Genomic DNA, 115,343 nt, shown 5'->3' with positions numbered 1-115,343 from the left:
TCTATCTCCCTTTGCCTAAAGCTGATTCATTTTCGCGTCATGGCGTAGCGGTCTTTTGCCTCTTGAAACAAAGACATAGCCAGCTTCCGTCTGCTCGCATGATCGACGCGCGGAACGGGATAGTCAATTCCTAGCCTGCATCCCGCTTTTTCCTGCACATGCTCAGGCATCTCCCAAGGCTTATGGATATATTGTAGAGGGACTTGCCGCAGAACGGGAAGATATTTTTTGACAAAGGTTCCGTCCGGATCGAATTTTTCCCCTTGCGAAACCGGATTGAAAATGCGGAAGTACGGCTGCGGGTCCGTCCCGGTAGAGGCGCTCCATTGCCAGACGCCGCAATCATCCGCAACCGATTGTGCATCCAGCCCGTTTCGTTCAACTGCTTCATCGCGGCATCGACAATCGGATAGCCCGTCTCGCGAGCGAGCTGGCAGAGCACGTCAGCCGGATTCCCCCGATGGCCGTCATCGTTTGCCCCCTTGCTGCCCGAGATGATTTTTGCTCCAGAAAAAGACAAAACCAGGCAGATCGCTCTACCTGGTTGCTCCAATCCCGTCTGATTAGGACAGATTGTATTTGCGTTTGAAACGGTCTACACGGCCGCCAGCATCCACGAATTTTTGTTTTCCAGTGAAGAAAGGATGGCAGTTGGAGCAGATCTCCACTTTCAGCGCTTGTTTCACGGAACCGGATTCAAATTCGTTACCGCATGCACATGTAACGGTTACTACATTGTACTTAGGATGAATACCTTGTTTCATCTCGCTACACCTCTTTCCGCCCTGAATCGTTTGCCGAAACAGAGTTATATAAACACATACAAGATAGTAGCATGCTGTCAGCCGAAATGCAACAGGTTGACCGCTCAGGCCATGTTTTTCCTGCGGCGCAGCTCTGCCGGCGGAATGTGCGTAAACGACCCGATCACGACATCCGGCAGCTCTTGCTGATAGATTTCAATCGCCTGCTTCATGCCGAAGACTTCGCCCTGCGCTTTTGGAATCATCGCCAGATAGCTTTCCGGATCAATGTTCAGGTTGCGCATCTGAATCAGCTTGATACCTGTGCGGCGGATGAAGTTAATCATCGCTTCCATTTCTTCTTCGCGGTCAAAAACACCCGGGAAGCACAAGTAGTTGATCGAGGTGTACACGCCCTTGGAGGCCGCGTATTCCGCAGATCGCGCTACGTTTTCCAGCGTGTAGTTGCGCGGGCGGTAGTAGGCGTTGTAATGCTCGTCAATCGCGCTGATGATGCTGACGCGCATCAAGTCCAGCCCCGCGTCGACGATCCCTTTGATATGGTCGGTCAAGCCTGCGTTTGTATTGATGTTGATAAAGCCCATGTCGGTCGTCGCTCGCACGCGGCGCATCGCCGGAACGATGATCCCGGCCATGGTCGAAGGCTCGCCTTCACAGCCCTGGCCGAAGCTGATAATGCTCTCCGGCGTCTGCAAATGGTGCAGCATGACCTCTACCAGCTCGTCCTCTGTCGGCTTGAAATTCATCCGCGTCTGCGGAGACGGGAAGCCGCTGTCGTCTGGTTGCTCGGAAATACAGCCGTAGCAACCGGCATTACAGGTATAGGAAACAGGCAGGCTGCCTTCCCAGCGGTGGAAAAAGTTGTTGGAGGCCGTCAGACACTCGTACTCCAGCGCACAGTGCGACAGGTGATGCAAAATCCGGTTGTTCGGGAACAGCTCCAACGTCTTTTCCACTCGCTGCCGCAACTCATCCATCGGGAAGTTCAGCGGGTCCCATTTGTAAATGTCGTCGCTCGCTCTGCCTGCTACCCAAAAACGGTCGTCTTTCCATACGACTGCCGAATACCCGAACAGCGGCAGCTTGCTCTCCCTGTTTGTTTTCACATAACCCGGGAGCAAAAGTCGGGTAATCCCTTGCGGAACGAGCGCCCCGACCGCCGTACAGCCGTCCAGCTTAATCATTTCGCCCGTCTCCGGGTCCATTCCGATCGGTACTGTATCCGGCAGGCTGACCAGCGTCGCCCCTTCCGGCAGCGGGATCAGCTCTTCCTCGAGAATTTCTGTCAATATATCGCCGTTGCGCGCCACCGCGAACAAGCCCGGGTGGTCGTAAACATTGCCCTTTTCATCTGCGTACACTAAATACATGGGAAAATCGCCTCGCTTCTTTGCTTTGCCCATTGTAACGCATTGAAAAAGCAATGTAAATTGTGAAGGGTTACCTGCCGAGGTACGGGAGCGGGTTGACCGGCACATCGTCCTGCCTGACTTCAAAATGCAGGTGATACCCGGTGGAATCGCCTGTCTGGCCCATGTATCCGAGGACGTCGCCCGCTTCTACGCTCTGGCCGGGCGTGACCAAAATCGTGCGCATATGGGCATAAAAGGTTTGCAGGCCGTCTCCGTGGTCCAGTACGACCATCCGCCCGTATCCGGAGCGGTTGGCGCCCGCTTCGACCACCTTCCCTGCTTTCGCGGCCAAAATCGGCGTTTTGGCCTCCTGCTCGTTCCACAAATCCACGCCTTTATGCACCTTGCCCCAGCGTGTTCCGAAGCCGCTTGTAATCGTCGCTCCCTCTACAGGCCAATCCATTCGGCCGCGAATCCGCGCCACCACTTGCCTGCTTGCCGCCTGGGTAGTGTTTCGCTTTTGCTGCAGCTCTTCTGCCTGCATCGGCGGCCCTCCGGCAACAGGGATGTACACAACCTGTCCCACATACAGGTTGTCCGACAGCCATTTTAAAAGCGGGTTGCGTTCCAGCAGCAGCTCACGGCTGACTCCGTACCTTCTCGCTATGTAATCGAGCGTCTCTCCGCGCTTCACCATATGTGTCACTTCGTCTTTGGTAATAATCAGCTTCATCCCGACAGAAAGCAGATGCGGATTGCTGATTTTGTTCATCTCCACCAGCTTTTTCAGCGTAAGGCCGTAGCGTTCGGCAATTCCGGAAAGAGTGTCGCCCTGGCGCACTGCGTACACCATCGTATTGCTTTTGGCAGCAGGCGCTTGCTTTGTCAAACTCGCGTACGGATTGAACGCTTGAAACAACGCTTGCTCCACGACAGCCTTTTTCGCTTCCGTCTGGCTCTCGATGGGCACAGGAACCTGCACGTACTCCACTGACTCTCTCCTCCCTCTCTTCCAACTCTCCTTACGGTATGCAAAACAGGCAAAAAAAATGACGGCGAGTCATGAACTCACCGTCGTGCCAGCCGTTTTCCCCCGGCCTTGCTGCTTGCTTTCCAGGGTCTGCAAAAATTCTTCGTTTGTTTTCGTGTCCGCCAGCTTTTTGATAAACGAATCGACAAACTCGTTCGTTTCGTTCATGTTTTTGCGGATCATCCACAGCTTATCCAGCTCTTCTTTGGACAGCAGCAATTCTTCGCGGCGCGTTCCCGAACGGCGAATGTCGATCGCCGGGAAGATACGGCGCTCTGCCAGCTTGCGGTCCAGATGAAGCTCCATGTTGCCCGTTCCCTTGAACTCCTCGTAGATCACATCGTCCATGCGCGATCCGGTCTCGACCAGAGCCGTCGCGAGAATCGTCAGGCTACCGCCCTCTTCGATGTTGCGCGCCGAACCGAAAAAGCGCTTAGGACGGTGGAACGCCGCCGGATCAATACCGCCAGACAACGTCCGGCCGCTCGGCGGGATCACCAGGTTGTAGGCGCGAGCGAGACGGGTAATCGAATCGAGCAGGATGACGACATCCTTTTTGTGCTCAACCAGACGCTTTGCCCGCTCCAATACAAGCTCCGCCACCTTGATGTGATTCTCCGGCAACTCGTCAAACGTAGAGGCGACCACCTCGCCTTTGACAGAACGCTGCATATCCGTAACCTCTTCCGGACGCTCGTCGATGAGCAGCACAAACAGATGAATATCCGGTCGGCTTTCCGTAATACTGTTGGCGATTTCTTTCAGGAGCATGGTTTTGCCCGCTTTTGGCGGAGCGACAATCAATCCACGCTGACCCAGCCCAACAGGGGCAAGAAGGTCCATCAGGCGGGTGGAAACACGCTCGGGCGCGGTCTCCAGCACTAGCTTGGTTTGAGGATATAGCGGTGTTAAGGCGGGGAAATGAAGACGCTCTGAAGCAGTCTCCGGGTCTTCTCCGTTCACTGCTTCTACTTGCAACAGTCCAAAATAGCGCTCGTTTTCTTTTGGCGGCCTAGCCTTGCCCGACACCACATCCCCCATGCGCAGATCAAAACGGCGAATCTGCGACTGGGAGATGTAGATGTCTTCCGAGCTGGGGAGATAGTTGATCGGTCGGAGGAAGCCGTAGCCCTCCGGCAAGATTTCCAGCACCCCTTCCATAAACATCAGGCCATCCCGCTCCGCTCGTGCCCGAAGGATTGCGAAGATCAATTCCTTCTTCTTCAGTTGGGAGTAATACGGGATATGGTACTCCTTGGCCAGCTTATAGAGATCGGTCAGTTTCTTCTCTTCGAGTTCAGAAAGTAACATACATCCACCACTCTTTATTTACTCTTGGAAAGCATGATATAAAGCCAAGCTGTTCGTTTTCCTACAAACCGAGTGACGGTTTGCGTTCCAGGCGGTGGTTTCCTTCAATGAAGCGAACCGTACCCGTTTTTGCCCGCATGACGACAGAATGGGTAGTAGCGCGAGTTCCCTGGAAGCGAACCCCTTTCAGCAATTCCCCATCTGTTACGCCCGTTGCCGCAAAAATGGCATCGTCGCCCTTGACCAAATCATCCATAAACAGCACCTGGTGCGGGTTGCTGAGACCCATCTTGACACAACGCTGAATTTCTTCTTCGCTTTGCGGCAACAGCTTGCCCTGGATTTCGCCTCCGAGGCATTTCAACGCCACCGCAGCCAATACACCTTCTGGCGCTCCGCCGGAACCGAACAAAATGTCTACGCCCGTGTCCGGGAATGCCGTGTTGATCGCAGCCGCCACGTCCCCGTCGGAAATGAGACGAATGCGGGCACCTGCCTCGCGAATCTCGTGAATGATGCGAGAATGACGGTCACGATCAAGCACGATCGCCACCAGGTCGCTGATGTCTTTGCCCTGTGCCGCAGCAACGGCTTTCAGGTTGTCGCGAATCGGCGCGTTGATGTCGACCTTGCCAACCGCTTTTGGCCCTACTGCCATTTTTTCCATATACATGTCAGGAGCATGCAGCAAATTTCCGCGGTCCGCAATCGCAATGACAGAGATTGCGCCCCATGTGCCTTTTGCCAGGATATTCGTCCCTTCCAACGGGTCGACAGCCACGTCTACTGCTGGCGCTACCCCTTGGCCGAGACGCTCGCCGATATAGAGCATCGGCGCTTCATCCATTTCGCCTTCCCCGATTACGACTACGCCGTCCATTGGCACTTTTTCAAATTCCTTGCGCATGGCGGTCGTCGCCGCGTCGTCGGCCTCGTCTTTTCGTCCGAGCCCCATCCAACTGGCGGAAGCCAAAGCAGCCGCTTCGGTTACGCGTACCAGTTCAAGTGTTAAACTGCGTTCCATTCTGGAAGACTCCTCTCCTGATGATTGGTTAACGCTGCGGGCTTTCTGTGTGCTGCAAGCCTACCCGCGTCACATCGGCACCCAGCATTTGCAGCTTGCCCACCAAGTTTTCATAGCCGCGGTCGATATGTTCAAGACCTTCCAACTCTGTCGTGCCGCTCGTAGCCAGCCCTGCGATAAACAGCGCCGCTCCGGCCCGCAGGTCAGAAGCTACTACCTTGGCTCCGTTCAGCTTGCTTCCGCCTTCGATGACAGCGGAACGTCCCTCTACCTTGAGCGTCGCTCCCATGCGCCGCAGCTCATCTACATGGCGAAAACGCGAGCTGTAGATGTTGTCCGTCACGATGCTCGACCCTTTGGCAAGGGTCAACAGCGTCGTGATCGGCTGCTGCAAATCGGTCGGAAACCCAGGGTACGGACTTGTTTTCACATCAATGGGACGATAGGAATCCCGTCCGACCACCTGAATGCAGTCATCCATTTCCATCACTTGCGCGCCAATTTCGCGCAGCTTCGCCGTCAGCGACTCCAGATGCTTGGGGATCACGTTTTCGACCAGTACATTGCCGTTCGTCGCCGCTGCGGCAATCATGTACGTCCCCGCTTCAATCCGGTCCGGAATAATCGTATGCCGGCAGCCGCGCAGACGCTCCACGCCCTGGATGCGGATGACATCGGTGCCTGCGCCTTTGATGTTTGCCCCCATGTTGTTGAGCAGTGTCGCCACATCGACAATCTCCGGCTCGCGGGCAGCGTTTTCAATAATGGTCACGCCGTCTGCCTTGGAAGCAGCGAGCATGATGTTAATCGTCGCTCCGACGCTGACGAGATCGAGGTAAATTCTCGCGCCTTGCAGACGACCGTTCTTGGCCCGAATAGTCATCACGCCGTTTTTGTTCTCCACCTCGGCGCCCATCGCCTCAAAGCCTTTGATGTGCAAATCGACAGGTCGTGGCCCCAGATCGCAGCCGCCAGGCAATCCGACCTGTGCCTCTCCGAATTTGGCGAGCAAGGCTCCCCACAAATAGTAAGAGGCGCGCAGCTTTTTGATCTTGCCATTGGGCATGAGCATCAGCTTCATCAGGCGCCCATCGATTTCCATCCAGTCATCTTCAAACAGCACGTCAGCTCCCATTTCCCTCAGAAGCCCGTGGTAAATATCCACATCCTGAATACGGGGCAGATTTTCAATAACTACAGGTCCATCCGCCAGCAACGCGGCTGGAATCAGTGCGACTGCGCTGTTTTTGGCTCCGCTGATGGTTACCGTCCCCGCGAGCGGTTTTCCACCATTGATAATCAGCTTATCCATGCATCGCTCTCCTCAGGTGTAATCGGGAAAGAAGCACCTTCCCCAATGGAAAAGGTGCTTGAACTTTCGATCCTTGTCCTTATTTTTGCATGCTTGCCCAATCAGCGAGGAACTTCTCCAGGCCGCTGTCAGTCAGCGGATGGGCAATCAGTTGCTTGAACACTTTCGCCGGGATGGTCGCGTAGTGAGAACCGCGGCGGGCAGCTTCTGTCACGTGCACAGGGTGACGAACAGATGCCCCGATGATTTCGGTCTCGATGCCATGCACAGAGAAAATCTCTGCAATGTCTTCGATCAACTGCATGCCGTCTTGTCCGATATCATCCAGACGTCCCAGGAACGGAGACACGAAGCTCGCTCCTGCCCGAGCTGCGAGCAGCGCCTGGTTTGCGGAGAACACCAGCGTGACGTTTGTTCTGATTTTGCGCTTGGCAAAATACTTGGTCGCCTTCAAACCTTCGGCAGTCATCGGCAGCTTGATGACGATGTTTTTCGAGAGGGAAGCGAGCTTCTCGCCCTCTTCGATCATGCCTTTTGCATCGGTGCTGATAACTTCGGCGCTGATCGGACCGTCTACGATGTCGATGATTTCCTTCAATGTCTCGATGAAGTCGCGGCCTTCCTTGGCAACCAGCGAAGGATTCGTGGTTACTCCGGCCAGGACTCCCCATTCGTGAATCTCGCGAATTTCATCAACGTTTGCTGTATCAATCAAAAAACGCATGATTAGCCTCCTAGTTACGCGCGGTTGCTGCTACCGAACAGGCGCATTTTTCCTTTTACAACTTCCTTGATCGCGTCGCGAGCAGGGCCCAGGTATTTGCGCGGGTCGATTTCGTTAGGCTTCGCAGCTAGCACTTTGCGAACCGTTTCGGTGCATGCGACTTGGCTTTCTGTATTTACGTTAATTTTTCCGACACCCAGGCGGATCGATTCTACAATCGCTTCGTCCGGTACGCCGGAACCGCCGTGCAGAACGATTGGCGCTCCAATGTTGTTCGCTACTTTTTCGATGATGTCGTAGCGGATTTTTGGCACGCCTTTGTACATGCCGTGAGCTGTGCCCACTGCAATCGCCAGGTAGTCTACTTTTGTTTCTTCCCAGAAGCGGATCGCTTCCTCAGGGTTTGCCAGCGTAGCGTCTTCCTCGTCAACAGACAGGTCGTCCTCTACCCCGCCGATGGTACCGAGTTCACCTTCTACAGAAACGCCAACAGCGTGAGCAGCCTCAACAACCTGTTTGGTCAAGCGAAGGTTATCTTCAAACGAGTGATGGGAACCATCGAACATGACAGAAGAGAATCCTGCGCGAATGCACTTCATTACGATATCAAAGTTGCTGCCATGATCGAGGTGCAGGGCAACAGGTACTCCTGCGCGCTCCGCCGCCACTTTTGCAATGGCGACCGTGTAGTCCAGTCCCATGTATTTGAGTGCTCCCTCGGAAACACCGAAAATCACAGGCGATTTTTCTTCCATCGCAGCTTCGGTAATCGCTTGAGTAAACTCCAGATTGTTCAGGTTAAATTGTCCGACGGCGTATTTATGCAATTTGACGTCTTCGGTAAAAGCGGTCATAGGTACCAGTGGCATTTGGTAAATCCTCCTCTGCTAGCTTCAATCACGAGGCTTATTATATCACAGACAGGCGTTTGTTAACAGGTACGCTTGTCCCCACGCATCCGTTACCAAAAGGACTAGCAGGCGAGTTGCTGCTGTACGGCCATTCTCAGCTCGTCAATATCAAACGGTTTGGTAAAATGGGTCAACGCTCCCAACTGGGTCGCTTCCTTAATCATGTCCAGCTCACCGTAAGCCGTCATCATGATTACCTTGATATCCTGATTGATCTTTTTGATGTGCTTCAAAATCTCAATGCCGTCCATGCCTGGAATCTTCATGTCGAGAATGACCAGATCTGGCGACTCTTTTTCCACGATCTCCAGGGCCATTTTCCCGTTTGCGGCCTGGAAGGTTTTGTACCCTTCTTTTCCCAGTACCTCATACAACAAAATGCGAATACCATACTGGTCATCGACAACCAGCACCTTTTTATCATGTTTGTCGAACACGGTTACTCCCCCTTGACGAATCCATTTCCTTAATTTATTAGGTTTTCGCCTAAAAACAGGAAACTCCTGCACATTTTGCGTATCTGCTGCTGAAATTTTCCCGCGATGTCCATTTCGAGTATAATAGGGATACTATTTTCGCACCAAGCAAGGAGCCAAAAAACAAGATGGATGCGCTCTGGTTGATCTGCCTGTTGACGTTTATTATCCATACGACAGAGACACTTTCCTACGCCATTCGCTTCGCAGGGGTCAAGACAGGAAGAATCGCAGTCGCCATGTCGCTCGTCGGCATCACGCTGCTTCTCTCCCGCACCTCCAACCTGATTCAAGGGCCGTTTACCGGAGGACTGATGGATCAAGCGGCCCTTTTGCATACCGACCCAAGTTGGCAGCTACATATGATTATAGCGGCTTCCTCTGTCGGGACGCTGGCTGCCATCGCGCTGTTTCCCACGTTCGTCCAGATTTCCAGACGAGTGATCTCGCACCTTGAGCTGGCCGGCTCGATTCCGCAAATGCTGCGCACAGCCGTCACCGTAGACAGCCTCCGCCGCGTCCGCCACCACGTGCGAATCCCGAGCTGGCAAGTCATCTCCCGTTTTCGCTTCAAAGGCATTCCCAAGCGCCTGCTGCTGCTCAACTGCCTGGGAACGGCGATTTACACCAGCAGCGTGCTCTCCGTGCTCTACGCGACGTTGCTGGCCCCCGACTACAAAGCAACGGTGCTGATGTCGTCCGGCATGATTAACGGCTTCGCTACGATTTTCATGACGATTCTGGTAGACCCGCAGGTGGCCCTCCTGACCGAGAAAGCCATGCAGGGAAAAGCGACGCAGGAATCGATCCGGGACATGTATTTGTGGCTGATGATTTCCCGATTTTTCGGGACGCTTCTGGCTCAGCTCCTGCTCGTCCCGGCCGCCTACTGGGTTGCCTGGCTGTCTCCGCTCTTTCACTGAAAAAAGCGGCAAACGAAAGAAGACGCACCGACGGTTTCAGTCGCCGGTGCGTCTTTTTGTCTCTATTTATTTATTCAGGTTCAGGGAAGCTTTGACGAAATCGCGGAACAATGGCTGCGGACGGTTCGGACGGGAAGTGAACTCCGGATGGAACTGGGTAGCCACGTACCAAGGGTGGTCTGGCACTTCCACGATTTCCACCAGACGGCCGTCCGGGGATGTACCCGCAAAGCGCAGTCCCAGTTGAGCCAACTGCTCGCGATATTCGTTGTTGACTTCATAACGATGACGATGACGCTCATAAACGAGTGTGCTGCCGTAAGCAGCTTCGGTCAGCGTGCCAGCTTCCACTTTGGAAGGACCGATGCCAAGGCGCATGGTTCCGCCTTTGTCTTCGATTTCTTTTTGCTCTGGCAAGAGGTCGATGACCGGATAAGCGGTGTCCGGGTTGATCTCGGAGCTGTTGGCGCCGTCCATGCCTGCCACGTGACGGGCAAATTCGATAACGGCAATTTGCATACCGAGGCAGATGCCCAGGAACGGCACTTTGTTTTCGCGAGCATAGCGGGTCGCGATAATTTTGCCTTCGATACCGCGATCGCCGAAGCCGCCTGGTACCAGTATGCCGTTTACATCGCCGAGCAGTTCGGCTACGTTTTCCGGCGTCACTTCTTCTGCGTGCACCCATTTGATTTCCACTTTGGAATCATTCGCATAACCGCCATGGTACAGCGCTTCTGCTACGGACAAATAAGCATCGTGCAGCTCCACGTATTTTCCGACAATCGCGATTGTGGTCGTTTTCGACAGGTTCTTGATTTTGTTTACCAAGGACTTCCACTCGGTCATGTCTGCTTCCTGGCAAGTCAGGCCGAGGTGGCGGCAAACATAGTCGTCCAGACCTTGCGCTTGCAGTTGCAGCGGCACGTCGTAGAGAGTTTCCGCATCCACGCACTCCACAACCGCGTTTTTGTCGATGTCACAGAACAGTGCCAGCTTGTCCTTCATTTCCTGGGTCATTGGCTGTTCGGTACGAGTCACGATCACAGTTGGCTGAATGCCCAGGCTGCGCAGTTCCTTCACGCTGTGTTGGGTCGGCTTTGTTTTCATCTCGCCTGCTGCCTTGATGTAAGGAACCAGTGTCACGTGAATGTACATGACGTTTTCGCGGCCAATGTCGCTCTTGATTTGACGGATGGCTTCGAGGAACGGCAAGCTCTCGATGTCCCCTACAGTTCCGCCGATCTCGGTGATAACCACGTCTGCTCCGGTTTCACGGCCAGCGCGGAAAATGCGGTCTTTGATCTCGTTGGTGATGTGCGGGATTACTTGAACCGTTCCGCCCAAATAGTCGCCGCGACGTTCTTTGGCGATGACAGTCGAATAGATTTTTCCTGTCGTTACGTTAGAGTTGGCGCTCAGGTTGATGTCGATAAAACGCTCGTAGTGCCCCAGGTCCAGGTCGGTTTCCGCTCCATCGTCCGTGACGAACACTTCCCCGTGCTGATACGGACTCATTGTTCCTGGGTCCACGTTGATGTATGGATCACATTTCTGGATGGTTACCTTCAAGCCCCTATTTTTCAGGAGTCGGCCCAGAGAAGCCGCTGTAATTCCTTTTCCCAACGAGGATACGACCCCGCCTGTCACAAAAATATACTTCGTCATCGTTAACGTCCCCTCTTTCCCTAACCCTTTAGTAGTAGTAAAAAACGTATGAAGACGGCTCCCAAAAAAAGAAAAACAAAAGCGAGTCCTATCCCTTTTGGCAATGGGGTAGGGGCACTTTTGTTTTATAGTTTCCCTTATTTAATCCTTCTTCATGTGAAGCCCAAGGAGTATTTTATCTGTCCCTCAGGCGGAAGTCAAGGACTTATCACTTATCCTCGTCATCTTCCAGCTCTTCGTCAACTTCCTCTTCTTCGAGTTCCTCGTCAAACAGCTCGTCTTCCTCTTCTTCGAGCTCTTCTTCGTCGATTTCAGCATCAATCTCTTCGTCTTCGATATCCGCATCATCATCCACGAATTCTTCTTCGTCCTCGAAAATGACCACGTCGTCGTCTTCGTAATCCTCGACAATTTCGTCTTCGGTGTCGTAATCGTCGAAGTCGTCGTCGAGAATAACTTTTTTCTTCTTCGTTCCGCCGCCCTCTTGCGTTTCTTCCACCGTGTCAGTTGGGTACCAGCGCTTCAGTCCCCACACGTTGTCTCCAAGGCACACAAAACGGCCGTCAATATTAATCTCAGTGTATACTTGCGCGATGATAGCCATGAGTTGTTCGTTTGTCATGTTACGAACGGCAGCCAGTTCATCCATCAGCTCGCGGAAGTTGTAAGTGCGATTGGTTTCACGCAAAATTTCATACGCAATATCAACCAACGCCATCTCGCTCAGTTTCTCGGGATCAATATGAGCAAACAATTGACTCACCCAGGGCACGTCCTTTCCATTAGAAAACTATTGGCTTGAATACCGACCTCGCCCTTTGCTGGGGGACGCAGGCTTTGCTTAGGCAACTCATAAATGATGTCGATCGCCTCACTCGTATATCGTACAACATACGAAGGCTAACATACAGTATTCCTTATTTTAGACGAAAATGCAAGGCTTTCAAACACGCAAAAGACCATTTATTCTCGACACTTGCCTCTCGGCCGTTTTCCATGCGAGTCCGCTCTGTACAGCAGCACAAAAAAGAAAGCCGCTCCGCTACCGTACAGATAGCAAAGCGGCTCTCGTGTTCATTAGTTTCGGATTAGATAATCAAATGCACCCAAGGCTGCGGTTGCACCTGATCCCATCGAAATAATGATCTGCTTGTATGGACTATTCGTGCAGTCGCCTGCAGCAAATACGCCCGGAACGGAAGTAGCGCCGTGTTTGTCGACAACGATTTCGCCCATCCGATTGCGTTCGACTGTGTCTCCCAGCCAATCGGTGTTCGGCACAAGACCGATTTGGACAAACACACCTTCCAGTTCAATGTGATGAACCGTTTCCGTCTCGCGATCCTTGTAGGAAATGCCGTTGACCTTGTCGGTGCCGGTGATTTCCGTCGTTTGCGCATTGGTGATAACCGTTACGTTTGGCAAGCTGTGCAGACGATCTTGCAAGACGGAGTCGGCTTTCAGCTCTGCAGCAAACTCAAGAACCGTGACGTGCTTGACGATACCCGCGAGATCGATCGCTGCTTCAACGCCGGAATTGCCGCCGCCAATGACGGCTACGCGCTTACCGGCGAACAGCGGACCGTCGCAATGCGGGCAATACGCCACGCCTTTGTTTTTGAACTCGGCCTCGCCAGGCACACCCACATTGCGCCAACGCGCACCCGTCGAAAGGATAACGGTTTTGCTCTTGAGCACAGCACCGTTTTCCAGTTCGATCTCGATCAGGTCTTTTTTCTCCAGACGTTTGGCACGCTGCAAGTTCATGACATCGACATTGTACTCTTTGACGTGCTCTTCCAGACTCGCTGCGAGCTTCGGACCTTCGGTGTATTTGACACTGATAAAGTTTTCAATACCTAAAGTGTCCATGATCTGGCCGCCGAAGCGTTCAGCCACAATGCCGGTGCGAATGCCTTTGCGTGCGGCGTAGATGGCCGCACTTGCTCCGGACGGGCCGCCGCCGATAACGAGCACATCGTACGGCTCTTTGTTCGCAAATTCGGCTGCATCTGGAGCAGATCCGAGCTTGGCGAGAATTTCTTCGAGCGTCATCCGGCCGCTGCCAAAAGGTTCCCCGTTCAGGAAAACCGTCGGCACTGCCATGACGTTTTTGCTTTCGACTTCTTCTTTGAACGCAGCACCGTCAATCATAGTATGTGTAATACCAGGATTGAGAACACTCATCGCGTTCAGTGCTTGAACTACATCAGGACAATTGTGGCAGGTCAGGCTGACATAAGTCTCGAAGTGATATTCGCCTTTCAGACTCTTCACTTGATCGATGAGCTTCTGGTCAACCTTTGGAGGTCTGCCGCTCACTTGCAGCAAAGCCAACACCAAGGAAGTGAATTCATGTCCCAAGGGTACGCCAGCAAACGTTACTCCGGTATCTTCCCCGATACGATTGACACTAAAGCTAGGTGTACGCTCCATGGAGGCTTCTTCCAGCTTGATTTTCTGCGACATGGTTGCCAGTTCTTCCAATAAAAGCAGCATGTCACGCGATACGCTATCAGAGCCTGCGCTGTATTTCAGCAGCACTTCGCCTTCCATGAGCTGAAGATATTGCTCTAGCTGTGCTTTGATTTCTGCGTCCAGTATCATTGATCCCACTCCTTAGATCTTACCAACAAGATCAAGGCTTGGTTTCAGGGTAGCAGCACCTTCTTGCCATTTCGCCGGGCAAACTTCGCCTGGGTTGTTGCGAACGTATTGAGCTGCTTTCAGTTTGCTTACAATAGCGCTTGCATCGCGACCGATGCCGCCTGCGTTGATTTCGATTGCTTGGATAACACCATCTGGGTCGATGATGAAAGTACCGCGATCAGCCAGTCCCTCTTCTTCAATCAGTACATCGAAGTTGCGGGAGAGCGTGTGAGTTGGGTCGCCAATCATGGTGTAAGTAATTTTGCCGATTGTCTCGGAAGTATCGTGCCATGCTTTGTGAGTGAAGTGAGTATCTGTGGAAACGGAGTAAACTTCAGCTCCCATGGATTTCAATGTTTCGTATTGGTTTTGGAGGTCTTCGAGTTCAGTCGGGCAAACGAAAGTGAAGTCTGCTGGATAGAAGCAAACAATGCTCCATTGACCTTTAAAGTTTGCTTCGGTAACTTCTACAAAATTGCCTGCTTTGTAAGCTTGAGCTTTGAAAGGCAGTACTTCTTTTCCGATAAGGGACATAGTGAACATCCTCCTACATGATTGTTTTAAGAATTATTAAATGTAATAATTCTAACTTGATAACAATTATCATTCAAAACTTTCCGTTTGTCAACCTCTATTATAATAACTTTAATTTAGAATTTGTGCCTACATTAGTCTTGAATATTTAACGGAAGAATATACGCGTTTACATTGGCCCTTTTTCCGCGGCTCCCCCGTAAAAACAAACGATACAAGGACTGCCTCTGCAAAAAGAAGTGGTCCTTGTATCGTTTTGCCTTGCTCTAGCCTGTTACATATTTCTCCGGTACTGGCCGCCCACCTCGTACAAAGCGGCGCTGATCTGACCGAGCGAAGCGACCTTCACTGTCTCCATCAGCTCGGCAAAAATGTTTTCGCCTGCCATCGCCACCTCTTGCAAGCGGCGCAGCGCTTGTGGCGCTACGTGGCGGTTGCGCTCCTGGAACGCGCGCAGGTTGATGATCTGCTGTTCCTTTTCTTCCTCTGTCGCCCGCGCCAGCTCGATCTCGTAATCTTCCTCAGACGCGTTCGGATTGATAAAGGTGTTAACCCCGATGATCGGCAGCTCGCCAGTGTGCTTTTTCATTTCGTAGTACATCGACTCATCCTGGATTTTGCCGCGCTGGTACTGCGTCTCCATCGCTCCCAGCACGCCGCCGCGCGAGCTGATCCGCTCGAACTCCTGCATGACGGCTTCCTCCACCAGATCGGTCAGCTCGTCGATGATGAATGCGCCTTGCAGCGGGTTCTCGTTTTTCGCGAGCCCCATCTCCTTGTTGATAATCATCTGGATCGCCATGGCCCGGCGCACAGAGTTCTCTGTCGGGGTCGTAATCGCCTCGTCGTAGGCGTTGGTATGCAGCGAGTTGCAGTTGTCGTAAATCGCGATCAACGCTTGCAGCGTCGTCCGAATGTCGTTGAAATCCATTTCCTGCGCGTGCAAGGAACGTCCAGAGGTCTGGATGTGGTATTTCAGCTTTTGGCTGCGCTCGTTGCCGCCGTAGCGGTTTTTCATCACAGTCGCCCACACGCGGCGCGCCACCCGGCCGATGACCGTATATTCCGGATCGAGGCCATTGGAGAAAAAGAACGACAAATTCGGCGCAAAATCGTCAATGTGCATGCCTCTGCTCAAGTAATACTCCACGTACGTAAAGCCATTCGCCAACGTAAACGCCAACTGCGTGATCGGGTTAGCCCCCGCCTCCGCGATATGGTAGCCGGAAATGGACACGGAGTAGTAGTTGCGCACTTTATGGTCGATGAAATACTGCTGAATGTCGCCCATCATCCGCAGGGCAAACTCTGTCGAGAAAATACAAGTGTTCTGCCCCTGGTCTTCTTTCAAAATATCCGCCTGAACGGTTCCGCGAACAGTCGACAAAGTGTACGCCTTGATCTGCTCCGCTTCTTCCTCGGTCGGCTGGCGGCCTTCCCGCTGGACAAACTTCTCGATCTGCTGCTCAATCGCCGTGTTCATAAACATCGCCAAAATCATCGGTGCCGGGCCGTTAATCGTCATCGACACAGACGTGCTCGGCGCGCACAGGTCGAAGCCTGCGTACAGCTTTTTCATGTCGTCCAGCGTGCAGACGCTCACTCCGCTCGTCCCGATTTTCCCGTAAATATCCGGGCGGTAATCCGGGTCTTCGCCGTACAAGGTCACAGAGTCAAAAGCCGTACTGAGCCGCTTCGCTTCGTCGTTTTGCGAAAGGAAATGGAAGCGCCGGTTCGTGCGCTCAGGCGTGCCTTCGCCAGCAAACTGCCGCTTCGGATCTTCGCCCTCCCGCTTGAACGGGAACACGCCTGCCGTGTAAGGAAACTCGCCCGGCACATTTTCCTTCAGCGACCATTTCAAAATCTCGCCCCAGTCCTCGTAGTCCGGCACCGCTACTTTTGGAATGCGCGTACCCGACAGCGATTCCGTGAACAGTTTCGTGATGATTTCCTTGTCCCTGATTTTCGTGACAAACTGGTCCTTTCTGTACGCTTCCTTGAGCTTCGGCCAGTTGTCGAGAATCCGCCGGCACTCGGGATGCAGTTTCTCCTCAAACAGCCTGATCTGCTTGTCGAGCACCGCAACCAGCTCTGTCGCTGCCTCTTCCTGCGCCGCGAGCAGCGTCTCCTTTGCGCCGTGCAACTGATACAGCTTGCGGGCGATGGCAGACTGCTCCTCGGTGTACGCGCGGTATTGGCGGACCGTGTTGGCGATTTCCTGCAAGTAGTTGATTCTTTCTGTCGGAATCAACGAAGTTTTATGAATTTTTACCGGAGTCGTATCCAGATTCTCCACAGGCCAATCCACGCCTGTCTTTTCCACGATCCGATGCATCAGGGCAGCAAACAGCACATTTGTCCCCGGATCGTTAAACTGGCTGGCGATCGTTCCGTAGACGGGAATCTTCTCGTCAGGCAGATCGAATAACTGGTGGTTGCGGCGGTACTGCTTGCGCACCTCTCGCAAGGCATCCTCCGAGCCTTTTCGCTCAAATTTGTTGATCGCGATCACGTCGGCAAAATCAAGCATGTCGATTTTTTCCAGTTGGGACGGCGCGCCAAACTCGCTGGTCATGACGTACATGGAAACGTCGCACACCTCAGTCACTTGTGCATCGCCCTGGCCGATCCCGCTCGTCTCTACGATGATGAGATCAAACTGAGCCGCACGGGTAACCTGGATCGCGTCCTTCAAAGCGGCGGACAGCTCCATGCCGGACTTTCTCGTCGCCAGACTGCGCATGTAGACGCGCGGCGTATTGTTGGCATTCATACGGATGCGGTCGCCCAAAAGCGCTCCGCCCGATTTCTGCTTGGACGGATCGACAGACAAAATCGCGACAGTTTTTTCCGGATACGTGCGCATAAACCGGCGAACAAGCTCATCTGTCAGCGAGCTTTTTCCGGCCCCACCTGTGCCTGTGATCCCGAGCACCGGAATCGAGTCTCGCGCTTCCCGCACGCACTCCTTGAGCGGTTCCTTCCACTCCGGCTGATCGACGGCGTACTCCGCCACAGAGATCAGGCGGGCAATCGCCTTGTGGTTTTGCTCGCGCAAGCCAGCGACTTCGTTTTCCAACTGCTTGACTGTCGGAAAATCGCTGTTTCGAATCATGTCGTTAATCATGCCTTGCAAGCCCAAGCGTCTGCCGTCATCCGGCGAGTAAATTTTACAGACGCCGTATTCTTCCAGCTCCCGGATCTCGCGTGGAACGATGACACCGCCTCCGCCTCCGAAGACGCGGATATGCCCAGCTCCCCGTTCGCGCAAAAGATCAATCACGTATTTGAAATATTCCACATGGCCGCCCTGGTAGGAGCTGATGGCAATGCCTTGCACGTCCTCCTGAATGGCGGCGGTCACGATATCATCGACAGAGCGGTTGTGACCCAGATGGATCACTTCCACTCCCGAAGACTGCAAAATACGGCGCATGATATTGATCGAGGCGTCGTGACCGTCGTACAAGCTGGCGGCGGTCACGAAGCGAACCTTGTTTTGCGGACGATACACTTCGGTTTCCATCGTTCCACTCTCCCCCGAGATTCAATTAATTGACGTCAGTCGGAGACACTGATTTCCCGAAGCAGCAGCGTAATCTGCTTCTCGGTGTACTCCTCCAACGTATAGTGCTTGTGCAGAGCCCAGCGGCGGAACACCCACATTTCGCCCAACACCATGATATTGTCAGCCATCAGCTTGACATGCTTCTCATCGAGGCGCAGCGAGCCGTCGGCAATCCCTTTTTGCAGGATCTCGACAAAAATTTGCGCAATTTCTTCCTCACGTCCGAGAACGTAGCGCAGCGTTTCTTTTGGCAACGACTTCGACTCCTGGTAAATGAGCAGGACGCGGTCGCTCATCTGATCCATCACACGAAAGAAGCTGCGGATGGCGAGCTTTAAAATTTTCAGCCCTGTGCCGTTAAAATTGATCGCTTCGCGCAGGCGCGTCTCCATCTCGGCATGAATCGCATCGCAAACGAGATAGAGTACGTCTTCCTTGGATTCGATATATTCGTACAAGGTTCCGATACTGAACCCCGAAGCCCGGGCAATCTCCCTTGTCGTCGTCTTGTGAAAACCTTTATTGATAAAGAGATGAACGGCAGCCTCAATAATTTGCTCTCGCCGTTTTTCAATCAGTTTCGGGTCCTTTACCAAGGACGGTATGGTTTTTCTCTTTTCGGACACAACAAATCCACCTTTCCAACCGACTGAGCGTTTAGTCAGACACTTTCAGGAAAAGAAAGGAGCAAACGCTCTTCTTGCGTATCTTTTCGCACACCATTATACGCGAGGAAGAGCGCAAAGCCAAACCTTTCTTTTCCGCAGGCCCTATCAAAAAATCTTTTTGCTTTCAGCTAGTTGGATTGATCGTGGCTGCCGGTTGGCGCCTCGCTACTCTTTCAGCAGGTAGTTGCTGATGACGACACGCTGGATTTCATTCGTGCCTTCGTAAATTTGCGTGATTTTCGCATCGCGCATGAAGCGCTCCACCGGATACTCGCGGGTATAGCCGTAGCCGCCAAACACTTGCACCGCTTCGGTCGTAACTTCCATCGCGATATCGCCCGCGAATACTTTGGACATGGCCGATGCTTTTCCGTAAGGCAGTCCCTGATCTTCCAGCCACGCCGCCTGATAGGTGAGCAGGCGCGCCGCTTCAATCTTGGTCGCCATGTCAGCCAGCTTGAACTGGATCGCCTGCAACGAGGCAATCGGCTTGCCGAACTGGTTGCGCTCCTTCGCGTAGTTCAGCGCGTGCTCGAAGGCGCCCTGGGCAATTCCGACCGCTTGAGCGGCGATTCCGTTCCGTCCGCCGTCCAAGGTCATCATCGCGATTTTGAAGCCTTGGCCTTCTTCGCCCAGCCTGTTCTCTACCGGCACTCGCACATCTTCGAAATTGACAGCGAGCGTCGGCGAGGAACGGATGCCCAGCTTCTTCTCTTTTTTCCCCATCGTAAAGCCGTCCATGCCTTTTTCCACGATAAAAGCGGTGATTCCTTTGTGCTTCAGCTCTGGCTGGGTTACGGCAAAAACGATGTAGATTTCCGCTTCGCCCGCATTGGTGATGAAAATTTTGCTGCCGTTCAAAATGTAGTGATCGCCGTCGCGCACCGCTGTTGTGCGCATTCCTGCCGAATCGGAGCCGGAGCCTGGCTCAGTCAGACAGTAGGCCCCCATCTTCTTGCCCTCTGCCAACGGGCGCAGAAACTTTTGTTTCTGCTCCTCCGTTCCGAACTTGTAAATCGGCCAGCTAGCAAGCGAGACCTGCGCGGACAAGGTTACCCCGATTGACGCATCCACACGGGAGAGCTCTTCTACTGCAATGACGTAGCTCAAGTAATCCGCGCCAGCGCCTCCGTATTTTTCCGGCCAAGGGATGCCCGTCAGGCCAAGCTCAGCCATTTGCTCGAAAATGGATCGGTCGAAGCGCTCTTCCTCATCGCGCTCGGCTGCTGTCGGAGCTACCTGGTTTTCTGCGAAGTCGCGGATCATTTTGCGCATCATGTCATGTTCTTCGGTAAGCTGGAAATTCATGTTTTTCACTCCCCCATGTGCTTTGCGCCGGTCCTTGTCAGGCTACACAACTCTGACCGGACAACAGGCTCTATTAATCAGCAAGCAAATGCTTGGCGATGACGATTCGTTGAATTTCGTTCGTACCTTCGTAAATTTGCGTTACTTTGGCGTCGCGGAACAATCGCTCAACCGGGTATTCCCGGGTGTAGCCGTAGCCGCCGAACACCTGGACCGCTTCTGTTGCCAACTCCATCGCCGTGTCCGTTGCAAACCGCTTCGCCATAGAGGCTTCCATGCCGCAGGAGATTCCCTGGCTGCACAGCGACGCCGCGCGGTACACGAGCAGTCTGGCTGCCTCCGCCTTGGTCGCCATGTCCGCGAGCTTGAAGGCGATCGCTTGTTGCTTGGCAATCGGCTGGCCGAACTGCTTGCGCTCCTTGGCGTACTCTGTCGCGTAGTGAACCGCAGCCTCGGCGATGCCCAGCGCCTGTGCGGCAATCCCGATGCGTCCCGTATTCAGATTGGCCATCGCGATACAGAAGCCTTCTCCCTCCTGCCCCAGCAGGTTTGCAGCAGGCACACGCGCGTTGTCGAAAACAAGCTCGGTCGTGTAGGAGCCGTGCAGCCCCATCTTCTTTTCCTTTTTGCCGACGGTAAAACCTGGCGTATCTTTTTCCACGATGAAGGCGGAGATGCCCTTGGTGCCTTTCGTGGAATCGGTGACGGCAAACGTGATGTACGTATCCGCTTCGCCACCGTTCGTGATAAACACCTTGTTGCCGTTCAGGATGTATTCGTCGCCTTTTCGCACAGCGGTCGTCCTGATGCTGCTCGCATCCGATCCGGCATGCGGCTCGGTCAAGGCAAAAGCGCCAAGGTATTCGCCGCGGGCAAGCTTTGTCACGTATTTGCGCTTCTGCTCATCCGTTCCGAAGTACAAAATCGGATTGGTCCCTACAGAGGTGTGCACGGACAGGATCACTCCTACCGTTGCGCTCACTTTGGAAATTTCGTGAATCGCCAAAATGTAAGAGACAAAATCCGCTCCGGCACCGCCCCATTCTTCGGCGATCGGGATTCCCATCAGCCCCATTTCGCCCATCTTTTTGATGACCTGGCGGGGAAACTCATCCTTCTCTTCCATAATCGGAACAAACGGCGCAATTTCTTTTTGCGCAAAGTCGCGCACCATGCGGCGCATCATTTCCTGTTCTTCATTCAACCTGAAATCCATGTCCGTCCTACCTTTCTGCCGAATCATCAGTTAGTTGTACACGTAGAATCCTCGACCGGATTTTTTGCCTAGCCAGCCCGCTTTTACATATTTGCGCAACAACGGGCAAGGACGGTATTTGGAATCGCCGAAGCCTTCGTGCAGCACCTCCATGATGTAGAGGCACGTATCCAAACCGATGAAGTCCGCCAGTTGGAGAGGGCCCATCGGATGGTTCATGCCGAGCTTCATCACTTCGTCGATCGCTTCCGGCGTCGCCACACCCTCATATACACAGTAGATCGCTTCGTTGAGCATCGGCATCAGCACCCGGTTGGAGACAAAGCCCGGAAAATCATTGACGCTTACAGGCACTTTGCCCATTTGCTTGGACAAATCCTCTGTCAGTTGGTACACCTCATCTGCGGTTTGCAGTCCACGGATGATCTCGACCAGCTTCATCACGGGAACCGGGTTCATGAAGTGCATGCCGATCACTTTTTCCGGGCGCTTCGTCACAGCCGCAATCTCCGTAATCGGCAGAGACGAAGTATTGCTCGCCAAGATCGTATGCGGCGGACATACCTCGTCCAGCTTGGAGAAAATTCCTGTTTTCACCGCCATGTTTTCCGTCACAGCTTCGATGACAAAATCCGCTTCCGCAGCGTCCGCCAAGTCCGTCGACACGACGAGACGGGACAAGATCGCCTGCTTGTCGTCCTCGCTCAGCTTGCCTTTTTCCACGTTGCGCGACAGGTTTTTCGCAATCGTCGCCAGACCGCGCTCCACAAACGGCTGCTGCACGTCGTTCAAATAAACGCGAAAGCCTGCCTGCGCCGCTACCTGGGCAATCCCGCTGCCCATCTGTCCTGCTCCGATGACCATAATCGTTTGTACGTTCATGTAAAAGGCCTCCCTATTCCACTTTAATCAGGATAGCGTCTCCCTGTGCGGCACCGCTGCAAATCGCCGCGATCCCCAATCCGCCACCGCGTCTCTTCAATTCGTAAGCGAGGTGCATAATAATCCGCGCTCCGCTCGCGCCAATCGGGTGACCGAGCGCGATCGCTCCCCCGTTCACATTCACTTTTTCGTCGTCCCAGCCGACGATTTTGCCGCTCGTCAACGTCACGGCCGCGAACGCTTCGTTCACCTCGAACAGATCAATCTCGCCGAGCGACACCCCTGTTTTTTCAAGCAGCTTGTTGATCGCAAGACCCGGTGTTGTCGCGATGTAGGGCGCTTCGGCCCCCACCTGCGCATGCCCGAGAATCGTCGCCAGCGGCTTGATGCCCAGTTGCTTCGCTTTTTCGTCGGACATCAGCACCATCGCTGCCGCTCCGTCGTTGATTCCCGGCGCATTGCCTGCCGTAATTGTGCCGTCCTTTTTGTAGACCGGAGGCAGCTTGGCGAGTCCTTCCCTGGTGGTATCCGGGCGCGGTCCCTCGTCTTTTGTGACCAGCACCGGCTCTCCTTTTTTCTGCGGAATGGAGACGGCGACAATCTCTTCGGCAAAAAGCCCGGATTCCACTGCCTTGGCAGCCCGCTGCTGACTGCGCAGCGCCCACTCGTCCTGCGCTTCCCGCGTAATTCCGTACTCTTCGGCTACGTTGCTGCCGTGAATCGCCATCGGCACCTGGTCAAACGGACATGTGAGGCCATCGTACATCATCAGATCGCGCACGGTGGCATCGCCCATCCGCATTCCGTAGCGCGCATCCGGCAGAGCGTACGGCGCGTTGCTCATGCTCTCCATCCCGCCTGCGACGATGATTTCCCCGTCCCCTGCGCGAATAATCTGGTCGCCCATCGTGACGGCGCGCATCCCGGAGGCACATACTTTGTTGATCGTCTCGCTCGCCACATTCCAGGGCAGTCCGGCTTTGCGAGCGGCCTGGCGGGAAGGCACCTGACCCGCGCCTGCCTGTACGACCATTCCCATGATGACTTCGTCGACCTGGTCGCCGGAAATGCCGGAGCGCTCCACTGCCTCCTTGATGACGACAGCGCCGAGTTCTACCGCAGACAACGCTTTCAAAGAGCCGCCAAATTTACCAAACGGGGTACGTGCCGCCCCTACAATCACCGTTTTCATCGCATGCCCTCCATTCGGCTTTTTCGTAGCTTATTAACGAAAAATAAATTGATCGAGCGTTCGTTCATTTTATCTGCTATCTTCATTTTGCCGTCTTCTGTTCGATTAGTCAATGAATTAGGAAAAAAAGAACAGCCTGAGTTTTCCCTCGTATCAGGCTGTTTTCGCGGTGCCGATCCTCTCTGTTTTAGATCGCGTCCGCCAAAATTTCCGCTACATCGCGCGTCTTGACGTCGTCTTCCTTTTCCTTGGTCTTGATGCCGTCATTTATCATGGTCAGGCAGTACGGGCAGGCGCTGGCGATTGCGGTCGGATTGACCTCCAACGCTTGCTCTGTGCGCGCCACGTTGACCCGCGTGCCCTCATGCTCTTCCATCCACATCAGACCGCCGCCCGCTCCGCAGCACATGCTGTCGCAGCCGCTGCGCTTCATCTCGACTACTTCCACGCCAGGAATTGCTTCCAGAATGACGCGCGGCTTGTCGTAAATCTCGTTGTAGCGCCCCAAATAGCAAGAGTCGTGATACGTAATGCGCTCCTTGACTTCCTTGGTCGGCTTGAGGCGGCCTTCCTTCACCCACTGGGCGAGCAGCTCGGAGTGGTGGTACACTTCGGCAGTCAGACCGAACTCCGGATACTCGTTTTTGAACGTATTGTACGCATGCGGGTCGCAGGTCACGATTTTTTTGACTTCGTAGCCTTCGAACAGCGCGATGTTTTCCTGCGCCAACTGCTGGAACAAAAACTCGTTTCCGATGCGGCGCGCTGTGTCTCCCGAGTTCTTTTCCTCGTTGCCGAGGATGGCGAACTTGACGCCTGCTTCGTGCATGAGCTTCACGAACGCCTGGGAAATTTTTTGGCTGCGCAAGTCAAACGACCCCATCGAGCCTACCCAGAACAAATACTCGAAGTCCTCGACCTGTTTGACCGTCGGCACTTCGTATTGCCCGTTCAGACCTTCGATCCACTTCATCCGGTCTTTGCGGTTGATTCCCCACGGGTTGCCCTGGCGCTCGATATTGTTCAAGGCGCGTTGCGCTTCGGCTGGCATGCTGCCTTCCGTCATCACCAGGTAGCGGCGCATGTCGATGATTTTTTCCACGTGCTCGTTCATGACCGGGCATTGATCCTCGCAGTTGCGACAGGTCGTACAAGCCCACAGCTCCTGCTCGGTAATCACATCGCCAATCAAGTTTTTCTCGTAGACAGATGTCGCCTCTTCGGCTGTGGCCGCTACTTCGGACGCTTGCAAAGCGATCTGGTTGGCCGTCGTTTGCGAAAACGCGAAGTTCGGCATCCACGGCGTGCGGGAGGTGACAGCCGCCCCTTTTTCCGTCAAATGGTCGCGCATTTTCGTAATCAGGTCCATCGGCGAAAGCATTTTTCCGGTACCGGATGCCGGACACATATTCGTACAGCGTCCGCACTCGACACAGGCGTACAGGTCGATCAACTGCGTTTGCGTAAAGTCCTCGATCTTGCCTACGCCGAACACTTCCTGCGTCTCGTCCTCGAAGTTGATGCTGGACAGCTTGCCGGGCGGGTCGAGCTTTTTGAACCAGACGTTTACCGGAGCAAACAGCAAGTGCGCGTGCTTGGACTGCGGCACGTAGACGGCAAAGCCCAGCAAAATAATCAGATGCGCCCACCAGAATACGTAAAACAGAACCGCTCCACCTGTCGTCCCTACGCCAATCGCGGAAAACGCCATCGCGATCACGGAGGAAATCGGCGCAAAGCCGGATGCTTCATGGCCGAGCCAGATTTGCTCGAAGGCGAGGGAAAGCAGCACGGTCGCCATCAGGGAAGAGATCAGAAGCAGGACGATCCCTGACTTGAAGCCGCGCTTCAACCGCTTCAGCTTCTCGATATAGCGGCGGTAAAAGGCATATCCGACGGCGGCCAGGATGAGAAACGTAGTAATCTCCTGCATGAGCGAAAAATATTTGTGAGCGCTGCCAAACGGAAGCTCGAAGCCTTTGGACAGCCCCTTGATAACCAGCTCAATCGCGCCGAACTGGAGGATAATGAAGCCGTAAAACATCACGACGTGCATGATCCCGCTCTTTTTGTCCTTCAACAGCTTCTTGTGGAAAATGACGTTGTCCAGCATCAGGTTGATACGTGCGCCAAAGTCATCTTTCACATCTGGCTTTTTGCCCAGCTTGATGAACAAATATCTGCTGTACACAACATGTCCGGCCAGATACAGCCCGTAAGCGAGCACCAGGAAAAACGCGATCAGATTGATAAGTGCCAGCATGTTTCTACTCCCCCACTTTCACGAGTTGTCTTTACTTTCTATCTTATCAGAATCAAAAAGAAAAATGAATGACTATTCAGTCGGTAAGTTTGATTTTTTAAAAGAATGAAATAAAACCGACTGAACGTTCGCTCATACTGCTGTAATCTGATCTTATCACATAAGTGGCAAATCAACCATCCTCCAAATAAAGTTGGAAATATTCTCATTAGAAAAGTGGGCGGCGCCAGGCTGTTTAGCGCAGCCTTCGTACCGGCATTGCTGTCTCACTTCATGCGGAGTGTGGAGTTCGGAGTTCGGAAGTCTCGCTCTCGCTATGCTGCCCTTTTTTTCGGATGTACAAAAAACAAGCGGCCGCCTGTTCGTAGCAGGCAGCCGCTTTACGTTCCTTTTTGCTCTCTTTATTTGCCGGACGCTTCTTTTGTTTCTACTGCGCTTTGTTCCTTTTTCGCCTTTTGCTCCATGCGCACATCGGCCAGCGACTTGACTTTTGTCGCCTTGATGCGCTTGTTGCGCGGCAGGTCGGCCGGCTCCAGGTTGTCTGCTTCATCCTGCATGAGCGCAGCGATACCAACTGCCTTGCCTTTTGCCGCGATGCAGTATTCGCAGTTTTCCTCGTCGTGCTCATGGTACTGCTTCGGCTCCGGATACGAAGTGATTACGCCTTCGAAGTTGCGCAGCACCACTTTGTCGGACGCCTGGGAAATAATGTAGTTCGGGCTGACCGGAATTTTCCCGCCGCCGTGCGGAGCATCCACCACGAAGGTCGGTACGGCGTAGCCGGAAGTATGGCCGCGCAGGTGCTCGATGATTTCGATTCCTTTGCTGACGGGAGCGCGGAAGTGGCCGATCCCTTCAGACAGGTCGCATTGATAGATGTAGTACGGACGGACGCGAATTTTTACCAGATCCTGCACCAGCTTTTTCATCGTGTTGGGGCAGTCGTTGATTCCGGCGAGAATGACGGCCTGGTTGCCCAGAGGCACGCCCGCGTTTGCCAACATTTCGCAAGCCTGCTTCGCTTCCGGCGTAATTTCCTTAGGATGGTTGAAGTGTGTATTGAGCCATACAGGATGGTATTTTTTCAGGATGTTGCACAAGTTTTCCGTAATCCGCTGCGGGAATACAACAGGCGCACGGGTACCGATGCGGATGATCTCCACATGCGGGATCGCGCGCAGGCTGCTGATGATGTATTCCAGCACGCGGTCGTTGATTAACAGTCCGTCTCCGCCAGAGAGAAGCACGTCACGCACTTCCGGTCTGCTGCGGATGTATTCAATACAGGCGTCGAGCTGTTTCTTTGGCACGCCCATCCCGATCTGGCCGGAGAAGCGGCGGCGCGTGCAATAGCGGCAGTACATCGAGCATTGGTTCGTGACAAGGAAAAGCACGCGGTCCGGATAGCGGTGCGTCAGGCCGGGAACCGGAGAATCGGTGTCCTCGTGCAGAGGGTCTTCCATGTCGTACTTCGTGCGCACCATTTCCGAAGACAGCGGTACGGATTGCATGCGCACCGGATCTTTCGGATCGTCCACGTCCATCAGGGAAGCGTAGTACGGCGTAATATTCAAAGGAATGGTTTGCGTCGAAATGCGCACGCCCTCTTCCTCTTCCGGCGTCAGGTTGATGACCTGCTTCAAATCATCTACGGTCTTGATGGTGTGGGTCAACTGCCACATCCAGTCATTCCACTTTTCTTCCGGCACGTCCTTCCAAAGCTCAATGGAACGCCAGTCACGTCTTGTCGCTACTGTCATCTGCTTCACATCTCCTCTCGTCTGTAGTGAACCCTCATGCGTTTCACTCGACCAAGTAAAGATGCAAAGGTCGTGCCAATCAAATCTAAAGATTTAGAAAATAAGAAATAGATCGTTTTGTAAGCGTTTCGCTCGTCTAGTCCGTCTGTTTGGGCTGCCGAATTTTCGGCATTCAACAGGGCGGGATCATCCGTTTCGAAAGCTTGTATTGCAGCGTTTGCCTGGGGATTCCCAAAAGCTTCGCCGCGCGCAGTACGTTGCCATCAGTCTTTTTCAGTGCGTCCCCGATGATCCGCTCCTCCAGCTCGCGCAGAAGCTCGGGCAGTGTACAGCCTTCCTTTTCCGCGAGCAAGGAAACCGGGTCTGACGAGAGTGTGTGCAGAGGCGTTTCCGGCAGCGCACGCTCCAGCATATGAGCGGGCAGATGCTCCAGCAGCAACATGTCGCCCTCGACCATGTTCATCGCAGCCTCGACGACGTGCTCCAGCTCCCGGACGTTACCCGGCCAGTCGTAGCGCGCAAACAGTTGGGCCACCTCCTGGCTGACTCCGCGCACATTCATGGCGAACTCGCGGTTGAATTTGCTCAAAAAGTGCTCCACCAGCAGTTCCACATCTTCTCTGCGCTCGCGCAACGGCGGCAATTCAAAGGAAACGACATTGATCCGATAGTACAGGTCGGTTCGCATCAGGCCGCGCTCCACAAGCGATTGCGGAGCTTCGTTGACGGCCGCAATGACGCGGACGTCGACTTTGGTCGACTGGCTTCCGCCGATTCGCCGAATCTGCCCATCCTGCAGCACGCGCAGCAGCTTTGCCTGCAAATCGAGCGGCATGCTGTTCAACTCATCCAAAAACAACGTGCCGCCGTCTGCCAGTTCAAACAGCCCGGGGCGATCGTCCGCTCCCGTAAAGCTTCCCTTCACCGTGCCGAACAACAGGCTCTCCAGGAGAGACGCGGGAAGCGCCGCACAGTTTTGCGCGATAAACGGCTTGCCGCTGCGCGAAGACGCCTGGTGGATGGACTGGACAAACAGCTCCTTCCCCGTCCCCGTCTCGCCGTAAATCAGCACGGGCGAAGTCGTTCGCGCCGCTTTTTTCGCCCGTTCCTTCAGCCGTTTCATCTTTTCGCTCTTCGTCAAAATGTCGTCGAAGTGAAAGGCAAGCTCCTCCGCTCCCCGCTTGGCGCGCTTCGGCTTGCTGATCTTCGCCTGCAAGTCGACGAGGCGCTCCGACAGCTCTTTCAGCTTGCCGATATCTTTGGCGACCTCGACTGCGCCGACCAGCCTTTTGCCGACGCGTACCGGAAGCGTCGTGTTGACCGTCTCGACCCGCATCCCTTTCCAGTTTTTATACGTCTGTGTCTGATTGTAGATCGCGTCCCCGCTCTCGATTACGCGCAGCAGCGTGCTCGAATGCCGATCAAGCGACGGAAACACCTCCAGAAGCGGCTTTCCGAGCACTTCCTCTGGCGTAAGCCCGTCAAGCCTGGCCGCGACGTGGTTATAGAAAATCGTGATTCCATCCGCATCGACTACGTGAATCCCCTCATCAATTGCCCCCAGTATCGCCTGCAACATTTCCACCGTATCAGACAACGGCATGCTGGCCTCCACTCCTTTCAACCTTGCTGCCAAAAAACCATCACTATGCCGAAAATTCGGCAAATGCGCATCAGCCTACCGATTTCGCGCGACCTGAATCGAGAGCATCATCGTGTACAGCAAATGTCCCAAAACCCATATAAAAAACGCGGTCCACGTCATTTGCACCTTGCTCAGCAGGCTAAAAGGCAAAAAGGCGACCGCGAACGCAAGCATCCAGCACAGCAAATAGCGGATGGTTTTGCCGCGATTATCCCGCGGGTAAAAATACATGAGAAAAAAGGCGATGATGACACTGATGAAAAGGTGAATCAACAGCTCTGCAATCGACGGCAAATTTTCCATGCCCGGGACGTAGCTGACATCGATCAGCACAGGAAACGTACTGGTTTCGAACAAACCGTCCCCCAGCGCCAAAAAGGCAGCCAAACCAAGCCCGGCAATGAGGCCATTTACGAGTACGAACACGCCTGTGCCCTCCTTCCATATCCTGCCGCGAGTCCTTCTATTGTACGTGCAAAAAACCGCCCTTGCAAAGAGCGGCTTATTTTCCAAGTTCGATTTTCAGTTCGTGCTCGCCCGCGTACTGCTCGTTCATCCAGGTCTGGTAAAAAATTTCCACCTGCACCGGCGCTTCCTCCGCATAGCGGATGCGCAGCTTGCTCGTGTGCGTCTCCATCGCAAACGGGCCGTACGGGCTTTGGTAGGTACCGTACGTGCTGGCCCCTTTTTCAAAATGCTGTCTGGTCGACACGCCTCCCTGGCGCACGAGTGTAACGGCTCTGTCCGTCAGCTTGAGCGTCGTGCTGACTTCCCCCACGCCTTCCAACTGTTCTTTGTACGTCAAATACCAGGCGCTGGCTTTTTGCACGAGCTTCCCTTCGTACTGATGCGTCGATTCATCCCATTCGCCGTTGACGCGATGTCTGGCTGACAGCTTCATCTGTACTTCTTGCATGACGACTTCCACACTCCATGATTTCTACTTTCTGTCCGCAAATCATCCATTCATTTTACGATCATCCCTCGTGGGTTGCAACCGCCTGTTCTTTTGCGTCAGCCAAAAGGAAGCGCATCGTCGCCGCGACACCGATCGCCGCCAGCAAGAGCAATCCCGCGAGAACGAGGTAGCCTGCACCTGCTCCCGTGTAGTCGATCATGACGGTAAAGACGCCGATGAGCACAAGGCGCATCATCATGCCAAGCGAGTTGAAAAAGCTCATCACTCGCCCCATAAACTGCTTCGGCACGACGGTCATGTAGAGCGACTGCCGGATGAGGCGGGCAGAGGCGTTGCTCCAGCCGTAAAACGTGTAGGCAGCGATCAAAGCCCAGCCGTAGGGCAAAGCCACCATCGCCACAATCACTACGGCAAACAGCAGCGTATTTCCGACCATGGCCGCAAGCTGTCCCATTTTGCGCACAACGACCGACACCAGGATGCCGGCTGCGACCGCTCCCAGCGCATACGCCATCTCCCCGAAGGAATACACCGAGACATCCGCCTTCAACGTTTGGCTGACGTAGACAGGCTTCAGCAGATTGCTCGCCATGACGGCGATAAACGGCATCAGCGCACAAATCCCGAAGACGAGAAAGCCTTTTTTCTCCTTTATGTAGCGCCAGCTTTGGCCGAACTGGCTGACCCAGGATACGCCCTGGCTCAGCTTCGCCTCGCCCTCCAGCGTGAACGTGTATTTCATCGTAGAGAGCAGACAGAAGGCAAACAGATACGTCAGCGCGTTGAACAAAATGACGATGTGCAAGCCATAGTGGCCGAGCAAAATGCCGGAAAAAGCCCCTGCCAGTACAGACGCCGTCTGCCCCTCGATCTCCAGCAGGCTATTGATATCGTTGTAGTGCCTTGGCTCAAACGTTTCCTGGACAAGCGCAGACTGTGCCGGATAGTGAATCTGGTACATGAAGGTCGTCACCAGGTAAATCGTAATCAGCATCCACTCGTAGTACTCTCCGAAAAATCCCCAGGCAGCCAATATCCCGAGCACGCCGAAGCCGATCAGGTTTTCCACGAGCAGCATTTTTTTGCGGGAAAAACGGTCAATCAGCGTCCCGATGTACGGCCCGATGAAAAACATCAGGACCGCAGAGCTGAACATGGTAGAACCCAAAAGCTGTGCAGAGCCTGTCGTCTCCACCAAATACCAGGCAATCCCGATCATCGTCATGCCCTGACCGAAGCCGGAAAAAAGATTGGAGAAAAACAGCTTGCGAAACTGGACGTGAGCAAAAACCTCTCTCATACGAAACAACTCCCTTGAAAAAAGCTTCGGCAGCTTTTTACTCTGTATGGCAATTTTATCTATTTTTATATACTTTGTAAATAAAAATGTTGTTTAAGTGGCTGGATGATAGGACTGCCTCCAGTTACCTCTAGGCGGGACAGCATGAAAAAAGCCCCCGGCTTTTTGCGAAAACCGGAGGCTTGTCTGTTGTTCGTATTGTTATTTTACAAAGCTGAGCAGCAGCTCGCGCACGATTTTCGATGCCACGATTTGCGTCATCTCGCTGTGATCGTACACAGGAGCCACTTCCACCAGGTCGCAGCCGATGACATTGGCGCCGTTTTTCGCCATGTAGTGGATGGTGTCCAACAGCTCGCGGGAAGTAATGCCGCCTGCTTCGGTTGTGCCCGTGCCAGGTGCGTGCGCCGGGTCCAGAACATCAATGTCGATGGTCAGATAGATCGGACGGTTGCCGATCGTCGGCAGCACTTGCTTCACTGGCTCCAGCACATCGTATTTGTACAGGTGCATGTTTTCCTTCGCCCAGTCGAACTCTTCCTTCATGCCGCTGCGGATGCCGAAAGAATACACATTTTTGCCGCCGATCAGGTTGCACACCTTTTTGATTGGCGTGGAGTGGGAATACTGGTATCCTTCATAGTTGTCGCGCAGGTCAGTATGCGCGTCAAAGTGGAAGACTACCATGTCCTTGTACTTTTCATAAACGGCCTGGAATACCGGCCAAGACACGAGATGCTCGCCGCCCAGTCCGAGTGGGAACTTGCCGTCTTCCAGCACTTTTGCCACGAACGTGCGGATTGCATCCAGGCTGCCTTCGACGTTTCCAAAAGGAAGCGGAATGTCGCCTGCGTCAAAGTATTTGATGTCTTCGAGCAGCCTGTCCAAGTACGGGCTGTACTCTTCCAGACCGATCGACACTTCGCGGATACGGGCAGGGCCGAAACGGGACCCCGGACGGAAGCTGACTGTCCAGTCCATCGGCATGCCGTAAATCACTGCTTGGCTTTCTTCATAGCTGCTGTGGCTGCGGATGAAGACATTGCCGGAGTATGCTTCGTCAAAACGCATCAGGGTTGTCCTCCTCCGATTAGTCGCGGGTCAGCTCAGCCACAAAGTTTGGCAGTTTGAAAGCAGCGTGGTGAACTTCCGCATTGTAGTATTTGGTACCCAGGTCTTTGATTTTCGCCGGATCTACTTCCAACGGATCGTACTGCTTGGAAGCGATGGTGAAGCTCCACAGACCGGATGGATAAGTAGGGATGCTGCAAGTGTACAGACGAGTAACCGGGAAGATGGATTTCAGGTCTTTGAATACGCGTTTGATGAGATCGCGGTTGAACCATGGAGATTCGGTTTGCGCCACCATGATGCCGTCCGGTTTCAGCGCATCGTGAATGCCTTGGTAGAAGCCTTTTTCGAACAGACCTACCGCTGGTCCCACTGGCTCTGTCGAGTCAACCATAATCACATCGTACTCGCCTTTGTGGTCATGGATATGCTTGATCCCGTCAATTACTTGCACGTCGACCTTTGGATTGCCGGTCAGTGCGCTTGCAATTTCAGGGAAGTATTTTTTGCAGGATTCAATTACGCCACCGTCGATTTCGGCCAGAACTGCTTTTTCCACAGCCGCATGCTTCACGATTTCACGGATTGCACCGCCGTCGCCGCCACCGACAACCAGAACCTTTTTCGGGTTTGGATGCGTATTGAGAGCGATGTGAGAAATCATCTCGTGGTAAACAAACTCATCGACATCGGTGGTCATAACCATGCCATCAAGTACTAACATGCGACCAAACTGCTTCGTAGTAATGACGTCGATTTGTTGAAACTCGGATTTCTCACTGTATAGGGTATCAGTAATTTTCGTTGTTATCCCGTGATTTTCCGTTTGTTTTTCGGTGTACCACAATTCCATATTCATGGTTATGTAACCTCCTTCAATTGACCGCATGAAAATACAATATAACAAGAAAATTATAGTAGCTGCCAATCAAAAAGCAAGTTTTTTTTCTGTGCGGCCGAAAAAGCTGCTCTCCCTGCCGTTTTTCAGGCGACAGGCAAGTTTATCCAGCAAACGGCTTACCCATACTAGAAGTATCATGCGTCCTTTAGTATGTCCTCTTTTGGGCGAAAAACGTCTCGCTGTTTTTTCAAAAAAAGGAGATGGGACCGCCAGTCAGTCAGCAAAACGACCATCACCGTTTTGCTCATTCAAACGATAGAAAGGAGGAGAGGCAAAATGGAAGTCATGCGCGAGCACTCCCTGCTCCGTTATTTACGCTGGGCCAAGAAATTTGTAAAATTTTCCATACTCAGCCTATTATGCTTATCTTTTGCCATTTTGCTGTTGATTTTGTACTTGCGTTCCCAACCGCTTCCCGAGACATTCGTGAAGCAGACGACAACGATTTACGCCTCTAATGGAGAAGTGCTGGACACGATGCATCGGGGAGAAAACCGCATTTCTGTCCCGATCCAGGAAATATCGCCTGCGCTCATCAACGCGACAATCGCCATCGAAGACCGTTCGTTTCGGGAGCATTACGGCTTCGACTGGAAACGGCTGGCCATGGCCGCCTACGTCGACGTCATCAACATGGACATGCGCCAGGGAGCCAGCACGATTACCCAGCAGTTGGCGCGCAATCTGTATTTGACGTTGGACAAGACATGGGAAAGAAAGATCAAGGAAGCGCTGCTCGCTATTCAGTTGGAGCTGAATTATAGCAAAGATGAAATTTTGGAAATGTACATGAACCAAATTTATTACGGTCACTCTGCCTATGGAGTCCAGGCGGCCGCCCAAACGTATTTCGGCAAGGACGCCAAAAACTTGACCGTAGCCGAAAGCGCGATGCTGGCAGGCATTCCGAAAGGCCCTACTTACTACTCTCCTTTCGTTGATTTTGAGCGGGCAAAATCGCGGCAAAAGCTCATTCTCGAAGCGATGGAACGCGACGGGATGCTCACGGCCAAAGAAGCCGAACAAGCTTATGCGGAGCCGATCAAGCTGAAACAGCGCACTGCGGAAAATATCGCCGAGCAGGCCCCGTATTTCCGTGATTACATCGCGAATCTGGTGAAAAACAAGTACGGCATTGACGAGGAAAAATTCATCCACGGCGGCTTGAAAATCCATACGACGCTCGACCCGGTCATGCAAAAAAAGGCGGAGGAAATCATCGCTTCGACGCTGCCAAAGGACAATCCGAACCTGCAAGCCGCATTGGTTGCCATGGACCCTGCTACCGGTCATATCAAAGCAATGGTCGGGGGACGGGATTACAAAACGAGCCAGTACAATCGCGTACTCGGCAAAAGACAGCCGGGCTCTTCCTTCAAGCCGATCATGTACCTGGCAGCCCTGCAAAACGGCTACACGCCGCTGACGATGATGAAAAGCGAGCCGACCGTGTTCACCTACGACAATAACAAGCAGTACATTCCGAGCAATTTCGGCGGACGGTATGCAAACGCGATGATTAACATGCGCGAAGCCATCAAAACTTCCGACAACATTTACGCAGTGAAAACCATTGATTTTCTCAGTCCGCAAAAAGTCGTCGAGCAAGCCAAAAGCTTGGGCATTACCAGCCCGATGCAAGCCGTACCTTCTCTGGCGCTGGGAACGTCTCCCGTCTCCCCGCTGGAGCTGAATGCGGCTTATGCGGCCATCGTCAACAAGGGAGAAGCTGTTCAACCAATCGCAATCACCTCGATTGAGGACAGCGAAGGCAACATTTTGCTCGAAGAAAAGACGGAAAAAACCCGTGTAGCCGATCCAGTCGCCTCAGCGCTCTTGGTCAATATGATGCAAAGCGTATTTGAGCGCGGCGGAACCGGGTATCGAGTCGCAAACGAGTTGAATCGGCCCGTGGCCGGAAAGACAGGCTCTACCGATTATGATGCCTGGCTGAGCGGCTTCACGCCTCAACTGGTAGCGACGGTCTGGGTAGGATACGACAAAAATCAAAAAGTGGACGATGTAAAAGAAGGCTATATGTCCAAAAAAATTTGGGCCAGCTTCATGGAAAGCGCGCTAAAAGGACAACCACCCGCCCTCTTTGACATGCCGGCAGGCGTCGTGTCCGTCTACATTGATCCGGCATCCGGGAAATTGGCGACCGAGCATTGCCCGAACCCCCAGTTGTTTTATTTCGCCAGCGGAACAGAACCGCACGATTACTGCACCGATCACATTCCGGCCGACCACCAGGCGCCTACACCGCTCACTCCACCTGATTCGTCGACGTTTTGGCAGCGGATGGGCAGTTGGTGGAAGCCTGAGCAATAAGGGGGCAAAAGGAAAAGGACGCACTCGCGAGGAGTTGCGTCCTTTTTTTCATTCACGAAAACGACTGGTTGTTGTCTCCGCCGCCTACAACGCCGTCTCCATCTGCGAAGACGTGGTCGTTGACGACCGTAATCAGCCCGGCCTGATCGAGTTGCTCCAATACTTCAAACAAGCTTTCCCGTTTGCCCGCCGGGAGCTTCCGGACGAAGTTGTTGATTTCAACAGGTGACACATGCGTGCGGAAATGGACGCCGCCGTGCTTCACAAAATGGTCATGGGACTGCTCCTGCTCACGCGGATTTTCACTCATTCGTACCGCCCCTTCCGTCAGACAGTTTGGTTCGAGCCTCATTAGTGTTCCGCGTTCGCCACAAAGCATGACCTGTAAAAAAAGCCTGATGTGTATTTACTCCAATGTGTATTTGCTGAGGGGAACATGCTTGCGCCATTGGCTTGAATCACAACGGCAGCATGAACACAAACAGGGAAAGAGTGACGGCTCTTTCCCTGTTTGTTGACCCAGTGTACATGTACACAGATATAGAAATAAGTTTACCTGACTTCAATTCTGGTAACAATTGATTTCACAATTTGTTCACAGACCGTTCACGATTTCCAGCATTAGGACAAACTTCGCTTTAATTCCTCTGAAGAATTTTCAAACATGGCCGCATTGTTGTCGATCAACAATTTTTTCAGCGCCGCTTTTTCCTTTTCGCCCAGTTCTTCGAGCATGATACGGCGCTTCATGGAGTAGTCCATCCGATTCACATGGTCCGCCAAAATTTTGTATCCGCGGCGCGCTTCCCGATCAATTTCCATATAGCACGCAGTCGCACCAGCATAGTACGGGCCATTTTCGTTGCGGTCAACGGTTACCCAAACGAGCCAATAAGGCTTTCCGTTCGGCACTTCTTCTTTGTTCGTCGTCCATTTGATCCCTTTTTCAACCGAGCTTTTCGCATGCAAAGCGCCCATGTCGATGTACGCCTCGTCGCCGTCGATGATGACCGACGATACCGCATTCAAGTCGAGTACACCTTGACCAAACCCGCCATGAACATCGGTTTTGCCGCTCATGATCGTAAAGCCGCCTTTTTTGTTATCAAAAATATCCATTTACACGCCCTCCAGACACAGATTCTCCTTTCTTTATTCTACTCGGAAACCAACAGCGACGCAATTTGCCCATGTGCCCGGTTATTTCCCGTTCATTTTTCGAGCGGTTCGTTGCCCGCCGCCTGCTTTCTTCGGTATCGCTTCATGACCTTGTCGAATAGCCACATTATCAAGGTAAGAAGCAGAGCAGAATGAACCGCCATCGCGGCTTTGATAATCAGCAGCGAGCCCAGCATAGTACTGGAAGGAACGGCTATCATGTAGTACAAAAAACTGGTGAGAAACGCCGCGCCAAACGTCGGCCAGCCGCGAAACCCAAACACCGCCCACATGCAGCCTGTCACAATCAGCCCGATGATCGGTCCTCCCAATTCAATGGAATACATAAACGGGCCGAGAAATAGCCAGACAAATAAGTTGTCCATTTTTCAGGTCCTTTCTAAACTTTTACTTTTTGGCTGTCGCCTGATACTGGTGGACGATCCTGTCGTCCGCTCCCGGCGCAATGTTGTTGCTTGTTGCGGTTGCGGATTGTAGCTGTTTGCGTTATTTTACTGGGCATCATTTGTTGCTTGCGAATGGTTCTCTGTGTTCGTTGTATTAGCTTCGTTTGTTGTGTATGAGTGGTTCTCCGCTTCGTTCTATGAATGCGATTAGTCTACTGAGTGCTTTTCTTGCGACAGGCCATGCTCGTCCAGGCGGTAGCGCTTGCCGTGTTCCTCATCGTCTCGCGAATCTTCTGACGAAAAACGTTTGATGATAAACTTCGGCGAGTTTTCATCCTGTTGCGGTGGAGGCGTTTCAAACTCCAGCTCCTCTTGGTCGAGCACATGGATGACGACAATGTTGCCGTGGTACTCGATAGCGAGATCGTCCCGCACTTCCTTTTCGTCGGCAGCAAGGGTGATGATACTGCCATTTTTGTGGAACGTCAGCTCAGGAAACGTTCCGTCCTCTTTGGAAATAATGTAGTACAAATACTTGGCGCTTTTCCCCGGGACTTGATTGCGCAGCCCAGGCTGTGTTTCCTCGATTCCTTTCAGCAGTTGGGTCACTTGCTTCATGACTTCCGGAATGGTCGGCAGCTTGGCATGCTCTCCTGTCACATAATACCTTTTCTTTATGTCTTTTTGGGCGTAGTTGGCGCTGATATAGGGGACGGTTCCGTCTCCCAGTCCCTGGTCGTAATAAGGCACCCATTCGTTGTGGTACGCGTCGAAGAAGTAGCCTAAAAAAGTCGTTTGACCTGTGCCGACAATGGAATACTGCGGCACATTGATCGTCTTTTTGTCCCATTTCTCATGGAGCGATCCGCCTTGCTTGACCAGTGGAGCGTAATCCAGGCGAATTTTTTTGTCCTGCAAAAATTCTGTGTAGCTGTAAGTATCGTTACGGTTTTTTCTCAGGAAACCAGCCGTTTCAAAGTACTTTTTGGACGGCAGCAGTTCGTACACAGCCGGAGCGTATTCCGAAATGATTTTTCCTGTCTCCTCATCCATCCACGGAATCGAGAAATTGTACCCGTACTTGATCGCCTGATAAGCTCGCGGGGAACCGAGAAACGGCGTACCCATGTAGACGATGCGATTGATTTTTGGCTGATACGAAACGTTTGCAAGCAGCGTCTCTCTCGTCAGCAAGCCGCCCATGCTGTGCGCGACCAAATGAACCTGCCGTGCCCCTGACCGCTCCAGGGCGAGATCAATTTTTTTCTTCAACTCGGTCGCATTTTTCGTACTGCTGTATCGCCAGTCATACGGCATGGCGAAAATGGTGCGGTGCTTTTTGTAGCCCATCCTCTCCAGTTCCTTTACCATGCTGTAATACTGCTCCGTCATATTGCGGACAGGGTCCAGCGGAGAATAGGAAAGATACTCAATGGCGCTGAATCCTTCATCGTCACGTTCCGGGTAAATAGTGACGCCCGTTTCCCTCGGCCGCACCTCGACACTGTTCGGCCTCGTCGGCTCCAGGGAGAGCAGGCGCCGATGCTTAGGGTCATTGATTCCAAGCAGACTGTCGCCAAGGCCAAGCCATATTTCTGAGGCTTTGCCGTTTTCCTCTGCAACCAGACGGGAGCCACCTATCCCCGGGATCAAGATGACCGGAATCGTCTTCGCAGCCACGTTAAGCTTGTAGGAATTGGGCGTGAAGCCGGATCGCTTGCTGGCCATTACTTTGATGATGTAGCTTCCGGGATTGACGTTCATGATGATTTGCTCGTTGGCGTTTTTCGGTTTTTCTGATTTCGCCAGTACTTTGCCTTGTTCATCCTGCACATACAGGTCCATGTCCATCCCCGCGGGAATGTCTTTTAGATCGACCATGAAAGTCGATGTCAGCGAAAAGGAATAGCGGTAGTAATCGACGTCTGTGTTCGCATGCAGATTCCCCGTGAGCGACGCGGAAAAATCGGCGGGCAGCTCATGCGCCTCCTGTAGCGTGTTGTTAGGCTCGTACCCATCGGCTTTTGCATCCGACTGGTCAGCCAGAAAATCAGCCCGCAGACGGTAGTAGAAATCTTTATGGTGGGATTCCCGCTGCCCTTTTACTGCGATGTAATACCATTGGTCTTTTTCCAGTCCGATGCCTTCGACGGACTCGTCGCTCTCTTCTGGGCGTTCGGAACGGCCAAGCTCGTTTTGCTCTGCATCAAATACGTACAGTTGATAGTCTTGACCGTATGGAATCTCGCGCAAGGAAACATTCATCCGCCCGTGCTTCGTCCCTTTGATCTTCCAATAATCCACGTCGCCTACCGCCCCGATCTTCCCTCTGGCATCCTTTCCGTCAAACAGCCAGTCGGCTTTTCCAAACGTATCGTTAGGCTCCAGTTCAAAAATAACCTCTCTGCTGCGCAGCTCGATTTCTTCCGGCTTGCCGCTGGCTGCAAAGTCGGCGTAAAACTCTTGCGCCAACTCGTCCAGCGTCTGGTCGGCATCGTTGGAGTCAGACTCGTCTATGCCGGACTCATCCTCGTTGTGGCTGACTGCTTCAACCTCGTCTGCCTGGCTTGTCGTTTGCCCTTGCCTCTGCTCGAAAAGCGTGGTTAACGCCAGCAACTCCGCATTCACCTCTGCACGTCTGCCCCAGGACGCCTTCTTCACCGTCAGCTTTTCCGCGTAAGTCATGTCTCTACCAGCCAGATCAAGCTGCCAGCTTACCAATGGCTCGTCCTCATCCGGCTCGCGCAGGCTTATCAGTAAAGGGCTGTCTCCTGTAGGCTGTACAGCGGCGGATATACGTGAATCGTTGCGAAAGGTGCGGCTCTTGTTTTCGCCATCCTGGGCAATTTCCAGCTCGATCCGCTCAGGACTTGTTGACAATTGCGCCTGAATGCGCACCTCGCCCTTTTCCACCCAAGCCCACGCCGCTTCGACGAAAAGCTCACGCTCTCTGGCCCATCCGGTCCCGACAGCATTCGTCCAGCACATCACCAACAAAAAAAGGAAATAAGACAGGCGCTTGGCCGTTTTCATCGTAACACTCCCCCTCATCCTCCATCTACCTAAAACAGTAAAAAAAGACAGATAAGGGGTGCAAATATATTTACTGCGTCGTGTGGTTGCGGATTCCTTGCCGCTCCCAGGCATTGGCGATAATCCGGAAAGGCACCCGGTAATCTGCCTGCTCATGGCCTTGCCCGGCCGTTTTGTTCAAATAAGGAAAGCCTTTGTCAACGCCAAACCGAAACTGCACCTGATAGTAAACCGCATAGGAGCCGCCCTTTGCAAAGCCGTGCTGCTTGTCTCCCATCAACGGTGTATCTACGCCCACCTCGCGCGTCCCCAGCTTGGACGCTGAATAGGACTGTCCGCCCCAGCGCTGGTTTGAAAATGCTTGCAACGAAAGCAAAGACTGCAATGGCGTCTGCCTCCGTCCCGTCTCGGATATCCATGCTTTTGCCGAAACAATCAGCGGAAACTGGCCGCTGACCGGATGGCGGTGACGCTCCTGCAGTTCCACGCGCGCCAAAATCCGCTCGCCCGCATAAAAATCGTTGGGCGCACTGTCCTTATAACGGTCGCGCGCATGGTATTCTGACCATTCCGGCGTATGCTGAATGAAGCTTGTCGCATTCGGCTCAAACACCTCAAAGCTGCGCTCTCCCCCTTTTACCGTAATCGTGTAGCGACCCGTCATCGAGCGGACGGCAGTTTGCGCTTCGCACGTTTCCTCGTCCTCCTCGTTTGTGGAACACACATCGTAGGTCAGCGTAAAATCAATTTTGTAATCCATGGCAATGACAAAGCCGTTGATTTGCGCTTTGTATGGCTGATTTTGCAGCACTTGTCTCCACGTCGTTTGGGTGGGGACATGCGTGCCCGTGTACAAAAAGTCTCCCCCCATGGACGTACTGGCTACCTGCCATTGCTGCGGGATTCCCGGACCTGTCACTTGTAAATCCAGCAGAGCGGGCGTGTAGACAGCAAGGCTTTTGGCGTCTGTGATCCAGCCGGGGCTGGCCGTAACGGCAATGTTTTTGACGTCCTCCCCGCTGACCGCCTGCTCCAGTTGCAGCTTGTATTCCGTAATTTTTTGATTGATCTGCTGCTGCGTCTTTTGAAAGCCTTCGTTGATTTTCGCCTGATCGATCACTACGCGAATTTTGGCTGGCTCGCGTTCCCATACGCCATCTGCTTGTACCGGCAGCTTTTGTAACTGGCGATTCTCGCTGTCGTATATCTCCAGCCCGATTTCGCCGCCATCGTAATTCTCCCCTCCCCCGGGAGGCTGCGGGATATTTCCGCCGACGATCTTCACAGGCCATTGGGCGCGGTTATCTGGCCAGATCGTTTCGTTATCCGGTTTGTTCTTGGACGGATTGATATTCGCAATGAAATCCTCTGTTTTTTGCGGATACTTGGTTGGGACAGTGATTTTCCGAACCTCACCTGCCTTAAAGTTATTTACATCGAGGATTGTTTCTTTTTCGGAACTTTCCCATCTGACCGCCAGTTTTGTATCGTGCGTCAACTTACCAGCGTTTTTCACGTTGAAAGTAATCGTCGCTTCCGTTCCTGGGGCTTGCGGATCGCCTGGGTCAATGTCAAAGCTGCTCTTGACGATCAAAAGGTTCTCTCCATCGGGATCTGGACCTGGACTGCCTTCACCAATTTTCACGAAAAAGAAGCCGTGACAATTCTCGTCTTCATATGAACTTATTTCTACTTTGTAGAGTCCGTCCAAAAGTAGACCCCCATTACTTGTTGGAAAGAGAATCCAGTGGTCTTCACCTGGACTACCTGAACTGTACAAAGATTTGCCATCCCTTTTTCTTTCCCACATTCCTGTGTTCGGATCAAACCACTTTACCATGTACGAGCTGTCCTGGCTCAAAAACATCCTGAACCAGTATTCCCCTTGGAGTTCATTTGCTGCCAGCTCGATGGTTTCTCCACGTTTTATATTCTTACTCCATTTTTCGGAGTTTAATTTGGTTTCAACAGAAACAAGAATATCCGGGCATTTACGGTCCGATACAATGGTAAACGTCAATTCACCGACACATCCATTCTCGGATTCAAACGAGATGAGAATGGTATCACCAACGTCAACATCGCTTGGTAGTCTGAGATCGAACTTTTGATTGGCAGGTACTACACCATCGGTCAAAGGTATCTTTTGTCCATCCCGTTTCAAGTACCATTTTCCCGCGAGCTTCGTGGAGAAGCCCATGTTTGTCTCGTAGTGATCTCCTGCATCAGTGAAGTACCTCATATAGACAGGTTCAGTGAGTGTGCTTGGACCGTTAGGAGAGCTATCCAGCGCGTCTCCTTCGGGTGAAAAAGGATTCGGGTATTGCCCATGGACAAAAAACACGACTTTTCGAAGATCAGCTATAGAGCAGGATGCATCTTTTACAACGATTGTTATTTCGAAGTCGCATTCAGGTTTACCATTCCATTGCGATGCGGAGTAGTTTAACCTGAGTTTGTATGTTTTTCCTTTTTCAAACACGACTTCAGGAGGATATGGCAGATTTAGTTTTTCAGCGTTGTATGGACGCCACCTGTCTTTATCGTCATACTGGCCAGGCAAAGTGACGACGCTGCCATTTGGTTTCGTAACGTCCCACATGATTTCTGCCGGCCCCGTTTCACCGTACTTGTCGGTATATTTGGCTTTGAAGTACAGGGTGTCGATTGGCAATATTTCAATGGTTTGCCCATTTCGAATCGTTGAATTGTTTAGTGTTATGATGGGGCATTTATCTTCGCCATCTTTGGTTTCTACGCGAAAGTACTTTTCCCAACACTCAGTCCCGTCATCACTTTTGTAAACTACCTTTACTCGTCCAGATGAGCCTATACTGCCTACTCCGACCTTTTTATTCCCTCCGGAACCAGTAGCCATTGGTGAACCATTCATCGTGAATGTGCCGTTTTTCTTCGCAAAAACAGTGATCTCTGCATTTTTCTCTACCACGATATCCGATCCACCGCTGGAAACAGCCGTATGATTTTTTATGTCTTTGTCGCCAACTACCTGAATATCCATTTTTGTTTTCGTTGTTTCTATGGAGCAGGCTGGATTTGGATCTGGCTCTTCTGGATCAGGTTCTTCCGGGCCGGGTGTTACTTCCCCAACGGTAAATTGAGCTATATATGGAGTAGAAACGCTTATACTACTCGAACCTTGACGGCTCCGCTGGTGCAAATCGGTAATCGTCAAAGATACTTCGTACACTCCTGGCTCCGTCGGCTTATACTCGGTGTTTCTGTAGGTCCAAGTGTATCCAGGCGGATTGCTCGTTTCACTTACGGTAGGAACGGTGCCGCTTGGATCGCGGAAATCTTTGTTGGACAGGAAGCTTTTATAGCCACGGCCTGTCGTTTTATTGATTACGCTTAACGACCAAACAAAAATGCCGCGGTCATAGTAAGAATAGTCCGTAGCATTTGCACTGATCGTCACTGTTTCGTTGACGTTGTATTTTGTTTTGTCGGTCGTTACCGCGCCTGTCGGCTGCGGCGTTGTCCGGAAGTGGCCTAGTGACTTGTAACCGCCATTTCCATCTGGTATCAGGTTATCGCCTTTGGTATAACCGGCACCACCAGATGCAGCAGCCAGTTCCGCGAGATTGTAGGCTTGATAGGGTGGGATTTCATAATTTGTTTCATTGGTTACTTTTTTACTGTACACATTAGCTGATCCACCGAGAATAAAGTTGGGATTTCCTCCAAACCGCTGTATCCAGCGTGGAGCTTCATCACCATCTACGAAATACCAACCCTTATCCGCTTTTTCGTCTATATCTGCAAATCCTAAAACGGATTGCCCATCAACACTCCCATTCACTTCAACTTGTGCCAATGTTGCTCCTAGTTGCCCTGGGATCCCTTCAATAGAAACTATAGTGAATCCATTTTTTGGAGCAAGTCGCTTGTAGGAATCAATAGTTGCTAGTTTGATTCCGTGTAAGTTAGGCGCAGCTTCTGTCATTGATGGTTGTATACCCAATAGCCCTATGAAAAGACAAAAAGAAAGCATAGAAAAAATGATTCTCCTATGCCTCCACATAATATTTCTCATGTCAGCACCCTCAACTAGCGATAGAATTTTTTTGTGCGATTTTCCCGATCAAATTTGGGGAGGTTGGGATACCAATATCCACCCGCTGATGTTGAGTCCTTCGCGTTAATTACTTGAAAGGTTAATGATTTCACTGAATTGACAGGAACCGCGAATGATTCATTATTTAAAAATCCGTTTAATCCATCAGCTTTTGTGTTAAACATGGCTCTTATCAGAAAGTTTCCATCTCCTTTCGGAACTTTTCCAGTGATTTTTCCATTGACCACCTTCAAGCTTTTATGGAACTCATCGGCGTATTTTTTTCCTTGTTCAAGTTGCCATTTATCCTGCCACATGAATTGTAAGATTTCAGCAGCGTCACTTCGCAGCACAGGCAGATCCTCGCGAAATTTCGGTTGGCCTCTTGGTGCGGGCTTCATCCAGCCCCATGTTATCAAAGCACCAGTGTTTGTTAAATCGGGACTTTTTTCACCTCTATATGGCCTCCAAGTATTAAGAACAAGTAGAGCTGCTTCTTCTTTGGTGAGCGGCTTATTCGGATCAATTTTTACATTGTTCAGTATGCCTGCCTTTACAGCTCTTTCATAGCTATATTTGGCCCAGTGCCCTGCAGGTAGTTGCGGTACTGCTGCCGTTTCCTTTACGCCTCTGATGGCAACCAGGCTGGCCACAAACTGACCTTGCGTAATTTGATTATTGGGATAGAACTTACCGCCACTCAACCACAAGTAGCCTTTCTGTATGCCGAAATCAATAGCCGCTTTAGCAGCATGCGATTCATAGTCTTTATTTGTCGCAGCAGCTTGCACGGAATTTTCAAAGACGACGCCAGTAACACTCGTAAACGTGAGTACACTTGCGAACAGGCAGGACACCCATCTTCTTTTCAGCATTGAACACTCCCCCATTCCTTATTTTACCATCTTTTTCAATCCGGAAATATATGAATTGAACCGATCGCATTGCACAAGTGGCAGCCATAGTAAGCAAAAGCTCTCAATTCATTCTTCAGTTTGGAACCGCAGTTCGGACAATACTGCATGGTCAATCGCGCATGTTCCTTTCCAAGTATTCCCGGAACGCACTCTCTGGGACGTCGCCCTCCAGCTTATCGATCACTTTCCCATCTTTGAGCAAAAAAACTGTTGGAGTTGCTGTAGCCCCCATTTCTGTCGCTTTATCCAAATCTGCTTGTTTATTTACATCCAGCTTTTCTACTTGCCAGTCGGGGTAGTCAGCCATCACTTTATCGAATGTAGGTGTAAACGTCGTGCAATACCCGCAGTTTTCGCTAAAAACGTAAACGATCCTCGCCTCCCGCGCGCTGGCAACGGCCAGCCAGGCCAGCGCGACAAGCACAAAAACGCCGCAAAACAGGCTCCACCGCCACAATTGCTTGCTTCCTTTCATCATCTTCCCTCCCTAGATACTACTGAATCAGCACAAAAATGATCGCTATGCTTTTGTCAAAGAACGATGCTCGTATTATGCAGCGCCGCCCTGAGACAAAAAAAGCCGACCCGCGATGTGGTCGACTGCAAGAAAAAAACGGATTCTGTTGAAAAAAGACAAAAAAATGACGTACCACAACTGTAGTAAGTTCGTACGCCGTGCTGGTCGGTCTATGCATAATCGGCTACATCGGTTTCGTGCCGTCTCCTTGCACCAATGAGCGCAATTCCTCAATAAACGCCTGACCCTTCTGGATTTCCTCCTCGGTGTAGCGCTGCTTGCTCTTAAAAGTAAAAATTTTGCCCTTCATTTCTTCGTAGGGCAAATGGCTGAAGTACAGGATGGTGGATACCAGTTCAAGAAAGCGGGAGTTTTCCTCGTTCATTCGCAAAATGGCCCGCTCTCCCAGCCCGAAGTCGACTTCGTGAAAACGGAGGAAGTCGCGTCCCGTTTCGTTCAGAGAATAGCGGTACATGTGAATGGCGCCCTTGCTCTCCACCTGCTCGTCCAAAAGCCCCATGTTGCACAGCTCGTCCACCCTGAGCGTCAGTTCCTCCGAATACGGGCCATACATGTGAAACTCGTAGCGCTCATCGAAATCCATCTCCAGATGTTTTCCTATGTACACCATTTTCTGCAATTTTTTTCGCCCGCTCACTTCGCCGACAATTTCGATCAGACGAATGATCTTGGCGTGACGATTAAGCATCCTCCATCACTCCCAGACGTTCTCGAATCTTCCGGGAGAGCTCCCCCGGCAAAGCCATGACTTTATCCAATGGAAAGTACAATTTGTAGTCAAATCGCCGCTTTCCGCTAATGGCCTGTACAATCTCAGACTTCTGCGACAGTTCTACCAGCTCGCCGGAAGGCATCTGGAGCATAATCGGAATCCGCTCCTCTTCTTCTCCGGCACGGTAAAAATCATACGGAAGATCGGAGGTCGTGTCTACCTCCAAATAATACATCGGGTCGATGCCCGCCTGTTGGAACTGCTTTTTCAGTTCTGCCAGCAAGCGGAAATCTCTTGGATTATATTCGACGTATTTGAAGAGATTCCTGTCCAGAAAACGGGCGCATAAATCTTTCAAAATCGGGTCGTCTTCCTTGCGCCAAAGCTGCATGTAAAACAAAATGACCGACTCGTCCAACGCCAAATAATCGGCCAGCTCCACTTTTTCCTGCAAAAACGGCAGCAGCATGACCGGCTCCTGGGAAAACGCGTAGCCGTTCGCAAACAGCCACTTGGCCCGCTGAAAAATTTTGCAAAGCACGACTTCCGCGCTGCGCGTCACCGGGTGGAAATAAACTTGCCAGTACATTTGGTAGCGCGACATGATGTAGTCCTCGACCGCATGCATTCCGCTGAACTTGAAGACGATCCCGTCCTCCTGCGGCCGCATGACGCGCAAAATGCGCTCGATCTCGAAATTGCCGTAGTTGACGCCTGTGTAGTAGGCATCCCGCAGCAAGTAATCCATCCGATCCGCGTCCAACTGACTGGAGATCAGGCTGACAATCAACTTGTTGTCGTATGTTTTGTTGATGACTTCCGCCAGCTTCTTCGGGAACTCTTCATCCAAACGGCGCAAAATCCGGTTGATCTGCGTGTCTCCCAGCAAGATCGCACGCGTCCAATCCTCGTGATGGTATTTGAACACCTTTTCAAACGAATGGGAAAACGGCCCATGCCCGACATCGTGGAGCAGGGCTGCGCACAGACACAGCAACTTTTCCTCATACGTCAATTGAATCCGGCCTTCAAATGTCTCCAAAATTCTCCGCATCAGCTCGTACACGCCAAGCGAATGGTTAAAACGGCTGTGCTCTCCACCGTGAAAGGTAAAAAAGCTGGTGCCCAGTTGCTTGACCCGGCGCAGACGTTGAAATTCTGGCGAGTTGATTAAGTCCCAAATGAATTTGTCCCGCACGTGGACGTAGCGGTGAACGGGGTCTTTGAATACCTTTTCTTCATGTAGAAGCTGGGGCTGTTGCATCCTGGACACTCCCTTCCTGTTTTGCGTTCTCTCTCTATTTTCTATGAGTACAGTATCGTTGATTCTATCATAACACACGTCTGGGTGTGTTTCTTGCGGCAAGCAAACTCTTGCAAAAATTTGAAAAATGTACCTTTAGTATAGATCAATAGTCGTATAAATAGGAGGAAAAAAGGAAAAAACCTCAAAAAATCACGAAATAATACCCAGTCAAAGAGAATCACTCCACTTTATGTCCACCTGCATTTCCGGACAGCTTGTTAATGGCAATGCTCCTGCTGCCGCTGATTGTCTCCTAGGGACAATTCACCGCGTCCAGCTTCTGGAAAAAAACGTCCCTGTCGCGCTCTGGCACAACCTTTTGTGGCAGAAGCTGTTTTTTTCGTGGGCAGCCCACTCTTGCTGGTCGTCTCGCTTCCCTTGCTGTAGTTCATCGGGTGGCGCAGGGCGAAAATGGCACATGCCCAATCGGTAAGCAATGTCCTGCTGCCGCTCGTGCTCGCCTCCCCCTTCACAGCCAGCAAACAAAACGAAACAGCGGCGTCCCTGTCGCAAATTGCGCGAGAGACTGCCGCTGCTGTATTTTCCTTACATCACCTCTGCCTCCGGCCCGTACAAGTCCGGACGCTTTGCCGCTTTTTTCGCCTGCTTTTTCAGCTTGCGCTGGGTCAGCACCGTGTAGAAGGACGGCACGACTATCAACGTCAACAGCGTCGAGAACAGCAGGCCGGAAATGATCGTGACGGCGAGCGGCTTGAACAGGACGTCGCCGGAAATCGCGAGCGGCATGAGACCCGCCACCGCAGTAAACGAGGTCAGCAAAATCGGCCGCAAGCGCGCCTCGCCTGCCGAAATGACAGCCTGCTTCAGCTCTGCCCCTGCATGCCGCGCCTCTTCGATGAACTCGATGAACACAATTCCGTTGCGCACGACGATTCCCGACAGCGAGATGACTCCCATCATCGTCATGAAGCCAAGCGGGGTCTGGGTCACGAACAGTCCGATCAGACTGCCCGCTACCGCCAAGTAGACGGTGCTCATGACCAGCACCGGGATGGACAGCGAGTAAAATTGCATCGCAATCAAAATCAAGATCAGGAACACGACGAGAATGGACAGTTTGCCCATGTCGATAAAAATATCCGTCTGCTCTGACGTTTCCCCGCCGATGTCAATGCGATAGCCTTCGGGCAAAGACATGCTGTCGAGCATCGGCTGAATTTCCGTCATCACTTCTGTTGCCGTGCGGTTTTTGACATCAGCCGATACCGTTACGCTCCGCGACAAATCGCGATGCGGAATCGCCTGCGTGCTGAAAGTCGGCTTTACTTCCGCCAGTTGCGACAGCGGAATCAGCTCGCCACGGGCGTTGGCGATGCTCAGACGCTGAAACAACAGAGCAGGGTCTTCTTCGCCTTTTTGCAGGAACAGCTTCATGTCGATCAATTCGTCGCCGGTGTCGAACTCGCTGACGCTGATCCCTTCGCTGACCAGCCTGAGCGTCGTCGACAGGTCCGTGTAGTTGACCAGCTTTTGCTCCATCAGCTCTTTGTTGACGACAAATTCAAGCGTGTAGCGCTCTACGCCGAAATTATCCTGCACGTCGTAGGTGCCTGCAATCCCCGCCACCTTGTCTTTGATTTGCGCCGCAAGCGAGCGGAGCGTCTCGATGTCTTCCCCGTACACGCGGATGACAACCGGCTTGCCGACAGGTGGTCCCGCCTCCAACTGCTTAGGCAAAACAGTCGCTTCTGGGTACATTTTCTTGAACTCTTCCGTCCAAGGCTCCAGCATGTTTTCGATCTTCGTTTCCTTTTCATTAAAACGCACGACGAGCTGCCCGACGGTGATGCCGCTTCCCGCCTCTGTGTCGCCGCCAAACATTTTCGGAGCGCTGCCCCCGGCGTAGGAAGCGACCGATTCGATTCCATGCTGCTTCATGATCCAGTCGGATACACCCCGCACGACCCGATCTGTCTCCTCCAGACTGCTCCCTACTGGCACGCGAATATCTACGAGAAACTGCGGGCGGTCATCGTTCGGGAACAACTGCACGGGAGTGAGCGGAATCAAGCCGTATGCGGCCGTCCCGATCAAAACGCCAATCATCCCGGCCAACAGCGGACGCTTGAGAATTTTCGGCATCAGCTTGCCTGCGTACCAGTTCGTCAACTGCGTCAGTTGTTTGCCCAGCAGCCCCGCAGGCTTGCGGTACCCTTCCGCGCCTGCTTTGCGCCGCTCTTCATACCATTGCCGGAAAATCGGAATGATCGTCAGCGACATAATCATGGACGCCAGCATCGTCAACGAAATGATCGCCGGGACGGGGCGAATGAACTGGCCTGCGTTTCCGTTCAAAAACATCAGCGGGGCAAACGAGGCAATCGTCGCCAATGTCGCGGTCACAATCGAAATGGACACTTCCCTGGCGCCGTTGACTGCTGCCGCCAGCGGCTTTTCGCCCAGCACGGACAAGCGCCGCTCAATGTTGTCGTTCACTACCACGGCGTCATCGACCAAAATTCCCAACACGATAATGAGCGAGACAATCGAAATCATGTTCATCGTGATGCCAAGCGACGGCAAGAACAAGAGCCCCACCGCAAGCGAAATCGGGATCGCCAAGGCCACGACAAACGAAGTAATCAGGTTCAAGCCCAGCGTGCAAACGAGCAAAACCGCGATGACGGCAATAATCATTTCCCGGGTAAGATCGCTGAACAGCTCATCCACGCGCTCGTTTTGGCTGTAGATCGAATGTCTTTCCGCCCAGACTGGCAGCGATTTGTCCAGCGTCAGCATCATTTCGTCCACGCGCTTTTGCAGCGATGGCACGTCGCTTCCTGTCTCCGCATTGATGCTGACCGAGATCGAAGGCTTGCCGTTGTAATAAGAGACCGATTTGACTGTCTCCGTCGTCAGCTTCGCCTGCCCGATGTCCTTCAAATAGATCGGGAAGCCCGCTTGTGTGCGGGAGATCAATACGTTGTTCAGCTCTTCCACATTCACGTTTTCCGCCAGCTTCAATTGATAAGTGCGTTTGTCGGTCGTCAAATCGCCCAGCGGGATTTTTTCATTTTCCCGTTTGACCGCCATCATTACCTGGCTCCACGTTATGCCGTATTGGCTCAGCTTTTGCGTATCCACCTCGATGTGAACTTCCTGCTTCGGCAAGCCTTCTACCTGGACGTCCGCCACATTGGGAATCGTGCGCAGTTGCTCTTTCCACGACTTCAGCATGTCGCGCATGCTGTACAGTTGCTCCCGCGAATCTGCCGTCACCGCAAACGTCTGGACAAACGTGCGGTTCAGGTCGTCGTTGATGATCGGCTGCTTTGCATCTGCCGGAAGCTCGGCCTCTGCGTCTTTTACCTTTTTGCGCAGCTCATCCCATTTTTGCTTCGGGTCCACATCGCTTTTCGCTTCCACGATGATCGAGGAGACGCCTAGCGAAGAGGTGGAGGAAATATAGCTCAGTCCTTGCAGTTCATTGATTTTTTCCTCCAGCTTCTTCGTCACCGTCTGCTCGACCTTCTCTGGCGAAGCTCCCGGGTAAATGGTTGTCACGGTCGCCAGGTTGACGATGATGTCAGGCGACTCCTGCTTCGGTAGCTGAAAAAAGCTGAGGAAGCCGACCAGCACGACCATGACAAAAAACAGCAGTGTGATCTTGCGTTTCTTGACAATGTACGTAATCACGGCTGGTTCCCTCCTGCCGACTCAATCGGGTCGCCGTCAAACAAACGGTCGACACCTTTGACGATCAGTTGGTCCCCCTCTTTCAGCCCGCTTTTAATTTCCAGTTTGTCATTGGAAATCTGTCCGATCTCTACCTTTGTTTTTACAGCCTTGCCGCCCGCATTGAGAAACACATGGGCGTCGTCTTTTCCTCGGCTGATAACGGCCTCAACCGGAACATAGACGCCAGCCTGCCCTTTGATCGTCTTGGTCGCCTTGACGACTTGCCCGGCAAACCAGTCGTGCGCGGAGTTGGCCACCTGCACTTCCACACCGATCGTCCCTGTGCTCTGGTTGGTCGCCGGGTATATTTTGGTGACCTTGCCGTCGCGCTTCTGGCCGTACAGATCGAGCGAAATCGTCTCGCCTTCCTTCCAGACGGAAATCTCGCGGTCAGGTACTGGCAGCACGACTTTTAGCGTGTCGATATTGCCGACCTTGTACACAGGAGTCCCGGATCCGACCAGATTGCCCGCAGATGTGAGCTTGGCGATGATGGTGCCATTGATGGGAGAGCGGAGCTGTGTTTTTGCCAGGGTGCTTGCCGCCACTTGTTTTGCGATCACAGCCTGGTTGTAGGTGGCCCGGCTCAGCTCCTTGTCTTCTGCACGCGCCCCCTGGGTCACCAGCGAGTACGCCTGTTGTGCATTTTGCAAATCTTTTTGCGCAAGCGTCAGCCCGTTCTGCGCCGTCTCGAACTCGCTTTGCGAAATCGCCTTTTGCTGATAAAGCTGTTCAATCCGTTTGAAATCATCCTGCATTTTTTGCAGAGCAACCGTTGCCTTTTCGACCAGCAGCCGCGCCTGGGCGATCTCCTGCTCCCGCGCTCCGTTGTTGACCTTGCTCAGATTGGCAGCGCTCTGTTGAACCGCTGCGTCCGAGGAAGCGACCTGCAGCGAATAGTCCTGCGCGTTGAGCCGAGCCAGCACATCCCCCGCCTTGACCTTGTCGCCCTCGTTTTTCGCCATCTCCACGAGCTGGCCGCCCACTTCAAAAGAGACGACAGCCTCTTCCAGCGGCTCCAGCGTTCCAGACAGCTCTGACACCGTTTCCGCCTGTTCCTTTTTGACTGCGGCCACGACGACCTGCTTGACTTCCTTTTCCGGGGCTGCGGCAGGCTGCTGCTCACTGCATGCCGTTGTTGTCAACAATCCCATCATCATTACAGACACAAGCCATTTTCTCTTCATGACTTCCCCCGCTCCTATGTACCATCACACGATTTTGTTTTTTTACGCCCGTTTGATTCCTTCCAGCAAAATTTCTGACGCATGCTCATACAGTTGTTCCTCGTCATTGATGATCGGGGCATCAAGGCTGACGCGGTACTTGGCCATGAACGCATAAAAGAACGTCGAAATGAACATCAAAGCCGCTGTGCAAGGATCAGATTTGGGCAGGTGTCCCTGCTCCTGAAATTCGGCGAGCTTTGCGCTCAGCACGTCTACGGCGGTCATCGGCAAACTGCTGAACAGCTTGACGACCTCCGGGTAATTGTCTGCCTCGACAATGCAAATCATCAAAATTTCTTTGCGCTCCACCAGCAAGTGGTAATACGTCCTTGCATACGTAATAAGCATCTCTTTGACGTTGGCGAACTCGCCCTGCAGCCCTTGCTCCAACTGCTCCCGCACGTCGAGAACGTCTTTGAGCAGCTCTTCGAGAATTGCCACCTTCGTTTTGAAATGGCGAAAAATCGTCACCTCATTAACTCCGGCCAGTTCGGAAATTTTGCGGGTCGTCGCTCCCTTGTAGCCTTTTTGCGCCATCAACTGGCGGGCCGCAGACAAAATTTTCTCCCGCGTCTCCTGCTCCTCTCCCCTCCCTCCAGAAGCCTGATCTATATGTGGGTGATCCATAATGCACCTCCGAACCATGCAAGCAATTGCTTTCATTTTCATAAATTTCCATGCACATTATATCCCGGCGATGCATGCATGTAAATACTTGCATGCGTTCGCAAACGAAAAAATTCACTTCATCTCCCCTAACAAAAAAACAAGCTCTCCCTCAGCTTGTTTTTTGTCCGGCTGCATAGCAACCACCCGCTACTCTAGGCCGTTTGTTGCTTTGCCAGAATGAGTTTTCGCATGCTTTTTTTGCAACTGCTCTTTTCCCAGAGATGTACACCACGGCATATGGCAGCCGGATATCCAAATGCCAAGCCGAAGGTTTCAACCTGTCGGCCTCACCGCTTTACATGCTGCTTGACCTGGGAGTCGGGATCGAGACGAAACTCTTCCGAAGACTCGACCAGCTCAATCTCGCAGCCCGGTCCAATCTCGACGTTTTTGCCGCGAACGACCTTGGCGTGTGTATATTCCAAATAAATGTCATCGCCTTCAATCGTGTCTACCGAGAGGATGAAGGCGTTGTTAAAAATGTGCTTCAACAGCTTGTTGAGCGTGCTGCTGCCTCCTTTGCGGACCTCGATGTACTCTCCGCCCATTTCCTTTGCCTCGCAGCCGGCGTGCAGATAGACTTCGATCCGCCCTGCATTCAGCAGGCCGCCAACGGTAAACGCGCCTTTTGCAGAGAACACTTCTGCTTCGCAATCCCCTGTCGTCTTCAGCATGCCGCGCACCTTCACTTCTTCGCCTGTCAGGCTGCCGCGCACCTTCGTGTTGCCGTCTACTCTCATTTTGGTAAAAGACAAGTCACCATCCACATCGAGCTGGCCGTACACTTCGATCGTTTCCAGCTCGGCGTTGCCGCTGATGGACGAATTTCCCTCCACCTTTGCCGATGCTCCCCGCACATTCCCGGCGATGCCGAGATGGCCCGCGCAATGCAGCGTCTCGCACTCCACATCCCCTTTGATTTTGCCAAAGCCCTGCACATCTACTTTGTTATACGTGCCTCCCGAAGCATTCACCGAGCCGTGAATGACGAGGTCTGGCTTGTTTTCGCTCATCGCCCTCATCTCCTATGCCTACAAGATTTTTGCTTTCAACTCTTCTATGCATGCGGCCAAGTTCAGCCGAACCACCCATTTCGTCCCGCTGTCAAAATGCAGATCAGCGGAGCCTTGCACCAGCGCAAACGTGGAAATCCCCATTTTCCGCACAAAAATCAGTTCGCAAGCCTTGCCCTCAAAGCTCGGATAGTGATCGACCAGCACCTGCAACAGCCCGCCGCTCTCGTCGACGCTCATTTCCCCCGTTTTCAACAGCCGATCCAGGACGTAGACGTACAGCATCTGCTCGAACGAGTACACCTCCGGCTTGCCGTAGTACTTTGCAAACAGCTCCAGGGAATGCACAGAAACAATGTTTCGCGCAAGCAGCTCGTCGGAGGTCAGTTGCGTACTAGCCAAATTGGGGGAAAACATGTCGGCCAGCTCATCGAGAGACAAGTCGTCTTTCATGTGAACGATCTTTTCGATCCTGTTCATGATCTGTTCTCGCGGGAAAAAGGTTTCCTGTCCGGTAAAAGTCGCCCGCCGAATAAACCAGTCCTCTGGAATCAGGTTTTTGCGCTTCCAGCGGTACAGTTGGCCGTACGATATCCCCGTCAGCTCCAGCAACTCCTTTTTTGAGATCAGGTTAGGGTCCATGTAAAGCACCTCCAAAAACAATGTAACATAACACTGTTACGTTATTCAACTCCCTTTCGTTTTGCCCATTAGAAAATTTGGCTGAGCCAGGCCATTGACGCGGCCTTGAGTCTTGCTTCTCCCTTCGTCCCCAGTCTCGCCATCTTGCACGCATGCCGGATAAACATCGGCTCTATACGAAAAAAAGGACTTCTGGCAAAGTCCTTTTCTTTTCCTCACACCTATGCAAATTCAGCCTGCAGCAACCGCCTCATGTCTGCTGGCACCGGAGCTTCTACCGCCAGCTCCTTTTCGAGCAGCGGATGCACAAAGCGCAAGCTGGCGGCATGCAATGCCTGCCTGCGCAACAGCCCTCTCGCTCCGCCGTACAGCGTGTCTCCTGCGAGCGGGTGGCCGATATGGGCGAAGTGTACGCGTATTTGGTGCGTTCGCCCCGTCTCCAGCCAGACGCGGACGAGAGACATCCCTTCCGAAGTCTGTTTCACCTCGTAGTGCGTGACAGCGTGATCTCCGCCGTCTGTCACCCGCCTTTTCGTCGGATGGCGCGGGTCTTTGCCGATGGGCGCTTCAATCGTCCCCGTGCCATCTGCCAGCCGTCCGCTGACTACGGCCAAATATTCGCGGTGCAGGCCTCCTTCGCGCAGGACCCGGTCAGCCAACTGATGGCCGTAGCTGCTCTTTGCCACGAGGATGGCCCCGGAGGTGTCTTTATCGAGTCGATGCACGGGATGGATGCTGACGCTCTCTCCCCTTTTGGCGAACAGATCAGCCAACGAGTGCAACAATGTTTCATTATGCTCCTGCTTGACGGGATGCACCATCAAGCCTGCCGGTTTGTTTGCGACCAGCAAATGATCGTCCTCATACAAAATGTCCACCGGAACAACCTTGCTGTCCGTGGTCAACGGTTGGGCAGCAAGCTGCGGCGGCGGTTGAAGCTGCTCCTGCCGATCGGCTACGCGCACAGCGATCACATCTCCCGCCTTCACCTGCCGCTGCAAAAAAGGCGGCTTGCGGTTGAGCAAAATCCCTTTGCTTCTCGTCAGCCGCTGCATCATGCGCCCGGATACGCTCAGCTTTTGCCGGACAATTTGTTCCACGTTCATTCCGGTGTCTTCTTCCTTGACGGTGTATTCCATCCAGTCTTTGCGGCTCACGTCTGATCCCTCTGTTCCATGCTTTTTCCCTATTGTAGCAAAAGGACGCCTGACATGCCCGCCTCCCAAATTGCCCGCGCTCCCGCAAGCTGCCTGCAGGCCACAGCAATCTCGGCTGCGCCAAGCCTTTGGCGGAAACTATCGTTGCCAAAAAAACCACCATGCTCGTAGCATGATGGCTTGTTTTTCTCGTGGTTACCCTTTCAGGTTTTCCGGGTTCAGCCCTTGCAGCTCAGGCAGGACAAACAGGCCGTCCTTGCGAATCAGGACGTCGTCAAACCAGATTTCGCCGCCGCCGTACTCAGGGCGCTGGATATTCACCATGTCCCAGTGGATCTGGCTGCGGTTGCCGTTGTCCGCGTTTTCATACGCGCGGCCTGGCGTGAAGTGGAAGCTGCCCGCAATCTTCTCGTCGAACAGAATGTCGTTCATCGGATGCAAAATGTACGGGTGCACGCCGATCGCAAACTCGCCGATGTACCGCGCGCCTTCGTCCGTGTCGAAAATTTGGTTGAGCTTCTCGGTGTTGTTGGCGGTCGCTTCTACGATTTTGCCGTTTTCAAACGTCAGGCTGACATTTTCAAACCGGGTGCCCATATAGCTGGTCGCTGTGTTGAACGTAATCTTGCCGTTCACCGAATCGCGCACAGGTGCGGTGAAGATTTCGCCGTCCGGGATATTGCGCAGTCCGGAGCAGATGACGTTCGGGATGTCCTTGATCGAGAAGCGCAGGTCGGTTCCCGGCCCGACCAGACGCACTTTGTCTGTGCGGTCCATCAATTGTTTCAACGGGAGGAATGCCTCGTGCATCTTTTTGTAGTCCAGGGAGCAGACATCGAAGTAAAAGTCTTCGAACGCCTCTGTAGACATGTTGGCACTCTGGGCCATCGCCGTTGTCGGGTAGTTGAGCAGCGTCCAGCGCACATTCGATACGAGGTAATCGTTCAGCTCTTGCATCACGCTCTGGTGGGCGCGGCGACGGTCTACCGGCACATCTGACATTTCGCTGTCATTGGACGGGCCGTTGATAACGATATACGTATCGAGATCCTTGAACATCGGCTCTTCCCACTTGGCCAGATGGGTCGCCCGCTCTGCGCTTGTTCCCATCATCAGCTCCCGCTGGATTTGCATGTCCAGAACCCGCACAAACGGATAGGCTCCCTTGGCGTACGCTTGCTTGACCAGCTCTTTTGCCAGCGCGTGGCCTTCCCCGCGCACTTCAATCAACAGCGTTTCCTTTTCCTGCAACCGCACGGAATGACTGAGCAGATTTTCTGCCAGCTTGACAATTCGAGTGTCCAACATGCAATCTCCCCCGTTTTCATCATGAACTTAATAAAAAATATTTTACCGAATGTGCGGCGCTTTTTCAATCAGGCTCCGACTCTGTCCGCCTCGTCCTGACTATCATACCACCTGCGAGCGCGCAACGGGGCGGAAGCTGACAGCGCTTGGTACAATTCCAAAAAAAGCGAAAATTTCTCTTGCCTAAAATCATTTCCGTAGAGTATTCTAATCAACAAGAGTTTACCTGTTCAAATATTTTGAAAGACGGGAGTGCTGAGTTCATGGTGTTTTCTGTAGTTATCACTGCTTAGGTAGGGCCTTTTGCTGAGAGGCCCCGCCTCTTACCAACCCTATCTATCGTTTGATACTGCAGGATGCCTGAACCGCTTCCGTCTTTTTCCCGATATGACTGGTGGGTGCCGATACGCGGTGTGAGCAGTTGGCTTTTTGTACCCTTTTTTCGTGGGCACAAAGCCTTCTTTGCTCCCCGATTTTTCGGATTTTCCTGCCACCCTTGTATCGTCCGATCAAGCGCAAGCGGAAAAGAGCATTGTCTCTCCAGCCGTTTGCGCTTTTTGTTGTGGAAAAACCCGCGAAGAGCCGTGCATCGAGATGTTTGGCCCAAAAAGAGCAGCCGCCTTGTCCTCTTTCGGAAAAAAGCGCGGTCACGGCACCTGCTGATTATTTGAACGTAAAAAGAAATGGAGGAATTTGTGTCATGCAATGGCGTTCGTGGGATTTGAACTTAAAGGTGCGTCTTTTTGGCGAACTGATTACCCATACTTTTTTCTGGATGTACTTTCCGTTTATGGCGCTTTACTTCAGCGATACGTTCGGCAAGGACGTAGCCGGGCTGCTCCTGATGGTGCCGCCGCTGCTCGGCATGCTGTTCAATCTGTTCGGGGGCTATTTGGCTGACCGGGTAGGGCGGCGATTTACGATGCTGCTCTCGCTCTGTACGTCGACGGCGATGTTTGCCCTGTTTGCTTTCTCCCCATCGCCGTGGATTGACTATATCGCGTTTATCGGGATCGGGATTGGCGGGGCGCTTTACTGGCCTGCCAGCTCTGCCATGGTCGCCGACCTGACGACGGAGGAAGACCGCCGGATCGTCTTCGCCACGTTTTACACCGCGATGAACATCGGGGTCGTGGCTGGCCCTGTTCTCGGCTCGTTCTTTTTCGTCCACTACCGCTCAGAGCTGTTGCTCGTCTGTACAATCATCGAGTTTTTGTTTGCGCTCGCCCTCTTTTTCCTGATAAAAGAGACGCTGCCCGATCACATTCGCCAGGAAAAGGCCAAGGAACGTTTTTCCCTGACCCAGCAATTCAAAAGCTACGCGATTATTTTCCGCGACAAGGCTTTCGCCCTCTACATCGTCGCGGGCATCCTGATCGCTTTCGCCTTCATGCAGCTCGATATGTACATGGCTTTGTACATCAAAGAGCACGTCTTTGACCAGACGCTGCTGTCCTGGGGCGACTGGAAGCTGTCTGTGGGGGGCACGAGCGCATTCGGCTGGCTGATGGGACTAAACGGCCTGCTCGTCGTCCTGTTCACCCTGCCTGTCACGCGCTGGTTTGAAAGCTGGAACGACCGCAACAGCCTCGTGATTTCGTCTGTCCTGTACGGATTCGGCATGTTTTTCATGGCCTTTACCACAAATATTTGGCTGCTGTTCGCCTGTATGGGCGTACTGACCTTGGGCGAGCTGATCCGCACGCCGGTCGCGCAAAGCTTCATCAGCAAATACTCGCCAGAAGACGCGCGCGGGCAGTATATGGGGGCTTCTTCACTGCAGTTTTCCATCGGACGCTTCATTGCCCCGCTGACGATCGGGCTGTCCCAATGGCTCTCTCCGCTGGGAGTGTTCAGCGTGATTCTCGGGATTACCTTGCTCAGCGCCTATCTGTATATCGTCTTGTTCCGCATGATCCCGGCCAAACAGGCAGACTAGGCACAGGTCAGGGACGAGTGGCAGCCTGTACGTAATAAAAGGTGCTTGCAACGAAGGTCATGGCGGCACTTTTCTGCGCTGAAAAGCTTGTGGAAGAAGCAAATTGCCTTGTCCGGTGTCCCTGTTTTCGGCAAAAAATGCTCCAACGGCCAAGACTACTATCACCCGTGTCCGCGGCTCGTTTCGATGCGAGCGGCGATCTTGCGCGATCTGGTAGCGATCCGTGGGCAGACGCTCGGAAAAATGCCGTCTTCTCCCGTGTAGCGAACAGCGCTGCTGCTGCAAGCAAGCTTGAAGGGGCCTGACTCTGTCCGATGCTACACGAGCGAAGTCCGCCCTGACCTCTACTCCGCCCACGCACCAAAAAAGAGCCTGTCTCCCACCACACGCGGGGAAACAGACTCTTTTTTTCACGCCCTAAGGCAGCTCGGTCGCCTCAAAATATTCTTCCCGGTCAAAACGTCCGCGCATCCATTTGTACGTATCGTCGTAAATGGCGCGCATGACCGGGTCCTTGCTGTTCGCCGACTCGATCAGCGTCTTGGAGCCGTAGTAGTAAGCGTGGATGTTGTTTTTGTCCATCCCCAGCTTGTGGGCAGCTACGAGCTGGTTGTAGTAAGTCTGGTAGAACTTCGGATCGCGGTACATCCGCTCGTCCCCTTCGATCTCTACGCCCATCCCGTACTTGCTGACGACGTCCAGCACGCCTTCGATCCGGTCGAGCTGCACAGGCTTGTCGCTGTAGTAGTTAGGCTGCAGGAACGCGTAATCGAAGGACAACGACTTCCACTCGGCCACGCCCGGCGCCCCGTAGTAAGGAATCCAGTAAAAACGCAGCGCTTCGTTATGCACCATGCTGGCCATGTCGCGAATGAGGGTGCGCTCTTTCGGGGCGCTGTCCTCGATCAGCTCGTGGAACCAGTAGATGCCTTCCAGCTTCAGATAGGCGTACCCTTCCTTGTTCCAGCGCTTTTGCAGCTCCTGGAAGTACCATTCCAGCGCCGCCTTGCGGTTCAGGTAAGCCTGTTCCTCCCCGATTCCCGCAGGATTGAACGACAAGGACGGCTTGTTGTCCTCAATCTGGCCGAAGTTGGTTTGAGCAGCGTTTGGATACGGCAAGGCCAGCACGACATTTTCCTGGGTCGGCGTCGTGTACAGCGTACCGCGCAGGCGATTGTACTCCCGCATCGCCTGGTTCAACGCATCGAGCTGCTTGCCAGTACCGAACAAGTCATTCATGTAGCCGCGCCAGCCGTCTTTGGTGACAGGCATGTTCTGGTACGGCAGGAAAAGGATCGTGTCGAACATCTGGTCGCGCATGTAGCCGTCCGCAGTGCGATAGCCGACCATCGGCAGAAAATCTTCCTTCGTCCACGTTCCGCGCTCTCCATACGCTCCCGAGTAAGCGAGCAGCATGTTTTCCACGCGGCGCGTCGCTTTTTGGTCCTGCGTCGCTTTCGCCGGGCTTGGCGGCGGCAAGAGGACAGCTCCGCCTTGCCAGTCGCTCTCGTTTTTCGCCCAGACCTCCAATTGGCGGGCAAAAGCAAACACCTTCACCGGGAACGATACCCGGACGTAACGCGTTTGTACATCAGGCAGCGTGACGGCGAGCGTGCGCACGACCACCTGATTCTCGCTAGCAGGAACGTCGTGGACAGCGCGTCCGGCGTACGACCACGCTTTACCGTCGCGGGACACTTCGACTTCCATGTATTCCGGCAGCGTGATCCCGGACGTTTTTTGCTGCTTGAACGTCAACGCGACCCGCTCCAGCGGCTTTGCTTCGTTGAGCGCAACCGTCACCTTGCGGCCGAACTGACGGTTGTACCCGGTCCATTCCTCGGAAGGCGTGACCAGTCCGCCTACAGGGCCTGGATACTGCTTTTCCACCTGCTGGAAATACGAGTCCGGCGGTCCAAAAGTAGCGACCGAGGTGAAGCTGCCCGGAGCGATGTTGACCAGCTCGTCCTGCTCGGCAGGCTCGACCGCTTCTTTCTCTTCTGCTGGTTGCTGCGCATCGTCGGCAGCCGTTGCCGGGTCAGTTTCCGTTTTCTCGCTCTCTGTCGCTGGCTTGCTCTCGCCAGCTTGCGGTCTATCGGCAGGAGCAGTGACAGTCGGGGCGGTTGTGCCAGTTGAGCCAGACTCTCCCGCCACTGCGACAGGCGGTTTGCCAGCGTCCTTGATCTCCACCGGGACGGTAACGGTTTTATAGCCTACTGTTACGGTCAAGTTTCCTTTTCCCGGAGTCGGGCCTGCGACGAAGGTTCCGTCTGCCAACACCGTACCCAGCTCAGGGCGATCAAAGGCGAAGATCGGGGTAAAAGGCAGCTCGTCCCCTTTGGCGCTTTTTACCGCCAGCCGCTCGCTCGTACCTGCAAGCACGCTCAGACGCGGCGTGTCTACCGTAAAATCCACCTGCTCCGCCTGCTGGTAGCGGGCATCGAGCACGCGCTCCGCGATGACTGCCGCCTCCGCGCGGGTCACGGTTCCGCCCGGGTTGAATTTGCCAGCCGCGCCCTGCATCCAGCGCTGGTTGGTCACTTCCTCGACCGCCGCTTTGGCGTAGTCGGCGATTTCCGCTTCGTCGCTGTAGGCGACCGTACTTTGTGCCGGCGCTTTTGTGACGCCGCTCGCCTTCATCAAGCGAGACAGGATGACGGCCAGCTCCTGCCGGGTAAGCGGATCGGAGCCGCCGAGTGTCTGATTGCCTCTGCCAGTCATCACGCCAAGGTCGGCGAGTCCGTAAACAAACGGAGCATACGGGCTTTCCTTCGGCACGTCGGCAAACACAGCCTGTTCAATCTGGCTCGGCTGCAAGCCCACTACCTTTGTCAGCAGCACCGCGATATCCTGGCGCGACATGGTGTTTTGCGGATTGAAGCGGCCATCGCCCTGACCGCTGATGAGGTGCAGCCCGGCCAGCCGATTGACGGCGTTACGTGCATAGCTGTTCCCCAAATCGGTAAATTCCACAGTCTCCTGCGCTGCTTTTCCGGTCTCTGCCTTCTGCTGTGGCTCATTTGCCGCATACGATGGCGGAGCCACCTGAACCAGCAAGGCAGACAGCGCCAGACAGGCAGTAAGCATCTTGCTCCCAAATGTTCTCTTTCTCATTGCAAACTTCTCCTCCAATATGCCCCTCTGCTGCGTTTATTCGGTCGGGGAAACCATGGGCTGACGAGGCGGCTTGGGGCCGAAAAACTGATAGTAGTCCACCTTGATGTTGCCGTTGTAGAGCTTGCGCTTCTTGCTCGCCGTCCGCCCGAAATGCTCCTCAAACTGCTCGTCCGAAGTGATGATGTAAAAAGACCACGTGTCCATGGCAGCAAACGTTTTCCCCATTTCGCCGTACAGCCTGCTGACCTGCTTCCACTCGCCCAGGCGCTCCCCGTACGGCGGATTGCAAATCAGATAGCCGTACTTGCGCTTGGTCCGCACATCGCGCACGTCCATGCGCTGGAAATGAATCAGCTCGTCCACGCCCGCTTCGGCGGCATTGCGGCGCGCGACTTTGAGGATTTCGTCATCCAGGTCAGTTCCGATAATCTCCAGCTTCTGGTCGTAGCGGGCCAAATCGTGCGTCTCGGCGCGCGCCTCTCTCCAGGCTGTCTTCGGAATGACGGGCCACGCTTCGGACACAAATTCCCGGTTCATTCCCGGTGCGATGTTTTGTCCGATCAGCGCTGCCTCAATCGGAATCGTGCCGGAGCCGCAAAACGGGTCCATGAAGACGCGATCCGGTTTCCAGCGGGACAGCAAAATCATCGCCGCCGCCATCGTTTCCTTCAATGGAGCCGTACCGATCAGCTCGCGGTAGCCGCGCTTGTGCAGCCCCGGTCCCGAAGTGTCAATCGTCAGCGTCGCCACATCCTTGAGCAGCGCTACCTCGATTTTGTACAGCGGCCCTTTTTCCTCAAACCAGTCGCGCTTGTACGTTTTTTTCAGACTCTCCACCACCGCTTTTTTCACGATGGCCTGGCAGTCCGGCACGCTGAACAAGGTGGATTTGACCGATTTTCCTTCGACCGGAAACGCGGCGTCTTCCGTAATCCAATCGGCCCAAGGCAGGGCCTTTGTCTGTTCAAACAGCTCGTCAAACGTCGTCGCTTTGAATTCCCCTATCTTTAGACGCACGCGGTCGGCCGTTCGTAACCACAAATTTGAGCGAGGAATCGCAGAAATATCGGCGGAAAACGTCACTTTGCCGTTTTCCACCTGAACCGGGCCGTAGCCGAGCGCTTTTACTTCCTCCGCCACCACCGATTCCAATCCAAAAGTCGCCGTAGCGATCAATTCTACTTTTTGCATATGTAATCTCCTGTCCGTCCAAATTGCTTCGGGGCTTACCCTTATACTATATTACCCGATTTACGAATGGGGTTGGTAATCTTGTGCAAAAACAATACCAAAAGACCCGCCACCAAAAAGAGAACGGGTCTGGCATGCTGACTGCCCATACTGGGAATCCTATGAAAATACATTCACTTCCAGGAAGGGGAGAATCGCCAATGCCGGAATTGCCAGAGATGGAAACGTATCGCGGGCTGCTTCATCAGCAAATCTGCGGCGCTGCCATTACCGCTGCCACTGTCCAGCGGGAAAAGACGATTAACGTACCCCCGGCGCAGTTTGTTCAGACTGTACAGGGCAACCGCCTGACGCTCATCGAACGGCGCGCGAAGCACCTTTTGTTTCATTTGCAGAGCGGGCACGTCCTGCTGCTGCACCTCATGCTGGGCGGCTTCCTCTACTTGGGCACAGCGGAAGACAAGCTGGCGCGAACAGCCCAGGTGACGCTGTCCTTTGGCGAGCGCATCCTTTATTTTCACGGGCTGCGCCTTGGCTATTTGCACCTTTTGACCCCCGACCAGATCGACGAGAGGATGGCCTCGCTCGGCCCCGAGCCGCTGGAGCCGGGCTTTACGCTCGATCGTTTTCTTGAGCTGCTCGCAGAAAAACGCGGCGTGCTGAAAACAACCTTGGTCGACCAGCATTGGATCGCAGGCATCGGCAACTGCTACTCCGACGAAATCTGCTTTCACGCGGGAATTTTGCCGACGCGGCGCATTCCCGAGCTGACTGCCGGGGAGCGAGCGAGACTGTACCATTCCATGCAGACGGTGCTTACGGAAGCGATCCGCTTCGGCGGCTACATGGACCAGCCGCTGTATCGCGGCGACCGCTTGACGGGTGGATTCGACGAGCGCTGCCAAGTGTACGACCGGGGTAGAGAGCCTTGCCCGCGCTGCGGACAGCCGATTGAAAAAGGCGAGCTTTCGTCCCGCAAAGTATTTGCCTGCACCAACTGCCAGCATTGAAGGGGCAAATTGCCCGGTCACTGCCCGACTTGTTCTGCCGCCTTCATCTGTTTGACCATGTACACCTGCTCGGTTTCCGACGGTCCGAAGCCCGCTGCCTCAAGCGCATCGAGCAGCAGCCCTTCCGTTGCCCGCAAATTGAATGTGGCCCTGCGGCAATCCCGCTCATACGGGGCAAACACATGGGCAAGGGCGACGTTCAAAATGCCGAGGGCATCTTCATGGTCCGGCTGTGCCACGCATTGCCGCAAAACGACGGCGTTCACCTGTCCGGCTTCATTGACCATCGTTTTGTACATCGCATACCCGACTGCCTGTCCGCGACGGTCCTCCACCACCAGCGCCTGTGCGTCGCGCAAGCTCTGCCACTGGTTTTGCCAGGCCACATCCCCCGCGTAAAACGGCAGAGCCGCCACTTCCTGGGCCAGCACGCCTCTGATCCGGTAGTCAGACTGGGTCGGCGCGTGAAAAGCGTGCTCTGGCAGCGGACCGCTTCGTTGCCAGAACAAGAGGCGGTCTACCACTTCGTAGCCTTTTTGCTCGTACAAGGCAATCGCTTTGCTGTTTTGGCTCATCGCTTCCAGAGTGGCAACCTCCACGCCCGCTTCTTGGTACAGCGCAAGCGTAGCGTCAATCAATTGACGGCCCACTCCTTGCCTGCGGTATTCGGTGGCGACACCTGTCCCCCCGTTCCACGCGACTTTTTGGCCGCCAATCGTCCGCAGTCCGCTTGCGACAAGTCCAATCGGCTCGGTTCCGTCAAAAGCGACGACAGACAACGACAGTGCATAGCCCTCGCTGCCCAGGCGCTGCACCAGCATTTCCTCCGTCATGACGATCGGAATAAAATAGCCTTCAAATCCTCTGTTCCACGCTTTCGTCACTTCAGCAAACGTACAGTCACTCATCCGCTTGATGGTAATCATCCCATCACCTTCCATTCTTTTCGATAAAATTATTTTAATTGAAGAGGTCGAAAAATTCAATCTTTTCTGTTCGGCCATTTGCTTTCTTTGTCACGCCTGCTTTTCGCGTGGTAAGATAGAAAAAATCACGTACCCGGGAGGTTCCTATGCGCAAACAGCTCACCGTAGGCTCTCTTATCGCCGGACGCTCTCCCGTGCAGACGCCAGCCCCTGCTCCTGTGTCCGGTAACATGCCGGAGACAACCGGGCGAGCTGGCAGCTTTTCCAGACTTCAGACCAAGCCCCAGACTACCATCAAGCGCAAACAGGTGACGGTCAAGCAGCACGACCAAACGATTTCGGTTGAACAGGCCCCCTGTCAGACGCTGCTGCAAGCCGCACTGGCACAGGGGCAGCCGCTTTCCTACAAATGCCGGCAGGGCTATTGCGGGAAGTGCCGTGTCCTGGTCGTATCAGGCACCTCTCTGCTCGATGCCCCGACCAAGCAGGAATCGGAAAAGCTGGACCAAAAGCTTGCCTCCGGCTATCGCCTCGCTTGTCAAAGCACTTTTCGCTCTACGATATTGGATTAAAAGGTGGCAGCAGCATGAAACCAACACGCATCCTACTTTTCGCAGGAGGGAAGTTGGGTGACTGGGCCATCCGCCACATTCGCGCAGACGACTGGCTCGTCGGCGTCGACCGGGGCGCAATGTTCCTCGTTCGCCACGGCTTCGCGCCACGCCTGTCAATTGGCGATTTCGACTCTGTCACAGCCGAAGAAATGGCGGAAATCGAGCGCCACAGCCTGCACGTCTCTTCATGCGACCCCGTGATGAAGGATTTGACCGATACCGAAATGGCGCTCGCCTGGGCGATTCAGCAAAAGCCCGCGGAAATTGTGCTGCTCGGTGTGCTTGGCTCGCGCTTCGATCATACGCTCGCCAACGTCCAACTGCTGCACAAAGCATTGCAGGCGAAAGCTTCCTGCCGCATTGTCGATGAGCGAAATGAAATTCGCCTGGTCGACAGCCATTGCCGCATCGAGCAGGACCATTTTGCCCACGTCTCCCTGCTGCCTTTGACGGCGGAAGTCAGCGGCATTACTTTGCGCGGCTTCATGTATCCGCTGGAAAACGCCACGCTGCGCATCGGCGACACGCTCGGCATCAGCAACGTGCTCACGGAACAGACAGGAACGATTGACGTCGCTACAGGCCAACTGCTCGTCATCAAAAGCAAGGATTGAGCCGCACAGGAAAAAAAGGATCTGCGCCGTTACAACCAAACGGTGCAGATCCTTTTTTGCGACTATTCTTCTTCGACGTGCAGCGGCAGTTGCCAATCGATCTCTTCCATTCCTTGCGAGCGCAAAAACGCATTCGCTCGGGAAAACGGGCGGCTGCCGAAAAAGCCGCGATTGGCCGAGAACGGGCTTGGATGAGGCGAAGCGATGATGCAATGTCTCGTTTTATCAATAAAAGCGGCCTTCTCCTGCGCATGCCTTCCCCACAGGATGAACACAAGCGGCTTCTCGCGCTCGTTCAACAGATGGATAATCTGATCGGTAAACTGCTCCCAGCCGATGCCCTTGTGCGAATTAGGATTGCCTGCCCGCACGGTAAGCACGGCATTCAGCATCATGACGCCCTGCTTTGCCCAGTGGCTCAAGTAACCGTGCTCGGGAATGGTGCAATTCAGATCGCTTTGCAGCTCCTTGTAAATGTTGACGAGCGACGGCGGCGGCTTGATGCCCGGCCTGACGGAAAAGCTCAGACCATGTGCCTGTCCCGGACCGTGGTACGGGTCCTGTCCCAAAATGACTACTTTGGCCTGCTCGTAGCTCGTCAGGTGGAGCGCGGTAAAAATATGATACATGTCCGGGTAAATCGTTCGCGTCTGGTACTCTTCCTTCAAAATCTGGCGGAGCTTCAAATAGTACGGCTTCTCAAATTCCCCCGCCAATATCGGCGCCCAGTCGTTTTGCAATATTGCCATTTTCCTCACCTTGTCCGCTATTCTTTCTATTACCTTACCACAGACTGGCGAATCTCTGAACCATCGTTTCGTCCTGCCCCCACCCGGGACCTGGCTCTGCCAGTCCTATCTTTCCCCCCGTTCTTAGTCTATGTTTCCTATTACCCTCGTTTGATAGCTTTTCTCCCATGATCTTTGACATAATGTTTTCTGGGAAGATTTAGACAAAGGGAGAGGTTTTTCGACATGAAATGGGACTTGAAATCATTTTTTGGGGGAATTATTGTCGGTTCAGCACTCTTTTCGGGAATCGCCATTGCGGCTCCGAACTATCCGGATGTGGCAGGAGACACAAAAACGCCGTTTACCTACTACTTTGAAGGCGTGCCAAAGTCGCCAAACAGCGATGTCCAGGGCATCATGTACAAAAACTCCGTGTACGTGCCAATCCGCTTCGTAGCAGAAAACCTGAACAAGCCAGTCATTTACGATGCCAAAACCAAGTCGATTTTCATCGGCAAGCTGCCGGTTGCGAAAATGTATTCGAAAATGGAAGCAGTCGAGCTGGTCAAAAAGAAATACGCCGCCAGCCTCACTCCTACACACGTAGTCGAATATGACCACGATGACGAAAAAGGACACTACGTCATTCAGGTGTACCAAACGGTCGTGAACAACTTCCAGTCCGGAGACAGCTACACCAGCACATACGGCTGGTTCGTGGTCAACCCGAACACAGGAGAAGTGAAGTCTTTGCTGTAAGCAGCACTTATTCCTATATACCCAAGAGGACAGCGGCATTTAGGGGAGCCGCTGTCCTCTTTTACTTCCAGTAACTGGACAACTTCCGATTGACTTCGAGAATCCATCTCCCTACGATGAGAAAAGACAACATTCAATAGGGGAAGGGTGTTTTTGCTCATGATGGTCGAAATCAAGACGATCGTTGTTCAGGAAGGGTACGCCGATGCAATCGTAAAAGGCTTCGGAGAGCCAGGCGTGGTGGAAGAAGCTCCGGGCTTTGTAGATTTGAGCATTTTCGTGCAAAAGCCGCGCAAAGGCGAAGAAGAAGTGGTCGTCATGATCCGCTGGGAATCGAAAGAAGCGTGGAAGCAGTGGGAGCTGAGCGAGCCTCATCTCGAAGGCCACCGCAAAGCGCGGGAACAAAAACGGCCAGAGTACATCATCAGCTCCAAAAGCGGTCATTATGAGCTGAAAGCAAGCAAACACCCTCGCCAACCGCAAGTCTAGCTTTTGCCTGATCGCACAAAACCAGCCCTGTTTCGCGGCGCAGTTCAAGCCCGTTCGAAACAGCGGCTGGTTTTTTACAATTCAAGGCCGTACTTTTCCATTTTCCGATACAACGTAGAGAGGCTGATTTGCAGCTCGCTGGCGATTGCCGCCTTGTCCTTGCTATGCCTTTCGTCCGCCAGATGCTTTTGCAAAATGGCGCGCTCGTAATCAGCCAGCAACTGCTCCAGCCCCGCTCCCGCCTTTTCAGCGTCCACCGTCTCCTCGCCTGTGAGCAAGTACTCCGGCAACTCCGCATCGCCAATCGTCGGCCCCTCTGCCATGTTGACCATGTATTCCACGGCATTTTCCAACTGGCGGATGTTTCCCGGCCAATCGTACGCGACAAGCCGCCTGGCAAGTCCGGCGTCCAGTTCCAGCCTGCCTTTTTGCAAAATCGTCCCGTACCGATACAAAAAATGCTGCAAGTAAAGCGGGATGTCCTCGCGCCGTTCGCGCAGCGGCTTCAGGCGAAGCGGAATGACGTTCAGCCGGTAGTACAAATCTTCGCGGAACGTCCCCTCTCTGACCATGCTCTCCAAATCTTTGTGCGTAGCCGCAATGACCCGGACGTCCACCTCCAGCGTCTTGACGCCGCCGACCCGGTCGACCGTTTTTTCCTGGAGGACGCGCAGCAGCTTCGGCTGCAACGACAACGGGATATCGCCTACTTCATCGAGAAAAATCGTGCCTTTGTGCGCCAACTCGAATTTGCCCGGCTTGCCTTCGCGCCGCGAGCCTGTGAACGCCCCGCCTTCGTAGCCGAACAGCTCGCTTTCCAGCAACGTCTCGGGAATCGCCGCGCAGTTGATGGCGACAAACGGCTGTCTGGCTCGCTGGCTCTCGCTGTGGATCGCCTTTGCCAGCAACTCTTTCCCCGTTCCGCTCTCCCCTCTGAGCAACACCGTAGAGATGCTGTTTGCCACTTTTTTCGCCTTGGCGATCACATCGCGCAACCCCGTATCAGCGCCGATGAGCTGGGCGAAGTACACCGGGCTGACCGCTGCCTGGGGCATTTCCTCCTGAATGTTGCAGCCCTTTTCCCGCTCCGCGTCCAGTTCCAGCAGCTTGTGCTCGATCAGTGCGCTCGTATGCTGCAAAAAAGGCATCCATTTTTCCGAATGGTGCAGCATCTTTTCCTTTTGCTCGGGGGAAAACCCGATAATGCCGATCACGCCGACCGTCTTTTCCCGCTTGTGTACCGGAAAACCGATTGTCGCCAGCTCCCGGCATTGCGGCAAAAACTTGCAGTTCATACACTGCGAGTCGTTCTTTTTCATGTCAAAAATCATGCCCGGCTGTCCGGTCTGCAAAATCATCCGGAAAAACGATCCTTCCGGCGCAGGCAAGCCAATCAGATCCGAATAGTAGCCCGTGCCGCTCACCCGTATCCCCTGCTCGTCGAGGATCGTGACATCCAGCCCGAGCACTTTGGCGATATTGTCTGCGTATGATTGAATGAACTCCTCTATCCGGGAAAATTCGGTCATGAGCGGCCCTCCTGCCAAGTTGCGTTCCTTACCCTCTGCCCGCAGCATCCGCCGCAGGCACGCGGGAAAGCGCCTGCTTTAGATCAGCAATAATGTCGCGCGCATCCTCCAACCCGGTAGACAGGCGAATCAAACCGTCCGTGATGTTGAAGGCAAGACGGTCCGCAACGGGAACAGAAGCATGCGTCATCGAGGCGGGATGCTGGACAAGCGTTTCGGGATCTCCTAAGCTAAACGATATCATAGCCAGACGCAGCGCGTTAATGAAAGATTTGGCCGCGTCGTACCCTCCCTTGACCTCAAACGAGACGATTCCGCCCATTCCCGCCATCTGGCGTTGCGCCAGCTCGTGTTGCGGATGAGACGCAAGGCCGGGGTAGTAGACGCGGGAAATCGCCGGGTGCTGCGCCAAATATTCCGCGACAACCTGGGCGTTGTGGCAATGCTGGCGAACGCGCAAGCCGAGCGTCTTCAAGCCGCGCAAAATAAGAAAAGCATCCCAGGCGTTCAAGTTTTGTCCCAGGTCGCCCATAATGTGTTTGCGCATGAACTGAATCTGCTCTTGTTTCCCGACGATAAACCCGGCAATGACGTCCCCGTGTCCGTTCAAATATTTGGTCGCGCTGTGCACGACGACGTCAGCGCCCAATTCCAGCGGCCGCTGCAAGTACGGGGTCATGAACGTATTGTCCACGATCACGACAATCCCCCGCGCGTGGGCCAGACGGGACAGCGCGGCGATATCCAGCACGGTCAGGCACGGATTGGATGGCGTTTCGATGTAGAGCACGCGGGTATTCAGGCGCAGCGAACGCTCTACCGCCTGCAAATCGGTGCAATCGACGAAATCGGCGGCGATCCCGTAGCGCGGGGCCATCGTCGTCAGAAATTTGTAGCTCCCGCCGTAAACGTCCCGTGTACACACCACATGGTCGCCCTGCTGCAAAAAAGCGAGCAGCGCCCCGGAAATGGCCGCCATGCCGCTCGATACGCCCAAAGCGGCCTCGCCGTTTTCCAACGCGGCGATTTTTTGCTCCAGCGTCTCAATCGTCGGGTTGCCGTACCGACCGTAGTACGTCCCTGCCCGCTCTCCGGCCACGCAGGCAGCAGCGGAATCCGCGTCCGGAAACGCGTAGGCTACCGCAGGCACGACAGCAGCCGCGACCGCCCCAGTCTTTCGGCAAGGCTCCTGAGCAGTGTGAATAATCGCGGTGTCCAGCTTCCAGTCGTTTGTCTTCATCATCGTCTCTCCTTTTTCGCGATCCTCTCGATCATCCTTTGGCGAATGGTAGTAGCAAGGGGCGTGCCAACGAAAAAAGCGCATCAAACCGCCCTTTTCCGCTGCTCACGGCGGGGTGTTTTCGCATTTTCGCAAAAAAAGTTTGGCCTCGAACGAGAAAAAGCCGTCAGATACACTAACGGCTTTTTGCAAAGCTGACAATGAAGTTTTGCACGGGCAAAAAAACGGCTTAGACGAGGATGCCGCCGCTCTTGTGGTACTTCAAAATTCCTTCTGCAGCGCGGTACGAGAGCGCCCCCATCGTGCCTGTCGGGTTGTAGCCGCTGTTGTGCGCAAAGGCGGAAGCGCCGACGACGAACACGTTTTCCGCGTCCCACATTTGCAAGTAGTTGTTGACCGCAGAAGTTTCCGGCGATGCCCCCATGATGACCCCGCCTGTATTGTGCGTCGATTGGTACGGGGTAATATCGTAAGGCCCCAGTTTGCCGCGCACCTCCACTTTGCTGGCGCCCATTTCCCTGGCAATTTCCCCGCATTTCTCGGACAAAAAGGCGGCCAACTGCCTGTCCTGTTCCTCGAAGTCAAATGTAATCCGCATCAGCGGATCGCCAAAGGCGTCTTTGTACGTCGGGTCGAGATCGAGGAAATGATGGCGGAACGGCATGGAAGCTCCCTGCGCCCCGACGTTGACCGTGCGGTTCGCGTATTTGATTGAAGCGGCCTTGAACTCCTTGCCCCAGCTCGGCGTGCCTTCCGGAACCGTGTTGTTGGCGATCGGGCGCTGGCCGTACTGGGAGACGCTGATGTTGGCACCGTGAATGAAGTTCAGGCTGGAATGGTCAAAATTGTCGCCGTTGTAATCGTCGAGCACCATACCGAGCGAGCCGGCGCCAGCGTAGTTGTTGAACTCTTTGTCCTCGAAAAAGCCTGTCGCTCCGCCGCGCATGACCTGATAGCAGTAGTTTTTCCCGATGACGCCCTTGCCTGTATTCGGGTCGTACGGTCTGCCCAGCTTGGACATCAGCAGCAAGCGGGCATTGTTGAATACGTAGCTGGTCAGCACCACGATATCGGCTGGCTGCTCGATTTCCTCGCCCGTCGTCACATCCGTGTACAGCACGCCTGTCGCTTTGTTGCCCGTATGTAAAATGCGGCGCACGTGGGAATGCGTGCGGATTTCGAACTTCCCGGTCTTCTTCGCCACGGGAATGACCGTGACAACCGGGTCTGCCTTCGCGCCGTATTCACAACCAAACCGCTCGCAAAAGCCGCAATATTGACAGGCGGCCCGGGAAATACCGTCCGGATTGGTGTACGCTTCCGACAGGTTCGCGGACGGGAGCGGATACGGATGCAAATTCAGCTTTTTCGCCGCTTCCTCAAACAGCTTCATGCTCGGCGTCGTTTTCATCGGCGGCGTCGGGTACGGCTGGGAACGTTTGCCCCCGAGCGGATTTTCTGCTCCCGAAATGCCCGCCATTCGCTCGAATTTGTCAAAGTAAGGTTCCAGTTGATCGTACGTGATGCCCCAGTCCTGAATCGTCATGCCCTCGGGAATTTTCTTTTCGCCATAGCGTTCGACCGTCTTGCTGCGTATCTCAAAATCGTACGGCAAAAACCGGAACGTGTGGCCATTCCAGTGAACGCCCGATCCGCCCAGCCCCGTTCCCAGCAAAAAAGAGCCGTACGAGCGCATGGGGAGCGCGCGAACGTTGGTGTTGCTGCGGAAGGTGATCGTTTCCTTGGACAAGTCCTGCATCATTTCATAGCGGAGCGCGTAGCGCAGTTCGTCGTGTACCATGAAGTAATCTTCTGTTTTCCGCTCTTTGCCTCGCTCCAGTCCAACGACTGTCAGCCCCTGCCTCGTCAGCTCCGAGGCGATAATCCCTCCGCCCCAGCCTACACCCACGATGACGACATCCACTTTGGGCAATTTTTTGGCCATGTTGTTTCACCCCGTGTTGTCAGTGTTGATGATCCCGCAAACTCAAGGGCTCCATCTTCACGAATTTGTCTTGCTCGATCACCTGTGTATAGGTCATCTGATTACCTGGGTAATTTTTTAATCTCCAGCCATCCATATTTTTATTGCCGCCGTACAGCGGGTCAGCGTAGATCCCTTCGATTGTGCTGGCGCGCAGCATTTTGAAGAAAGCGCTGGCCGAGATCGTGGTCAGCTTCACCTCGTCTGTCTCAAACGCCTTCAGCACGGCGTCCTGCTGCTCAGGCGTGATCTCGTAAAAGCGTTTGCCATGTGTAGACTGGCTGTAGTTGTTCAGCTCCTGAATTCCGATGTCGAATATTTCCCGCCGCTTCAGCCTGCCCTGATAGCCCTGGGTCACTTCCCCCGGATAAAACGGACCTTGCATGTATTCGCGCGAGTTGAACCCCCAATCGCCCGCCAACTGGTGGTCGATGAAGTAAGCCGCGCCCAACGCTTTTGCCCCCGGGCCTAGCTCGTCTTCGGGGAAAATTCGCTCGCATGCGGCGTCCACTACCTTGAACTGCTCCGGACTGAAATACATCAGCGCCTGATTATAATCGGCAGCAGGAGCCGGTGTCGCTCCCGGTTGCGGTGGTGCTTCCGGCTTGCGGAGCAGGCTTCCTGCCACTCCCCCGACAACCAGACCACCGAGCACCAGACCAGTGTTTTTCAAAAAGTGCCGACGCGACACTGGCTCCTCATGCCTGTTGTTTGATTCTGCCAAATCTACCACCTCCAGTTCTCTCTTCCCTTGGTTTGCGCATTTTTTCGACAGGCTAAACGCATTTCCCGGAAATTTTCCCAACATGCTCCACACATAGTTTCCAGAGGCAAACAAAGGATATGGTTACCTATATAGCAACAGTTGGAGGGATTACGATGAAACGCTTAGGAACATGGGTGGGCAGCACCGGATTGGGCATCGCGCTTCTGCTTTCGGCCTGCAACAACCAGGCTGCGCCGCAAGAACCGGCCCGGACACATACCGTACATCCGGACAGAGCGGGCGAGACGGTCATTCCCAGCGTAGACCGCGACAAAAAGCTGACAACCAACTCTCACGGCACGACTTTCAGCGGAATGGGCAACGGCGTGTACAGCTCCATCGGCAGCTCGCATCTGCACAGCGGCGGCCCCTCGACCAAGCTGGAAGCACAGCTCGGCGCAGCCGGAGTTCACGGCATCCAGGCATTGATCGTCGGCGATGCTATTTTTCTTGCGCCGACGACCGCCAACCAGGCTTCGATCAATTCGATGGACCCGATGCAGTCCCACCTGCTGAGCAGCTATGCGGGCAGCAGCAGCAGAGGCAACGATACGGCGAACGGCATCGCAGGGGCGAAGGCGAGAACCAACACGACAGGCGTGCTGGGCACCAGCGATCGGAACGCTTTGTTTACGCAAGCGCGCACCGTCGTAGAGCGCCTGTACGGCACCGATGCGAAAGTCTGGACGGTCAACTCGAAAAAAGGGATCGACTCGCTGGAAAAAGTGAAAAAACATTTGCGAGACAACAACCGGGACAAAAAAATGGCGGACGAGCTGGACAGGCTCTTCCGCGAGGCGAAGCGATAGACAGACCGGCAAGCGCTGACCGGCCAGTTCATGAGAAAACATGGCTGCGTCAAGCCATTGGTCAAGACAAAAAGGGACAAGCAGCGCGCGCTTGTCCCTTTCCCTTTAGCTATGCAAAAATTCATCGATGGCCTTCACCGTCTCCTGTGGATGAGTCACCATCAGCAAATGAAGCGAATCCGGTATCGTCCTCACTTTTGCCTGCGGTACGGCATGCTGATAACGGACAGCGGCTTCCCGGCAAAAGGTCCGCTGCGCTTCATCAGGCAGCTTCGTTTCATCGGCGAGCAGCAACAGCACAGGGGCATCCGCTCTGCCTGTTACGCTGTATTCCAGCTCCCCTCCCGCGATCGGGATGCGGCTTGTCCGCACTACACTCGCTCCGGTTCCCCTCTTCATTTTGCCCGCGCTCCTTTCATCCCCGCTTTCGTCTGTGAAGCTGCTACTCATCGAATTTCACCAGCTCCAGCCTGGCTCCCTTGATTTTGACCAAATAAAACAAATAAACAAGGCCGACAAACGTCCACAACAGTCCGAGCATCATCGACTTGATATCAAGACTGATCCATAAAAACGCGATAAAAGCGGTCCCGATCAGCGGCGCCAGCAGATAGCCCCACCAATCGGCCATGCGCCTTTCCTGCTTGAGCCTGAGATAGTAGGCGATGACACTCAGGTTGACAAAGCTGAAGGCGATCAGCGCCCCGAAGTTGATGAACGACGTCGCGGTCAACAGGTCCAGGTAGAGCGCGGACAGCATCAGCGTCCCGACCAAAAGGACGTTGAGCAAAGGCGTTTTCAGCTTCGGATGCACATAGCCAAACCATTTTCGCGGCAAATAGCCGTCCCGCCCCATCGCGTACAAAAGCCGCGTGACGCTGGTCACCGACACAAGCCCGGAGGCGAGCGTAGAAGACAGCGCTGCCGCCAAAAACAGTAGCTGAAACACGGAGCCGCCGATAAACAGCGCGATTTCCGCGGAGGCCGCTTCGGGGTCAGACAATACAGAAACATCAGGAAACAACGATTGCATAAAGTACGAAGCGGTAATGAACAGCGCTCCCCCTGCCAGCGCGACCAGCAAAATCCCCCGGGGAATCGTCTTTTTGGCCTCGACCGTTTCCTCGGTCAGCGTGGTCACGGCATCGAAGCCCAAAAAGGAAAAGCAAAGAATCGAGGCGCCCGACAGTAACGCGACTACGGACAGATCGGGCGAGAAGAACGGCTGGATGTTGAATACGTGCCCAAGCCCCTCTCCCTGAACCAGACTGCGAATGGACAACCCCGCGAACAAAATGACAAAGGCGATTTGAAACAGCACGAGAAACGAGTTGACAGAAGCCGTCACGGTGACCCGGAACACATTCAATAATGTAATCAGTGCGATAAATCCGATAATCCACCACCTGGTCGGCACCTCGGGGAAGACGGACGATAAATACACCCCTGTCAGCAGGGCGTTAATCATGGGCAAAAACAAATAATCGAGCAGCGACGCCCATCCGACCAAAAATCCCGCATACGGATGGATCGTTTGCTGCGTGTACGTGTACGCGGTCCCTGCCGACGGGAACGCGCGGACCATTTTCCCGTAGCTCGCGGCGGTAAACAGGATGGCGAGCAGCGTCACTGCGTAGGCAGCAGGAACGTGTCCACCGGTTTCCTCGGCTACAATGCCAAAAGTGTCAAAGACGGCCATCGGAGCCATGTACCCCAGGCCAATTACGACGATATGCCACAGCTTCAAGCTGCGTGTAAGCTCTGCTCCCCCATTCACTGCCTGTCCTCCTTCTCTGGTGCAACACGAATAATTATACACGCGAATGAGAAAAGTTCCACGCCTTGCCTGATGAAAAAACGCTGTTGCACACGGTTTTCCCATGCCGCAACAGCGTTTTTGTGTTTGTCACAGCCTGCGCCTGTACTACGCTTTTGGCAGTTCGAACGAGCTTTTCAGCGAAACGATCCGGTTAAAGACCAGCTTGTCCGGCGTCGTATGCTTCGGATCGACGTTGAAGTATCCGTGGCGGAAAAACTGGTATTTGTCCTGCGCCTTCGTGTCTTTCATGTTCGGCTCGACGAATCCGTTCAACACTTCCAGCGAGTTCGGGTTGATGTTGTCCAGGAAGCTTCCTTCCGTGTCCTCATCGTCGAGAATCAGCGGCTCGTACAAACGGAACTCGGCAGGTACTGCCTGGCTCGCATCTACCCAGTGGATGGTCCCTTTTACCTTGCGTCCTGTAAACCCGCTTCCGCTCTTCGTCTCCGGGTCGTAGGTGCAGTGCAGCTCGATGACATTGCCATCCGCGTCCTTCACCACGTCGTTGCATTTGATGAAGTAGGCGTGCTTGAGACGGACTTCATTTCCCGGGAACAGGCGGAAATACTTGCTTGGCGGGTTTTCCATGAAGTCGTCCTGCTCGATGTAGATTTCGCGGGAGAACGGAATTTGACGATTGCCCATCTCCGGATTTTCCGGGTTGATTTCCGCTTCGAGCATCTCGACCTGGCCTTCCGGATAGTTCGTGATGACGACTTTCAGCGGATTCAAAACAGCCATCGTGCGCGGTGCTTTCAGCTTCAAGTCCTCGCGGATGAAATGCTCCAGCATTTTCGCGTCGACTGTACTATTGCTGCGCGCTACCCCGACTTCACGGGCAAACGTGCGAATCGCTTCCGGCGTAAAGCCGCGACGGCGGAAGCCTGCAATGGTCGGCATGCGCGGATCGTCCCAGCCATCGACGACGTTTTCGTCTACGAGCTGTTTCAGCTTGCGCTTGCTCATGACCGTGTTGGTCAGGTTCAGGCGGGCAAACTCGTACTGGCGCGGAACGTGCTCCATCTCGCACTCGCTGATGACCCAGTCGTACAGCGGACGATGGTCTTCAAATTCGAGCGAGCAGAGCGAGTGGGTCACGCCTTCAATCGCATCCTCCAGCGGGTGCGCGTAGTCGTACATCGGGTAAATGCACCATTTGTCTCCCGTGTTGTGGTGGGTCGTATGGGAAATGCGGTACAAAACCGGATCGCGCATGTTGATGTTCGGGGAGGACATGTCGATTTTGGCACGCAGCACTTTTTCCCCGTCCTTGAACTCTCCGTTGCGCATGCGCTCGAACAGGTCGAGGTTTTCCTCCACAGAACGGTTGCGGTACGGACTGTCTACGCCCGGCTCCGTCAACGTTCCGCGCAGCTTGCGCATCTCTTCGGCAGACAGATCGTCCACGTAGGCTTTGCCTTTTTGAATCAACAGCACCGCACGCTTGTACATCTCTTCAAAGTAATCCGATGCAAAAAACAGCCCGTCCCATTCAAAGCCAAGCCATTTGACGTCTGTTTTGATCGCTTCCACGTACTCAGTGTCTTCTTTCACCGGATTGGTATCGTCAAAACGGAGGTGAGCCTTGCCATTAAATTCGCTTGCCAGTTCAAAATTCAGGCAGATGGCTTTTGCATGTCCAATATGAAGATACCCGTTCGGCTCCGGCGGAAAGCGGGTAATGACTTCCTTGACCTTGCCTGCTTGCAGGTCGTCAATCACGATATTGCGGATAAAATTGGATGACGCTACCTTGTTTTCCAATGAAATCAACCTTTCACTTCACCTTTACATTCCATAATACTGATTCTCTTCCCAGAGTTCAACAAAATCGGGCCGTTGTCCGGCCCGCTGCGTCTACCACTCCTGCTCTTTTGGCCATCGCGATTGCGGCTGGCAGTACAGCGAAATGATCGAGTCGAGCGACCGCTGCTGTTCGGTAATGCCGCGAATGGTTTGCAAATGCTTAGGTCTTACGAGGTGGAGCAGCGGCTGTTCAACCTGATTGAACCGCTCGAAGGCGGCGGCTGCGATCTCATCCCATTGGCGATAGTAGCGCAGCAAGTCGTCAGGCATCACCCTTGAACGGCTCGTGCCCGGCTCCGGCAAACAGTCAAACGGTTCATCCAGGTTCAGCGTTCCGTAATCATCGGTCAGTTCCTCGCCCGGCAAAATGTCCCGCGCCGCCAGTTCCAGATCGTACATCGTCGCCACACAGGTCGCATGGAAGCTGTGGTTGACAAACCGGGCCTTATCCCAGCACAAGATGTATTTGCCGAACTGATTTTTGAACGAATATTTTTGCACGTCCTGTTTTCTTAATGGATCCAGTTTTTCCACAAATGCCGGGTCTAATACCTGATCGAGATCATCCTGGACCCAGACAATCGTGCCTTTGGGAATGAGCTTTGTCGCAAACACACCGTACCCGATCTCGTCGTTGATATAGCGAAGCTCTGTATCGGGATGCATCATGGTCGTTGTTTCACTCCTTGGCAAATGTGCCTTTTTATCATCATAAGCAGTTCGGCCAACAGAGGTGTGTGAATGTCGGTGAAAAACGCGTATTTCCCTGATGCTTCCTTTTTTCTAGATAAAAAGAAATTTCCTTATTTACCCCAATCGACAAATCGTCTATATTATTGACAAACAGGTTTAGGAAATTTTACCTGCAACATTTGCATTAATTTTTCATTGATATCGAAACGGCAAACCCGGGGAAATCCGGCGACGCAAAGCTAGAGGGGCTACCTCCGCACGAGCGGGCATGCCAGCCAGCTACCGAAATATTGATGTAGGACAAGACCAATGATCCTATATCATTGGTCTTTTTTTGCGCACTCATTGTCTGTTTTTGTCCATTTTTGTAGGTATGAGGAATTTTCTGTCTGTCCCGGTCAAGGAGGTGAGGCTGCGAAAAGCTGTCGGATTGTTGGAACCTTTTCACCAAAATACAAGGAGGCTTCATGAGATGTCACTTTGGAAAAAACTTTCTGCCGTCGCATTGACCGCCGCTATCGGCCTGACAACATTCGCTCCGGTCCAAGCTGCCAATCGTCCAACATCAATGTCGCCAAATGCCATGGTCACAACACCTCACTATCTGGCTACAGCCGCAGCCCTGAAAACGTTGGAAGACGGCGGAAACGCAGTAGACGCCGCGATTACCGCCGCCTCTACCCTCGCCGTCGTCTATCCGCACTACACGACCATTGGCGGGGATAACTTCTGGCTCATTTACAACGCCAAAACAAAAGAGCTGAAAGCATTGAACGGCAGCGGACGAGCTGGCGAAAAGGCAACCATCGAATACTACAAAAGCAAAGGCTACGACAAAATTCCTTCCCGCGGCTATGAGTCTGCCAACACGGTTCCCGGCGTTGTTTCCGGCTGGTGGGAAGCCTACAACTACGCGCACAAAAGCATGGGCAACAGCAAGCTGCCTTGGCACAAGCTGCTGGAGCCTGCGATCGGGTACGCCGAAAACGGCTATCCCGTCTCGCCCAACCAGGTTTACTGGACCAAGTACGCAACAGACCCGACTGACAACGAGCTGAAAAATCTCCAGCGCTTCGAGGGCTTCCGCAAAACGTTCCTGAAGCCGAACGGAGAGCCGTATGCCGCAGGCGAAATTCTCAAGCAAAAGGACCTTGCCAAAACGTTGCGAATCATTGCCCAAAAAGGCGCCGACGGATTTTACAAAGGCGAAGTCGCGCAAAAAATCGTCGCCGACCTGCAAAAAAACGGCGGGCTGCTCACGCTGAAAGACTTCGAGAAGCATACCTCCACCTGGGCGGAGCCGATTACGGTAGACTATCGCGGCTACAAGGCGTACAACGTGCCGCCCAACTCCCAGGGCATGGCCTCGCTCTCGATTTTGAACGTGCTGAACAACTTTGACCTCAAGAGCATGGGCGAAGGTACGCCGGATTACTACCACACGATCGTCGAAGCGACCAAACAAGCTTTTGCCGACCGTGACAAATGGCTGACTGACCCGGCATTCGTGGATATTCCTGTGGACGAGCTGTTGTCCAAGCAGCACGGAAAAGAACTGGCAGCGCGCATTGACATGAAGCAAGCGGCAAAAGCGGTCGAGCCGCTCGATCCAAAAGGCGATACTACGTGGTTTGGCGTCGTGGACAAGGACGGCAATGCCGTGTCGATCATCCAGAGCCACTACTTTGACTGGGGCTCCGGCATCGTCGCGAAAGACACGGGCGTCCTGTTGCAAAACCGCGGCAGCTACTTCTCTCTGGACCCGAAACACATCAATCACCTGGAACCGGGCAAACGCACCTTCCACACGATCAACCCGGCGATGCTCTTTAAAGGAGACAAGCCTTACCTGCTCTACGGAACACAAGGCGGCGAAGGCCAGCCGCAAACGCAGGCGGCGCTCGTCACGCGCATCGTCGACTTCGGCTTCAGCGTGCAGGACGCGATTGAAGCGCCAAGATGGCTGCACGGCCGCAACTGGGGCTCTGCCTCCAACAACCTGAAAGTCGAAAGCCGGATTCCGCAGGACGTTCTGGACGAGCTGGTGAAGCGCGGCCATCCGGTCGAAAAGCTGGAAGCAGCCTACACCGATGCGATGGGCCAGTCCGGCGCGATCTTGATTGATCCGCAAACGAATGTGAAGTTTGGCGGCGCTGACCCTCGCGGGGAAGGCGCGGCAATGGGATATTAATCGCTCGTCAGGCTGCTGAGTCTTCTCGGCAGTCTGACTGTGCATTTCTTTCGGGCAGGCAGCGTTCTACGCAAGACAGAAAGAAATTGCCAAGCACGAATTTAGGAGTGGAAAAGCCTATGTTTTTGTTCAAAAAGCTGAGGAACAAAATGATTCTCTGGTTTCTCACCGTTGCAGTCATTCCTCTGGCCGTCGTTTCGCTGTTTATTACGAACAGCTTTTCATCCATCCTGATCGACAAGCAAAAAGCGTCGTATGTCGACCTGACCTCCAGTACCGCGATGGCGATGGATCAATATTTGGACCGGCGCATGACCGAAATTCAGGTGTTGGCCCGCACCTCTGATATTCAATCGGCTGACGCGGCGGCGAAAAACGAGTTCATCCGCAAGTTTACCGAAGAAATGAAGCTGTACGACGGCAATACGTTTATCGGCAGCGACGGAAAAGTATCCGCCGATACGTTCCCGAAAAGCGTCGGGATCGACCTTGGCGAGCGGCAATTTTTCAAGGACGGCATGCAGGGCAAACCGAGCTACTCCGATGTCCTGGTCGCCAAAACAACGGGCAACCGTTCGATCATCGTCGCTGCTCCCGTCACCGGCAAAAACAAGGAGGCGCTCGGCGTCCTGACCGGGCTTGTCAACGTGGACGAGTTCGCCGCGACGTTTCTGGCCAATCTGAACGTCGGCAGCGACGGTTACCCGATTCTGGTGGACAACAAGCACCAGATTCAATACCACCCCAACCAGGAGCTGATCGGAAAGCCGCTTGCGGAATCGGCTCTGCCCCAGCCTTTGGTCGACATTTTGCAAGCGGACAAAGCCGAGAAAGGCTCCTACAGCTACTCCGACCAAGGCAAGGAATACGTCGTCACATACTCGCCGATTTCGAAAACGAACTTTGGCCTGTACTTGCACATTCCGGTCGAATCTATCACGGCCGCCGTTTCTTCCGTCAGCAACAACGTCATGCTGATCGTTTTTGGCGTAGTTGCTGTAGTCATCGCCATCGCGTATGCGATCTCGCGCCAGATCACCCGTCCGATTGTGGATGTGGCCTCTGTGGCGAACCGCATTTCCGAAGGCGAACTCACCGTGCAGCCTCTGCGAATCCGCTCGCAGGATGAGGTCGGACAGCTATCCCAGTCGGTAAACACAATGGTGCACAACTTGCGCACGATCATTCAACAGGTCAACGACACAGCTACCGATCTCGCCTCTTCCGCAGAAGAGCTGTCGGTGAATGCGGAACATACCAGCAAGGCGACGGAACAAATTGCGATTACGATTCAGGAAGTGGCCTACGGCGCGGAAAAACAGGTGAGGAGCGTAGAAGACAGCGTGCACGCCATGCAAGGGGTGTCACAAGGGGCGCAGCAAGTAGCGGCGAATGCCCAGTACGCGGACGAATCGGCCATGAGCGCTTCCCGGATCGCCGTGGAAGGCAACGAGGCGCTGCAGGTCGTCATCAGCCAGATGCAGTCCATTGAAAATACGGTCAGCAACATTGCGGATATCGTCAAACGGCTGGGAAACAGCTCGCAGGAAATCGGGCAAATCGTGCAGGTCATCACGGCGATCGCGGAGCAAACGAACCTGCTCGCGCTAAACGCCGCCATCGAAGCCGCCAGAGCGGGCGAGCAAGGCCGCGGTTTCGCGGTGGTGGCAGACGAAGTACGCAAATTGGCCGAGCAGTCCGCCCAATCGGCGCAGCAGATTAAAGAGCTGATTACCGCCATTCAACTGGAATCCAATCAGGCTGTGCTGTCGATGGAGCAAGGCACCAAGGAAGTCGCGCTTGGCTTGACGGTCGTAAACAACGCCGGAAAATCGTTTGAGCAGATTCAGGATGCAGTCGCACAAGTAGCGAGCCAAATCCAGGAAGTGAAGCTATATTCCGAACAAATGTCTGCCGGAACCGAGAAGGTCGTCGAATTGGTCAGCGTCATTGAACAGGTCGCTGAAAGCTCGGCAGACGGAACCCAGAGCGTGTCAGCCGCCACTGAGGAACAACTGGCCGCCATGGAGGAAGTGAACTCCTCTGCTGCTTCCCTGGCGAGAATCGCAGAAGAGCTGCAATCTCATGTGAGCCGGTTCAAAATATAGCGGGAACATGCTTAAAAGCCGTCGGGACCGATTCTCCCCGACGGCTTTTTGTTCATGCTCGCTTAGCCCAGTGTCAGCATCCGGTCAGGATGGTTGGTGCAAATTTGCACCTCGGGATGCCAGGACATGACTTCCCGGATGTACGCAGGCTCATCTAGCGTCCAGGCTATGACCTTGAACCCTTTTTCAATCGCGGCGGCTGTCAGCTCCCGCGTCAGATACGGATAGCCCATGGACAAGATGCTGGCGCCTGCCGCCTCGATCTGCTCCAGCATGAGCACGGGACGGCCGTAGACGATCAGCCCCGTCTGCACCTCCTGATCGAGCGTGCGCACGTGGCGAATCAGTTCGTGGTCAAACGACGTCACATACACTTCCTGCTTCATTCCGTACTGCTCCACCAGCGCCAGCACCTTTTCCGCAATTCCCGGGTACATGTCGCTCGTCGCCTTCAGCTCGATGTTCAGCGTGCAGTGGCCCTTGATCGCAGCCAGCGCTTCCGCCAGAGTCGGAATTTTTTCGCCTGCAAACTTCTCGTCGAACCATTTGCCCGCATCGAGCTGGCGCAGTTCCTCAAGCGTGTGGTCTTTGACTAGCCCGCTTCCGTTCGTCGTGCGCTCCAGCGTAAAATCGTGAATCAGGATCGGAACACCGTCACGCGTCAACTGCACGTCAATCTCCATCGCCTGGATCGCAGGCTCGGCCAGCGCCAGTTGAATCGCAGCCATCGTATTTTCCGGTGCTTTGCCCGACCAGCCGCGATGGGCCATACATATGTTCATGTCGCGAGCTCCTCTCTGTATCGTGCCGCTCTTATTTTTTCAGCAGCTTGCTGCCTTTGTCCGTCGCATTTTGCAGTGCTTCGTCAATCGTTGCCTGTCCGAGCATGGCGCGTTGCAGTTCTTTCTGGATGACATCCTGCAGTTCTTTGTAGCCAGGGGCCATCGGACGTGGATAGCCGTATTGCAACTGATCGACCGCGACCTTGAAGTTCGGATCTTTTTCATAGAATGCCTTCATCTCCGGCGAATCTACAGCGTCAGTCGTCACAGGCATGTATCCGGAAGCGATCGACCACGGCACTGTTTGCTCGGTGTCGGTCATCCACTTCATGAACTCCCACGCCGCTTTTTTCTCGGCGTCAGACGACTTCGCCAGCATCACCAGGTTGGCGCCGCCTGTAGGCGTACCGTAGTTTTTATTCGCTGGCAGGAAAGCTGCCCCCATGTCAAATTTGGCATTTTTCTTCAACTCCGTCAAGGAGCCTGTCGTGGTGAAAATCATGCCGACCTTTTGGTTCAAAAAGTCCTGTTCCGCTACATCCCACGCGTTGTAGTTTTCGCCTGGAGGGTTTTTCATCAGCCCTTCCTTGACCATTTTGGACCACAGCTCAAGCGGTGCCTTGCCCGCCTCGTTGTTCAGCGTCAGCTCCTTGCCGTCCTCGCTCAAAATGCTGCCGCCGCCCTGGAATACAAGCGCCTCGTAGAACCAGATGTCAACAGGTGTGGAGAAGCCGTAGCGGGTAACTTTGTCGCCTTCCTTCTTGGTCAGCTTTTGCGAAAAGCTGATAAGCTCATCCCATGTTTTCGGGCCGTTCGGATCGAGCCCCGCTTCCTTGAGCATGTCGCGGTTGATGTACAGAAGCGGTGTGGAACGGTTGAAAGGCACGGCGTACAGTTTGTCTTTCCAGTAGGAGTTTTTCATCAGGCCGGGAATGTATTTTTTCTCCTCGCCTTGCGAGTACGGCGTCAAATCTTCCAGTACTTTCGCATCGGCAAAGGCGGCGATCGACGCGATCTCTACCATCGTCACATCGGGATTGTTGCCCGCCGCGACAGAGGCGAGCACCTTGGAGTGGTTCTCCTGATAAGCGCCCTGGTATGCCGCTTTTACTTTAATATCCTTATGTGTCTCGTTGAACTTTTTGACCATATCTTCAATCGTTTTCCCGCGCACGCCGCCGAGCGCATACCAGAAGTCGATCTCCACCGGGCCGTTTTCTGCCGCTGTTTCCGCTGCCGGCTGGGTAGTCGCGTTGCCCGTGCCGGCAGCCTGCTCCTTGCCAGTCGAGCCGCAGCCAGCCAGTACGCCTGACAAGCCGAGAGCAAGTGCACATAGAATCGTTCCTGTCTTTTTCATCGCCTTCATGATTTGGTTTCCTCCCACATCGTTTTCGATTATTTGGATTGGTAGACAAACGCTTTGATGATATGGCGCTGGGCCACGAAGAAAATGACGAGAATCGGCAGGATGAGGATCATGTTCCCCGCCATCATGACGTTCCACAGCGTGCCGCCGTCTGACATGTGCAGACTCGAAATCCCGATCGGCAGTGTGCGCACCTCGTCGCTGTTGGTCATAATCAGCGGCCAGAAGTAGTCGTTCCAGTGATAAATGAAGCTGAACAGCCCGAATGTGACCAGCACCGGCTTCGCCATCGGCACCATGATCGTCCACATGATTTTCCACTCCGAGGCATTGTCCAGCCGCGCCGCCTCGATCACCTCGTCCGGCACCTGCATGAACGCCTGGCGAAGCAGGAAAATTCCGAATGCGCTCGCCGCGTATGGAATAATCAGCGACCAGAGCGTATTGACCAGCCCCCAGCCGCTCAGTTGCACGTAGATCGGCAAAAAGATCACCTGTCCGGGAATCATCAGGACGATCAGCACGAGGCCAAACAACAAGTTGCGGCCGGGAAACTGATAGCGGGCAAACGCATAGGCAGCAGGAACTGCGGTCAAAAACTGCAGCACCAAAATTCCGACGGCCACCAAAATGCTGTTCACCGTGTACATGAGAAACGGCCCAGACTCCCAGGCGTGGGCAAAATTGCTCCACTCCCACGATTCAGGCAGCATGGTCGGCGGAAACTGCCTGACCTCCGGCATCGTCTTGAAGGCGGTAGAGGCCATCCATAAAAACGGAAACACAAACAACAAAGCGACAACCAAAAGCCCGACCCACTCTGCTGTTTTCAAAGAGATTGCACCCACTCGTTTCATGCTGTTCCTCCTTTCTCTCGCATGTCGTCAACGATAGTGCACACGCTTGGACATGAACACGAAGTGCAGTGCCGTTAAAATCCCTACCAGAATCAACAGGATGACGGATGCAGCCGCAGCCAGCCCGCCGTTGTAAAAATCCATCCCTTGCTCGTAAATGTAGTAGACGAGCATGTTCGTGCTGTTGATCGGCCCACCTTGGGTCATGATCGCAATCGTATCGAATGCCTGAAACGACGAGATCGTATTGATGATGAGCAAAAAGAAGATCGTCGGTGACAGCATCGGTACCGTAATCCGCACAAGCGTCCGCCACCAAGGCGATTGATCGAGCGCGGCCGCCTCGTAAATGTCTCCCGGAATGCTTTGCAGCCCGGCAATGAAAATGAGCGTGTTGTACCCGACGCCTTTCCAGATGCTGACGATGATGAGAGACAACAACGAGCTTTTCGGATCGGTCAGCCAGGTGTATCCCGGCAGCCCGACAGCTTCGAGCGCCGCGTTCAGCAGCCCGAACTGCGGGTCCATCAGCCACATCCAGAGCATAGAGACAGAAACGAGCGAGATGATGTGCGGGCTGAACACTGTTGCCTGGATGATTCCGTACACTTTTGCCTTCTTGTTCAGCCACAGCGCGAGCAAAAAGGAGAGCGTCAAGCCGATTCCCACTGTCGCGACGGTGAAGACCGCCGTATTGCCCAGCACTTGCCGAAAATCTTGGTCGCCGAGCAAATCGCGGTAGTTTTGCAGCCCGACCCAATCCATTTCTTCGAGGTTAATCAGCGACCAGTCCAAAAAGCTCAAATAGATGATCGACCCGATCGGGTAAAAAAAGAACAGCAAAAAGCAGATCATCGCAGGCGCCAGATAGAGGTACGGGCGAAGACGCGTCGCGAGCTCCAGCCATGCCGCAGGCTTCACAGCCGCTTTTGCCTGCACCTGTCCGGTACCCGGCAGCTCGTGGGCAGTTGCCGCCTTTCGCATCAGCTCACCCCTCCTGCAAGCGTCGATACTTGCTCGCGTCCGCCCAGTCGGCCCACTCTTTTTCCGCTTGCCCGATCAAACACGTACATGTGCGGCTTTGCGACTGTGACGGTAACGGCTGCGCCAAGCTGCCCCGCTTCCTCGGTGTCGGCCTTGACGATTACCCTGCCTTTTTCCGTCTCCACATGGAACAGCGTGTCCGAGCCGAGTATTTCCCGGGAGACGATCTGGCCTTTTGCCACCCATCTGTCGTCGGCCGGAACCGGGGAGACCGCTGCAGGCAAAAGCAGCGCTTTTTCCGGGCGAAATCCCCACAACTGCTCGCTTCTGCCTTCCGCCGGCACGACGTTCATCGCGGGCGAGCCGATAAACTGGGCGACAAACAAGTTTTCCGGCTCCTGGTACAAATCCATCGGGGCCGCCACCTGCATGATGTGTCCGTCGCTCATGACGACGATCTGGTCGCCCATCGTCATCGCCTCCACCTGGTCGTGCGTCACGTAGATGAAGGTGCTTCCGAGTTGTTTGTGCAGGCTGGTCAGCTCTACGCGCATCTGGTTGCGCAGCTTCGCGTCCAGGTTGGACAGCGGCTCGTCCATCAAAAATACTTTTGGCTTTTTCACCATCGCCCGGGCGAGAGCGACGCGCTGCCGCTGACCCCCGGAGAGCTGGGACGGCTTGCGCTTGAGATAGTCGGACAACCCGACGATTTCCGCGATTTCCTCTACGAGCACCTTGCATTCTTTTTTGGAAGTTCCCCGGTTTCGCAAGCCGTAGGCGATATTGTCGAACACGTTCATCGTCGGGTAGAGCGCGTAGTTTTGAAACACCATGGCGACATCGCGCTTTCCGGGCGGCAACGCGTTCACCGCCTGATCGCCAATGAGAATATCCCCGCCTGACACCGTCTCCAGACCTGCGATCATCCGCAAAGTCGTCGATTTTCCGCACCCCGATGGCCCTACCAGAACGGTAAAGGAGCCGTCCGGAATCACCAGATCCAGTCCTTTGACCACCTTTTGGTTCTGAAAGGTTTTCGTTACCCCTTGCAATACCACTCGCGCCATTTCTTCATCTCCCTCCTTGCGCCTTGGCGGCCAGCATATCAGTGACAAATGACTCAAAATCGGCATAGCGGAAATCAGGTACCGCGTAGAGCCATTCCTCTTGCCCGTACCACTCCAGCACTGCGGCCGACACCCCGCCGGCAACAGCCGCCAGCACGTCGTAGCGGCTATCTCCAATCATCATCGCCTGCTCCGGGTATCTGCCCAGACTTGCCAGCGCTTTGTGCACAGGCTCGGCAGCAGGCTTGCCTCTCGTCACGTCGTCGACGGTGACGATCACGTCGAACAGCCTGTCAATCCCCGCCTGCTCCAGCCCGGCCAGCGCAAATTCCCGCTGCTTGTTGGTGACAACCGCCAGTTGGTAGCCCGCCTGCTTCAATTTTTCCAGCCCTTCTCGCACGTAAGGAAACAGGCGGACGTGCCGGGCATGGTTTTCGCGCACGTAGGCAAAGTACTTGTCCAGCACCTCGCGCTTGTCAGGCACGCCTGCTGCCGCAGCTACAGCCGCCAAAAAATCGTCAAACGACTCGCCAAAGCGCGCGAGCAGCTCTTCCCGGCTGAAGTGACCCGGCGCATACTCTTCTGCTGTATAGGCGACCGCGTCGATGACCGCATCCCGGCTGTCCAGCAGGGTGCCATCCAGATCAAACAGCAACGCTTGAATCATGCAAAAAACTCTCCTTCCACAATAGGGGGCTGCCGACTGACACCGCAGTCGCTCCATGCTGCCATACTTCCTCCATTTGTTCCCGCTTGCGGATTAATCCTCCAGCAATAATCGGAATATCAATCACCCGCTTGTACTCCGCGATGTACTCCGGCAAGAGGGCAGGCATCAGCTCGACCGCGTCAGGCTGCGTTTCCTGCAGAGACGACAGCCCGGACTTGAGCGAGTCGCTATCGACGAGAAACAGCCGCTGGATCGTCAACAAGCCTTGCTTTTTCGCCAGCTTGACCAGCGTATTGCGCGTGGTCACAATCCCGTCCGGCTTCACGTAATGCGCCAAAAAGGCGATGCCTTCCCGGTCGTAGCTGATGCCGCCGATTCTTTCCAGGTGAAGAAACACCGGGATATTCCTGCTTTTGAAAAAGTCCACGTAGCCTTTTATTACACCGATATTGCCGATCGAGAGCACCGCGGCACTCACCTGCGCCTCGGCCGCTTTTTCCAGGTACTTCGCCTCCTTCACGGAAGCGATCAGCTTGTACGCGGCCAGCCTGGCATGAAACTGCTCCTGATTCATTCGTAAGCCTCCTTTGCCCTCAACAAAAAAACCCACAGCGACATGACAATTGCCAAAGAACTCTCGATGAAAGTGCTTGGAAAGGCTGTCGGGGGTTTCTCCATGGCTCCAACCGAAGGGATGTATTCACTTGTTACTTTGAATGGTAATGCACCAGCATTAAGAGAACTTGAAGCGTTTGTAAAAAAAGGGCAAAGTTCCTGTAAGGATGCGATTGACGAAAATCGCCGAGCAGGAGTATGATCCATCTATATTCAAATAATCAAATATTCGAATATACGAAAAGAAGGGTTGCTACCATGAAGTGGGCCGCTAGATTTGAGGGCTACAATACGCAAGCATTCAGAAAAGACTGCGTGTCAGGACTAATCGTAGGGATTATCGCAATTCCGCTTGGCATGGCGTTCGCGATCGCCTCAGGCGTCAAACCGGAGTACGGGATTTACACCACCATCATCGCGGGTACGCTCATCTCGCTTTTTGGCGGCTCCCGCTACCAGATCGGCGGGCCGACCGGGGCCTTTATCCCGATTTTGTTTGCCATCGTCATGCAGTACGGCTATGAGGATTTGCTGCTCGCGGGCTTCATGGCCGGGATTCTTCTCGTCCTGATGGGGCTGCTCAAGCTTGGCGGACTTATCAAATTCATCCCCCGCCCCGTCACCATCGGATTTACCGCCGGGATTGCCGTCATTATTTTTACGGGGCAGATCGCCAATTTCCTCGGTCTGTCGCAAGTGCAGCGGCACGAGGACTTTTTGTCCAACATGAAGGAAGTCGCCGTTCACCTCGATACAACCAGCTTGTACAGCGTAGCGACGGCAGTCTTGAGTCTCGCCATTATTTTAATCACGCCGCGCTTCGTGCGAAATATTCCAGGCTCGCTCGTCGGCCTGGTCATTTCCAGCGTCGTTGCCTTCCTCTTTTTCGAAGGAAAAGTCGCGACGATCGGTTCGACCTTCGGAGAGATTCCCAACGCGCTGCCCGGCTTCCATTTTCCTGAAATTACGCTGGAGCGCGTCCAAAAACTGCTGAGTCCCGCTCTAATCATTGCTATACTAGGAGCGATAGAGTCTTTGCTGTCTGCGGTAGTCGCGGATGGCATGACACGCAGTCGCCACAACAGCAACCAGGAGCTGATCGGGCAAGGCATCGCCAACATGGTGACGCCGCTTTTCGGGGGAATACCCGCTACAGGCGCGATTGCCAGAACCGCGACGAATATCCGCAGCGGAGCGACCTCCCCTGTGTCCGGAATCGTCCACGGCATCGTCGTCCTGCTCATTCTCGTCCTGCTCGCTCCTTACGCCTCGCACATTCCTTTGGCGAGCATGGCGCCGATTCTGATGCTGGTCGCCTGGAACATGAGCGAGCGCAAGGAATTTGCGCACATCCTGAAAGCAAGGACGAGCGACTCTCTCGTGCTGCTGATTACTTTTTTGTTGACTGTCTTTACGAATCTGACTACCGCCGTCGAGGTCGGGCTGGTGCTGGCCGTGCTGCTGTTTATCAAACGAATGCGCGAAAGCCTGCGAGTAGCCAAAGTATTGCCCGACCCTTCCTTGAAGCATGAGAAGGTCACGCCTCACATGGTGACGTCCCAGCACGATTGCCCGCAAATCAGCATCTACACGATCGAGGGACCGCTCTTTTTCGGGGATGCCGATCTGTTCGAAAGCTCGCTTGCGAACACGTTGCAGCATCAGCCAAAAGTGTTGCTGCTGCGAATGGGCAAAGTACCGTTTCTGGACATGACGGGCGAAGCCAATTTGTCGCGGATCGTGAAACAATGCATGAGTCAGGGAACAACGGTACTCGTCTCCGGAATCCAAAACGCCCCGAAACAAATTTTAGAGCGCACGGGCCTTTATGCGCTCATCGGCGAAGCACACTTTTTCGACCACACCGGAGAGGCAATCGAGTACGCCCTGCGCCGGCTGGACGTCGGCAAATGTCTGGGCTGCCAGCACTTTGCTTTCCGGGAATGCGCGAGCCTGGCTGATCCTCACTCGCAAACGGCTTGCGTGCAGCAAACATCCCAAACGTCGGTATGACGAAAAGATCGGAGGAACCTGCTATTGAATTTGGAGCTACAGCAATTTAAAGCGAATTTCTTCAAAGCACTGGGGCATCCCCTGCGGATTCGGATTCTGGAGCTCTTGGCGGAGGGAGACAAAAACGTGAACGAGCTGCAAACGCTCATCGGCAGCGAAGGCTCGGCCGTTTCCCAGCAACTCGCTATTTTGCGCAACAACAACATCGTGTACGGAACAAAGGACGGAAACAAGGTGACGTATTCCTTGCGCGACCCGATGATTATCGAGCTGCTCAGCGTTGCCCGGCAAATTTTCAACAACCACCTGATCGACACGATCTCGATGCTGGATCGCTTCAATGAAGAATAGCGGCTGTCGTATGGCAAAAGAAAAAGCCCGGGACTTCTCATCGTCCCGGGCTTGCTTCATTTTTATGCGGAAACGGACACTAGCGCATCCAGCGCAATCAGCGCCTCGGCTTCAATCGCTTTGGCCATCGTCTCTGTGTGCGGGTTGTACGAGGCAAGCAAATCGGCATCGGCGTAGCCGTCAATCGCGAGGATCGACCCGGCCTTCATGCCGCGCAGCGCGGCAATGACGAACAGCGCGGAGTTTTCCATCTCGACAGCCAACACCCCTGCTTTTTGGTACAGCTTGTGCGGAAATTCGAGGACGCCGCTGTAAAAAACATCGAGCGTCAGCGTGATGCCTTCCGCTACGTGCAGCCCCGATTCGTGCGCTTTTGCTGCTTGCACGAGCGCATCTGCCACGCGGCGATTGGCGACAGCCGGGAAACCGGGCGGAACCAACTGGCTTGTAAGCCCGTCCTGGCGCACAACAGCCGAGCTGATGACGAGGCTGCCCGGCTCGATTTCTTGTTGATACGATCCGGCCGTCCCGACGCGGATGATGACCTGTACGCCACCCTTCGCCAGTTCTTCAAAGCATACAGCCGCTCCAGGCGAACCGACGCCGTGGCTGACTACCGCTACCTCCGTGCCCCTCCAGCTTCCGGCATAGCTGTGGTACTCGCGATTTTCCCCAATTTGCCGCGTGTTTTCCAGCTTGGAGGCGATCAAGGCAGCGCGTTTCGGATCGCCGCAGACGATAGCGCGTTTTGGCAGTTGTTCCGGGTCTACTTTCAGATTGGTCAGCATCTCAATCAAACTCCTTTTTCTCCCATTCGTCTTCCGGGATCGGCAACGCTTCGCCGGAAAACCGCTCTTCGCGGAACGGGTCTGCGATCAGGTGAAAGCCGTTTTGCTCCCAGAAGCCGGGCTTGTTTTCGCGCATAAACTCAATGCCGCGCAGCCACTTCACGCTTTTCCAGAAATACAGGTGCGGGACGACCAGGCGCAGCGGCCAGCCGTGCTTGTCCGTCAGCGGCTCCCCGTCAAAGGAATGGGCCAACAGCACATCGTCGCGCATCAGGTCGGCCAGCGGCACATTCGCCGTGTAATCGTGATCGCCGTGCAGCATGACGTAGGACGCGGCGGGCACGACACCGATTGCCTGCAAAAAATCGCGGAAGCGCACGCCTGTAAATGCATTGTCAAACCGCGACCAGCGCGTCACGCAGTGAATGTCGCTTTTCACCGTCACCTGCGGCAGCGCCATGAGCTGTTCGTAGTTGAGCGTAACTTCCCGGTCGACCTCGCCAAACACGCGCAGCGTCCAGTCCTTCATGTCGTAGGTGGGCACTTCGCCCTCGTGCAAAATAGGAAAGCGCTCTGTCAATACTTGCCCTGGCGGAAGCCGTTTGGCCAATGCCGGGTCGACCGCCGGCACCTTCATCCGTTTGATCCGATCTGCCTTGTTCATGTTGCGTACCCCCTTGGTCTTTGCTGACTGCGCCCTCTTTTGTTACCGGGTGCTCTGCTGGTTATTGCTTCCGGCTTGCATCCGATCCTTCAGGAAGAACATCGCCACCACCGTGAGCAAATACGGCAGCATCGAGGTAAACTGCGTCGGAAGCGAGAAGCCTTGCAGACGAATGCTCAGCGCATCCATCAAGCCGAACAGAAAGCTCGACGCCAAAATTCCCAGCGGGTGAGACTGCCCCATCATCATCGCGACCAGGGCGATAAAGCCGCGACCCGCGGTCATCCCTTCCGAAAACATCGTCACTTGCCCCAAAGAAAGCTGCGCTCCGGCAATCCCGCACAAAGCGCCGCACATGACGATCGCGAGCACCTGCAAGCCTGCTACCTTCAACCCAAGGCTGCGGGCAGCCACCGGATTGGAACCGACGGCGAGAACCCGGAAGCCGGTAACCGTCTTGTAAAAGAACAAATAGAGCGCAATCGCGGCCACAAACGCGAGGTAGACGAGCGGCGAATGCCCCGATACGACCTCGCCCACGACCGGAATGTGCTGTAGCCCCGGAATGTCCCACTTCGGCAAGCCTGCCATGTCTTTATCGTAAAAAGCTCCCTTGACGCCAAAAATCGCCCGCAACGCAAACGTCGTCAAACCGAGCGCGAGGAAATTGATCGCCACCCCGACGACGATCTCGTTTGCTTTCAGCTTGATCGTCATATAGGCAAACAGCAGGGAAAAAAGAACGCTCGTCAGCGCCGCGATCAAGATCGCGAGGAACAGATTCCCGGTAAAGTGATTGCCGACGATGGCGGAAAAGGCGCCAACGAGCACCATGCCTTCCAGCCCTACATTAAAAATGCCAACCCGCGCGCACAGCGCTCCCCCCAATGCCGCGAGCAAAATCGGCGTCACCATCCGAATGGTAGAACTGACGAGGGACCAATCAAGCAGTTCCATGAGATTCTCCCCCTTTTGCTTTCCGCTTTTTCCACCAGTCGTAGCTGAATTTAGCCGAGATAAACAGGATCAGCACGGCTGAAATCACACTGGCCAGCTCCAGCGGTACCTCTGTGTTGCGCTCCACGCCCATCGCTCCCGTCTGGAATGCAGCCAGCAGAATCGAGGTAAACACGACACCCACCGGATGGGAGTTCGCCAAAAGCGTTGCCATCAGCCCTGTCCAGGCGAAGTTCGGCACCGTCAAAGCGCCGTCGACAAAACGATAGTGCGCCCCCAGCACCTCGACCGTTCCGGCCAGGCCGGCCAATCCGCCGCTCGCAAACATGCCCGTCAGCATGACGCGAATGCCGTTGATCCCCCCGTACTGGGCAAACAGCGGGTTTTGTCCGAGCATTTTCACTTCATAGCCAAACGGCGTAAAGCGAATCACCCAAAACAGGATCGCGGCACCGACGATGGCAAACAAAAAGCCCGCGTGCACGCTCATCCCCGCAAACAACTTGGGCAACCAGACGCTTTTATCGAGCATGACCGTCTGCGCCAGCGCCGCCGAACCGCTGCGGTCGCGAAACGGCTCGGTTACGAGGTAGCTTGCGAACAGAACGGCGATATAGTTGAACAGCAAGGTGGAGATGAGCAGCGGTATGCGGAATCTCGCCTCCATAAAGCCCGGCAGCAGCGCCCACAAACCGCCTGCCGCCATCCCCGTGAGAATCGCCGCCACCAGCTTCACGACTCCCGGTGCGGGCAAATAGATCGCCACGAGCGTAGCGCTGATCGCCCCGAGCACCATCTGTCCTTCTGCCCCCAGGTTGAACACTCCCGCCCGAAAAGCAAGCGACAGCCCCAAGGCGATCAGCATGATCGGCGTCGCTCTCGCCAAGGTAGAGGTGAAGAAGTAGAAGCTGCCGAAGGCCCCTTTCCACATTTCCTGATACGTGCCCAGGATAGATTCCCCTACCGAAGCGATGACGAGCGCCCCGATCAACAGCCCGATGACAACCGCCAAAAGCGGCTGAACCAGTGATTTACCCAGCTCTTTGATTGCTGCCATGAACGCTTCCTCCCGCCATTAACACGCTGATTTTTTCCTCGGTTGCCTCTTTGCGCGAAAGCTCTCCGGCGATCCGCCCTTTGTACATCACCAATATGCGGTCGGACAGCGCCAAAATTTCCGACAGCTCGGACGAAACCAGCAAAATTCCGTCGCCTGCGTTGCGCTTGTCGATCAGCGCCTGATGGATGTACTCCATCGCGCCGATATCGACACCCCGGGTCGGCTCTGCCGCGATCAAAAACGGAGTCTCATGTCCCAGCTCGCGCGCCACGATCAGCTTTTGCAGATTTCCGCCCGACAAATTCCCGGCCAGCTCCTGAAGCTGTCTGGAGCCTGTCTTGATCGCGAACTTTTCTACCCAGCCTCTGACGACCTGGCGAAAAGCTTCGCGCCGCACGACGCCGCGCCGATTGAACGCAGGCTTTCGCTGATAGCCCATCAGCGCGTTTTCCTCGACGCTCTCCAGCTTGGCCGTCCCCCACAAGTAGCGATCTTCCGGGATGTGCGCCAAGCCCGCCTCGCGAATCGTCGCGACAGTCTGGTTGGTGACGTCCTTGCCGCCCAGCCGAATCGTTCCCTCCTGTGCCGTCCGCAAGCCGCTGATCGCTTGCAGCAGTTCGGACTGGCCGTTGCCCGATACGCCCGCGATGCCGACGATTTCCCCGTGATGCACGGTAAAGCTGACCCGGTCGAGCAACGTCTGCTTTTCCCGAACCGTCAAGTTCTCCACCTGCAAAAGCGGCCCCCGCTCCAGATCGACGCGCTCGCTCAGCTCCCGCAGCTCGCGTCCGACCATCAGCCGGGCCAGATCGTCCACATTCGTCTCGTCGCGCGCTACCGTGCCCGTCACCTTGCCGCCGCGCAACACCGTGATCCGATCTGCGACCTCCATCACTTCCTGCAGCTTGTGCGTAATCAAAATGACGCTCTTCCCGCTCTCCGCCAGATTGCGGATCGTCTGCAACAGCTCGCGAACTTCAAGCGGCGTCAGCACGGCAGTCGGCTCGTCCAGCACGATGATGTCCGCTCCCTGGTACAGCACCTTGAGAATTTCCACACGCTGCTGCTCGCCGATGGAGCAGTTGGACACTCTAGCCTGTGCATCTATCGGAATCCGGTACTGCTCGCTTAGTGCGCGGACCTTTTCCACGGCGTCCTTCCGGCGGAAAAATCCGGCCTGCTGCGGCTCGTAGCCGATCACGATATTTTCCGCCACGCTAAACTCGCCAAACAGCATGAAGTGCTGGTGCACCATCCCGATCCCGCTGCGAATGGCGTCCTGCGGCCCGCGAAAAGCGACAGGCTTGCCGCCTAGCACGATCTCGCCGGACGTAGGCTGCTCCATGCCGTACAGCATCCTCATCAGCGTCGTCTTGCCCGCGCCGTTTTCCCCGACGATGGCGTGGACTTCTCCCGCAGCAAGCGAAAACGAGACCTTGTCGTTTGCAATAAAATCTCCGTATTTCTTGGTCATGGCCCGCATTTCCAAACGATCGGTCATCCTTGCTCCTCCTTCTTTGCGCCTAGCCTTTCTCTTCCTTGCCTCTGCTCCTTGCCTTGCATATAAGGAAGACCGACTACACAGTTGTAGTCGGTCACAATCATGCACTGTGCGCTAGCTGTTAAAACGAGTCTGGCACTTTGCGGGTACCAGCGATGATCTCCTCGCTGATCGCTTTTACTTTGTCCACGACTTCCTGGCCAATAAAAGCGTTCAGAGGCGTCTGGCTCTCGTGCGTCACATACGTTACGCCTACGCCTTTTTCTTTCAGGCCGTAAGTGACAACGCCCGGCTTGAACGAGCCTTCTACGAACGACTTCACGGTTTCATACGCAGCGGCATCTGTCCCTTTGAGCTGGGACAACACGATGTGCTCAGGGTCGATCGTGGTGCGGTCAACGTCCTGTCCCGATGTATAGAAGCCTTTTTCCTTCGCGGCCTCGAACACGCCGAGGTCGCCTACTGCTGCCGCTCCGTTGATGAAGTCGGCGCCTTTGGATGCTTGCAGCAGCGCCAGCTCCTTCGCTTTTGCCGGGTCAGAGAAGCTTCCTACGTAGTTCACCAGGAACTCCGCGTTTGGATTGGTTGCTTTCAAGCCTTCCTGGAAGCCGCCTGTCCATTTTTTCAACAGCGGAATATCCATGGCGACAACCATGCCGACCTTGTTTGTCTTCGTGGCAAGACCTGCCGCAGCGCCCATCAGGTAAGCCGCTTCCTGCTCGCGGAAGGTAACGCTGCGCACGTTTGGCAAATCTACTACGGTATCAATAATCGCGAAGTTGCGGTCAGGATTTTCGGCTGCCACTTTTTTCAGCGCGTCTTCCGCTTCAAAAGAAGAAGTGATAATCAGATCGTAGTTTTCCGCTACCGCAACGCGCAAATTTTCTTCGATGGCGCCGTGGTCAGTAGACTCGATGCTTTTTACTTCTGCGCCAAATTCCTGTCCTGCTTTTTTCGCGCCTTCGTCCATTTGCTGGAAGAACGGGTTTACCCCGATTTTTTCCGGCAAAATCAGCGCAATGCGCTTCTTCGCCGCGCCTTCTTGCCCTGCCGCTTCTTCCTTTGGCTTGTCAGCAGGCGCATTTCCGCCAGCCGAACAGCCCGCAGCCAAAACAGCAAAAGTGGTGAATGCTAACAACAACTTCTTCATGGTGTCTTCCGCTCCCATCCGAACGTTCTACGTTTTTTCTGTATCCTACTACGTAATGTACGGCTTTTTTCCGAAAAAATCAATATTAAACACGAATATTTTGCAATAAAAATATTTTATCGTTCGTGTATTACCCCTCCTGACAACAAAAAAACTCTTCCCGAAGGAAGAGTTTGCGTCCGAAGCCGTCCTCTTCCTCATCTGTCAAAACCCCGGTACAGGTTTTGCAGGAATTGGCACCTTTCTGTCCATGTCACGCATGTCCAGTGGTTGCCGGGCTTCATCGGGCCAGTCCCTCCGCCGCTCTCGATAAGGAGATAAAAACTATCAAGTTACAATGCATTCATTCTAGCAGAACAAACTGAAAAAGCAATTGTTTTTTCAGACTGTTCTCGCCAATTTTACACTTTGGCGCCTATTGTCTGTGAAACGTTTCCTGCAGCCGATGCGACAGATTGTTCAGCTCCCCCAGCTCTTCGGTAATTTCCCGCACCTTTTGATGCTGGTTTTCCGCTGTGGCGAAAAGCTCCTCCAGATTGGCGACCGACTGCTCGGTGACAGCGGTAATGGTCGACATTTCCATCGCCACTTCGCCCGAGCGCATTTTTACCCGGTTCATGCTGGAGCCGACCTGCTCCGCTGCCTGCAGGAAGGCCATCATGCCGGAGCGCACCGCCTCGATCGACGCCACTGTTTTCACAGCCAGCTCCTGGCCTTTTGCCACCGAAGCTTCCCCGTTGCTGATCTGCTGTACAGCGTTCTCGCTTTCCTGATGGAGCGATTTGAGAATCTCGGTAATTTCCTGTGTAGCGGTTGCGCTCTGCTCCGCCAGCTTGCGCACCTCGTCTGCCACCACGGCGAAGCCGCGGCCGTGCTCGCCTGCACGCGCCGACTCGATGGCGGCGTTGAGCGCAAGCAGGTTCGTTTGCGTCGCAATCTGGTTGATGGCTCCTACGATTTCCTCGACCCGATTGGCCTGGCGGTTGAGCTGGTGAATCGTCGACGCTGCCACGTTGACGGCAGAAACGATCTGTTCCATTTGCTGCGACAGCTCTTTCATCATGTCGACGCTTTCTTTCAGGCGGCGGTTGTTCTGGTCGGACTCGCTCTTCATCGCGTTCGTCTGCGTGGTGACCGCCACGATCTCCTGGTCGATCGACTGCACCTCTTCCTCGATCTTCACTGTCGAGTTCGCCTGCGACTCCATGCCCGTCGCCACTTCCTTGAAGGCGATCATCATTTCATCCGTATTGCGTTTCGTTCCTTCGGCATGCTCGTGTACGTGCTCTGTCGTACGGTCGATCTGCTCGGTCATCTGTTGGATATGGACGAGCATCTCTCCCAGGCGACGCTCTTTTTCTTCCGCTTCCTGGCGGGCGATGTTTGCCTTCTGCAAGGACGCTTGTCCCGCCAGACAGAGGTACGTCACCGCTCCCATCATCATCAGAATCGCCATGATGCGTAGCACCAGATTCAGCTCGGTGAAATCGCCGCTGAAAATCTCGTACGATCCTGTGTAAAATCCGACCAGCGTCACGATGATTTGCGCAATTCCGGCTGTCACTACGAGCTTCCAATCCAGGTAAGCCGCGAGAAAACCCATGACCACAAAAGCGAGAAACGTAACTTCTGGATACGTCGTGAAATGATCGAACGAAATCGCGTAAAACATAAGTCCGATCGCTACCAGATAACGAATGACATGGCTGTCTCTTTTGATGAAGTAAAAAGGCGAAACAATAAGGGTGACCAGCAATCCGAGGGAAGTCACTTTCCAGAAATTAGCGTCGACTTGATAGGCAATGAGTCCCGCCATCCACAGATGGTTCCATAGGATAAAAATCATAAAGCCTTCTTTGTCCGTTAATGTGTTGCGAACCAATTGAATCATAGTTGCCCCCCTTTTCCCTGCTACTTATGTATCGGATTCTTTTTCCATTATATCGCGCTCAGATTGACTAATTTGTGAAAAAAGTGAGAACAGCCAAAACCAGTGACGAATAGGCTACTATCATACCCCTTATTTTAAGACATCTGGAAAGGAACTAAGAACCGTGGAAGAACAACGCAATCTTTTGCCAGCCACCGTGCTGACGCGGACGATCCAACGTCCGAATACCACGATTTATTACCCGCAACTGGCAGGGCTAGCCAATCAGCAAGCAGAAAAAGACATCAACCGCGCCATTTTGCAAACGGTCCAAGGATTGATTCACGAACAGCAACGGGTACAAGTACCGGGAAATACCCAAATGCAAGGAAGCTACGAAATCAAAACGAACGAGCGCGGCATTTTCAGCGTCACCATGAGCAATTACGCGTACACTCCGCAAATGGCCCACGGCATGACCTTCCTCGGGTCGGTGACGGCAAACATCCATACAGGCAAGCTCTATACGCTGCGCGAGCTGTTCAAGCCGGGCAGCGACTACGTCAACGTCCTGTCCGCGAACATCAAACGCCAGATCGAGGCGCGGCAAATCCCGACGCTGAACGGTTTTACCACGATCAAGCCCGATCAAGATTTTTACGTTGCCGACAAATCATTGGTCATTTACTTCCAACTGTACGAAATCACCCCGTACTATGTCGGCTTCCCGATGTTTCCCATCTCCATCTACGAGTTGGAGCCCATCATTGACGAAAACGGGCCGCTTGGCATTTTGGCTGCCGATTAACAGCCCTCCTTTTACCTTCTTCCCCGAGCTGATGCCCTTGAAACGGCATCGGCTTTATTTTTGTCAGAAAAACGCCTTCTTTTCCACTCGAATAAACATTTACTTATATGTCCTGAACTGCTACTATGTTATTTGTACATATTTACTTAAGCAATCAAGCGCTTCGTCTTTCGAACCAGCTTTTCCTGGAGGTCTGATATCATGCAACATTACGGTCACAAGATCGGCCAAGCTGCCAGAGTCTTCAGTAAAACATTGAATGGAATCATGTCCCCGATGGGATTATATAGCTCGCAATGGAGCATTATTCTTTGCCTGCACTACCGCAACTCTTTGACGCAGGTGCAACTGAGCAACTACCTGAATGTCGAAGCCCCGACGATTACCCGGACATTGACCCGGCTGGAAGAGATGGGCTGGATCATCCGCTCCGAAGGCGACGACAAGCGGGAACGGTACGTGTCGCTCTCGCCTGCGGCAATCGAGCGTTTTCCCCAGTGGCTGCAAGCGGCGCGCGATTTGGAAGCGGTTGCCTTGCGCGATCTGGACGAGAACGAGCTTGCCGTCTTCAACCGGGTGCTGAAAAAGATGACGGAAAATTTGAATACGCAAGCGTAGGCTTGTTTTTGATACGACGACACGACAAAAGGGCTTCTACTCCTGAGCGGCTAAGCAGCCGTGCTCAAGCAGAAGCCCTTTTCCCTATTGCGGGTTGCTGTTTACATCATCCGTTTGACCATGCTGCGCGCCATCCAGACGCCTGCCGCACCCGCCTGCGCCAGTCCGCGCGTGATCCCTGCCCCGTCGCCCCCGCAGAACAGTCCTTTGATTTCCGTCTCAAACTCCTCTGTCAGCTTGGGACGCGCCGAGTAAAATTTCGCTTCGACGCCGTAAAACAGCGTGTGCTCCGAGGCAATTCCCGGCGTGACCTTGTCCAGCGCTTCCACCATTTCAATGAGGCTTTTCATCGTATTGTAAGGCAGCACCAGTCCGAGATCGCCCGGCACGGCTTCCTTCAAGGTCGGCTCGAGGAAGCCTTCCTTGATCCGCGCTTCCGTAGAGCGGCGCGCCCGCAAAATATCGCCGTACTTTTGCACGATCACGCCGCCGTTGGACAAATCGTTGGCGCGTTTGCATATCTCTCGCGCGTACTCGTTCGGCTTGTCAAAAGGTTCCGTGAACGTATGCGAGACGAGCAGCGCGAAGTTCGTATTGGTCGAGCCGAGCGCCGGGTCTTTGTAGGAATGCCCGTTTGCCGCCATGACCCCGCTGTGGTTTTCCACGACGACGTGCCCGGACGGATTGCTGCAAAACGTGCGGACCCGCGTGCCGACGGATGTGTTGAAAATAAACTTGCCCTCGTACAAATGCTCGTTGATTTCGCGCATGACGACATCGGACGTCTCTACGCGCACCCCGACGTCCACCTGGTTGTTGTACATTTTCAGGCGGCGCTTTTTCAGGATGTTGGTCAGCCAAGCCGAGCCGTCCCGGCCAGGTCCGATCACGACAAAGTCGCTCTCGTACTCTCCCCCGTTTTTCAGGACGACGCCTCTCACGCGATGGCCGCCGTCTTCCTTGACCGTCAAAATGTCCTCGACCTCGGTCTTGAACATCATGTCGATCCGTTCCTTCAAATATTCAAAAATCGACTGCAAAATCTCCAGGTTTTGCTCTGTGCCCAAATGGCGCACCTGTGCGCGCAGCAGCTTGAGCCCTGCCGCGTACCCGCGCTGCTCGATGCTTTTGATCGTCTCTGTCGTCGGATCGGTAATCGTGCGGGTCGCGCCGTGCTCCAGGTTGATTTCGTCGACGTATTTGATTAGACCAAGCACAGTGGAAGGACTGAGGTAATCCGTCATCCAGCCGCCGAACTCCGTCGTGATGTTGAATTTGCCGTCACTGTAAGCGCCTGCTCCACCAAAACCGCTGGTAATCGAACAGGCCGGCAGACAGCCCGCATAGTCCTTTTTCCCGGCAGGCGGCGGACAAAGCTTGATTTTTTCTTCCAGGATCGGACAGCGTCTGCTGTAAATGTCGTGCCCTTTATCAATGAGAAGCACCTTGGCATTCGGCGCTTTTCGCGTCAGCTCATAACATGTAAAAATTCCGGCTGGTCCTGCTCCTACCACAATCGCATCGTATTTCTTCACTTCCAGTTCCTCCCCGTAAGCATGTTGGAATACTAGGCTTTCACCAAGCATAGATGGCTCTTGCGCTGTCTATCCCTGCCCGCGGCAACAGACGACAACGCAAAAAATTCCCGGCCGACGAATAAGGTATGTCAAAAAACACCCTCATTCGTAGCCGGGAATTTACGGTTCCCTGTAGAGACCCTCAAACCATATCTTTGAGGATATACGAATTTGTCATGTATTCATCAAGCCAGTCTTGTAGCCAACAACAATATGTATAGTAGCGTATAAGCTGAATCAAGTCAATATTCTTCAGCCCATTTATTCGTGTTTACATTTTTTTAATATAAAAAATACGATTGAAAAACGGTTTCACAAAGCAAAATCCGAACATTACATCCGAACGTTCGTCATTTCCGGTGAGTCCCTCCGAAAAACCCGGGAGGAATCGATATAAAAAGAGAGAATATATAGAATTTTAAGAAATATTTTCGTATTACTACTCTCATACAAAAAGGATGAGGCTTGCCCATGCGGGATTATCGCTATTACCAGTCTGCCTTTGCCGGTATTCCAAAGCCGTTCGCCTTCGTCGACCTGGATCTTTTGGAGCAAAATGCAGAGCAAATCGGGTTGCAAAGCAATGGAAAGCCGATTCGGATTGCCAGCAAATCCATCCGCAGCGTCGGTATTCTCAAACACCTTTTGCAACTGGACGACTGCTTTTCCGGGCTGATGTGCTCCTCCGCGCCCGAAGCGCTCCATTTGTGCGCGGCGGGCTTTGACGATTTGCTGCTGGGATATCCTGTCTGGGAAAAAAGCTGGCTGATCGCGCTTGGCGAGCAAATCCAGCAAGGGCGCTCCCTCACCCTCATGATCGACTCTGTCTCGCACGTGGAGCATCTGGAGCAAATCGCCCGCGAGCAAGGCGTCATTTTCCCCGTCTGCCTGGACATCGACATGTCGTCCGATATATTGGGCCTGCATTTCGGCGTGTGGCGCTCCCCTCTGCGCTCGCTGGAACAAGCCGTCGCGCTTGCTTCCCGCGTCGCTTCCTCCAAACACCTCAAACTGGACGGCATCATGGGCTACGAAGCGCAAATCGCAGGCGTCGGCGATCGCTACCCCCGGCAATTTTTCAAAAACAGCCTGATTCGCCTGCTGAAGCAGCAATCGGTCAAGGAGGTGGCTCATCGCAGAGCGGAGCTGGTGAAGGCGATCGGCGAGCTGGGCATTTCGCTGCGCTTCGTCAACGGCGGCGGAACGGGCAGCCTGCATCATACGGGAAGAGAGGACGCGGTTACCGAGCTGACAGCCGGCTCCGGCTTTTTTTCGCCCGGCCTGTTCGATTACTACCAGGACTTTCATTTTCAGCCGGCTGCCGGATTTGCGCTGGAAATCATTCGCAAGCCTGCCGAGCATATTTACACATGCGCGGGCGGCGGCTATATCGCCTCCGGTTCCGCAGGGGCGGATCGCTTGCCTAAGCCGTATTTGCCAACGGGCGTTCGGCTTATGCCCAACGAGGGCGCCGGCGAAGTGCAGACGCCCATCCAGTATCGCGGCATGGAGACGTTGCAGTTGGGCGATCCCGTCTTTTTTCGCCACGCCAAAGCGGGAGAACTATGCGAACGCTTTTCACGGCTCTACTGTGTTTCAGGCGGAAAAGTTGTCGAGGAAATGACGACCTATCGGGGGGATGGACAATGCTTTCTATAAGCAAAAAGGCAAACCGCTTTCGCAACTGGACAGGAAATGTGCAAAGCCAGCCGCGGCAAATCGCGCTGCCGCAATCGCTGGACGAGGTCGTCTCCATCGTCCGCGTCAAGCTCCGTGTTCTTCCCGCCTACCGTCTTCGCTACCAGAGCCTGCGCATGCCGCTGGACGAATGCTTGTCCTCCCTGGATACTTTCAAGCAATCACACCGCCATTTCGAGTTTTTCTCCTTCCCTTACTCCGACACCGTGCAAGTGAAATTCATGAACGAAACCTCGGAGCCTTCCAGCGCGAATCAGCAATGGAGCTACCTGAAAAAAATGGTCGTGGAAAACGGGCTGTTTTGGCTGCTGTCCGAAAGCTGCCGCCTGCGCCCCGCGCTCGCCCGCTCCGTGAGCAGGCTGTCCGCCCAAAGCGTGCCGGCGGTCAACGAAAGCGGCTACAGCCACGAGCTGTTCGCCACCCCGCGCCTCGTCCGCTTTTACGAGATGGAATATTACCTGCCCGCCGAGCATATGGGCGAGGCCATCCGGGAAATGCGCCAGGCCATCGAACAGGAGCGCTTCAACGTTCACTTCCCCCTGGAATGCCGCTACGTGAAAAAAGACGACATCTGGCTCAGCCCCGCCTACGAGCGCGACAGTGCCTTTATCGCCGTGCATATGTACAAAGGAATGCCCTATGAAGCGTATTTCGCCCGCATGGAGCAAATTTTCCGGCGTTATGGCGGCCGCCCGCACTGGGGAAAAATGCACAACATGACCGCCGACGAGCTGCATCAAGTCTACCCGCGCCTGCCTGATTTCCTCGCCATCCGCTCGCGGCTCGATCCCGAAGGCATGTTCGTCAATCCGTACTTGTCCGAGCTGTTCGGGCTTTTCTGACGCCTGGAGCCATTCGCATGTCCGAGCACGCAAAAATGCCCCTGCCATTTGCCGTGGCAGGGGCATTTTGTCTGGTCGGGCGCTTAGCCTTGAGTCGGGATGTCCGGGTTGCTTTTCTTGCCGCGGCCATAGCGCACATAATAGTAGAGATAAAACAGCGCCAGTGCGCCAAGTCCGTAGAACAGCCCCACTCGCTGCGTCGGATCGAACGCCGGGAAAATCAGGATGAACGTGCACAACGCCAGGCACAGCAGCGGCATCACCGGGTAAAACGGCGCCACGAACTGCAAATCCTCCAGCTTGCCGCCCTCCCGCAAATATGTCCGGCGGAAGTTGAATTGGGACAGGGCAATGCCCATCCAGGTGAAGGTGACCGCGATCCCGGAGACAGACATCAGCAGGACATAAACGGTATCGGCAGCAATCACGCTGGTCAGCAGCGACAAGAGCGAGAAAGCCAATGTCGCCAGCAGGCTGTTGAGCGGCACGCTTCTTTTCGTCAGCCTGCCGAATACAGGATGCGCCATGCCGCTGTGCGACAAGGCCCACAACAAGCGCGTGGCCGCGTACAGGCACGAGTTGCCGACAGACAACAGCGCCGTCAGGATGACGAAGTTCATGATATCTGCCGCAAACGGAATCCCTACAGAATCAAACACCGTCACGAACGGACTCTCCAATAGCCCCAGCTCGCTTGCCGGGAACAGAGCGGACAAGATCGTCACAGAAGCCACGTAGAACACGAGGATGCGGAAAACGACATTGCGGATCGCTCGCGGGATGTTTTTTTGCGGGTTCTCGGCTTCACCCGCAGCAATCCCGATCAGCTCAGAGCCTTGGTAGGAAAACACGACGTTCATCATCGTGACAAAGACAATGGTAAACCCGAATGGAAACAGACCGCCCTCCGCTGAAAAGTTGGTGAAGAACGGGGCTTCCCGGCCTTCCATACTGATAATGCCGAAAATAGCACCTAGTCCGACAATAATGAAGATGAGGACAGCCAGCACCTTGATCCCCGCAAACCAGTATTCGGTTTCCGCGAATCCTTTCGTTGTCAAAGCGTTGAAGGTAAACAGCAAAAGAATAAACAGGGCGCACCAAATCCAGATTGGCGTATCCGGGAACCATCTCTGCATGACCATCCCGGCGGCGGTAAACTCCACGCCAGCCGTCGTCGCAGAGCCGAGCCAGTACATCCAGCCGAGCGTAAAGCCGCTGGCCGGGCCAATGTACTTCGTCGCATACGTTTGAAAAGAGCCGGTTACAGGCATTTTCACAGACAGCTCACCCAGGCAGGTCATGACCAGGTAGAGCAAAATGCCTCCGACGAGAAACGCGACGAGCGCACCGCCCGGCCCCGCCTGGTTGATCGTATAGCCTGCGTTCAGAAAAAGCCCCGTTCCGATGACCCCACCCAAAGACAGCATAAACAGGTGGCGGCTTTTCATCGAGCGCTGCAGCTCTTTGTCCTTGTGAATCCCACCGTTCATATGATCCCTCTCTTTCCCCGCTCGGGAATGGCAAAATAAGATGCCGGGAAGGAACTGCCTGCGTTAGAAGCGCAGGGACAGGCAGCTCAATCCTCCGTCTTGCTTCTGAAATTCGGACATCTCCAGCTCGATCACCTGGTAGCCAGCATCCGTAATTTGCTTTTTCGTGCTGTCGTAGCCTTTCGGAATGATGACGTAGTCGTTGATGTGGATGCAGTTCGCGGAATACTCCGCTTCTTTTTCCACGATCAGGTGCTTGTAGTCTTTGAACACGGGGGAATCAATAAATTCGCCTGCCAGTACCAAGGTGTTGTTGCCCAGGTAGGCGATTCCGGTTTTCAGATGGAAAAACTCCTTCAGCGGAACGATCGTGACTTCGTAGCCGTACTTGGAGAGAATGTCCCGGAACTGCTTCGCGCCTTCCTCGTTCGTGCGCGTGGACAGTCCCACATAAAAATGGTTTTCTACCTGCATGACGTCGCCGCCATCGAGGAAGCCGGGAGCCTGAATATATTCAATCGTGTCAAAAAAGCGCGGGAGCACTTGCTTCATGTCCTCGATCTCACCGTTGCGGCTTTCCGCGCCAGGGTTGGTGATAACCGCGCACTTTTCCGTCAGGACAGCCGTATCTTCGACGAATGTGGAGTCCGGGAAACGCTCGTCCGCTTCCAACACGGTCACTTCCAAACCGGCTTGCTTCAAAGCCTCTATGTAAGCAGCATGCTGCTTTAGCGCCAGAGCGTAGTCCGGCTTTCCGAGATCAGATGTCGTCAGGCCGTTCACATAGCTTTGCCCCGGTTTTCTTACAATCGCGCGAGAAAATCTCATGATAGTCGTTCTCCCTTCTTTTTCTGAAATCATTCTTGAGATCTGCAAATCGTTCAGGTGCCCGCTTCCGTTCAGGCGCACCGGCTTTGCCTGGAAACGCTTCCGCATAAGCCCGCGCCCTGCTGCCCGTGCGCTGCCACTGATAGCGTCGTGCCTTTGGCGGCGGCATGCTCGGCTGCAAGCCATTCTGCCTGGATCGGCCAGTGCGTTTGCTGCCTTACGCCGCCACCTTTTATTCCGTATCGTGGAATCGCTTCTACAATACAAAATCACACCCTTAATGTAAAATAGTTTTAAATTTTTTGTCAATGAATTTTTACCTGCTCGAAATCTTGTTGATTCGCCTGAACAATTCTGATAGATTGATCTCATAAAATGCTGGCGAGACAACTGGCAAGCAGTCCTACGTCACTAGAAAGCCAGGAGGGAAACACGTTGGTACAATCGATTGACCGGGCAATGAGCATCATCTTTGTCCTGATATCTGACGAGAGCAAAACGCTCTGGTCCATCTCGGAAATCGCTGAGAAAACGTCTCTCCCGCTCAGTACGGTACACCGTTTGATTAGCAGCCTGATGAAGTACGGCTTGATCCAGCAGGTTCCGGAAACCAAGCAATACAAGGTCGGCCTGACCTGGATGGAGATCGGGCTGCGCATTTTGGACAAAATTGATGTGCGGGCAGTCGCCAGAACCGTCATGGAGCAATTGGCGGCAGATGTGCGCGAGTCTGTCTATCTGAATATTCCGCACGGCCATGACGCCATCGTGCTCGAACGGGTGGAAAGCTCCATGACGGTGAGAAGCATCGACAATTTGGGCGAGCGCATCCCGCTGCATATCGGAGCCGCCAACAAAACGATCCTGGCCAACATGGAGCCACAGGAAGCCGAACGGATCGTCGCCGCGCTGATCCCGGAACCCGAGCGCCGCCGCGAACTGCTTCTGCTGCTGCCGCAAATCAGGCAAAATGGATACGCTGTCAGCTACGGGGAGAAAACGGAAGGTACCGCTTCCATCGCGGCTCCCATCATCGGCTACAATCAGCGGGTAGTCGGCGCATTGAGCATCGGCGTCCCCAGCTATCGCATCACCGACGAGCTTTTGTCCACCCTGATTGAGCGGGCCAGACAAAGCGCCAAGGAAATTTCCCATAAGATCGGCGCATTGCCTTAATTTTTTACCCACCAAACGGAAATGGTTTTCACTATACGGAAAACGGAGGCATTTATCATGCAAAAATGGCAGACAAAAGAACAACTCGTCGATCTCCTGTGCAACCTGGTCAACATCCCGAGCGTGACCGGATCGCCTGCCGAAAAAGACTTGCCCGGTTACGTCGTCGATCAGCTCCGCTCACTGCCTTACTACCAGGCCAATCCCGACCATGTCCGGGCCAACCCGACCGGGGATGGACGGCACTTTGTCACCGCTCTCGTCAAAAAGCCGGGCGTGCGCGACACCGTGATTTTGGTCAGCCACTTCGATGTGGTCGATGTCGAGGATTACGGCGGCTGGATGAAGCACGCCTTTGACCCGAAAACGCTCACTCCGCTCTTCCAGCAAAACCAAGCTGACATGCCTGCCGAAGTTCAGCAAGATTTGCGCACAGGCAACTGGCTGTTTGGCCGCGGGACGATGGATATGAAATGCGGGCTCGCCCTGCACATGTCGATGATCGAGCGGGCGTGCGCCGGGGAATTTGACGGCAACCTGCTCTTGCTGACCGTTCCCGACGAGGAAGTAAACTCTGTCGGCATGCGCGCGGCTGTCCCTGAGCTGTTGAAAATTGCCGCAGAATTTGATTTGCGCTACACGACTGTGCTCAATTCGGAGCCGATGTTCACCCGTTTCCCGGGCGACCAAAACAAGTATTTGTACACTGGCTCCATCGGCAAGGTGCTGCCGGGCTTTTTGTGCTACGGAAAAGAAACGCACGTGGGCGAGCCGTTTGCCGGGCTGAACGGCAACTACATGGCCTCGCAGATTACGTGCGAGCTGGAGCTGAACACTTCTTTTTGCGAAGTCGTCGAGGGGGAAGCTTCCCCGCCTCCTACCAACCTGATTCAAAAAGACTTGAAAAAAGAGTACTCGGTGCAAATTCCGCATCGCGCCGTGACGCTGTTCAACCTGTTCCTTTTGGAAAAGAAGATGGAGGAAGTCGTGGAGCCGCTCCTGGACGCAGCGCGAAATGTAGCCGAGCGCATCCGGGAAAACTACCTTCGCCATGCCAGCCAGTTCGCCAATTTTGCTCCTTTTAGCCCGCGTGACCTGTCCATCTCCGTAATGACCTACGAGGAGTTGTACACGTACGCCCTGAAAACATACGGCGAGGACAAGCTGCGCCAGCTCGAGGCAGACGTCATCGCCAACCGCCACGACAAAGACGATCGCGACACGACCATCGAGCTGGTCGATCGACTGGCGATTCTCTGCAAAGAGTTGTCTCCGATGATAATCCTGTTCTTCGCTCCGCCGTTTTACCCGGCTGTCAGCTCGCGCAATCACCCGCTGATCCAGAAAACAGTGGCCGAGATGGAGGCGTATGCGCGGGAACAGCACCAGGTCACTTTGCGCAAACAAAACTACTTCGGCGGCATCTCCGACCTGAGCTACGTCGGACTGCAATACCCGGCAGCCTCCATGCAGCCACTGGTCGCCAACATGCCGCTGTGGGACAACGGCTACTCCATCCCGCTACAGGAGCTGGAAGCTTTTGACGTGCCCGTCATGAACCTCGGCCCTGTAGGCCGCGATGCGCATCAATGGACGGAGCGGCTCGATGTGGACTACGCATTCGACACGTTAAAAGACATGCTGCCTCGCTGCATCCAGTCTCTGCTGCAAAATGGGCAGGCGGCAAAGGAATGAGATAGCTTTTTCCCCGCTTCCAAACAGAAAGGTTCTTACGTCGCCGCGGCTGGCTGCCGTCTCACGCGTAAGAGCCTTGCTGTTTTCCGGCGCTTTTTTTCTGCCTTGCCCCCCGCTTTTTCTTTATAATGAAGAAAAGTGATCGCTGAGGAGGACTCGTCATGAACTTTGAAGCAAAAGAAAAAGGATTCGTCACCCATTTATCGTACGGCGACCTGCACGTCTCCGGCGATGAAGCATACGGCTTTCGCCCGTACCAGTTGCTGGTCTCCTCGATTGCCGCTTGCAGCGGCGGCGTGCTGCGCAAAGTGTTGGACAAGATGAGAATGCCGTGCACCGATATGAAAATCACAGCCGATGTCACACGCAACGAGGCAGAGGCAAACCGCGTCGAGAAAATTCACCTGCACTTCATCATTACCGGGGAAAACTTGAAGCAGGAACGAGTGCAAAAAGCTGTAGAAGCCGCCAGCAAAAACTGCCCGATGGTCCAGTCGGTAAAAGGCAGCATCGTCGTGACCGAGTCTTTTGAGCTGGTTTCCTGATCGGCTCGCTTTCCCTATGCGCCATCATTTTTGGAAAGGAGAGGTCATCATGGGCGACCAGCACGCAAAAAATCCTTCTCCTCCCTTTTTGGCTGCGGCCTTGTTCCTCCTGAAAAGCATGCAGCACGTCGTTTTGCCGCCGAGGAGGCTGTCGCTTCCGTCGCAGCCGCCAGCGGAGCATCCCTGTCTTTTTTCGCGTTCTTTTTCGATGTCCTGGAACCAGATGAAACCGCGCCCGGCAGCTACTCGCCCAGCCGCTCCTGGAAGCCGCACGAAGACAGCTATCAGCTTCACTCGCTCCATCGCTGCACAGAGCTTGTCCTCGCCTTGCAGGCCGACCAGCAGAGCACAAATCCGCTGGACCTCCTGCAAAATCAGATCCGTTTTCAGCAACTGCTGCACACGATCTGGAGCGCCGCCAGCACGCAACCTTCAGTCGATTCGGCAAAAGCAATCGAGCAGACGCTTTCCTACATCCATGCGAATTTTGCAGCGCCGCTCTCTTCCGGCCGATCTGGCGAACAAGGCCGGACTGACACCGCGCTACTACACCGAGGTTTTCAAAAAGAACATCGGCAAATGCCCGATTGAATATGTGACCAGCTACCGGATGGACCAGGCGAAGAAGCTGCTGCGCGAATCGAAAAAACCGTAGCCCTGTCCCGCTGGCGGCTGCCGCAAGCAGCAGTCCGTGCCCCTGCCTAAACCATGCACGTGCAAAAGGACCCTCTGCCCCGCGAAAATCCACAAGGCCAGAGGGTCCTTATTCTGTTTATAAAATCGGAGACAACAATCGCGTCAATGATTCTTGCATACGCGTGCGAAGCGGGCGGTTGAAATACTCTTCCACCGTCATTTCCCGGCAATCGGCGAGGTCTGCCACGAACAGCTCCTCCAACTGCCGCGCCATCTGCGAATCGTACAAGAACACATTGGTTTCAAAATTGAGCTTGAAGCTGCGGATGTCGACGTTCGCCGTCCCTACCGAGGAAAGCTGGGTGTCGACCACCATCGTCTTGGCGTGCATGAAGCCTTTTTCGTACAAATAGCAGCGCACGCCGCTTTTCAACAACTCGCCCAGGTAGGAGTGCGTCGCCCAGAAAACCATCAGGTGGTCCGGCCTGCCCGGCACCATCACGCGCACGTCCACCCCGGACATCGCAGCCATTTTCAACGCGGTCAGCATGCTGTCGTCCGGTATGAAGTACGGGGTCTGCAAATAAATCTTGTGGCGCGCCTTGTAGATCATTTTCAAAAACGCGTGCTTGATCTGCTGCTTTTCCGAATTTGGCCCGCTCGACACGATCTGGCAGCCGATTGTGCCCTTTGGCTCCGGCATCTCCGGGAAGTAGTCGAACGACTCCTGCATTCTTTTCGGCGCGGACAAATTCCAGTCCAGGAAAAAGCGCGCCTGCAGCATGTAAACGGCTTTCCCCTCAATTTGCAGGTGCGTATCCCGCCAGTACCCCAGCTTCTTGTCCTTGCCCAAATATTCGTCGCCGATGTTGAAGCCGCCAATATAGCCGCTTTTTCCGTCAATGATCGTCAGCTTGCGATGGTTGCGAAAATTGACCCGGAAATTGAGGAACGGAATCGACGAAGGAAAAAACGAGACGACTTCTCCGCCTGCCTCTACCAATGGCCGGAAAAACCGGGAAGAGACGCCCGCCGATCCGACCGCATCATAGAGCAGCCTGACCTCTACGCCTTCCCGCGCCTTTTTCGTCAACAGCTCCAACAGCCGCGTCCCAAGTTCATCATCATTGAAAATATAGTAGAGTAAATGAACGTGCTCCTTGGCCTCCTCAATCTGCCTGAACATGAGGTCGAACAAGCTGTGCCCTTCGGCGAACACCTGGACGGCATTGTCCTGTGTATAGTAGGCGCCGTCGCTCACCACGTTCATGAAAATCATGTCGCGATGCCGCTTCATCTCCGGATCGTTCACCTGCAGCTCGCCCTGCTCCAACAGCTTCTTCTGCTTGTCGACAGCCGCACGGAAATGGGAAAACTCTCCCTGGCGCAGCCGATACAGCTTTTTCTTGCTCAGTCTTTGCCCAAAAATCAGATAGAGGAGAAACCCGATACCCGGCAAAAACAGAAGAACCATCAGCCAGGCCCAGGTAGCCGCAATGTTGCGCCTCTCCATGAAGATGAGAACAGCGGCCAAGATCAGATTCCCTATCGTAATGACCGCCACAATTTGCTCCAGCAACAACATCACACCACATCCACCCTCACAAGATATCTCCCATTTTACACCATTTCCTCCCGGGATTCATCCTGGGCCCCGGACCGGGTCGGTTACTGCCCCAAAAGCTTCCCGTTTTTCATGATGCATGTATCGTCCAAGTAAACATCCGGCTCTTTGACCACCAGATCAATGTGCACCCCTGCCACAATCGTTCCGCCGAACGTATTGTTGCTGCCGAAGGCCACGTGAATCGTTCCGTACACCTTCTCGTCCTCCAGCACGACTCCCGTAATCCGCGCCTTGTCATTCGTCCCGATCCCAAATTCGCCGAGCATGCGTCCGTCCTGGTCGCCCAAAATTTGCAACAGCCGCTCGGCGGACGTGCCTTCGGCGTGGGTAATCCGCCCTTTTTCAATCGTCAGCAGCAGCGGCGAGTCGATTTTGCCGATCCCGGAAATCGAGCCGTCCACCACGATTTGCCCTTCTGCCGTGCCCTCCAGCGGCGCCACGTAAGCTTCCCCCGACGGCAGGTTGCCCGATTCGCCTGGATTGACGTACATGCCTGTGCTCGGCACGCCATTGCGTCCAGCGATGGAAAAAGTGAGCGACTTGCCCGCCTTTTCGATGCGAACGGTGCTGGCTGCGGTCAGCAGTTCGGTCACTTTCTCCGTCAGCACTTTTACTTGCGCGTAGTCGGCAGAGATCGCGCCCTCCAAAAACATGTCGGCCGTAATACTCGGCATGGTGGCGAGTCTTGCGCCGTTGGCCGCCGCTTCTTTTCGCGCTTTTGTATGCGTCAAGGAATGCTCGGTCACGCACACGACCACATCGGCGCTTTTCATCGCCGCAGCTACAGCCGCCGGAGGCTCCTGGCCTGATTTTTCCCGCTCTTTCATCACCATCAGCATCGCCTCTGCCCCGAGCTGCTTGCCAGCCTCGAAGAGCACTTCGCCAAGCTCTCGCTTAGGCTCGTCCGCGACCACCAAAAAAGCTTCGTTCGCCTGAAGTGCCATGCAGTTTGTCAAAATAGCCTTGCTCGTCTCTATCAGCTTCATCCGATTCATCATCCTCTGCCTCTTTCTCTCTATCATTATGTCCATCACGATCCTGCAAACCATGTTGTCTTCGCTTTCTTTTGCTGCCACTCCTGCTCGCGAAGAAACTGGCGAAATTTTCTTGATTTTTTCTTCGGATTTAGGATGTGTCTGAAAACTCATTATTGAGTTAGTTTAAAGATGGACGCGACATATACAAACGCTAGGAATGATTTG

98 protein-coding genes and 3 riboswitches are annotated in these 115,343 nt (G+C 54.1%); of the genes, 23 read left to right on the top strand and 75 right to left on the bottom strand.

All coding sequences use genetic code 11. The features are described 5' to 3' along the window. Nucleotides 1-26 precede the first annotated feature (26 nt). The 10 genes from AC3WQH_RS05425 to AC3WQH_RS05380 form a co-directional block, all read right to left on the bottom strand. On the bottom strand, nt 27-368 hold the full coding sequence (locus AC3WQH_RS05425; protein WP_354005931.1) for an FAD-binding domain-containing protein: 342 nt from the start codon (nt 366-368) through the stop codon (nt 27-29). Between the two features lie 195 nt (nt 369-563). Then, nucleotides 564-764, bottom strand: a complete 201-nt coding sequence (gene rpmE, locus AC3WQH_RS05420; protein WP_005827805.1) for a 50S ribosomal protein L31 — start codon at nt 762-764, stop codon at nt 564-566. Between the two features lie 104 nt (nt 765-868). Next, on the bottom strand, nt 869-2,134 hold the full coding sequence (locus AC3WQH_RS05415; RefSeq protein ID WP_005827807.1) for a radical SAM family protein: 1,266 nt from the start codon (nt 2,132-2,134) through the stop codon (nt 869-871). A gap of 70 nt (nt 2,135-2,204) precedes the next feature. Beyond that, nucleotides 2,205-3,107, bottom strand: coding sequence for a peptidoglycan DD-metalloendopeptidase family protein (locus tag AC3WQH_RS05410; protein ID WP_005827809.1), 903 nt, complete (start codon nt 3,105-3,107; stop codon nt 2,205-2,207). A 69-nt stretch (nt 3,108-3,176) separates the two neighbouring features. Further along, nucleotides 3,177-4,457: a transcription termination factor Rho gene (gene rho / locus AC3WQH_RS05405; protein WP_005827812.1), complete on the bottom strand. Its 1,281-nt coding sequence runs from the start codon at nt 4,455-4,457 to the stop codon at nt 3,177-3,179. A gap of 61 nt (nt 4,458-4,518) precedes the next feature. Further along, nucleotides 4,519-5,481, bottom strand: a complete 963-nt coding sequence (gene glpX / locus AC3WQH_RS05400; RefSeq protein ID WP_005827814.1) for a class II fructose-bisphosphatase — start codon at nt 5,479-5,481, stop codon at nt 4,519-4,521. A 28-nt stretch (nt 5,482-5,509) separates the two neighbouring features. Then, nucleotides 5,510-6,793, bottom strand: a complete 1,284-nt coding sequence (gene murA / locus AC3WQH_RS05395) for a UDP-N-acetylglucosamine 1-carboxyvinyltransferase (protein ID WP_005827816.1) — start codon at nt 6,791-6,793, stop codon at nt 5,510-5,512. 79 nt (nt 6,794-6,872) lie between these two features. After that, a complete protein-coding gene (fsa, locus tag AC3WQH_RS05390; protein ID WP_429787700.1) occupies nt 6,873-7,517 on the bottom strand; it encodes a fructose-6-phosphate aldolase in 645 nt (214 codons plus the stop codon). 14 nt (nt 7,518-7,531) lie between these two features. Beyond that, nucleotides 7,532-8,386, bottom strand: coding sequence for a class II fructose-1,6-bisphosphate aldolase (gene fba / locus AC3WQH_RS05385; RefSeq protein WP_005827820.1), 855 nt, complete (start codon nt 8,384-8,386; stop codon nt 7,532-7,534). Nucleotides 8,387-8,490: 104 nt separating this feature from the next. Then, nucleotides 8,491-8,865, bottom strand: coding sequence for a response regulator (locus tag AC3WQH_RS05380; RefSeq protein ID WP_005827822.1), 375 nt, complete (start codon nt 8,863-8,865; stop codon nt 8,491-8,493). 167 nt (nt 8,866-9,032) lie between these two features. Here AC3WQH_RS05380 and AC3WQH_RS05375 point away from each other — a divergent pair, with 167 nt between their 5' ends. Continuing rightward, nucleotides 9,033-9,827 (top strand): lipid II flippase Amj family protein, encoded by a 795-nt coding sequence (locus AC3WQH_RS05375; RefSeq protein WP_005827824.1) that lies wholly within the window; start codon nt 9,033-9,035, stop codon nt 9,825-9,827. Nucleotides 9,828-9,893: 66 nt separating this feature from the next. Here AC3WQH_RS05375 and pyrG read toward each other — a convergent pair whose 3' ends face one another. From pyrG to speE, 18 genes are all read right to left on the bottom strand, one after another. Further along, nucleotides 9,894-11,495, bottom strand: a complete 1,602-nt coding sequence (gene pyrG / locus AC3WQH_RS05370; RefSeq protein WP_005827826.1) for a CTP synthase — start codon at nt 11,493-11,495, stop codon at nt 9,894-9,896. Nucleotides 11,496-11,703: 208 nt separating this feature from the next. After that, nucleotides 11,704-12,258: a DNA-directed RNA polymerase subunit delta gene (gene rpoE / locus AC3WQH_RS05365; protein WP_005827829.1), complete on the bottom strand. Its 555-nt coding sequence runs from the start codon at nt 12,256-12,258 to the stop codon at nt 11,704-11,706. A gap of 314 nt (nt 12,259-12,572) precedes the next feature. Next, a complete protein-coding gene (gene ahpF / locus AC3WQH_RS05360; RefSeq protein ID WP_492331933.1) occupies nt 12,573-14,102 on the bottom strand; it encodes an alkyl hydroperoxide reductase subunit F in 1,530 nt (509 codons plus the stop codon). A gap of 12 nt (nt 14,103-14,114) precedes the next feature. After that, on the bottom strand, nt 14,115-14,678 hold the full coding sequence (ahpC, locus tag AC3WQH_RS05355) for an alkyl hydroperoxide reductase subunit C (protein ID WP_005827833.1): 564 nt from the start codon (nt 14,676-14,678) through the stop codon (nt 14,115-14,117). Nucleotides 14,679-14,952: 274 nt separating this feature from the next. Continuing rightward, the gene (gene icmF / locus AC3WQH_RS05350; protein ID WP_005827834.1) at nt 14,953-18,204 is read right to left on the bottom strand and encodes a fused isobutyryl-CoA mutase/GTPase IcmF; all 3,252 of its coding nucleotides are present in this window, start codon (nt 18,202-18,204) and stop codon (nt 14,953-14,955) included. A 35-nt stretch (nt 18,205-18,239) separates the two neighbouring features. Further along, complete coding sequence (locus AC3WQH_RS05345; protein WP_005827837.1) at nt 18,240-18,872, bottom strand: TetR/AcrR family transcriptional regulator; 633 nt, start codon at nt 18,870-18,872, stop codon at nt 18,240-18,242. Between the two features lie 207 nt (nt 18,873-19,079). After that, entirely contained in the window at nt 19,080-20,222 is a 1,143-nt protein-coding gene (locus AC3WQH_RS05340; RefSeq protein ID WP_005827839.1) for an acyl-CoA dehydrogenase, read from the bottom strand. 73 nt (nt 20,223-20,295) lie between these two features. Continuing rightward, nucleotides 20,296-21,438 carry an acyl-CoA dehydrogenase gene (locus AC3WQH_RS05335; RefSeq protein ID WP_007786110.1) on the bottom strand — a complete coding sequence of 381 codons (1,143 nt, stop codon included), beginning with the start codon at nt 21,436-21,438 and terminating at the stop codon, nt 20,296-20,298. A 30-nt stretch (nt 21,439-21,468) separates the two neighbouring features. Then, nucleotides 21,469-22,320: a 3-hydroxybutyryl-CoA dehydrogenase gene (locus tag AC3WQH_RS05330; protein ID WP_122953087.1), complete on the bottom strand. Its 852-nt coding sequence runs from the start codon at nt 22,318-22,320 to the stop codon at nt 21,469-21,471. Between the two features lie 13 nt (nt 22,321-22,333). Beyond that, nucleotides 22,334-23,512, bottom strand: a complete 1,179-nt coding sequence (locus tag AC3WQH_RS05325) for an acetyl-CoA C-acetyltransferase (protein WP_007786114.1) — start codon at nt 23,510-23,512, stop codon at nt 22,334-22,336. Between the two features lie 187 nt (nt 23,513-23,699). After that, on the bottom strand, nt 23,700-25,775 hold the full coding sequence (locus tag AC3WQH_RS05320; protein WP_005827843.1) for a (Fe-S)-binding protein: 2,076 nt from the start codon (nt 25,773-25,775) through the stop codon (nt 23,700-23,702). 401 nt (nt 25,776-26,176) lie between these two features. After that, a complete protein-coding gene (kamA, locus tag AC3WQH_RS05315) occupies nt 26,177-27,535 on the bottom strand; it encodes a lysine 2,3-aminomutase (RefSeq protein ID WP_005827844.1) in 1,359 nt (452 codons plus the stop codon). A 172-nt stretch (nt 27,536-27,707) separates the two neighbouring features. After that, nucleotides 27,708-29,138 carry a sigma-54 interaction domain-containing protein gene (locus AC3WQH_RS05310; RefSeq protein ID WP_492331932.1) on the bottom strand — a complete coding sequence of 477 codons (1,431 nt, stop codon included), beginning with the start codon at nt 29,136-29,138 and terminating at the stop codon, nt 27,708-27,710. 75 nt (nt 29,139-29,213) lie between these two features. After that, nucleotides 29,214-29,606 (bottom strand): hypothetical protein, encoded by a 393-nt coding sequence (locus AC3WQH_RS05305; RefSeq protein ID WP_005830249.1) that lies wholly within the window; start codon nt 29,604-29,606, stop codon nt 29,214-29,216. Between the two features lie 76 nt (nt 29,607-29,682). Then, nucleotides 29,683-30,096 carry a YwiB family protein gene (locus AC3WQH_RS05300; RefSeq protein ID WP_492331931.1) on the bottom strand — a complete coding sequence of 138 codons (414 nt, stop codon included), beginning with the start codon at nt 30,094-30,096 and terminating at the stop codon, nt 29,683-29,685. Between the two features lie 61 nt (nt 30,097-30,157). Further along, complete coding sequence (locus AC3WQH_RS05295) at nt 30,158-31,399, bottom strand: MFS transporter (RefSeq protein WP_492331930.1); 1,242 nt, start codon at nt 31,397-31,399, stop codon at nt 30,158-30,160. Between the two features lie 201 nt (nt 31,400-31,600). Beyond that, on the bottom strand, nt 31,601-32,470 hold the full coding sequence (speB, locus tag AC3WQH_RS05290; protein WP_005830254.1) for an agmatinase: 870 nt from the start codon (nt 32,468-32,470) through the stop codon (nt 31,601-31,603). 19 nt (nt 32,471-32,489) lie between these two features. Next, the gene (speE, locus tag AC3WQH_RS05285) at nt 32,490-33,323 is read right to left on the bottom strand and encodes a polyamine aminopropyltransferase (protein ID WP_005830256.1); all 834 of its coding nucleotides are present in this window, start codon (nt 33,321-33,323) and stop codon (nt 32,490-32,492) included. Nucleotides 33,324-33,647: 324 nt separating this feature from the next. On the opposite strand from speE, the gene AC3WQH_RS05280 reads away from it, so the two are divergent. Beyond that, nucleotides 33,648-35,702: a transglycosylase domain-containing protein gene (locus tag AC3WQH_RS05280; RefSeq protein ID WP_492331929.1), complete on the top strand. Its 2,055-nt coding sequence runs from the start codon at nt 33,648-33,650 to the stop codon at nt 35,700-35,702. Between the two features lie 52 nt (nt 35,703-35,754). Here AC3WQH_RS05280 and AC3WQH_RS05275 read toward each other — a convergent pair whose 3' ends face one another. The 16 genes from AC3WQH_RS05275 to AC3WQH_RS05200 form a co-directional block, all read right to left on the bottom strand. Further along, nucleotides 35,755-36,012 (bottom strand): hypothetical protein, encoded by a 258-nt coding sequence (locus tag AC3WQH_RS05275; protein WP_005830260.1) that lies wholly within the window; start codon nt 36,010-36,012, stop codon nt 35,755-35,757. Nucleotides 36,013-36,323: 311 nt separating this feature from the next. Next, nucleotides 36,324-36,821, bottom strand: coding sequence for a YwhD family protein (locus AC3WQH_RS05270; RefSeq protein ID WP_005830262.1), 498 nt, complete (start codon nt 36,819-36,821; stop codon nt 36,324-36,326). 92 nt (nt 36,822-36,913) lie between these two features. Next, a complete protein-coding gene (locus AC3WQH_RS05265; RefSeq protein ID WP_026557573.1) occupies nt 36,914-37,246 on the bottom strand; it encodes a hypothetical protein in 333 nt (110 codons plus the stop codon). Nucleotides 37,247-37,474: 228 nt separating this feature from the next. Next, entirely contained in the window at nt 37,475-40,300 is a 2,826-nt protein-coding gene (locus AC3WQH_RS05260) for a lipase/acyltransferase domain-containing protein (RefSeq protein ID WP_492331928.1), read from the bottom strand. Between the two features lie 70 nt (nt 40,301-40,370). Next, entirely contained in the window at nt 40,371-44,315 is a 3,945-nt protein-coding gene (locus AC3WQH_RS05255) for an ABC transporter permease (RefSeq protein WP_492331927.1), read from the bottom strand. A 56-nt stretch (nt 44,316-44,371) separates the two neighbouring features. Beyond that, nucleotides 44,372-45,253: an S-layer homology domain-containing protein gene (locus AC3WQH_RS05250; RefSeq protein ID WP_026557576.1), complete on the bottom strand. Its 882-nt coding sequence runs from the start codon at nt 45,251-45,253 to the stop codon at nt 44,372-44,374. Between the two features lie 151 nt (nt 45,254-45,404). After that, a complete protein-coding gene (locus AC3WQH_RS05245; protein WP_005830272.1) occupies nt 45,405-45,770 on the bottom strand; it encodes a thioredoxin family protein in 366 nt (121 codons plus the stop codon). A gap of 226 nt (nt 45,771-45,996) precedes the next feature. After that, entirely contained in the window at nt 45,997-46,521 is a 525-nt protein-coding gene (locus AC3WQH_RS05240) for a YwgA family protein (protein WP_005830274.1), read from the bottom strand. Next, complete coding sequence (locus AC3WQH_RS05235) at nt 46,514-47,809, bottom strand: HD domain-containing protein (RefSeq protein WP_005830276.1); 1,296 nt, start codon at nt 47,807-47,809, stop codon at nt 46,514-46,516. Before AC3WQH_RS05235 ends, AC3WQH_RS05240 begins: the two co-directional genes overlap by 8 nt. A gap of 588 nt (nt 47,810-48,397) precedes the next feature. Beyond that, nucleotides 48,398-51,508: an efflux RND transporter permease subunit gene (locus tag AC3WQH_RS05230; protein WP_005830277.1), complete on the bottom strand. Its 3,111-nt coding sequence runs from the start codon at nt 51,506-51,508 to the stop codon at nt 48,398-48,400. Then, on the bottom strand, nt 51,505-52,737 hold the full coding sequence (locus AC3WQH_RS05225; protein WP_221843068.1) for an efflux RND transporter periplasmic adaptor subunit: 1,233 nt from the start codon (nt 52,735-52,737) through the stop codon (nt 51,505-51,507). The genes AC3WQH_RS05230 and AC3WQH_RS05225 overlap by 4 nt, the downstream gene beginning before the upstream one ends. A 42-nt stretch (nt 52,738-52,779) precedes the next feature. Then, nucleotides 52,780-53,406 carry a TetR/AcrR family transcriptional regulator gene (locus AC3WQH_RS05220; protein WP_005830281.1) on the bottom strand — a complete coding sequence of 209 codons (627 nt, stop codon included), beginning with the start codon at nt 53,404-53,406 and terminating at the stop codon, nt 52,780-52,782. Nucleotides 53,407-53,735: 329 nt separating this feature from the next. Then, the gene (locus tag AC3WQH_RS05215) at nt 53,736-54,461 is read right to left on the bottom strand and encodes a polymer-forming cytoskeletal protein (protein WP_235694598.1); all 726 of its coding nucleotides are present in this window, start codon (nt 54,459-54,461) and stop codon (nt 53,736-53,738) included. A gap of 18 nt (nt 54,462-54,479) precedes the next feature. Continuing rightward, a complete protein-coding gene (locus tag AC3WQH_RS05210; RefSeq protein WP_007786144.1) occupies nt 54,480-55,103 on the bottom strand; it encodes a YhbD family protein in 624 nt (207 codons plus the stop codon). A 221-nt stretch (nt 55,104-55,324) separates the two neighbouring features. Then, nucleotides 55,325-56,260: an RluA family pseudouridine synthase gene (locus AC3WQH_RS05205; protein WP_005830285.1), complete on the bottom strand. Its 936-nt coding sequence runs from the start codon at nt 56,258-56,260 to the stop codon at nt 55,325-55,327. A gap of 195 nt (nt 56,261-56,455) precedes the next feature. After that, on the bottom strand, nt 56,456-57,568 hold the full coding sequence (locus tag AC3WQH_RS05200) for an aminopeptidase (protein ID WP_005830287.1): 1,113 nt from the start codon (nt 57,566-57,568) through the stop codon (nt 56,456-56,458). Nucleotides 57,569-58,268: 700 nt separating this feature from the next. Here AC3WQH_RS05200 and AC3WQH_RS05195 point away from each other — a divergent pair. Next, on the top strand, nt 58,269-59,507 hold the full coding sequence (locus AC3WQH_RS05195; RefSeq protein WP_005830290.1) for an MDR family MFS transporter: 1,239 nt from the start codon (nt 58,269-58,271) through the stop codon (nt 59,505-59,507). 45 nt (nt 59,508-59,552) lie between these two features. Then, nucleotides 59,553-59,771, top strand: coding sequence for a hypothetical protein (locus tag AC3WQH_RS05190; protein WP_129552168.1), 219 nt, complete (start codon nt 59,553-59,555; stop codon nt 59,769-59,771). Nucleotides 59,772-59,924: 153 nt separating this feature from the next. Here AC3WQH_RS05190 and AC3WQH_RS05185 read toward each other — a convergent pair whose 3' ends face one another. Beyond that, nucleotides 59,925-62,621, bottom strand: coding sequence for a DUF4855 domain-containing protein (locus tag AC3WQH_RS05185; protein WP_492331926.1), 2,697 nt, complete (start codon nt 62,619-62,621; stop codon nt 59,925-59,927). Nucleotides 62,622-62,657: 36 nt separating this feature from the next. After that, nucleotides 62,658-63,815, bottom strand: coding sequence for a THUMP domain-containing class I SAM-dependent RNA methyltransferase (locus AC3WQH_RS05180; RefSeq protein ID WP_005830294.1), 1,158 nt, complete (start codon nt 63,813-63,815; stop codon nt 62,658-62,660). A gap of 200 nt (nt 63,816-64,015) precedes the next feature. Between AC3WQH_RS05180 and AC3WQH_RS05175 the strand changes: the two genes are divergently transcribed. Continuing rightward, nucleotides 64,016-64,825: an Fpg/Nei family DNA glycosylase gene (locus AC3WQH_RS05175; protein WP_221843066.1), complete on the top strand. Its 810-nt coding sequence runs from the start codon at nt 64,016-64,018 to the stop codon at nt 64,823-64,825. Nucleotides 64,826-64,842: 17 nt separating this feature from the next. Here AC3WQH_RS05175 and AC3WQH_RS05170 read toward each other — a convergent pair whose 3' ends face one another. Next, nucleotides 64,843-65,751 carry a GNAT family N-acetyltransferase gene (locus tag AC3WQH_RS05170; RefSeq protein ID WP_005830297.1) on the bottom strand — a complete coding sequence of 303 codons (909 nt, stop codon included), beginning with the start codon at nt 65,749-65,751 and terminating at the stop codon, nt 64,843-64,845. 146 nt (nt 65,752-65,897) lie between these two features. On the opposite strand from AC3WQH_RS05170, the gene AC3WQH_RS05165 reads away from it, so the two are divergent. Together AC3WQH_RS05165 and AC3WQH_RS05160 are read left to right on the top strand one after the other, a co-directional pair. Further along, entirely contained in the window at nt 65,898-66,323 is a 426-nt protein-coding gene (locus AC3WQH_RS05165; RefSeq protein ID WP_310670053.1) for a 2Fe-2S iron-sulfur cluster-binding protein, read from the top strand. Between the two features lie 14 nt (nt 66,324-66,337). Continuing rightward, complete coding sequence (locus tag AC3WQH_RS05160; protein WP_007777260.1) at nt 66,338-66,979, top strand: thiamine diphosphokinase; 642 nt, start codon at nt 66,338-66,340, stop codon at nt 66,977-66,979. Between the two features lie 62 nt (nt 66,980-67,041). On the opposite strand, the gene AC3WQH_RS05155 is transcribed toward AC3WQH_RS05160, so the two are convergent. Next, nucleotides 67,042-67,728, bottom strand: coding sequence for a uracil-DNA glycosylase (locus tag AC3WQH_RS05155; protein ID WP_007777264.1), 687 nt, complete (start codon nt 67,726-67,728; stop codon nt 67,042-67,044). 225 nt (nt 67,729-67,953) lie between these two features. On the opposite strand from AC3WQH_RS05155, the gene AC3WQH_RS05150 reads away from it, so the two are divergent. Next, nucleotides 67,954-68,469, top strand: a complete 516-nt coding sequence (locus tag AC3WQH_RS05150; RefSeq protein ID WP_007777268.1) for a stalk domain-containing protein — start codon at nt 67,954-67,956, stop codon at nt 68,467-68,469. A 159-nt stretch (nt 68,470-68,628) separates the two neighbouring features. Next, complete coding sequence (locus tag AC3WQH_RS05145; RefSeq protein WP_005830305.1) at nt 68,629-68,958, top strand: antibiotic biosynthesis monooxygenase family protein; 330 nt, start codon at nt 68,629-68,631, stop codon at nt 68,956-68,958. A gap of 74 nt (nt 68,959-69,032) precedes the next feature. On the opposite strand, the gene AC3WQH_RS05140 is transcribed toward AC3WQH_RS05145, so the two are convergent. From AC3WQH_RS05140 to AC3WQH_RS05125, 4 genes are all read right to left on the bottom strand, one after another. After that, nucleotides 69,033-70,487 (bottom strand): sigma-54 interaction domain-containing protein, encoded by a 1,455-nt coding sequence (locus tag AC3WQH_RS05140; RefSeq protein ID WP_005830307.1) that lies wholly within the window; start codon nt 70,485-70,487, stop codon nt 69,033-69,035. Between the two features lie 28 nt (nt 70,488-70,515). Next, the gene (locus AC3WQH_RS05135; RefSeq protein WP_025843679.1) at nt 70,516-71,727 is read right to left on the bottom strand and encodes a trans-sulfuration enzyme family protein; all 1,212 of its coding nucleotides are present in this window, start codon (nt 71,725-71,727) and stop codon (nt 70,516-70,518) included. 229 nt (nt 71,728-71,956) lie between these two features. Further along, a complete protein-coding gene (locus tag AC3WQH_RS05130; protein WP_005830310.1) occupies nt 71,957-73,672 on the bottom strand; it encodes a GMC family oxidoreductase in 1,716 nt (571 codons plus the stop codon). A gap of 19 nt (nt 73,673-73,691) precedes the next feature. Further along, nucleotides 73,692-74,435, bottom strand: coding sequence for a gluconate 2-dehydrogenase subunit 3 family protein (locus tag AC3WQH_RS05125; RefSeq protein ID WP_310670055.1), 744 nt, complete (start codon nt 74,433-74,435; stop codon nt 73,692-73,694). Nucleotides 74,436-74,590: 155 nt separating this feature from the next. On the opposite strand from AC3WQH_RS05125, the gene AC3WQH_RS05120 reads away from it, so the two are divergent. Next, nucleotides 74,591-75,286 carry a hypothetical protein gene (locus AC3WQH_RS05120; protein WP_005830315.1) on the top strand — a complete coding sequence of 232 codons (696 nt, stop codon included), beginning with the start codon at nt 74,591-74,593 and terminating at the stop codon, nt 75,284-75,286. Between the two features lie 105 nt (nt 75,287-75,391). Here the strand turns inward: AC3WQH_RS05120 and AC3WQH_RS05115 are convergent, their stop codons facing one another. From AC3WQH_RS05115 to AC3WQH_RS05100, 4 genes are all read right to left on the bottom strand, one after another. Next, the gene (locus AC3WQH_RS05115; protein ID WP_005830317.1) at nt 75,392-75,685 is read right to left on the bottom strand and encodes an alpha/beta fold hydrolase; all 294 of its coding nucleotides are present in this window, start codon (nt 75,683-75,685) and stop codon (nt 75,392-75,394) included. A gap of 43 nt (nt 75,686-75,728) precedes the next feature. Continuing rightward, nucleotides 75,729-77,063, bottom strand: a complete 1,335-nt coding sequence (locus AC3WQH_RS05110; protein ID WP_005830319.1) for an APC family permease — start codon at nt 77,061-77,063, stop codon at nt 75,729-75,731. 147 nt (nt 77,064-77,210) lie between these two features. After that, nucleotides 77,211-78,878 carry a glutamine--tRNA ligase/YqeY domain fusion protein gene (locus AC3WQH_RS05105; protein ID WP_035316699.1) on the bottom strand — a complete coding sequence of 556 codons (1,668 nt, stop codon included), beginning with the start codon at nt 78,876-78,878 and terminating at the stop codon, nt 77,211-77,213. 84 nt (nt 78,879-78,962) lie between these two features. Next, on the bottom strand, nt 78,963-79,580 hold the full coding sequence (locus AC3WQH_RS05100; protein WP_005830323.1) for an SET domain-containing protein: 618 nt from the start codon (nt 79,578-79,580) through the stop codon (nt 78,963-78,965). 222 nt (nt 79,581-79,802) lie between these two features. Further along, a riboswitch (cyclic di-GMP riboswitch) is annotated at nt 79,803-79,891 on the top strand. A 185-nt stretch (nt 79,892-80,076) separates the two neighbouring features. On the opposite strand from AC3WQH_RS05100, the gene ggt reads away from it, so the two are divergent. Then, the gene (gene ggt, locus AC3WQH_RS05095) at nt 80,077-81,795 is read left to right on the top strand and encodes a gamma-glutamyltransferase (protein WP_007777292.1); all 1,719 of its coding nucleotides are present in this window, start codon (nt 80,077-80,079) and stop codon (nt 81,793-81,795) included. Nucleotides 81,796-81,914: 119 nt separating this feature from the next. Continuing rightward, nucleotides 81,915-83,903 carry a methyl-accepting chemotaxis protein gene (locus tag AC3WQH_RS05090; RefSeq protein WP_007777295.1) on the top strand — a complete coding sequence of 663 codons (1,989 nt, stop codon included), beginning with the start codon at nt 81,915-81,917 and terminating at the stop codon, nt 83,901-83,903. Between the two features lie 62 nt (nt 83,904-83,965). Here AC3WQH_RS05090 and AC3WQH_RS05085 read toward each other — a convergent pair whose 3' ends face one another. The 7 genes from AC3WQH_RS05085 to AC3WQH_RS05055 are packed head-to-tail and all read right to left on the bottom strand — an operon-like array spanning nt 83,966 to nt 90,203. After that, the gene (locus AC3WQH_RS05085) at nt 83,966-84,685 is read right to left on the bottom strand and encodes a glycerophosphodiester phosphodiesterase (protein WP_492331925.1); all 720 of its coding nucleotides are present in this window, start codon (nt 84,683-84,685) and stop codon (nt 83,966-83,968) included. A 31-nt stretch (nt 84,686-84,716) separates the two neighbouring features. Then, nucleotides 84,717-86,051: an ABC transporter substrate-binding protein gene (locus tag AC3WQH_RS05080; RefSeq protein ID WP_005827586.1), complete on the bottom strand. Its 1,335-nt coding sequence runs from the start codon at nt 86,049-86,051 to the stop codon at nt 84,717-84,719. A 29-nt stretch (nt 86,052-86,080) separates the two neighbouring features. After that, a complete protein-coding gene (locus AC3WQH_RS05075) occupies nt 86,081-86,908 on the bottom strand; it encodes a carbohydrate ABC transporter permease (RefSeq protein ID WP_005827584.1) in 828 nt (275 codons plus the stop codon). 27 nt (nt 86,909-86,935) lie between these two features. Beyond that, nucleotides 86,936-87,892: a carbohydrate ABC transporter permease gene (locus tag AC3WQH_RS05070; RefSeq protein ID WP_005827582.1), complete on the bottom strand. Its 957-nt coding sequence runs from the start codon at nt 87,890-87,892 to the stop codon at nt 86,936-86,938. Then, nucleotides 87,892-88,959: an ABC transporter ATP-binding protein gene (locus AC3WQH_RS05065; RefSeq protein WP_005827580.1), complete on the bottom strand. Its 1,068-nt coding sequence runs from the start codon at nt 88,957-88,959 to the stop codon at nt 87,892-87,894. The genes AC3WQH_RS05070 and AC3WQH_RS05065 overlap by 1 nt, the downstream gene beginning before the upstream one ends. A 4-nt stretch (nt 88,960-88,963) precedes the next feature. Then, nucleotides 88,964-89,626 (bottom strand): HAD family hydrolase, encoded by a 663-nt coding sequence (locus AC3WQH_RS05060; protein WP_005827579.1) that lies wholly within the window; start codon nt 89,624-89,626, stop codon nt 88,964-88,966. Further along, nucleotides 89,604-90,203 carry a glycerol-3-phosphate responsive antiterminator gene (locus tag AC3WQH_RS05055; RefSeq protein WP_005827577.1) on the bottom strand — a complete coding sequence of 200 codons (600 nt, stop codon included), beginning with the start codon at nt 90,201-90,203 and terminating at the stop codon, nt 89,604-89,606. Before AC3WQH_RS05055 ends, AC3WQH_RS05060 begins: the two co-directional genes overlap by 23 nt. A gap of 102 nt (nt 90,204-90,305) precedes the next feature. On the opposite strand from AC3WQH_RS05055, the gene AC3WQH_RS05050 reads away from it, so the two are divergent. Genes AC3WQH_RS05050 through AC3WQH_RS05040 form a run of 3 tightly spaced genes read left to right on the top strand, consistent with a single transcriptional unit; the run spans nt 90,306 to nt 92,608 of the window. Beyond that, nucleotides 90,306-90,446 carry a hypothetical protein gene (locus tag AC3WQH_RS05050; protein ID WP_155808538.1) on the top strand — a complete coding sequence of 47 codons (141 nt, stop codon included), beginning with the start codon at nt 90,306-90,308 and terminating at the stop codon, nt 90,444-90,446. Nucleotides 90,447-90,502: 56 nt separating this feature from the next. Then, nucleotides 90,503-92,257 carry a SulP family inorganic anion transporter gene (locus AC3WQH_RS05045; protein ID WP_026557585.1) on the top strand — a complete coding sequence of 585 codons (1,755 nt, stop codon included), beginning with the start codon at nt 90,503-90,505 and terminating at the stop codon, nt 92,255-92,257. Nucleotides 92,258-92,281: 24 nt separating this feature from the next. Beyond that, nucleotides 92,282-92,608 (top strand): ArsR/SmtB family transcription factor, encoded by a 327-nt coding sequence (locus tag AC3WQH_RS05040; protein WP_005827573.1) that lies wholly within the window; start codon nt 92,282-92,284, stop codon nt 92,606-92,608. Between the two features lie 62 nt (nt 92,609-92,670). On the opposite strand, the gene AC3WQH_RS05035 is transcribed toward AC3WQH_RS05040, so the two are convergent. The 7 genes from AC3WQH_RS05035 to AC3WQH_RS05005 all read right to left on the bottom strand — a co-directional run bounded on the left by AC3WQH_RS05035 (nt 92,671) and on the right by AC3WQH_RS05005 (nt 100,619). Continuing rightward, nucleotides 92,671-93,396: a nucleoside phosphorylase gene (locus AC3WQH_RS05035; RefSeq protein ID WP_007777312.1), complete on the bottom strand. Its 726-nt coding sequence runs from the start codon at nt 93,394-93,396 to the stop codon at nt 92,671-92,673. 1 nt (nt 93,397) lies between these two features. Next, nucleotides 93,398-94,060 carry a sulfite oxidase-like oxidoreductase gene (locus AC3WQH_RS05030; protein ID WP_005827568.1) on the bottom strand — a complete coding sequence of 221 codons (663 nt, stop codon included), beginning with the start codon at nt 94,058-94,060 and terminating at the stop codon, nt 93,398-93,400. A gap of 42 nt (nt 94,061-94,102) precedes the next feature. After that, on the bottom strand, nt 94,103-95,017 hold the full coding sequence (locus AC3WQH_RS05025) for an ABC transporter permease (protein WP_007777315.1): 915 nt from the start codon (nt 95,015-95,017) through the stop codon (nt 94,103-94,105). Next, nucleotides 95,004-96,074 carry an ABC transporter permease gene (locus AC3WQH_RS05020; protein WP_025843685.1) on the bottom strand — a complete coding sequence of 357 codons (1,071 nt, stop codon included), beginning with the start codon at nt 96,072-96,074 and terminating at the stop codon, nt 95,004-95,006. Before AC3WQH_RS05020 ends, AC3WQH_RS05025 begins: the two co-directional genes overlap by 14 nt. Continuing rightward, nucleotides 96,049-97,578 (bottom strand): ABC transporter ATP-binding protein, encoded by a 1,530-nt coding sequence (locus tag AC3WQH_RS05015; protein ID WP_492331924.1) that lies wholly within the window; start codon nt 97,576-97,578, stop codon nt 96,049-96,051. Before AC3WQH_RS05015 ends, AC3WQH_RS05020 begins: the two co-directional genes overlap by 26 nt. Nucleotides 97,579-97,699: 121 nt before the next feature. Then, nucleotides 97,700-98,728 (bottom strand): BMP family lipoprotein, encoded by a 1,029-nt coding sequence (locus AC3WQH_RS05010; protein WP_005827564.1) that lies wholly within the window; start codon nt 98,726-98,728, stop codon nt 97,700-97,702. 194 nt (nt 98,729-98,922) lie between these two features. Then, a riboswitch (SAM riboswitch) is annotated at nt 98,923-99,044 on the bottom strand. 99 nt (nt 99,045-99,143) lie between these two features. Further along, nucleotides 99,144-100,619, bottom strand: a complete 1,476-nt coding sequence (locus AC3WQH_RS05005) for a methyl-accepting chemotaxis protein (RefSeq protein WP_005827563.1) — start codon at nt 100,617-100,619, stop codon at nt 99,144-99,146. A 163-nt stretch (nt 100,620-100,782) separates the two neighbouring features. Between AC3WQH_RS05005 and AC3WQH_RS05000 the strand changes: the two genes are divergently transcribed. Then, a complete protein-coding gene (locus AC3WQH_RS05000) occupies nt 100,783-101,406 on the top strand; it encodes a DUF3298 and DUF4163 domain-containing protein (RefSeq protein ID WP_005827561.1) in 624 nt (207 codons plus the stop codon). A 201-nt stretch (nt 101,407-101,607) separates the two neighbouring features. Beyond that, nucleotides 101,608-102,024, top strand: a complete 417-nt coding sequence (locus AC3WQH_RS04995) for a MarR family winged helix-turn-helix transcriptional regulator (protein ID WP_005827560.1) — start codon at nt 101,608-101,610, stop codon at nt 102,022-102,024. A gap of 101 nt (nt 102,025-102,125) precedes the next feature. On the opposite strand, the gene AC3WQH_RS04990 is transcribed toward AC3WQH_RS04995, so the two are convergent. Continuing rightward, the gene (locus AC3WQH_RS04990) at nt 102,126-103,559 is read right to left on the bottom strand and encodes an NAD(P)/FAD-dependent oxidoreductase (RefSeq protein ID WP_005827559.1); all 1,434 of its coding nucleotides are present in this window, start codon (nt 103,557-103,559) and stop codon (nt 102,126-102,128) included. A 131-nt stretch (nt 103,560-103,690) separates the two neighbouring features. Continuing rightward, a riboswitch (purine riboswitch) is annotated at nt 103,691-103,790 on the bottom strand. A gap of 282 nt (nt 103,791-104,072) precedes the next feature. On the opposite strand from AC3WQH_RS04990, the gene AC3WQH_RS04985 reads away from it, so the two are divergent. Both AC3WQH_RS04985 and AC3WQH_RS04980 read left to right on the top strand, forming a co-directional pair. Then, nucleotides 104,073-105,260, top strand: a complete 1,188-nt coding sequence (locus AC3WQH_RS04985) for an amino acid deaminase/aldolase (RefSeq protein WP_492331923.1) — start codon at nt 104,073-104,075, stop codon at nt 105,258-105,260. Next, nucleotides 105,248-106,141, top strand: a complete 894-nt coding sequence (locus AC3WQH_RS04980; RefSeq protein ID WP_492331922.1) for a D-arabinono-1,4-lactone oxidase — start codon at nt 105,248-105,250, stop codon at nt 106,139-106,141. The genes AC3WQH_RS04985 and AC3WQH_RS04980 overlap by 13 nt, the downstream gene beginning before the upstream one ends. An 83-nt stretch (nt 106,142-106,224) precedes the next feature. On the opposite strand, the gene AC3WQH_RS04975 is transcribed toward AC3WQH_RS04980, so the two are convergent. Both AC3WQH_RS04975 and AC3WQH_RS04970 read right to left on the bottom strand, forming a co-directional pair. Then, nucleotides 106,225-107,634, bottom strand: a complete 1,410-nt coding sequence (locus AC3WQH_RS04975; protein WP_005827554.1) for an amino acid permease — start codon at nt 107,632-107,634, stop codon at nt 106,225-106,227. Between the two features lie 63 nt (nt 107,635-107,697). Continuing rightward, nucleotides 107,698-108,462: a dimethylarginine dimethylaminohydrolase family protein gene (locus AC3WQH_RS04970; protein WP_026557590.1), complete on the bottom strand. Its 765-nt coding sequence runs from the start codon at nt 108,460-108,462 to the stop codon at nt 107,698-107,700. A gap of 435 nt (nt 108,463-108,897) precedes the next feature. On the opposite strand from AC3WQH_RS04970, the gene AC3WQH_RS04965 reads away from it, so the two are divergent. From AC3WQH_RS04965 to AC3WQH_RS04950, 4 genes are all read left to right on the top strand, one after another. Next, nucleotides 108,898-109,638 (top strand): IclR family transcriptional regulator, encoded by a 741-nt coding sequence (locus tag AC3WQH_RS04965; protein ID WP_005827551.1) that lies wholly within the window; start codon nt 108,898-108,900, stop codon nt 109,636-109,638. A 57-nt stretch (nt 109,639-109,695) separates the two neighbouring features. Beyond that, on the top strand, nt 109,696-111,333 hold the full coding sequence (locus AC3WQH_RS04960) for a M20/M25/M40 family metallo-hydrolase (RefSeq protein ID WP_005827549.1): 1,638 nt from the start codon (nt 109,696-109,698) through the stop codon (nt 111,331-111,333). Nucleotides 111,334-111,494: 161 nt separating this feature from the next. Next, nucleotides 111,495-111,878, top strand: a complete 384-nt coding sequence (locus AC3WQH_RS04955; protein WP_005827547.1) for an OsmC family protein — start codon at nt 111,495-111,497, stop codon at nt 111,876-111,878. Nucleotides 111,879-111,927: 49 nt separating this feature from the next. Continuing rightward, nucleotides 111,928-112,533 (top strand): helix-turn-helix transcriptional regulator, encoded by a 606-nt coding sequence (locus AC3WQH_RS04950; protein ID WP_007777341.1) that lies wholly within the window; start codon nt 111,928-111,930, stop codon nt 112,531-112,533. A gap of 117 nt (nt 112,534-112,650) precedes the next feature. On the opposite strand, the gene cls is transcribed toward AC3WQH_RS04950, so the two are convergent. Both cls and AC3WQH_RS04940 read right to left on the bottom strand, forming a co-directional pair. Beyond that, entirely contained in the window at nt 112,651-114,099 is a 1,449-nt protein-coding gene (cls, locus tag AC3WQH_RS04945; RefSeq protein ID WP_005827542.1) for a cardiolipin synthase, read from the bottom strand. An 83-nt stretch (nt 114,100-114,182) separates the two neighbouring features. Then, on the bottom strand, nt 114,183-115,127 hold the full coding sequence (locus tag AC3WQH_RS04940) for an aminopeptidase (RefSeq protein ID WP_081494676.1): 945 nt from the start codon (nt 115,125-115,127) through the stop codon (nt 114,183-114,185). Nucleotides 115,128-115,343 lie beyond the last annotated feature (216 nt).

This window comes from Brevibacillus sp. FW301-21C12A (genome assembly GCF_058788915.1).
This window is presented reverse-complemented; position numbering and strand designations above follow the sequence as displayed.

What these genes read in the sequence shown, in the direction of transcription:
- AC3WQH_RS05020 (WP_025843685.1), bottom strand. Translation starts at nt 96,074, where the DNA reads ATGGCAGCAATCAAAGAGCTGGGTAAATCACTGGTTCAGCCGCTTTTG.
- cls (WP_005827542.1), bottom strand. Translation starts at nt 114,099, where the DNA reads ATGTTGTTGCTGGAGCAAATTGTGGCGGTCATTACGATAGGGAATCTG.
- AC3WQH_RS05120 (WP_005830315.1), top strand. Translation starts at nt 74,591, where the DNA reads ATGAAACGCTTAGGAACATGGGTGGGCAGCACCGGATTGGGCATCGCG.
- glpX (WP_005827814.1), bottom strand. Translation starts at nt 5,481, where the DNA reads ATGGAACGCAGTTTAACACTTGAACTGGTACGCGTAACCGAAGCGGCT.
- speE (WP_005830256.1), bottom strand. Translation starts at nt 33,323, where the DNA reads ATGGAATTGTGGTACACCGAAAAACAAACGGAAAATCACGGGATAACA.
- AC3WQH_RS05295 (WP_492331930.1), bottom strand. Translation starts at nt 31,399, where the DNA reads ATGAGAGAGGTTTTTGCTCACGTCCAGTTTCGCAAGCTGTTTTTCTCC.
- AC3WQH_RS05160 (WP_007777260.1), top strand. Translation starts at nt 66,338, where the DNA reads ATGAAACCAACACGCATCCTACTTTTCGCAGGAGGGAAGTTGGGTGAC.
- kamA (WP_005827844.1), bottom strand. Translation starts at nt 27,535, where the DNA reads ATGACAGTAGCGACAAGACGTGACTGGCGTTCCATTGAGCTTTGGAAG.
- AC3WQH_RS05005 (WP_005827563.1), bottom strand. Translation starts at nt 100,619, where the DNA reads ATGATTCAATTGGTTCGCAACACATTAACGGACAAAGAAGGCTTTATG.
- AC3WQH_RS05080 (WP_005827586.1), bottom strand. Translation starts at nt 86,051, where the DNA reads ATGAAGGCGATGAAAAAGACAGGAACGATTCTATGTGCACTTGCTCTC.
- ahpC (WP_005827833.1), bottom strand. Translation starts at nt 14,678, where the DNA reads ATGTCCCTTATCGGAAAAGAAGTACTGCCTTTCAAAGCTCAAGCTTAC.
- AC3WQH_RS05170 (WP_005830297.1), bottom strand. Translation starts at nt 65,751, where the DNA reads ATGATTACCATCAAGCGGATGAGTGACTGTACGTTTGCTGAAGTGACG.
- AC3WQH_RS05280 (WP_492331929.1), top strand. Translation starts at nt 33,648, where the DNA reads ATGGAAGTCATGCGCGAGCACTCCCTGCTCCGTTATTTACGCTGGGCC.
- AC3WQH_RS05135 (WP_025843679.1), bottom strand. Translation starts at nt 71,727, where the DNA reads ATGAAGACAAACGACTGGAAGCTGGACACCGCGATTATTCACACTGCT.
- AC3WQH_RS05175 (WP_221843066.1), top strand. Translation starts at nt 64,016, where the DNA reads ATGCCGGAATTGCCAGAGATGGAAACGTATCGCGGGCTGCTTCATCAG.
- AC3WQH_RS04995 (WP_005827560.1), top strand. Translation starts at nt 101,608, where the DNA reads ATGCAACATTACGGTCACAAGATCGGCCAAGCTGCCAGAGTCTTCAGT.
- AC3WQH_RS05200 (WP_005830287.1), bottom strand. Translation starts at nt 57,568, where the DNA reads ATGTTGGACACTCGAATTGTCAAGCTGGCAGAAAATCTGCTCAGTCAT.
- speB (WP_005830254.1), bottom strand. Translation starts at nt 32,470, where the DNA reads ATGCGTTTTGACGAAGCATACTCCGGCAATGTCTTCATCCGCAGCCAC.
- AC3WQH_RS05375 (WP_005827824.1), top strand. Translation starts at nt 9,033, where the DNA reads ATGGATGCGCTCTGGTTGATCTGCCTGTTGACGTTTATTATCCATACG.
- AC3WQH_RS05275 (WP_005830260.1), bottom strand. Translation starts at nt 36,012, where the DNA reads ATGAGTGAAAATCCGCGTGAGCAGGAGCAGTCCCATGACCATTTTGTG.
- AC3WQH_RS05050 (WP_155808538.1), top strand. Translation starts at nt 90,306, where the DNA reads ATGGCTCCAACCGAAGGGATGTATTCACTTGTTACTTTGAATGGTAAT.
- pyrG (WP_005827826.1), bottom strand. Translation starts at nt 11,495, where the DNA reads ATGACGAAGTATATTTTTGTGACAGGCGGGGTCGTATCCTCGTTGGGA.
- AC3WQH_RS05300 (WP_492331931.1), bottom strand. Translation starts at nt 30,096, where the DNA reads ATGCAAGAAGTACAGATGAAGCTGTCAGCCAGACATCGCGTCAACGGC.
- AC3WQH_RS05140 (WP_005830307.1), bottom strand. Translation starts at nt 70,487, where the DNA reads ATGACCGAATTTTCCCGGATAGAGGAGTTCATTCAATCATACGCAGAC.
- AC3WQH_RS04960 (WP_005827549.1), top strand. Translation starts at nt 109,696, where the DNA reads ATGCAAAAATGGCAGACAAAAGAACAACTCGTCGATCTCCTGTGCAAC.
- icmF (WP_005827834.1), bottom strand. Translation starts at nt 18,204, where the DNA reads ATGGAAACCGAAGTGTATCGTCCGCAAAACAAGGTTCGCTTCGTGACC.
- AC3WQH_RS05320 (WP_005827843.1), bottom strand. Translation starts at nt 25,775, where the DNA reads ATGCTGGCACTTATCAATCTGATCGCGTTTTTCCTGGTGCTCGCTTAC.
- AC3WQH_RS05070 (WP_005827582.1), bottom strand. Translation starts at nt 87,892, where the DNA reads ATGCGAAAGGCGGCAACTGCCCACGAGCTGCCGGGTACCGGACAGGTG.
- AC3WQH_RS05165 (WP_310670053.1), top strand. Translation starts at nt 65,898, where the DNA reads ATGCGCAAACAGCTCACCGTAGGCTCTCTTATCGCCGGACGCTCTCCC.
- AC3WQH_RS05325 (WP_007786114.1), bottom strand. Translation starts at nt 23,512, where the DNA reads ATGAAAACGGTGATTGTAGGGGCGGCACGTACCCCGTTTGGTAAATTT.
- AC3WQH_RS05035 (WP_007777312.1), bottom strand. Translation starts at nt 93,396, where the DNA reads ATGCTGACCAATCTGAAAGTAGACCCGGAACAACTGCCAAAACGCGCT.
- AC3WQH_RS05055 (WP_005827577.1), bottom strand. Translation starts at nt 90,203, where the DNA reads ATGAATCAGGAGCAGTTTCATGCCAGGCTGGCCGCGTACAAGCTGATC.
- AC3WQH_RS05330 (WP_122953087.1), bottom strand. Translation starts at nt 22,320, where the DNA reads ATGAACGTACAAACGATTATGGTCATCGGAGCAGGACAGATGGGCAGC.
- AC3WQH_RS05090 (WP_007777295.1), top strand. Translation starts at nt 81,915, where the DNA reads ATGTTTTTGTTCAAAAAGCTGAGGAACAAAATGATTCTCTGGTTTCTC.
- AC3WQH_RS05180 (WP_005830294.1), bottom strand. Translation starts at nt 63,815, where the DNA reads ATGCAAAAAGTAGAATTGATCGCTACGGCGACTTTTGGATTGGAATCG.
- AC3WQH_RS05270 (WP_005830262.1), bottom strand. Translation starts at nt 36,821, where the DNA reads ATGGATATTTTTGATAACAAAAAAGGCGGCTTTACGATCATGAGCGGC.
- AC3WQH_RS05150 (WP_007777268.1), top strand. Translation starts at nt 67,954, where the DNA reads ATGAAATGGGACTTGAAATCATTTTTTGGGGGAATTATTGTCGGTTCA.
- AC3WQH_RS05155 (WP_007777264.1), bottom strand. Translation starts at nt 67,728, where the DNA reads ATGGCAATATTGCAAAACGACTGGGCGCCGATATTGGCGGGGGAATTT.
- AC3WQH_RS04980 (WP_492331922.1), top strand. Translation starts at nt 105,248, where the DNA reads ATGCTTTCTATAAGCAAAAAGGCAAACCGCTTTCGCAACTGGACAGGA.
- AC3WQH_RS05010 (WP_005827564.1), bottom strand. Translation starts at nt 98,728, where the DNA reads ATGAAGAAGTTGTTGTTAGCATTCACCACTTTTGCTGTTTTGGCTGCG.
- fsa (WP_429787700.1), bottom strand. Translation starts at nt 7,517, where the DNA reads ATGCGTTTTTTGATTGATACAGCAAACGTTGATGAAATTCGCGAGATT.
- rpmE (WP_005827805.1), bottom strand. Translation starts at nt 764, where the DNA reads ATGAAACAAGGTATTCATCCTAAGTACAATGTAGTAACCGTTACATGT.
- AC3WQH_RS05130 (WP_005830310.1), bottom strand. Translation starts at nt 73,672, where the DNA reads ATGGCCAAAAAATTGCCCAAAGTGGATGTCGTCATCGTGGGTGTAGGC.
- AC3WQH_RS05215 (WP_235694598.1), bottom strand. Translation starts at nt 54,461, where the DNA reads ATGAGCGAAAACAAGCCAGACCTCGTCATTCACGGCTCGGTGAATGCT.
- AC3WQH_RS05225 (WP_221843068.1), bottom strand. Translation starts at nt 52,737, where the DNA reads ATGAAGAGAAAATGGCTTGTGTCTGTAATGATGATGGGATTGTTGACA.
- AC3WQH_RS05025 (WP_007777315.1), bottom strand. Translation starts at nt 95,017, where the DNA reads ATGGAACTGCTTGATTGGTCCCTCGTCAGTTCTACCATTCGGATGGTG.
- AC3WQH_RS05250 (WP_026557576.1), bottom strand. Translation starts at nt 45,253, where the DNA reads ATGCTGAAAAGAAGATGGGTGTCCTGCCTGTTCGCAAGTGTACTCACG.
- AC3WQH_RS05245 (WP_005830272.1), bottom strand. Translation starts at nt 45,770, where the DNA reads ATGAAAGGAAGCAAGCAATTGTGGCGGTGGAGCCTGTTTTGCGGCGTT.
- AC3WQH_RS05195 (WP_005830290.1), top strand. Translation starts at nt 58,269, where the DNA reads ATGCAATGGCGTTCGTGGGATTTGAACTTAAAGGTGCGTCTTTTTGGC.
- AC3WQH_RS04970 (WP_026557590.1), bottom strand. Translation starts at nt 108,462, where the DNA reads ATGAGATTTTCTCGCGCGATTGTAAGAAAACCGGGGCAAAGCTATGTG.
- AC3WQH_RS05415 (WP_005827807.1), bottom strand. Translation starts at nt 2,134, where the DNA reads ATGTATTTAGTGTACGCAGATGAAAAGGGCAATGTTTACGACCACCCG.
- AC3WQH_RS05340 (WP_005827839.1), bottom strand. Translation starts at nt 20,222, where the DNA reads ATGAATTTCCAGCTTACCGAAGAACATGACATGATGCGCAAAATGATC.
- AC3WQH_RS05045 (WP_026557585.1), top strand. Translation starts at nt 90,503, where the DNA reads ATGAAGTGGGCCGCTAGATTTGAGGGCTACAATACGCAAGCATTCAGA.
- AC3WQH_RS05060 (WP_005827579.1), bottom strand. Translation starts at nt 89,626, where the DNA reads ATGATTCAAGCGTTGCTGTTTGATCTGGATGGCACCCTGCTGGACAGC.
- AC3WQH_RS05260 (WP_492331928.1), bottom strand. Translation starts at nt 40,300, where the DNA reads ATGAAAACGGCCAAGCGCCTGTCTTATTTCCTTTTTTTGTTGGTGATG.
- AC3WQH_RS05235 (WP_005830276.1), bottom strand. Translation starts at nt 47,809, where the DNA reads ATGCAACAGCCCCAGCTTCTACATGAAGAAAAGGTATTCAAAGACCCC.
- murA (WP_005827816.1), bottom strand. Translation starts at nt 6,793, where the DNA reads ATGGATAAGCTGATTATCAATGGTGGAAAACCGCTCGCGGGGACGGTA.
- AC3WQH_RS05310 (WP_492331932.1), bottom strand. Translation starts at nt 29,138, where the DNA reads ATGCCGTTGTCTGATACGGTGGAAATGTTGCAGGCGATACTGGGGGCA.
- AC3WQH_RS05030 (WP_005827568.1), bottom strand. Translation starts at nt 94,060, where the DNA reads ATGAACAAGGCAGATCGGATCAAACGGATGAAGGTGCCGGCGGTCGAC.
- AC3WQH_RS05220 (WP_005830281.1), bottom strand. Translation starts at nt 53,406, where the DNA reads ATGGATCACCCACATATAGATCAGGCTTCTGGAGGGAGGGGAGAGGAG.
- AC3WQH_RS05100 (WP_005830323.1), bottom strand. Translation starts at nt 79,580, where the DNA reads ATGATGCATCCCGATACAGAGCTTCGCTATATCAACGACGAGATCGGG.
- AC3WQH_RS05145 (WP_005830305.1), top strand. Translation starts at nt 68,629, where the DNA reads ATGATGGTCGAAATCAAGACGATCGTTGTTCAGGAAGGGTACGCCGAT.
- AC3WQH_RS05065 (WP_005827580.1), bottom strand. Translation starts at nt 88,959, where the DNA reads ATGGCGCGAGTGGTATTGCAAGGGGTAACGAAAACCTTTCAGAACCAA.
- ggt (WP_007777292.1), top strand. Translation starts at nt 80,077, where the DNA reads ATGTCACTTTGGAAAAAACTTTCTGCCGTCGCATTGACCGCCGCTATC.
- AC3WQH_RS04985 (WP_492331923.1), top strand. Translation starts at nt 104,073, where the DNA reads ATGCGGGATTATCGCTATTACCAGTCTGCCTTTGCCGGTATTCCAAAG.
- AC3WQH_RS05210 (WP_007786144.1), bottom strand. Translation starts at nt 55,103, where the DNA reads ATGGACCCTAACCTGATCTCAAAAAAGGAGTTGCTGGAGCTGACGGGG.
- AC3WQH_RS04950 (WP_007777341.1), top strand. Translation starts at nt 111,928, where the DNA reads ATGGGCGACCAGCACGCAAAAAATCCTTCTCCTCCCTTTTTGGCTGCG.
- AC3WQH_RS05115 (WP_005830317.1), bottom strand. Translation starts at nt 75,685, where the DNA reads ATGAAGAGGGGAACCGGAGCGAGTGTAGTGCGGACAAGCCGCATCCCG.
- ahpF (WP_492331933.1), bottom strand. Translation starts at nt 14,102, where the DNA reads ATGATACTGGACGCAGAAATCAAAGCACAGCTAGAGCAATATCTTCAG.
- AC3WQH_RS05085 (WP_492331925.1), bottom strand. Translation starts at nt 84,685, where the DNA reads ATGAACATATGTATGGCCCATCGCGGCTGGTCGGGCAAAGCACCGGAA.
- AC3WQH_RS05075 (WP_005827584.1), bottom strand. Translation starts at nt 86,908, where the DNA reads ATGAAACGAGTGGGTGCAATCTCTTTGAAAACAGCAGAGTGGGTCGGG.
- AC3WQH_RS04975 (WP_005827554.1), bottom strand. Translation starts at nt 107,634, where the DNA reads ATGAACGGTGGGATTCACAAGGACAAAGAGCTGCAGCGCTCGATGAAA.
- AC3WQH_RS05265 (WP_026557573.1), bottom strand. Translation starts at nt 37,246, where the DNA reads ATGGACAACTTATTTGTCTGGCTATTTCTCGGCCCGTTTATGTATTCC.
- AC3WQH_RS05255 (WP_492331927.1), bottom strand. Translation starts at nt 44,315, where the DNA reads ATGCTTTCTTTTTGTCTTTTCATAGGGCTATTGGGTATACAACCATCA.
- AC3WQH_RS05185 (WP_492331926.1), bottom strand. Translation starts at nt 62,621, where the DNA reads ATGAGAAAGAGAACATTTGGGAGCAAGATGCTTACTGCCTGTCTGGCG.
- AC3WQH_RS05015 (WP_492331924.1), bottom strand. Translation starts at nt 97,578, where the DNA reads ATGACCGATCGTTTGGAAATGCGGGCCATGACCAAGAAATACGGAGAT.
- fba (WP_005827820.1), bottom strand. Translation starts at nt 8,386, where the DNA reads ATGCCACTGGTACCTATGACCGCTTTTACCGAAGACGTCAAATTGCAT.
- AC3WQH_RS04940 (WP_081494676.1), bottom strand. Translation starts at nt 115,127, where the DNA reads ATGAAGCTGATAGAGACGAGCAAGGCTATTTTGACAAACTGCATGGCA.
- AC3WQH_RS05335 (WP_007786110.1), bottom strand. Translation starts at nt 21,438, where the DNA reads ATGGATTTCAGGTTGAATGAAGAACAGGAAATGATGCGCCGCATGGTG.
- AC3WQH_RS04955 (WP_005827547.1), top strand. Translation starts at nt 111,495, where the DNA reads ATGAACTTTGAAGCAAAAGAAAAAGGATTCGTCACCCATTTATCGTAC.
- AC3WQH_RS05240 (WP_005830274.1), bottom strand. Translation starts at nt 46,521, where the DNA reads ATGCTTAATCGTCACGCCAAGATCATTCGTCTGATCGAAATTGTCGGC.
- rho (WP_005827812.1), bottom strand. Translation starts at nt 4,457, where the DNA reads ATGTTACTTTCTGAACTCGAAGAGAAGAAACTGACCGATCTCTATAAG.